Below are 115,343 nucleotides of genomic sequence, written 5' to 3' on the forward strand. Positions count from 1 at the left end.
GAACATGCGCCAACCGGGGCAACACGGAGTCTGCCGACGACGGATTGAAATGAGATGACGGCACGGGGAATGTGCCTGCCGCAGGACGGAGAGGGGAGACGGCACAGGGGATGGGCCTGCTACGCGAATGTCGCAGGCACGCTTCGTATGCCGTCTGCCCCCCTGCAAGCGGAGCTATTTCGCGGCCGGCTTGACGAGGACCTGGGGCTTGACCGTCAGGGCCTCGCTATCGGGCAGGGCCGGGAACTTGGCATGGGGCTCGGCCTGATACCAGAAGGCCACCGAGGCGATGTCGTCCTCGAGCGGCAGGTAGCGGCCCTCGGACTTCCAGCCCAGGGCCTGGATGGTGACCTTCAGGTCCTTGTCGAAGCGGATCGGGTCGGCGATGTGCCAGCGATAGAGGCCGAACCGCTGACCGGGCACGTAGATGATGTCCGGCGGCAGGACCTGGGCGAGGCCCGTGTAGGGCGTGCTGAAGGTCTGATACTTGTGGGTTTCCTGGTTCTCGAAGTTGTACGAGCCACAGAAGTAGTCCTCGGTTCCGGTGCCGCAGATGGTGGGGAACGCGTTATCCCCGTCTATGAAGAACTTGATCTCGCCCTCTCCCCACCAGCCCGGGCTCCGGACCTCCCAGGCGAGGTAGGTCCCGACGTAATGGCCCTTCCCCTTCACCCCCTCGAGGATCGTGTAGTTCGTCTTCGGCTCGAGCTTGTGCACCCGGCGGAACTGGGCGTGAAAATAGGCGGCGTCGGCCGGGACGTCGGTCAGGGTGTAGTTCACCTGGTAGTAAAGGACCATGTCCTTCGCATCCAGGTTCTCCATCGTGATCCTGGCCTTCTTGCGGAAGGGCATGGACCAGTAGGAGTTAAATGCGCTGCCGGGGTTCACGCAGACGGGCAGCGAGTTGATCTGGCAGTACTTGCCCCAGGCGCAGCAGAAGAAATCCGCCATCGGGACCTCCACGGAGGGCTCGTCCTCGCCGTCCCAGTAGAACCGGAGGATGTACTGGCGGGTCTTGTCGAGGGGAGCCGGCGTCATCCAGATCTGCTGGATCACGCCGGGGCCGTCGATGTCGGCGATGGTGTAGGTGCTCTTGGCCGCAATCCGGACCGAGGGCGAGACCTTCCAGGTCTGGCCGAGCTCGCGGGCGGCGTTCTTGCCCGTCCCCTCGGTGGCCATCCCGGCCTTCCCCTTCTCGCCCTGGAAATTCTCCGGGCTGATCGATCGCGACTTCGCGTCCGAGAGTCGGGAGAGGTTGCCCAGGTGCGTGTCCAGCCCGTTGAAAGGAGTGGCGGTGGAGGGGGCCTGGGCGCGGGCCATCACGCCGGAGCTGACGAGGGCCAGGGTTGCGAGGTACGTTCGCCAGTGAATCCGCATGGAGAGACTTTCCTTCGAAAGGCGATGGTGTTTCCCGGTTTTGGGCAAGCCGTCGCTCGATGGACCACTCCGGCCCGCCCGACCATCCTGGCAGGATAGACGGTCGGTGAGCCCGGTTCCACCCGCTGGTCTGCAACTCGATCCCGGCCGGGTTACTCCGGCAGGAGGCTGGCGACGGCGATTCGGCCGACGGTTGTCCCGTCCAGGACGAGCTCGACGGAGTCGCCCGCGGGGACGATCACCGGCTCCGGGTAGCGGATTGCACCCGACGGCAAGGTGTAGACCTCGAGATGGCGGGCGTTCAGGTCGAGGATCCAGTAGGCGGGGATGCCGGCCTTCGCATAGCCGGACCGCTTCCTGGTCCGGTCCTGGAGGGACGTGTCGGTGACCTCCACGACGAGGGCGAGGTCCCGCGGCTTCGGGTGCGTCGCCTGATACCGACGTCGGTCCCCGCGAGCCACCGCTACGTCTGGTTCCGGCCTCCAGCGTCCCCAAGAAGCGATCGACTTCTCTTCCCGGACATGGTAACCGGGAGGCAGTATGTTCTTCAGGGAGTCCGCCAATGCTCCGACCGCGAAGTCATGCGGCGGATTCTTGACCACCTCATAGACCTCCCCGTCCAGGAGCTCGACATGCCGGCCGGCGAACAGGCCGGCGTCGAGCATGGCCTCGAACTCGGGGACCGTGAATCGCACCCGGCCGGCGCGCGGAGTCGCTTCGGCCCGTCCGATCATCGAAGTCGTCGACATCTCCTTCCCTCCGTCGCCGGGTGCGGTCAAAAGAGCCTCATGCATTTCCAGTCAACAGAAGCCCAGTATCGAGATTTCCAGGAAGGCCCACAAGGACCGATCGTCACGGGTCGACCGGCGGAATCTGAGGATCGCAGGAGTTGTCCGGATTGCTCCCGGCGCGGGGCCTGGGAAATCTGCCGAGAGCCTGACGGAAAAGCCAGAACCTGGCGCACTCTCTGTATAGGGGATCTTGCGCCGCAGGGTACGTGGGCGCCTCGAGCGGTGCGCGAGGACTTTCGATCGATCCGCGATAAATCGCCAGCGAGACGGCCCGAGGAGCAAGAGGAGCACCAGCCGGCGGCTAAGTCGAAGGTGGCCGGAATCTGCATGAGATCGACCAACGAAGCCAATCCGATTTTTGCATCGAAGTTCAAATAGAATAGTGACTTATGGCGGACGAAGTGGGGACGGCGGGGGACGATCAAACCCAATTTGGATTCTGCCGACAGATCAAAGATCCGCCCGTGGAATGGTCGAAGTAAGAGGGGAGAGGCTCGGGCCGCTGGACCAGTTCCTGGGACGAGAGTCGTCGTGAAAGCACACTCGACCCGACGAAATCGTGGGCGGCGGGGAGGAATCGGGGTCGCGCTGACCGCGATCCTGACCATGTCCGGCTGCGCGGACCGCGGGAACATCCTCACGGGGGATCCGCCGCCGGCCCAGATGAAGACCTCGCTCAGCCACTTCCAGTACGACAACGAGAAGCTCCGGACCGAGGTCGCCAAGCTCAAGGAAGAGAACCGGGGGCTGGAGGACCAGCTCGTTCAGGAGCGCCTCCACAACGGGGACCTCACCGCTCGGCTCGACGACGCCCGGAACCTGATCAAGGATCGGGGAATCGACGGCGGGACGCGGTTGAGCGCCCGGCCGGCGTCGCCCTCGACGCGGGACGATGCCGACGAGGCCCTGACCGGACCGGTCACGAAGCCGGCCGGCCGCAAGACCGTCAAGAAGCGCAAGCCCCCGTCGGCGAGCATCCCGGGCGACCTCGACGACCTGCCGACGGCCTCGGATGGAGACAGGGCGGAGGAGGAGACGATCTCGCTCCGCGATCCGACCCCGCTCCGCACCGAGCCCTCGAGCCGCGAGCGAACCCGGACCCGCGACCGCGAGTCTCTCACCCCGGACGACGACGATTCGATCCGCTGGCAGCCGGTCGCCGCGAGCCCGCCGGAGTCCACGCCTCGCCGTTGATTGCGGCCGTCCGCGCGGCCATGCTACGATCAGCGTTTCGGCACCATGATCCACCGACGCAGGCACGCCGCATGATCGCGATCATCGACTACGGAATGGGGAACCTCCGGAGCGTCCAGAAGGCCGTCCAGGCCGTGGGAGCCAACGCCGAGGTGACGTCCGATCCCGCGACGATCCGAGGCGCGAGCCACGTCATCCTGCCGGGCGTCGGCGCGTTCGAGGATGCGATGGCGGAGCTGAAGCGGACCGGCCTGGGCGATGCCTTCGTGGAGGCGGTCCGGTCGGGGAAGCCCTGCATGGGCGTCTGCCTGGGCCTCCAGCTCCTCTTCGACGTCAGCGAGGAGGACGGCGAACATCGAGGGCTCGGCCTGCTCCCCGGCCGGGTGGTCCGGTTCGCGGCTCGTCCGGGACTCAAGGTCCCGCACATGGGCTGGAACACCTTGCGGAAGCGCCGGCCGGTGCCGCTGATGGAGGGGCTGGGGCCAGACCCCTCGGTCTACTTCGTGCACTCGTACCACGCCGTCGCCGGCCGGGCCGAGGACGTCGCCGCCGAGGCGGATTACCCGGATCCGTTCCCGGCCCTGGTCTGGCGCGAGAACCTGATGGCCTGCCAGTTCCACCCCGAGAAAAGCCAGGCGGTCGGGCTCCGGATGTACGCGAATTTCGCGGCCCTGTCGTGAGGGCGTCGACCGCTCCGGGAGTGCGGGCCTGACGCTTCGACCGGCCGATCCGCGCGATTGCGGTCGGTCCTTGCGGCGGCCCTGCGCCGGGTTTACAGTGGGGCGAGTGCAAGGCTCTTTTGGATTTGGTGAAGATCCATGCAAGTGATCCCGGCGATCGACCTGCGGGGCGGCAAGTGCGTGCGTCTGCGGCAGGGCGATTACGACCGCGAGACGGTCTTCGGCGATGATCCTGCGGCGATGGCCGCGCGCTGGGAGGCCGGCGGTGCGAGCCGGATTCACCTCGTCGATCTCGACGGGGCGAAGGCCGGCCGGCCCGTGAATGTGGACGCGGTCCGCGAGATCCTGGGGCGGGTCTCCGTGCCCTGCCAGCTCGGCGGCGGAGTGCGCGACGAGGCGACGATCTCGGCCTGGCTCGCCGCCGGCCTTGAGCGCGTGATCGTCGGCACCCAGGCGCTCCGCGATCCGGAGTGGTTCCGGACGATGATCGGGGCTTACCCGGGGCGGATCGTCCTGGGACTGGACGCCCGGGACGGGATGGTCGCCGCCGAGGGCTGGCTGGAGACGTCCTCGGTGGACGCCGTCACCCTGGCCCGACGCTTCGACGGCCTCCCCCTGGCGGCGATCATCTACACGGACATCGCCCGCGACGGCATGCTCGACGGCCCGAACCTGACGGCGACCCGCACCCTGGCGGAGAGCACCGGGACCCCGGTGATCGCGTCCGGCGGCGTGGGGACCCTGGCGGATCTGGAACGGCTCGGGGCGCTGCCGATCGCCGGAGTCATCGTGGGGCGGGCCCTCTACGAGGGGCGTTTCACGCTGCCCGAGGCGATCGACGCGGCCGATCCGGCCCGATCGTCGCGAAATCCGGCATGAGGCTCCGGCGGGCCGGGTCGGCCCGCGCGTCCGCGGTCTTCGCCCGGCCTGCACATCGAGGCGCTTCGCGGCAAAGTCCCACTCCGACACGGAGACCCGACCGATGACCACGACCTATCACATCGCCGATATCAGGAACGTCGCCCTGGCTGGACATGGGGCGTCGGGCAAGACCAGCCTTGCCGACGCCCTCCTCTTCGCCGCCGGCGCGATCGCTCGCAAGGGGTCCGTGGACGACGGCACCAGCACCCTCGACATCGACGACGAGGAGAAGCGCCGCCATTTCACCATCGACTGCCACCTCGGCCATCTCGCCTGGAACGGCAAGCAGGTCCACCTGATCGACTCGCCCGGCTACCCCGACTTCATCGGCAACGCCCTGAGCGCCCTCGCGGCGGTGGAGAACGTGGTCCTGGCCGTCTCCGGCCCGTCGGGGATCGAGGTGAACACCCGCCGGATCTTCCAGGAGGCCCGCAAGCTCGGCCTCGGCCGGTTCCTGGCGATCACCAAGATGGACGCCGAGAACGTGGACTACCGGGCCGACGTCGAGGCGATCCGCGAGACGTTCGGCACCCAGTGCGTGCCGTTCAACGTCCCGATCGGCCAGGGGGCCTCGTTCCAGGGGGTCGTGGACGTCCTCCAGGAGCACGACTCGGACCCGGCCGAGTGCCCGCTCCCGCCCACCGAGGCGTACCGGATGGTCGTCGAGCAGATCGTCGAGTCCGACGAGGAGCTGATGATGCGGTACCTCGAGGGGGAGGCGATTGGCCTCGAGGAGCTGCGGAAGGCCGCGCACGACGCCATCGCGGCCGGGAAGCTCGTCCCGATCCTCTGCGTCTGCACCCGCAAGGACTTGGGGATCAAGGAGCTGCTCAACCTCGTCACCGAATGCGGCCTTTCCCCGTCGGACGTCCACCGGTTCGGCACCCGGGGCGAAGGCGCCGAGGGTGACGGCGAGGAGGAGATCACCCCCGTCGAGGACGGCACGCTCGTGGCCCAGGTCTTCAAGACGGCCAACGACCAGTTCATGGGCAAGATGAGCTACCTGCGGATCCTCAGCGGCCGGATCGCGCCCGACACGAACCTCGTCAACCTGCGGAGCGGCAAGACCGCCAAGGCCGGGCATATCTACGTCCTCCAGGGCAAGCAGCAGGAGGAGGTCCCTGAGGCGATCGCCGGTGACATCGTGGCGATCGCCAAGTTCGACGACCTCCACGTCTCCGACACCGTCAGCAACGTGGGCGGAAACACCGCGGTCAGCCAGCTCCGGGTCACCCCGATCCACTTCCCCTCGCCGATGGTCCCCCGCGCGGTCGTGCCGAAGGCCCGCGAGGACGAGGCCAAGATGTCCGCGGGGCTGGCCCGGATCGCCGACGAAGATCCGACGTTCTCCATCCGCCGCGACACCCAGACCCACGAGCTGATCATCTCCGGCATGAGCGACCTGCATCTGGACGTCATCCAGCAGCGGCTCAAGAACCGCCACAAGCTGGAGATGACCACCCACGTCCCCCACGTCCCGTACCTCGAGACGATCTCGGCCAATGCCGAGGCCGATCATCGCCACAAGAAGCAGTCCGGCGGCCGCGGCCAGTTCGGCGAGGTCCACCTCCGCGTCCGGCCCAACGAGCGCGGCAAGGGATTCAGCTTCGTCGACGCCGTGAAGGGGGGGACCATCCCCGGCCAGTACATCCCGGCCGTGGAGAAGGGGGTCCGCGAGCAGATGGACAAGGGGATCATCTCCGGCAACCAGGTCGTCGACCTGGAAGTGGAGGTCTACTTCGGCAAGGATCACCCCGTCGACAGCTCCGAGCAGGCGTTCAAGACGGCCGCCGCCCACGCCCTTCGAAAGGCGTTCGAGAAGGCCAGGCCGGTGCTCCTGGAGCCGATCGTCGCGGTGGAGGTCTCGGTCCCCGCGGCCAACTTCGGCGACATCTCGGCGGACATGTCCACGCGGCGCGGGCACATCACCGGCATGGATACCCAGCCGGGGGGCGTCCAGGTCATCCAGGCCATCGTGCCGCTCGCGGAGATGCTCTCGTACGCGACCCAGCTCAAGAGCATGACCGGCGGGCAGGGTTCGTTCACGATGGAGCTGAAGGGCTACGAGCCCGTCCCGCCCAACGTCCAGCAGCAGATCGTGGACAAGTACATGAAGTCGCGGGCGGGCGTCGAGGAGGAATGAGCCCGACTCGCTGGCGCGAGACGCGGCCCCGCCGGCGTAGCCGAGCTGGCGGGGCCTGTCCACTGACTGGCGATCCGCGCCTTCCGATCAATCCGGGTCATAGGCGAGATTGGGGGCCAACCACCGCTCGGCGACCGGGACCGAGATGCCCTTGCGGGCGGCGTAGTCCTCGACCTGATCCCGGGTGATCATGTCGATGGCAAAATATCGCGCCTCGGGGTGTGCGAAGTAGAGGCCGCTCACAGACGCGGCGGGGAACATGGCGAAGTTCTCGGTCAAGCGGACATCGGCGGCGGTTTCCGCGCCCAGGAGCTCCCACATGGTCGCCTTCTCGGTATGGTCGGGGCTGGACGGGTAGCCGGCGGCCGGGCGAATGCCCCGGTACTTCTCCTCGATCAGGTCCTCCTCGGAGAGGCCCTCATTGAGTCCGTATCCCCATTCGTTGCGCACTCGCTTGTGCAAGGCTTCCGCGAAGGCCTCGGCCAGCCGGTCGGCGATAGCCTCGGACATGATGACGTTGTAGTCGTCGAGCTCGCGCTTGAATCTGTCGACGAGTTGCTCGATCCCCTGGCCGGCGGTCAGGGCGAAGGCACCTATGTAATCCTTCCGGCCCGAGCCCACCGGCGCGATGTAGTCGGCCAGGCTGCGGAAGTCGCGCTGGCCCTGACGTTCCCACTGCTGGCGGAGGAAATGGAACCGGCATCGCTCCTGGCTCCGCGACTCGTCCGTGTAGACGATGACGTCGTCGCCGTCCGAGTTCGCCGGGAAGAAGCCGTAGACCGCATGGGCCTGGAGCGACCGATCCTTGACGATCGACTCGAGGAGGCCGCGGGCCTTCGCCAGCAGGTCGCGAGCCTCCGCGCCATAGGTCGGGTCGTCGAGGATGGCCGGGTACTTGCCCTTCAACTCCCAGGTCATGAAGAAGGGGGACCAGTCGATGTAGTGCACGAGCTCGGAGAGGGGGAAGTCGCGGAGCGTCCGGGTGCCGAGGAAGCTCGGCTCGGCGATCCCCACCGACTGCCAGTCGGTCGCGAAGGGCCGCTCGCGGGCGGTCTCGAGCGGGACGAGGTTCCGCTCCCGACGCACGGCGAATGCTTCGCGCTCCTTCTGCTGTGCCACCCGGTTCTGGCTGTCGAACTCCTCCCGGGTCTCCGGCCGATTGAGACGGTCCACGACCCCCACGCTCCGGGAGGCGTCCTTCACGTGGAGGACCGGCCCGTGGAACTGGGGGGCGATCTTCACCGCCGTGTGCTTGGAGGACGTGGTCGCGCCGCCGATCAGGAGCGGGGTCGCGAAGCCCTCGCGTTCCATCTCCCTGGCGACGTTCACCATCTCGTCGAGCGACGGCGTGATCAGCCCGGAGAGGCCGATGATGTCGGCCTTGTGTTCCCGCGCCTTGCTCAGGATGTCCTCGCAGGGGACCATGACGCCGAGGTCGATGACGTCGTAGTCGTTGCAAGCCAGGACCACGCCGACGATGTTCTTGCCGATGTCGTGCACGTCCCCCTTGACGGTCGCCATCAGGATGCGGCCCCGGCTGTGGTGCTCGTCCGCCGTCTTGCCGGCGGCGATCGCCTTCGCCTTCTCTTCCTCCATGAAGGGGGTCAGGTAGGCCACCGCCTTCTTCATCACGCGGGCGCTCTTCACGACCTGCGGCAGGAACATCTTGCCGGCGCCGAAGAGGTCGCCGACGACGTTCATCCCGTCCATGAGCGGGCCCTCGATGATCTCCAGGGGCCGCGCGAACTGCCGTCTGGCCTCCTCGACATCCTCGTCGACGAAATCGAGCGTCCCGGAGACGAGAGCATGCTTCAGGCGTTCCGCGACCGGCCCTTCGCGCCAGGCGAGGTCCTTCCCCTTGTCCTTCTTGCCGGCCGCCTTCACGGTCTCGGCGAACTCCGTCAGCCGATCGGCCGCGTCGGGCCGGCGGTTCAGGAGGACGTCCTCGACCTTCTCGAGCAGGTCCGCGGGGATGTTCTCATAGACCTCGAGCTGGCCGGCGTTGACGATCCCCATGTCCAGCCCGGCCTTGATGGCGTGGTAGAGGAACGCCGCGTTCATCGCCTCGCGGACGGTGTCGTTGCCGCGGTAGGAGAACGAGACGTTGCTCACGCCGCCGGACGTCTTCGCGCCCGGCAGCTCCTTCTTGATCGTCCGGACGGCCTCGATGAACTCGATGGCGTAGTTGTTGTGCTCCTCGATGCCCGTGCCCACCGTGAGGATGTTCGCGTCGAAGATGATATCCTCGGGCGGGAACCCTACCTCCTCCGTGAGGAGCTTGTAGGCCCGCTTGCAGATCGCGACCTTGTGGTCCTTCGTCACGGCCTGGCCGGTCTCGTCGAAGGCCATCACGACGACCGCCGCGCCGTAGCGGCGGACGAGCCGGGCCTGCTCGAGGAACTTCGCCTCCCCCTCCTTGAGGCTGATCGAGTTGACGACCGATTTCCCCTGGACGCACCGCAGGCCGGCCTCGATGACGCTCCACTTGGAGCTGTCCACCATGATCGGCACCTTGGCGATGGCCGGGTCGGCCGACACCAGGTTGAGGAACCGGGTCATGGCGGCCTCGCCGTCGATCAGCCCCTCATCCATGTTGACGTCGATGATGTTGGCGCCATTCTCGACCTGCTCGCGGGCGACGACCAAGGCGGACTCGTAGTCGCCGCTCCGGATCAGGCGGGCGAACTTCTTCGAACCGGTGATGTTCGTCCGCTCGCCGATCATCACGAAGTTCGTCTCGGGGCGGACGACCAGCGGCTCCATCCCGCTGTAGGTCGACCAGTGGGGGAGGTCGGGGACCTTCCGCGGCGGCACGCCGTCGACCGCGTCCGCGATCGCGGCGATCCATTCCGGCCGGGTGCCGCAGCAGCCGCCGACGATGTTCAGCCAGCCGCTGCGGGCGAACTCGCCCAGGACCTGGGCCGTCTTCTCCTTGGTGCCGAGGAATCCGCCGAAGCCGTCGGGCATGCCCGCGTTGGGGTAGCAACTGATCCGGGTGCGGCTGATCGCGGCCAGGGACTCGATCGAGGACCTCATCTGCTCCACGCCCACCGCGCAGTTCAGCCCGACCGACATCGCCGGGAAGTGGGAGACCGAGTAGTAGAAGGCGTCGATCGGCTGCGCCGAGAGCGTCCGGTGATTGTCGAAGATCGTCCCCGAGATCATGACCGGGACCTGAGTGCCGGTCTCCTCGAAGTACGACTCGATGGCGAACAGGCAGGCCTTCATCACCAGGGTGTCGAACGAGGTCTCCGGCAGGAGGATGTCCGCGCCCGCCTCCACGAGCGCCTTCACCTGCTCCTTGTAGAAGCCCACCATCTCGTCGAAGGTGACGTCGCGGCGGCCCGGATCCTCGACGTGGATGCCCATCGAGAGCTGCTTCTTGGTCGGGCCGATGCTGCCCGCCACGAACCGCGGCTTGTCCGGGTTCTTCCGCGTGTACTCGTCGGCGACCTTGCGGGCGATCTCGACCGCGGCGCGATTCAGCTCGCCGACCAGGTCCTGGAGGCCGAACTCCTCGAGCGAGACCGACGTGCCGTTGAACGAGTCGGTCTCGATGATGTCCGCGCCGGCGTCCAGGTAGGCGCGGTGGATGTCCTCGATGAGCTTCGGCTGGGTCAGGACCAGCGCCTCGGTGCAGTTCTTCAGGTCGACGGGGTGACTCGCGAAGCGGCTGCCGCGGACATCCTGCTCCGTCAGCTCATAGGAGTAGATGAGGGCTCCCATGGAGCCGTCGAGGACCATGATCCGGCGAGACAGGATCTCTTCCAGCAATTCGCTGGACGGCGTTGAGCTGCGAGTCGTGGCCATCACCACCCTGGGTTGAGGTAGGTCGAGCGGAGTCGATCGGATCGACGGGGGTGGCTCGACAGGAGGATAAGTCGCGCGGAGTCCACCGCAGGTCGCCGCGAGAGGCGGGCGATGTCTGATTATCTTGGCAATTATCGAAAACTGTCAAGCAGAGGAGGCGGCGACGATGCGTGGCCGCGACGCCCTCCTTTCTCTTGCATTGCCCGGAACCGGTTCTAGGGTACTGAGAGGCGGATGAGATCCCGACTCGAAGAGGAGTCCAAGCATGCGTTATTCTGGACTGTTTCGACCGATCGGAGCGCTCGGCCGCGCGATCCTCGTCTCGCCGAGCACGCGGAGTACCCGAACTCGTATCCGGGCGAGCCATCCCGCACCGGAGCTCCTTGAGAGGCGACTGGCGCTCACGGCCTCGCCGACGGGGCTGGGAGCCGCGGCCCACTTCGCCATCCTGGGCCTTCAGGGTACGCCGATCACGAGCGTCTCCACCATCGTGGGAAATGTCGGAGTCTCCCCGGGCGGATCTCTCTGGAACCCAACGGGGTCGACCGTGACCGGGAACGTCACCCTGTCGGCGGCCGGCCAAATGAGCGGGACCGGCAAGGTCCTCGGCGCGGTGACCGTCGACCCGGCCGCCGTATGCGTGGCGACCTCGGCCGCACTCAACGCCTCCACCCAGTACGCGTGCCTGCCGGCCGGGCAGACCTTCGGGAGCATCGTCCAGGCGACGACGGTCGCGGGCCGCGGCGGGGTGAACGTGGTGAACGTCAACGGCAACATCAGCAGCTCGCTGACCCTGAGCGGCACTTCGGCCGACATCTTCATCGTGAACGTCTCCGGCAACCTCACGCTGACCGGGGGCTCGGGGCTGAAGCTCGCCGGGGGTGTCACCCCAAACCACGTCGTCTACAACTTCACGGCGAGCCGATCGACGCTGACGATCGTCTCGCCGGGCGTCACGGCCGGCACACTGCTGGCGCCGCACGGACAGGTCATCCTGACGGGGACCTGCAATGGGGCGGTCATCGCGGGCGGCAGCTCGGTCTCGCTGCTGCCGGGCGCCCGCGTCAATGAGGTGGATTTCGAGATCCCCACGGTAACCCCCGCGGCGACCACGACCTCCACGGTCGCGGCGGCGGCCTCCAAGCCGACCGCGAACCTCGACGGCCTGATCGTCCCGCTGGTCGCAGACTCCAGCGGCAATGGCGTGATCCAGACGACGAAGGCAGGGCGTCGGTGAGATGAGCCGCGATTGACCGAGCATCCCGCCGAAATGGGGCACCCGCAAGGGCTCGTCGCGTCGAACGAATCGCCCGCCGCGACGAGCCCGTCGGGTCATTGGCGGGTGAGCGGCCGCTCGCCGTCGCCCACGCGGAAGAGGCCGGTGACCCGCCCCTGATCGTCCTTCCGGAAGGTCAGCTCGGCGTCGGTATGGGGGAGGACGAAGACCGACTCGGACACCGGGATCAGTTGGAGCGGGACCGGCTTGAAAGGGAGCTTCAGGAGCAGGTGATCGCCGTCCCTCGAGATCTTCCAGGCTAGCTCTCCGGGGTTGGAGCCTGTGGAGTACGCCCCCACGTAGCCGTCGAGGACCCGGTCGCTGAGGCCAACCGCCACCGGGATGCCGGCGCGGGCCGGCGGCGGGCTCGATCGCTCGGGGATCTCCCGGATCCAGATGTTGCGGTAACGGACCGGATGGCTGTGATCCTGCAGCTCGATGGGACCTTTCTTCAGAGTGGGGTCGTTCGGAGAAGGCTCGAGCCAGCTCGTCGGCCCCCAGGGCTCCTCATTGTTCTGGACGAGCACGCCGTTGAGGAAGACTGTCAGCCCGGCCGGCCGCACCAGCTTGCCCGAGGCATCGAACCGGGGGCGGCGGAAGGCGATGTCGTAGACCTGCCACTCCCCGGGGGGTCTGGTGGCGTTGGCGAGCGGCGAGTACTGGCCGTAGATCGCCCCGGCCATGCCGTCGGCGTAGGTGTCCGCCTTGTAGGAGTCGATGACCTGGACCTCGAACTGGCCCATGAGGAAGATCCCGCTGTTGCCGCGATCCTGGCCCACCCCGCGGGCGGGGCTCGGCGAGGCCCACTCGACGTGCAACTGGACGTCCCCGAAGCTCGCCCGCGTGCGGATCGCCCCGGTGCCCGGGACGATCTCCATGGCGCCGTCGCTCACCTTCCAGCCGGCGGGCTTCCCGTCCGGAGTCTCCCAGGCGTCGAGGCTCTTGCCGTCGAAGAGGATCACCGCGTCGCCGGGAGGGGCGATCGGCGCGGCCGGCGCCGGGCCCGGATCCACGACCTGGGGACGGGGCCGATGGATGTCATGCTGCTTCCAGCGGGGGGCGGTCACGCCCGGGACACCCGGGTCGTCTGCGGCGGCGAAGGCGAGGCCCCCCAGGGCCGCCATCAGGCCCAACGATCCGATCCGGGGGATGCGTCTGCGGTGATCAGCCATGGGAGTGGATCTCGCGAGTGCTGCGGGGTCGGCGAAGGTCGAGGCGACCTCAGTATAGGGGCCGCCGAGGAGGCGGAGCAACGACCCGGGAGGCGAGCGGAGATCCCGGCCCCGACCATCAAGGTTGACGCCCGTCGCCCCCGTCCGGCTCGGCGGGCGGCTCGAAGTAATGTCGTCCTCGGAGGGCTTCGGGCAGGCAGGGCATCTCCTCCCGGGCCGCCGGGTCGTCGTGGACGTACCGATACCCCTCGCCGTATCCAGCCCGCTTCATGAGCGGGGTCACGGCATTCCGGAGATGGAGCGGCACGGGCTCCCTGGCCGATGCCGCCGCGTCGGCCGCGGCGGCGCGATAGGCCGTCTTGACCGCGCCCGACTTCGGAGCCCTGGCCAGGTAGATGGTCGCCTGCGAGAGCGGGAAGAGCCCCTCGGGCATGCCGATCTGATGGACGATCTGGGCTGCGGCCGCCGCCTGCACCATGGCCTGGGGATCGGCGAGGCCGATATCTTCCGAGGCCAGGATGCAGAGCCGCCGGGCGATGAAAAGCGGGTCGGCCCCCCCCTCGATCAGTCGGGCCAGCCAGTAGAGTCCCGCATCGACGTCCGAGTTTCGCAGGCTCTTGATCAGGGCCGAGGCGAGGTTGTAATGGTCCTCCCCCTGACGATCGTACGCATAACGGGCCTGCCCGAGGGCCTCGGCCAGGGCTTCCTCCGTGGGCTCTCGCACGCCGTCCTCGCCGGGCGGCGTGGCCACGACGGCCTGCTCGAGGGTCGTCAGCGCAACCCGGGCATCCCCCTCGGCCCAGCCGGCGAGCTTGCGGACGAGCTCGGGCGCGATCCGCAGGGAGAGCCGTGCCAGTCCGTTGCCCTCGCCCGCGATGGCTCGGTTCAGGATCGTCTCGAGGTCCTCGCACGAGAGAGGGTCGAGGACGGCCACCCGGCACCGCGAGAGGAGGGCGGCGTTGACCTCGAAGGACGGGTTCTCCGTCGTCGCGCCGAAGAGGGTGACGGTCCCCTGCTCGACGGCGTGGAGCAGCGCGTCCTGCTGGGCCTTGTTGAAGCGGTGGATCTCATCGATGAAGAGGAGCACACGCGTCCCCCGCCTCCCCAGCCGCCTCGCCTCGTCGATCGCCGCCCGGACCTCCTTGACGCCGGAAAAGACCGCCGAGAGCGGCAGGAAGCGGAGGCCCGCCGCGTTCGCGACCAGCCGGGCCAAGGTCGTCTTGCCGGTGCCGGGAGCACCCCAGAGGATCATCGAGGGCACCCGCCCCTGGGCGCGGATCGCTCGGCCCAGCAGCGAGCCTTGGCCGATCAGCCGAGAGTGGCCCACGAACTCGGCCAGGGTCCTCGGCCGCATCCGCTCCGCCAGGGGCGCATCGGGATCCTCGGCCGGCTCGTCATCGGCCCCGTCGTCGATCTCGTCGAAGAGCCCTCTCGGCGTTTCCCTTCCCATCACAACGGCCCTCGTCACCGCGGACGCCCTTTCTTAAGTGGCAATGCGTACACATTCTACCACGCGAACGGCGCCGAAGCGCAGGCCAGATCGTGACCCGGCATGGTATGGTATGCTCGCCCTGGTGCAACGAGGATGCCCCATCGCATTACGACAAGGGAGGTCACGATGCGGCCTGTCCATGCCATCCTGATTGCGTCTCTGTTCGCGGGTCAGACGGCGATCGCCCAGCAATCCGCGCGTCGAGGAGCCGGGACCGGCCCCACGGTCCGGTGGATCGGCCAGGACGGGCACGACTATGTCTCTCCGAACAATCGGCAGGAGCCGAGTGGAGTCCAGGACGTCCACCTCGTCCTGGAGGGACTCGATCCCGGCCGCGAGATCTCTCACGTGGACATCAAGGCGGAATCGCCCTGGAACGAGTGGGAATACAATCGCGGCTCGTTTGCGTGGAAGATCGAGCTGAAACGGCCCGCCGGCTCGAAGTCCGCGGACTTATTCATCGAGCCCGGCGATCAGGAGGCGGCGCGTAGCTATCACTTCCTGGTGGAGTACGAGGGGGGCGGCAAGCACGAGTTCGACGTCCGGGGACGGAAGGTCAATCGTAACCTGAGGATGCCGGGGTTGGCCCTTCAGGCCAGGTGGCTGGGCCAGGATCGCCACGATCGCGTCGCGGCGGGGCCGGCGGTCGGACCGGATGGGCTCCAGGATGTGCGCATCCATCTGTCCGGAATCTCGACGAAGTTCCCGGTCCGGTCGATCCGGATCGAAGGGGAAGGGGGGGCGAAGTGGCAGTCGGGTGCCAATCCGGAGCTCCTCCCGAATGCGGAATACTGGGCCGATCCGAAGAAGCCCGGCGAGGGAGAGATCCACGTCCAGCCCGTGAAGGACCTGAAGGGTCAGAAGCTCAAGGTGGTCGTCCTTCACGAGAATGACACGCAGGACTCCGCCACGCTGATCGCCGGGCGATGCGACCCGAAGCTCAAGATGTCCGAGGCGACTCTTCCCAGGCTGTCCACGCTCGAGGCGAGTGCCGAGTGGCTCGGCCAGGACGGGCAGGACGCGACGGGCCCCGGCGATGTCCATGTCCGGCTCTCCGGCCCCACGCGATGGCCGGCCTTCGACGAGGCGGTGCTGACCGACGCGGTCGGCTCCACCTGGGGTTATCGGCAGGGTCCTGACAACCGGCTTCGCGATCCGGATGGCAATGAGCTGGCGCCACTGGTCGTCCGTTCGGGGCAGGACCGATCCTCCCTGGAACTCTTCTTCGGGCCCGATCGGGATGAGACGAAGGCTACTATGACGCTCCGGCTGACCGAGCCGGGCGGACGTATGTCCCTGATCCGATTCGAGGGCGGCGCGAGCGATCCGGGCCTGAGGTCGCCCCGGCCCATCGGGACGAGGGCGTCCGCGCGACCGGGCGACGACCTGAATGAGATCGCCAATCAGAATGGGGCCGTCGACCTCACGCCGGGGACGTATCGGCTGACGCGCCCACTCGTCCTGGAGAGGCCTGTCTCGATTGACGGCTCGGGCAAGGCGACGCTGGTCTTCGCCCAGGGATCCGGAGAGCCACCCTGGACGGCTGCGATCAAGATCCACGCCGGCAACACGACCCTCAACGGCTTCGCGGTCCGCTTCGAGGGTCGGCCGCGATGGGACCGCGAGGTCAGCTACGGCCCGGCCGTGATCGGGACGACCGATAACAGGGATCAGGGGCGAGATGCGCCCAAGTTCAACGTCAGCCTGACCCGGCTGGATCTCGAGTCCCCGGCGGCCGACGAGCCCTCGAAATGGGCGGAGGCCATCCGCCTGGTCCGCCTGACGGGGGCCCGCAGCGGGATGATCGCCGGCAACACCCTCCGCGGCGGTTCGATCGAGTTCTTCGACGGCCCCTGGCAGGTCCTCAACAACGACTACCGCGGGACCCCGGTCGGCACCTACTCCCACGGCATCTTCACCGCCCACAGCTCGCACGACCTCCGGCTCCAGGGGAACCGGGCCCGGTCGGTCGAGCCGGCCGGAAAGACCTGGCGGTTCCTGGTCCTCACCCATCGGGGGATTCGCGATCGTGTCGACGAGAACATCATCGAGGGCCTGGGTGCCCGGGCGGACGACACGATCCCCTGGGCGAACGACCCGGAGATCATCCTGACCGAGGCCTACCACGTCACCTACGAAGGCCGTGTCGCGGCCCTGTCGCCGGACGGACTCGTGCTCCGGACCCATCGGAGGCAGGGGAATCCCGTGGTCACCGGCGACGTGGTCTCGCTCCTGACCGGGCCGGCGGCGGGCGAGTTCCGCCGGATCGCGCAGGTGATCGACGCGGAAACCTACGTCGTGGATTCGTCCATCCCGGCGGGCACGGAGGTCGTGTCGGTCTCGCGGGGGTTCGTGGACTCTGCCTTCCGCAAGAATCGGATCGCCATGACCGGCGGGCGCAGGAGCGACGGCTTCGCCTCGGACGGGCTGATCCTGGCCGGCAATCACTTCGCGACCGTGGTCTCCGGCAATCAGATCTCAGGGGGGAACCTCGCCATGAAGCTGGCCGCCTACCCGAGCGAGACGCCGGTGATCTGGGGATGGTCCCACGCCCCGTTCCTGGGGGGAGTCGTCCGCGAGAACACGCTCGAGGACAACGACCTGGGCGCCCGCTTCACGGTCGACCATTCGGCCCGGTACATCAAGACCAACCAGGGCCGCGTCTACATGTCGCTTACGCTCGAGGACAACGTCGTCCGCTGGACCGGGGGATTCCTCGAGCGGATCGGCTCCGCGGCCGAGAAGGCCCGGCCGCACGGGCTGGTCCTCGGCGAGCTGCCGTCCCACGATCCCGGCGAGCTGCTCGTCCGAGCCTCGGGCAACCGGCTGGAGGCCCCGGGAGGCGTCAACGTCGGCGCCAGCCTGATCATCGACGCGGCCGACTACAACGGCCAGAAGCTCCGCAATCGCAAGTACTCGCTCTCCGCCGAGCCCGGGACGGGCAGGGGGGGCTCGGCCGCGAGCACGCCGGCCGCTCGACGATGAGCCACGAGGGCCGGATGACCCGACCCGGAATGGCCGCCGTCCACCTTGACTCCGACCCATGTTGGATATACAACTAAGGCATGAAAAGTCCCGCCGCGAGCAAGCTGATCGACCGCATCGCCGCGGACTGCATTGCGGTCCGCGTGCGGCTGATCAATCGCGTGGTCACGGCCATCTACGACGAGGCGCTGCGGCCCCATGGGCTACGGGTGAGCCAGGCCAACCTGCTGGTTGGCGTCGCCAGGGCCGGCCGCGCCCGGCCCGTGGATCTCTGCCGCGCGCTCCGGATCGACAAATCGACGCTCAGCCGGGACGTCGAGCTGCTCAAGCGGAACGGCTGGCTGGAGTCCGATCCGCCCGGCGGGGGGCGCAGCCAGATCCTCCGCCTGACGGCGGAGGGGACGGCCATCCTCAAGCGGGCGGAGCCGGACTGGAACCGGGCCCAGGAGGAATGCGGCCGGCTCATCGGCGCCCCCGGGGTGGATGCACTCCGGTCGATCGCCGAGCGGCTCGGGCTGGGCTCGGCAAGGGACTGATCGTCGCTCGAATCGAATGCGTGAGGGTTTGCCGCAATTGTTGTAGCTGCAACAATTGGCGTCGTTCCCGGGGGGAGCTGCTCATGGTCGCGAACGGTCGCAGGGTGGTGGTGACGGGCGTGGGGATGGTGACCCCCGTCGGCCTGGACGTGGAATCCACCTGGGAATCGCTCCGCGAGGGGCGCGGCGGCGTCGGCCCGGTCACGCATTTCGACGCGAGCACGTTCGCCTCGCGAATCGCCGCCGAGGTGAAGGGGTTCGACCTCGAGGACGACCTGGGCGAGGAAGCCGCCCGATGGTCGCGGCACAGCCGGAGCACGCGGTTCGCGCTGGCGGCCGCCAAGCAGGCCATCGTTCAGTCCGGGTTGCTCGAGCGCCGCGGCCTCGATCATTCCTCCTTCGGCGTCTACCTCGGCGCGGGCGAGGGGCAGGCGAACTTCCCGCGGTTTGTCGAGCTGATCGGCAGGTCCTCCTCGGTTGGCCGGGTTGATACGGGGCGGTTCACCGCGCAGGGGACTGCGCTGCTGGAGCCGCTCCTGGAGACGGAGCAGGAGCCGGGGACGCCGGCGGGCCACCTCGCGGCCGCCTTCGGCGCGAGGGGGCCGAACGTGTCCTGCCTGACCGCCTGCTCCGCGAGCGCCCAGGCCATCGGCGAGGCGGCGGAGCTGATCCGGTCGGGCGAGGCGGAGGCGATGCTCGCCGGCGGCGTCCACAGCATGATCCACCCCTTCGGCCTGACCGGCTTCGTCCTGCTCACGGCGATGTCGACGCGGAACGAGGATCCCGGGCACGCCAGCCGGCCCTTCGATCGCGACCGCGACGGGTTCGTCCTCGGTGAGGGGGCCGGGATGCTCATCCTCGAGTCGCTCGATCACGCACGGGCTCGAGGCGCCTCGATCCTGGGGGAGATCGCGGGGCAGGCCTCCACCGCCGACGCCTTCCGGCTGACCGACTCCCACGACGAGGGCCGGGGCGCCGTCGCCTCCATGAGGGGGGCACTCGCCGACGCTGGGCTCGATCCGGAGGACGTCGACTACGTCAACGCCCACGGCACCAGCACGAAGGTGAATGACTCGGTGGAGACGCTCGCGCTCAAGCGCGCCCTCGGCGATCGCGCCCGGCGCGTGCCGATCTCGAGCACCAAGAGCATGACCGGCCACCTGATCGCGGCCGGTGGGGCCGTCGAGGCGATCGTCTGCCTGCTCGCGATCCGGGACGGGGTCGTCCCGCCGACGGTGAACCTGGACCATCCGGACGACGACTGCGATCTGAATTACGTCCCGCACGCCGCCCGCGAGGCCGCCGTCGAGGTGGCGATGTCGAACAGCTTCGGCTTCGGCGGCCAGAACACCACCCTCGTCATGCGGAGATTCCGGGACTGACGTCGGCTGGCTGTTCAGGCTCCTCGATCAGCCTGTCGAAGCCGACGGCCACCAGCGCCCCCAGGGTCGGCGCGGTCAGGTAGGCCCAGAGGTGCTCGAGGTGGCCTCCGACCAGGGCTGGCGCCAGCGAGCGGACCGGATTCATCGAGGCGCCGCAGACGGGCCCGGCGAAGAGCGCCTCCAGCGCGATGACCGCCCCGACCGCGATCCCCGCCGTGATCCCCTTCTCCTTCGCCCCGGTCGAGACCCTCAGCACGACGAACATGAGGATGAAGGTGAGCACGACCTCGAACGCGAACGATTGCCAGACCGATCCCGCGGGCAGGGTCGCGCCGAGCGTGTCATTGGCGGGGAAGAGGACCCGCAAGGCCAGGCTCGCCAGCAGGGCGCCGGCCGTCTGGCAGGCCACGTAGACTCCCAGGGCACCGAGCGGCATCTTCCCGGCGACGTTGAACGCGATCGAGACGGCCGGATTGAGATGGGCGCCCGAGACGTCGCCGACGGCGTAGATCATCGCCAGGACGACCAGGCCGAAGGTCAGGCTGATGCCCACGTGCGTCACCGCCCCGCCGTGCTCCTGATTCACCACGATCGCCCCGGTCCCCGCGAAGACGAGGATGAAGGTCGCCGCAAGCTCCGCGATCGCTTTCCGTCTCATGATTCCACGAAGCTCCGGATGAGCCAGAGGAACCTGCGTCGGTTCCCGATTTCGATCGAGGCGCACGAAGGACGCGAGGATAGCGGCCGTGGTCATCGCGGGCAAGCGGCCTCCGATCGTTGCATCCGACGTGGACGCCGATTAGCCTGATGTGACACCCTCCACGACCCATCCTCCGCGGAGTCCATCATGGGACAGGGCCCGGTTCGTTTCCTCCTCGTCGGCGGCTTCCTGGGCGCCGGCAAGACCACGGCCGTCGCGCGGCTCGCCCGGATGTACCGCGATCGCGGGCTCAAGGTCGGGATCATCACCAACGACCAGACGGATAACCTCGTCGACACCCTCTCCCTCCGTGCCCAGGGCTTCGAGGTCGGCGAGGTGGCCGGCGCCTGCTTCTGCTGCAACTTCGACGTCCTGACCCGGTCCGCGCGGCAGCTCGTCGCGCAGGGCCGGCCGGACGTCATCCTCGCCGAGCCCGTCGGCAGTTGCACCGACCTGGTCGCGACGGTCGTCCGCCCCCTCATGAAGCTCTTCGGCGGCGAGTTCGAGGTGGGCCGTTTCTGTGTCCTGCTCAAGCCCGAATACGGCAAGCTCGTGCTCCAAGGGGACCCCGAGACGCTCCGGTCGGGGACCTCGTACATCTTCGGCAAGCAGCTCGAGGAGGCCGACATCATCGCACTCAACAAGGTGGATGCGTTCACGGAGGAGGATCTGGAACGCCTCTCCGACCTGGCCCGCACCGCGAACCCGGGCGCGACCCTCCTGCCGATCTCCGCGCGGACGGGGGACGGGTTCGAGTCCCTGCTCGAGCTGCTCGAGACGACCTCCGGCGTGGGCGAGAAGGGCCTCGAGGTCGATTACGACCGCTATGCGGACGGTGAGGCGGAGCTCGGGTGGCTCAACGCCGTGGCCCGGGTGTCGGGCGAAGAGCCGTTCTCGCTCGACGGCCTCGTCCTGTCCGTCGTGCAGCGGATCGGCGAGAGGGTCTCCGCGGAGGGCTCTCCCGTCGCCCACCTCAAGGCGAGCGGCTCGAGCGGCCCGCTCCAGGCGGTGGCAAATCTGGTGGATGGGCGAGGGAAAACCCTCCTCTCGATCGCCGCGGGAGGAGACGTCGAGTCGGCCGAGATCACCATCAACGCGCGGGTCGCGATCGACCCCGAAGTCCTCTCGGACGTCGTGCGGGAGGCGCTGGTGGAAGCCTGCGACGACCTCTCGCTCGGGGTGGACATCCGGGATCTACGCAGCTTCCGTCCCGGGCGGCCCGTGCCGATCCACCGGATGGCGTCGCTCGCCGATACGATCGGATAACGCCTGTCATTCGATTGCTTCAAGGCTTGTCTCGGACCGACGGTCCCAGGTATCCTGATGGCCACAGTGGGCGGTGAGTCTCCTCCCGTCCGCACATCGTTCGCTCGAATCCATGGTGAGTCGCCACTGAGGTCGGGGCACGGTTCGTTGATGCATCCTGCCGAGAGCCGAGGATGGAGCAGACGGGCCGTCGTTGCGCTCGCGCTGCTGCTCCACGGCCTGGTCCTGGCCGGATCGGCGGAGGCGGGTTGCCACCGATCCGGCTCCGCTCGTCTCGATCGATGGACCGAGGTCGGCCGGCTTCACCACCTGGCGATCGACGATCCCAGCCTGGCGATCCCGGATGGAGAGGCCCGACCGGTCGACGCGCCATCCTCACCTTGCTCGGGGCCGGGTTGCTCCGAGCCCGCACCTTCGCCGCTCTCGACGATCCCGCCGGAGCTCGAGCATCCGGACCGGTGGAGCGACCTGGCGTCCCAGGCCCTCGATGCCGCCGACCCGAGATGGCTCCCCGTGAAACGGGAACCGTGCCTCAAGCCGATCGGCGAGTCCCCATCCATCTTCCACCCCCCCTCCGCTTCGTGCCGTACGCGCTGAATTCCCAGTGATGACGCGGCCAGGAGCCTTCGCGTACCTTCCGTCGGCTCCCCCGCGTCCTTCCGCCCGGCGCGAGACTTCACGAGCTGCGCCGCCGGATGGCCATGGTGTCCCTGCGCTCCCCACGCGGCTCACCGCTGCAACCTGGTAATCCGCTCCGCTCCCGCACGACACGGAGACATACGATGCAGACTCGATCAACGCGGCGACGCTTCCTGGCAGCCCTTTCGTCCGTCCCACCGGCCCTCGGCCTTGTCGGCCTGGGGGGCTGCGGGCGCGAGGCGAGCTCGCCGGTCCCTCCCGGCCCGGGCCAGGTAGCGGGGAACGACAAGGTCCGGATCGGCTATCTCGGCCTGACCTGCGAGGCCGCGATGGTCGCGGCGTTCGAGAACGGGTTCTTCCGGGAAGAGGCCCTCGACGTCGAGTTCGTCAAGACGGACTGGGACAGCCTCCGCGACGGCCTGGGCCTGGGCCGGTTCGATGCGAATTATCACCTGATCATGTACCTTCTCAAGCCGATCGAGAAGGGGCTGGACGTGAAGATCACCGGGGGGATCCACTCCGGCTGCCTCCGGCTCCAGGCGGGCGTGAAATCCTCGATCCGGTCCGTCGCGGACGTGAAGGGGAAGAAGATCGGCGTGCCCACGGCCCTGGGCAGCCCGCCCTTCCTGTTCAGCAGCCGGGTCCTCCGGGCGGCCGGCATGGACCCCGCGAAGGACGTCGAATGGGTGGCCATGGCTCCGGACGTCCTGGGGCTGGCGCTCGACAACGGCCAGGTCGAGGCCGTCTGCACGGCCGACCCGATCGGCTCGATACTGCTCTCCCAGAAGAAAGTGCACACGATCGCCGACTCCGCGGTTGATGCGCCCTACAAGGATGAGTATTGCTGCGCGGTCGTGGTGAGCGGGAAGCTCGCCCGCGAGCGTCCCGCCGCCGCGGCCAAGGTCACCCGCGCCTTGCTGAAGGGGGCGGCCTGGGTGGAGGCGAATCCGACGGCGGCGGCGCGGCTGGCCGTCGAGAAGAAGTACGTTGCGTCCTCCCTAGAGGTCAACGCACACGCCCTCTCCCAGTTGAAATACACGCCCGGCGTGTCGCGGTGTCGCGAGAGCGTGATGATGGCCTCGCGCGAGATGCAGGCGATCGGCCTGATCAGCCCCTCGACCAGCCCGGAGACCCTGGCCTCGACGGCATGGCTGGACCTGGACGGGGTCAACGACGAATGGCTGAAGGGGGTCAAGGTGGAGAAGGTCGCCGGGGGAGGGCCGCCCCCGCCGCTGGACGCCGAACGGCTCGTGTCCCTGTACGCGGGAGCGACGGATCTGAGGCTTTCGTGCGACGATTGCGGATCGATGCTCGCCGACGACCTCTGCCGGCGGCCGGCCGGCCTCCCCTGATTGCGGCACCAGGAAACGCGAAGCCCGGCCGAACGGCTCGACCTCGATGGGAGTTCCGAACTTGTCCCTGGCGATCCTCGATAGTCCGCCTGCCTCCGGATCGCTCCGCGATTCGGCGACCCGCCGCGGGCCGACGGCCGTGCTGTCGTCGCTGGCGCCCGCGTTGGCCGCGGCCGCCGCGCTGGCCGCCCATCTGCTCCTGCCGAACCACCAGTCACCGCTGCCGACCAAGCCCTACCCCGTGCTGCTCTCGGGCTTCCTGGCCGCCTCACTGGGTCTTTTCCTGCTCCGGGGCATCCACCCGATTTTCCGGGGATGGTTGAGCGAGAAGGGGCCGCTCCTGGGGGCGGGCATCCTCCTGCTCGCCGCCTGGGACCTCGTGACGCTCAAGTTCGCGGTGATGGCCCTGCCGTATTTCCCCGGCCCGGACATGGTACTGACCGGGATGATCGAGGATCGGGCGATCCTCGCCGAGAGTGCTTACCGGTCGCTCCTCCTGCTCCTGACCGGCTACTTCGCGGGCGTGGCCGCCGGGCTGGTCAGCGGGGTCCTCATCGGCTGGTCGCGGACGGTCCGATACTGGGGCATGCCGCTGATGAAGCTCGTCGGGCCGATCCCCGCGACGGCCTACGTGCCGCTGGCGATGGCTCTCTTCAGCAATGCGTTCGTCTCCGGTAGTGCCCTCATCGCCATGGCAGTCTGGTTCCCGATGACCATGCTGACCAGCTCCGGGATCGCGAACGTGCCCAACTCGTATCTGGACGTCGCGCGGACGCTCGGGGCCAGCCGTCGCTATCTCGTCTTCCGCGTGGCCATCCCCGCGGCGATGCCCAGCGTCTTCCTCGGCCTCTTCATGGGACTCGGGGCGTCGTTCCTGACGCTGATCGTGGCGGAGACGGTCGGCGTCAGGTCCGGGCTGGGCTGGTATCTCAAGTGGCAGCAAGGTTATGTGGAATACGCCAAGGTCTACGCGGCCCTGCTCATCATGGCGGCATTCTTCTCGAGCCTGATGTCGCTCCTCTTCGCCGTCCGCGATCGCGTCCTGGCCTGGCAGAAAGGGACGATCCGATGGTGACCGCGCGCAGCCAGGCGACGGCGGCCTTCGACGAGGGGGCCAGCCTCGTGGTCTCCGGCGTCTCCCGGTCGTTTCGGGCGGAGGACGGATCGGAGACCAGGGCCCTCGCGAACCTGTCCCTGGCGGTCGCCCCGGGCGAGCTCGTCGCGCTGGTGGGGCCCAGCGGGTGCGGCAAGTCCACGCTCCTCCGGCTCATCGCCGGCCTCGATCGGGCCGACCGGGGCGAGTTGAGCGTGGCCGGAGAGCCGATCACGGGCCCCAGCGCCTCGCGCGGGCTGATGTTCCAGGATCCGAACCTTTTTCCCTGGTTGAGCGTACGACGCAACATCCGGTTCGGGCCGCAGGCGCGGGGCGTCCTGAGCCAGCATCAACCGGACGTGGACGCGATCTTGCGTCTCGTCGGGCTCGAGGAGTTTGCGGACCACTATCCGCATCAGCTCTCCGGAGGGATGGCCCAGAGGGCCGCGCTCGCCCGGGCACTCGTCAATCACCCCAAGGTTCTCCTCCTAGACGAGCCCCTCGGGGCGCTCGATCAGTTCACGCGGATGAGGATGCAGGACGAGGTGCTTCGGCTCTGGCAGGCGCGGGGCACGACCATGCTCCTGGTCACTCACGATATCGATGAGGCCCTGTACATGAGCGACCGGATCGTCCTCTTCAGCCCCCGCCCGGGTCGGATCGAGCGGGAGATCATCGTCGAGCTGGAACGCCCAAGGCACCGGAATAGCTCGCGGTTCTTGCAGCTCCGCGCGGAGATCCTCGATCTGCTGCACCTCGCGGGCGGAGAGCCCGCGGCGACCCGATCTCGTGCCGACGGAGGCGAGGGATGAGCCAACCCGCCGGTTCAACGCGGGGTCTCCGCGGTCCCCTGATCGTCCTGATCGCCGTCGTCCTGCTGGTGACGCTGGCCGCGGGCCTGTTCCTGGTCCGGCGACGGGCCCCGGCGCCGGAGTCGGCCGGCGGGCTGCCGGCCCCGGGCTCGGAGGCGTATCGCGCGATGGTCTCCGCGTTCCACGAGGGGGTCGCGGCGCTCGACGCCGACGCGGCCGATCGGGCGCGGGCCGCATTGACCAGGGCGACCCGGCTGGTGCCGGAGGAACCCGCGGCCTGGGCCGACCTCGGCCTGCTGAAGCTCCGCCAGGGCGACCACGACGGCGCGGCGGTCGACCTGGAGCGGGCCCGGTCGCTCGCCCCGGACAGCGCCGCGATCGAGGCGTTGCTCGGCCTGCTCGAGAGCCGCCGCGGCCGGTACGAGGAGGCCGTGTCGCACCTAAGGCGGTCTGTCGAGCTCGACCCGAAGGACTACCGATCCCGGTTCGCCCTGATGCGTGAGGTCGAACGCCTGGGAGAGGAGGGGAGCGAGGCCGACGCCCTCCGGCTGGCAAACGAGCTTTCCGATCTCGTGCCCCGCAACGCCGCGGTGCTCCTCGAGCGGGCACGCCTCGCTGCCAAGCGGGAAGACGCCGCATCGCTCGCCGGGGCGGTCGAAAGGCTGGCGAAGCTCGCCCCCGACTGGCCGTCACGCGCGCAGGAGGTGCAGAAGGAGCTCGGGCAGGCCCTCAAGGCCGGCCCGCGGGGCGCGGCGACGCGGGTCATCTCGCTGCGCAACTTGCTGCTCCCCACGGTCGCATTCCGCCGCGACATGGCCGCCGTCGACATGCCGGTCGGCACCGTCGGCCAGCCCATCGAGCGGTTCCTGCGGCTGGAGCCTCCGCCGCTGACCCTGGCGCCTCCGGACGCGGGCCTGACGTACTCGGTCGAGGCTGTCCCGGGGCCCGGCCCGGGCAAGGGGGGCCGGATCCTGGCCGTCGCGCTGGCCGCGGGCGAGAAGCCGGCAATCATCGCCGGGGATGAAGCGACCGTGATGCGGCTGGACCGGCAAGGGGGCGACCCGCTTCCGTTCCCCGGCCGCCCCGGCTCGCCTCCGACGCGCCAGGGCCTGCTCGCGGCCGACCTGGATTCGGATTATCGGCTCGATCTCATCCTCGCCGGCGCCGGCGGAATCCGCTATTTCCACCAGAAGGAAGATGGCCGCTTCGATGACAGGACGGACGCATGCCGCCTCGAGCCGAGCGTCCGGAACGGCGATTATGCTGGGGCGTGGGCCGCGGACCTCGAGATGGACGGTGATCTCGACCTCATCCTGGGGGCGAGGGAAGGCAAGACGGTTTCGCTCCGGAACAACGGCGACGGCACCTTCACCCCCTTCGACCTCTTCGGTGGGACCTCGGCGTTGCGGTCCTTCGCCTGGGCCGACCTGGACAACGACGGTGCTCCGGACGCCGTGCTCCTGGACGCGAAGGGGACGCTTCGGGTCATGGCCAACGAGCGCTCCGGCAAGTTCCGCGACCGTCCGTTGCCATCCGACCTCGGCCCGCTGGCCGCCGTCGCCGTCTCCGACCTGGATGGCGACGGTCGGCTCGACCTCGTCACGCTGAAGGGCGATGGTTCGGTCCAACTCCTCTCGGACCGGGATGAGGGGGGGGCGTGGGACCGGACCGAAGTCCTCAAGGACGCCGGCGCGGTGGGGGAGGACGCTCAACTTATCGTCGCGGATCTGGACAACAACGGGGGGGCGGATCTGATCGCCTCCGGACGATTGGGCGAGTGGGTCCGGCTCGCGGACGGAAAGGGGGGCTTCGTGCCGCTCTCGCCCCCCTCCGGCCTGAAGGTCGCCGCGGTCGCGGATCTGAACGCCGACGGTACGCTCGACCTGGCCGGCCTGTCGGAGGCCGGCGTCCCCTCTCAAGCCCTCGGACGCGGGTCGAAGGGATACCACTGGCAGGTCATCCGTCCCAAGGGGGCGAAGACATTCGGCGACGGCCGGATCAATTCCTTCGGGCTGGGGGGCGAGGTCCAGGTCCGCGCCAACCTCCTGGTCCAGAAGCAAGTGATCGACGGGCCGATCCTCCACTTCGGCCTGGGAGAGAACGAGAAGGCCGACGTCGCGCGGATCGTCTGGCCGAACGGGACCACCCAGGCGGAGTTCGAAGCCAAGGCCGATCAGGAGCTCGTCGCCGAGCAGCGACTCAAGGGGTCGTGCCCCTTCCTCTACGCCTTCGACGGCAAGGAGGTCCGGTTCGTGACCGATTTCATCTGGCGGTCGCCCCTGGGCCTCCGGATCAACGCCCAGGACACCGCGGGCGTCGCCCAGACAGAGGACTGGGTGAAGATCCGCGGCGATCAACTCGCCCCGAGCGATGGATTCTACGACATCCGCATCACCGCCGAGCTCTGGGAGACCCATTTCTGGGATCACGTGGCGCTCATGGTCGTCGATCATCCTCCCGGGACCGATGTCTTCGTCGACGAGCGATTCGCGAGGCAGCCCCCCCGGCTGGCCGTCCAGGCGACCGGACCGTTGCACGTGCCCGCGTCGGCCCGCGACAACAACGGCAACGTCGTCACGAGCGCGATCGCGAGGCGCGACGGCCGTTACCTGGACGACATCGGACGAGGCCGGTATCAGGGGGTGGCCCGGGACCACTGGGTCCAGGTCGAGATCGGAGAGGACCTGCCCCGCAACCGGCCCCTCCTACTCGTCGCCAGGGGGTGGATCCACCCGACCGACAGCTCGATCAACGTCGCCATCGGTCAGGGAGGCGTGGTGAAGCCGCAGGGGCTGATCCTCGAGGTTCCGACGGGCGACGGCGGCTGGAAGGTCGTCCGCGATGACCTGGGATTCCCGGCCGGGAAGAACAAGACGATCCTGGTGGACCTGGACGGACTCTTCGCCCCCAGGGGGCCTCGCAAGCTGCGGTTGCGGACGAACCTGGAAATCTACTGGGACATGCTCGCCATCGCCGACGCGCACCCCGAGCTCCATCTCGAGCCGAAACGGCTGGCGCCGCAATCCGCCGAGTTGAGGTTCCGGGGCTATTCGCGGATGCTCCAGGCCGACGCCTCGGCTCCGGAGCTGCCCGACTATGGGCGACTCGCGGCCGTCGGCCAGCCCTGGCGAGACCTGGTCGGCTTCTACACGAGGTTCGGCGACGTCCGGGAGCTCCTCGAGAAGGTCGACGACCGCTACGTCATCGCCAACGCGGGGGACGAGCTTCGGCTTCGGTTTCCCGCCGGGCCCCCGCCCGAGGCCGGATGGGTGCGGGACTTCGTCATGATCGGCGACGGATGGAACAAGGACGGCGACTACAACACGGCCTTCTCCCGGACGGTCCTCCCCCTGCCGACGCACGCGGCGAGTGGTTACGACAGACCTCCTGGCGCACTCGAGGACGACCCGGTCTTTCGCGCCCATGCCGACGACTGGCGGAACTTCCACACGCGATTCGTCACCCCCGCGGGATTTCAGAGGGGACTTCGTCACTCCTTCGGATCGCAAATCGGCGGCAGATCGGAGCCCAGCCCATGAAGAGATACGCCCAGTGGATCGCCGCCGGCCTCCTCGTCGTCGAGCTCTTCACGCTCCGGCTCCTGAACGGGATCTCGAGCGGCGATTCGGCCATGGCGGGCATGTCGATGGGACGGAATGGCCCCGACGTCTCCCGAAAGACGGACGCGCGGAAGCCGACGCGGTACGGGGTCGAGCTGACCGAGGTCGCGAAAGAATGCGGCGTCGATTTCGTGCACAAGGCCCCTACGCTTGACCCGAAGCTCGACCACATCATGCCGCAGATCGCCTCCATGGGCGCGTCGGTGGCGGTGTCCGACTTCGACCGCGACGGCTGGCACGATTTCTACGTCACCGACAGCTCCGAAGGGGGGAAGAACCGACTCTATCGGAACCTGGGCGACGGCAAGTTCCAGGACGTGGCCGAGTCGTTCGGCCTCGCAGACCTGAATCAGGTCGGAACGGGCGTCTCGATGGGGTCGCTCTGGGCCGACTACGACAACGACGGCTTCGAAGACCTGTTCGTCTACAAGTGGGGCAGGCAGGAGCTCTTCCATAATGAGGCCGGCAAAGGCTTCTCGCGCGTGACCGACCGGGCGGGCTTCCCCGCCTGGATCAACTCCGGCTGCGCGGCCTGGCTGGACTACGACCGCGACGGCCAGCTCGACCTCTTCGTCGCCGGCTACTGGGCCGACCACCTGAACCTCTGGGACCTGAAGACGACGAAGATGATGCCGGAGAGCTTCGAGTACGCGAAGAACGGCGGGCGGAAATACCTCTTCCGCAATCGGGGAGACGGGACGTTCGAGGACGTCACGAAGGCCGCGAGCATCGACAGCAACCGTTGGGCGCTCTGCGTGGGCGCGGCCGACCTTCGCGGCACCGGCTATCCCGACCTGTTCATCGCCAACGACTATGGCGTCTCCGAGCTGTTCGCCAACCAGCAGGGGAAGGGCTTCCGCGAGATCGGCAAGTCCGCCGGCGTGGGCGCGGCGCCCAAGAGCGGCATGAACGTCTGCTTCGGGGACATCTACAACAACGGCAAGCTCTCGGCCTACGTCACCAACATCTCCGAGGAAGGGGTCCTGATCCAGGGGAACAACCTCTGGGTGCCGCGTGAGGGGACCTCGGGCGACTCGATCCAGTATGACAACCTGGCCAGCTCGCTCGGCGTCGAGCTCGGGGGATGGAGCTTCGGAGCCCAGTTCGGCGACCTGAACAACGACGGCACGCAGGACCTGATCCTGACCAACGGATACGTCTCCGCGGAGAAGGGGTCGAGCTACTGGTACGAGTTCTCGATGGTGGCGGGCGGCAACAGCTCGATCATCTCGGACGCGAAGAACTGGCCCCCCATGCACGGCAAGAGCCTCTCCGGGTATCAGCAGAAGAAGGTCTGGCTGAATGACGGTGCCGGCCACTTCCGCGAGGTCGCCCAGGCGGTGGGCTACACCGACACGCACGACGGCCGCGGCGTGGCCCTGGTGGACCTCTGGAACCGAGGCGTGCTCGACGTGATCGTCGCCAACCAGCGCGGGCCGCTCCTGATCTACCGGAACACGGTCCCGGAGGATCGCCGCTGGATCGACTTCGAGCTCCGCGGGACGAGGTCGAATCGGGGCGCCATCGGCGCCCAGGTCCGGCTCTACTGGGACGGCAAGGAGCAGCTCCAGGAAGTCCATGGCAGCATGGGGTATTCCGCGCAGAATCAGCGGCGGCTGCACTTCGGCCTGGGCAAGGCCGACGCGATCGAGAAGGCCGTCATCCGCTGGCCGTCCGGCACCGTCCAGACCCTGGAGGCCCCGGCCCCGGGACAGGTCCACCAGATCGAGGAGCCCCGATGAGCACGACCCTCTCGAGCCCGCCCCCCGTCGTCAGGACCTCCCCCCCGAAGGGCTGGCGGCACCTGATCAGCTTCAACAACCGCTACCTCGCGCCGGTGCTCATCACCTCGATCCTCCTGGTCGGGCAGTTGAGCTTCGGGATCCTGGAAAGCTACACGCGGACCCTGCTGGCGATCGGCTCCTCGATCCTCGCCGAGGTGATCCTCAGCCGCCTGCTGCTGGGGAAGTGGCCCCACCTGGCCAGCGCCTACATCACGGGCATCAGCGTCGGCATCCTGGTCCGGTCGCCGTTCTACTGGCCCTACGTGCTCTGCGCGGTCATCTCGATCACCTCGAAGTATGCGATCCGCTGGCACGGTCGCCACATCTGGAATCCGTCGAATTTGGGGGTCAGCGCCTTGCTCTTCCTCGCCCCGGCGACCGTGGCGGGCCTGAGCGTCCAGTGGGGCAATGCCGTCTACCCGATGCTGGTGATCTGGCTCCTCGGCTCGGTGATCATCTGGCGGCTGAAGCGGTTTCACATCTGCGCGACGTATGTGCTTTCGTTCCTCTGCTTCTCCGGCATTCGCAGCCTCTTAACCGGCGACCCGTGGCTGGCGGCGGTCTCGCCCATCACCGGGCCGATGTACCAGCTCTTCACCTTCTTCATGATCACGGACCCGCCGACCACGGTGAGATCGAAGCGGGGACAGGTCCTGGTGGCCTTCCTGGTGGCGGCCATGGAGGCGTTCCTCCGCCTCAATCGCGTCGTCCACGCTCCGTATTACGCCCTCTTCCTCGTCGGCCCCGCGGCGAACGTGATCGACATCTGGTGGCGGGAGCGGCGACCCGTCGGCGGTCCCGCCGCGGCCCAACCTGGCTGATCCGTACATCGGGCCGAGCGCCCGCAGGACACAGACAAGGAGCTCATCATGCTGGCTGGAATGGAACGCCTGGTCGACCTGGTCGGTATCCGGGAGTCGGCCCTGACCGGGGCCGCGACCGCGGACATCGAGCGGGCCCTCCGCGCCGGGGAGGTCGAGACCCTGAGTGCCACCGACGGGCACTTCGCCGCCACGATCCGCGACGGCCAGACCGTCCGGCTGGCACGGACGATCGGGCTGCCGCTCCGGTACTTCGTCGCCAAGCGCTATCACGGGCCATACCTCGTGGTCTCCGACCGCATGGACCGCATCTACGACTACTGCTGCCGCGAGAAGATCGGCTGGCAATTCGATCCCCTCTACACGCGCATGGTCCCGGCGCACTACATGGTGGAGATCGACCAGGTGGGATGTCCCGACCCGAACCCCCGCTACCACCGCTTCTTCGACGCTCGTGTCGGGGAGGGGCCGGAGGACATCCGGGAGCTGGGCGCGGCGTACGTCCGGGCGGCCCTGAAATCGATCGAGGGCTGGATTGCCCGGGTCCCCGACGATGAGCCGATCGCCGTCCTTTTCTCCGGCGGGATCGACAGCGGCTCGATCCTGCTGCTGGCACGTCAGGCCCTCAAGAACCTGGATCGCGATCCGGACCTCGTCCGCGCGTTCACGCTCGACCTCGGCGGCGGCGAGGACGCGGCCCAGGCGGAGCAGTGGGTCCGCGCGATGGGCCTGGAATCGTCCTGGGAGCGGATCGCGCGGCCGCGGGTGATCCCCGACATGGAGGAGGCCATCGCGGTCATCGAGGACTATCATCCCCTGGACGTCGAATGTGCCGCGGCCAGCCTGATCCTGCTGAGGGCGATCCGCGAGATGTATCCCGACGTCCGCCACCTTCTCGACGGCGACGGCGGCGACGAGAACCTGAAAGCCTACCCGATGGAGGATTCGGACCTCACCCTCTCGAGCATCCTCAAGAATCCGCTCCTCTACCAGGAAGGCTGGGGGATCGACGCGATCAAGCACAGCCAGACCTATTCCGGAGGACTCTCGCGGTCCTACGCGAGGACCTTCGCCCCGGCCCAGCACCTGGGATTCTCGGCCTTCAGCCCCTATACGACCCGGTCGGTGATCGCGGCGGCGATGGCGATCCCGTTCGAGCCGCTCCTGGCCGGCGATCCGGAGCGGCTCTACGCGCTCAAGGGGCAGGTGGTCGGTGCGGGCGTCGAGGCGGTCACCGGCATCCGCATGCCGATCTTCGCCAAGCGGCGATTCCAGGCCGGCGCCGGCGGGGCGAACCGGCGGTGGAAGCTGAGCAAGGCGTGGTGCCGCCAGGTCTTCCTCAGGCAGTGGGAAGACCGCCTCCGCACCGCCTGGGATCCCTCCGCCGAGCGCGTCTCCGGCAACGCCATCACGGCCTGACCGAACCCGGAGGCCAGGCCCGGTGACCGAACCGACGAACGAGCCCGGAGCCTCGGCCTATCCGAGCTCGGCCTCCGCGCGGACCCAGTGGATCCTCGAGCGACGTCCGGCGAGGAACGCGCTCGATCCGATGCGACCGTACGCCGTCCTCGCCGAAACGGAGCCCGGGCTCGACGGCCGGCCCGTGGACGTCGCCACGATCTTCCTGACGAACCGCGAGTGCCCCTGGCGATGCCTGATGTGCGACCTCTGGCGGAACACGCTCCAGGCGACCGTCCCGGCGGGCGCGATCGCGGCCCAGGTCGCCTACGGCCTGGCGCAATTGCCGCCACCGGCCCCCGGACGCTCCGCGATCAAGCTCTACAACGCCGGCAGTTTCTTCGACCCCCACGCGATCCCGACCGCGGAGTATCCGGCCGTCGCTCGGCTCGCGGCACCCTTCGACCGCACGATCGTCGAGTGCCACCCGGCGCTCGTCGATCATCGGGTCATGGATTTCCGCCATCTCCTTCCCGGGCGACTCGAGATCGCGATGGGCCTGGAGACCGTCCACCCCGAGGTCCTGAAACGCCTCAACAAGCGGATGACCCTTGACCGCTTCCGCCGCGCCGCCGAGTTCCTCGGGCAGAACCAGATCGGCCTCCGCGTCTTCATCCTGGTCCGCCCGCCCTGGTTGGGGGACGCGGAAGGCCTGGAATGGGCCCGCCGCAGCCTGGATTTCGCCTTCGACTGCGGCGCGGCGGTTGCCTGCCTGATCCCGACGCGCGGCGGGAACGGGGCGATGGAGGAGCTGGCGGCCTCGGGCGAGTTCTCGCCCCCGTCGCTTCGGTCCCTCGAGCTGGCCCTGGAATACGGCCTCCATGCGAAGCGTGCGATCGTCATGGCGGACGACTGGGACATCGAGAAGGTCGCGGATTGTCCTCGATGCGCCACGGATCGGGTCGCGCGAATCCGGACGATGAACGCCTCGCAGGGCTTCCCTCCCGCGGTCGAGTGCGATGCCTGCGACCCGACACGGCGATGATCATTCCGGCCGGGCGGGCCAGGCGGATTTCAGCTCGATGATCCGGAGCGAACGGATCCGGGCGTGCCCGCCGGCCGCGGCCACGTCCAGCCGATCGTGCTTCGGCAGGAAGCACCCCGAGATCGAGACCTCGCCGTCGTTCGCGAAGGCCTCGATCGAGGCGCGATCGACCAGGATCTCGACCGAGCGGACGCGGCCCGAGACGGTCGCCGGCCCGCTCTGGCAGGCCATGGATCCCCCAGTGAGCACGACCTGAGTGCCGCGCAAGGAGAAGGTCAACGTCGAACCCTCGGGGCACTCGACGTCGGCCAAGAGCCGAAATCCATCGGGCGGTTGCGGCAGGGCCCGGGACTGGCCGGCGGCCAGATCCAGGTCACCGACCGTGTGTTCCCGCCCATGCAGCGTGGCGATCTCCGCGGCCGGCTTTCGAAACAGCCGGGGCGATCCGCCAACCGTCTTCAGGCTCAGGTCGCAGGGGAAGCTCATCTGCTGGTTGAAGGGCATGTCCGGGTAGGAGCCCCCGCGCATCCAGGCGATCTGGACGCGGCGGCCGGGCTGGCCGGCGATGTCCCCCCACGATCCGGTCGCGTAGAAGCTTGGCCCCAGGTCCCCCGGTCGGACGGGCGTTTCGGCATGGAACGCCTTGCCGTCGAACGAGCCGGCGGAGTATTGGCCATTGCCGCGGACGAGCACCCACTTCTGCCGCGCGAGGTCGCCATCGAGGGGGAGCGGGAAGAAGTCCGGACACTCGAAGCAGTCGGTGACCGGCTCCTTCTCCTCGTGCCAGTCGAGGAGGTTCTCCGACGTGAAGAAGAGGTAGCTGTTGACGCACGAGAGGACCATGACCCACCGCCGCGTCGGCTCGTGCCAGAAGACCTTCGGATCGCGCTCCGGGTGGTGGAAGATCGGGTTTCCCGCGTACCTCGCCCAGGTCAGGCCGCGGTCCAGGCTGAACGAGATGCACTGGCTGTGGTTGTCGAAGCCCGACCAGAAGGCCAGCAGTGGGGGATTGTGGTCATCGGGAGAGAGCTTGGAGACGTTCCTCGCGTCGAGCACGGTGGTGCCGGACTGGACGCCGCTGCCGTATCGTTTGTCGTCCCAGAACGCGGGCTGGATCTCCGTCCAGTGGACCAGGTCCTTGCTCACCGCGTGGATCCAGCAGCGGGCCCAGCGCTGGGCCATGAGGTGATACTGACCGTCGAGATGGATGAGGCCGTTGACGTCGTTCATCCAGCCCTCCTCGCGCATCCCCGGATTGAGCTTCCGGAGCGTCCACTGCCGGGCCGTGAAGTGGAACTGGGGCCGGTGCTTCTCGCGGTAGAGGTCCGGGGCCGGGGGGAGCAGGACGGTCTCGGTGTACCGCTTCTTTCGGGCCGCGACCGCCTCGGCGCCCCCGGCCAGCCGCTCGATCTCGGTGATCGGGAGCGCGCGGTCCCAGAGCGCGACGTGATCGACGAGCCCTTTCCAGCCGGTCTTCACGCCCTCCCCGGCCGGCTCACCGCCGATCAGGCAGGGGGCCCGGTTGCCGCCGCGGACCGGGCCCTCCGCCGGCGACTCGTCCATCAGCACGCCATCGACGAAGAGCTGGACCGCCTTGCCGTCGTAGCGGCCGGTGAGGACGTGCCAGTCCCTGGGACCGATCTTTTCGAGCGGGGCGATCACGGCCGTCATCCCGGGCCGATCGCGGAGGCCGATCTCGAAACTGACCTCCGAGCGACTCGAATAGAGGTTGTAGACGAGCTGGTCGTGCCCGCCGTGCTTGCTGAAGATGGGCCCGTCCCAGGCCCCCGAGGGGCATCGGAGCCGGACGCTGACCGTGAGCGCATTGCTGGCGAGATTCAGGTTGCCGCCGTCCCCCTGGCCGGCGTCGAGGTATCCGCCGTCGAGCTGGGCGACCTTGCTGTCCTCTCCGGCCGCCAGCGAGGCCCGAAGATCCTCACCGTCCAGCGTCTTCCCCAGGGTCGCCGCCCCGACGGCGTGCAGCTCGTCCTTCCCGGACACGTCCCGAGCATTCGCCATCGACCAGGCCGCCACCGCAGTCCGGAAGCTGGAATCGGCCGCCGCGGGCCCGGGCGCTTCCTGGGCGGCAAAGGCAGTCGAGGCGATCGGGAGGGAGAGCACGAGAGCGGAAAGGACGGAAGTTCTCATGACGATCGATCTTCTCGGGTTTCAGGAGACGAGGAAGCTCTCCCCGATCGGCCGGAAGGCCTCGACCTGGGCCGCGGCCCAGGCCTGGTCCTTGCCCAGCTCGTTCGCGAGGAGGACGGCGACTTCGGGCGCCATGGCGAGCGCGGCCCTTGCATTCAGGAACGCCGCCCGCGTCCGGCGGCAGAGGACGTCCTCGACGGTCCGGGCCATCTCGTGCTGGGCCGCCCAGGCGACCTGGGCGGCGACGATCGGGAGCGCAGGATCGAGTTGCCGGCCGAGTCGCCCCGACGTCCCCGCGAGCGACCGGATGGCGATGGCGTCCGCTCCGTACACGGCCAGCGGATCCTCCGGCGGAAGCGATTCCGCGGAGCCGTGGATCGAGAGCTCTCGCGTCGGGCAGGGTCGCTCGGGCAGGCCCGCCACGATCGCCGCCTGGTCGACCGTGTCCTCCGCCATGTGCCGGTAGGTCGTCCACTTGCCGCCGCAGATGGTGACCAGCCCTGACGGGGCGATCTCCAGGTGGTGATCGCGCGAGAGGGCGGCGGTGCTGGTGCCGTCGCCGGCGCGGACCAGGGGGCGGATGCCCGCGAAGGCGCTCAGGACGTCGGCCCGCGTCGCCGGACGGGCGAGGTATTCGGCCGCCGTCTCGAGGATGAAATCGATCTCGTCCGCCATCGGACGAGGATCGAGGGGGACATGATCGATCTCGACGTCGGTCGTGCCCACCACGACGTGGTCGTGCCAGGGGATCGCGAACATCACCCGGCCGTCGGCCGTGTGGGGGACCATGATGGCCGAATCGCCGGGCAGGAACGACTTCGGCAGGACGATATGCGCCCCCTGGCTGGGCGCGATAATGGGCTTGAGAGACGGATCGTCCGCCAGGCGCAACGCGTCCGAGAAGGGACCCGTCGCGTTCACGACCACCCGCGCCGATAGCTCGAGCTCGACGCCCCCTTCCAGGTCGAGAGCGACCACGCCGGTGACCAGGCCTTCCGGGTTCTTTCGCAGCCGCTCGACCCTCACGTAGTTGGCGACCGCGGCGCCATGCTCGACGGCGGTCTGGGCCAGGTTGACGAGGAGCCGGGAGTCGTCGAAGAGGCCGTCGTAGTACTGGACACCGCCGCGGAGACCATCGGTCTTGATGGTGGGCAGCGCCCTGAGCGTGTCCTCCTTCGAGAGGACCTTCGAGGGCCCGAATCCGAAACGCCCGGCCAGCAGGTCGTAGACTTTCATCCCAATGCCGTAGAAGGGGGCTTCCCACCAGGCATAGTTGGGGACGACGAACCGGAGGTTCGAAACCAGGTGCGGCGCCAGCTTCATCAGGAGGCCGCGCTCCCGGAGGGCCTCGATGACGAGGCTGACGTTCCCCTGCTGGAGATAGCGGACGCCCCCGTGGACCAGCTTGGTGGACCGGCTGGACGTCCCCTTGCCGAAATCGGCCTGCTCGAGCAGCGCGGTGCGGTATCCCCGGGCCGCGGCGTCCACCGCGACCCCCATCCCGGTCGCGCCGCCCCCCACGACGACCACGTCCCAGGTCGTCCGCCGATCCGCCAGCCTGGCCATCGTTTCCGCGCGATTCATCGCGGGGACTCCTCATCCCCGGCGACGGCCTGTCCTTCGTCTTCGGCCCAGCCTCGGGCACGCTCGACGGCGCGGCGCCACTGTCGCCGCTCCCGGTCGGCGCGGTCGGCGGAGAGGACGGGCTCGAACCGACGATCGAGCGCCCAGCTCTCGGCGAGGTCTCCATCCCCCTTCCAGAAGCCGACGGCGAGGCCCGCCAGGAACGCCGCCCCGAGCGCCGTGGTCTCGGTGACGACCGGTCGCTCGACGGGTGCCTGCAGGAGGTCGGCCTGCATCTGCATGAGGAGGTCGTTGCGGGCCGCACCTCCGTCCACCCGAAGGGCCATGGTCCCCAGGCCGGCGTCGGCCCCCATGGCCTCGGCCAGGTCCGCCGACTGGTGGGCGATCGACTCGAGCACGGCGCGGGCCAGGTGCGCCCGGGTCACCCCGCGGGACAGCCCCACCAGGGCGCCTCGCGCGTGCGGATCCCAGTACGGGGCACCCAGGCCGGTGAACGCGGGGACGAGGTACGCCCCGCCAGCGTCGGGGACCGAGGCGGCGAGGGGCTCGATGTCGGCCGCCGTTTCGATCATCTGGAGGCCGTCACGCAACCACTGCACGGCCGCCCCGCCGACGAAGACGCTCCCCTCGAGGGCATACGTCACCTCGCCGCCGCGGCTCCAGGCCGGCGTCGTCAGGAGCCCGCGGGACGACTCGACGGCCTCGCCGGTGTTCATGAGCATGAAGCAGCCGGTCCCGTAGGTGTTCTTGACCATGCCGCGGGCCGTGCATTGCTGGCCGAAGAGCGCGGCGTGCTGATCCCCGGCGATCCCCGCGATCGGGACGCTCGCGGGGCCCAGCTCGCTGGTCACCTCGCCGTAGACGTGGCTGGAATCGCAAACTTCCGGGAGGATCGCGCGAGGGACCTGGAAGAGCTTCAGGAGCTCGTCGTCCCACCGCCTCGCGTGGATGTCGTAGAGGAGCGTCCGGCTGGCGTTGGTCACGTCCGTCACGTGCAGCTTGCCGCGCGTCAGGCGGCTGGCCAGCCAGGAGTCCACGGTCCCAAAGGCGAGCTCGCCGCGTTCCGCGCGGGCCCTGGCGCCGGGGACGTTGTCGAGGATCCAGCGGACCTTGCTCGCCGAGAAATACGGATCGGCGACCAAGCCCGTCCGCTCGCGGAGCAGCTCCGCGGAGCCGTCACGCTTGAGCCGATCCATGAGCGAGGCCGTCCGCCGATCCTGCCAGACGATGGCATTGTGGATCGGCTGGCCGGTGGCCCGGTCCCAGACGATGGTCGTCTCCCGTTGATTGGTGATGCCGATCGCCGCCAGTTCCCGGGGCGAGACCCCGTACTGGCCGAGGACTTCCACGGCCACTCCGATCTGCGTCGACCAGATCTCCTGCGGGTCGTGCTCCACCCAGCCGGGCTTCGGGTAGATCTGCCGGAATTCGCGCTGGACGACGCCGTGCACGCCGCCGGCCTGATTGAACAGGATCGCCCGCGAGCTCGTGGTCCCCTGATCGAGAGCGAGGATGAACATGGCTCATGGGCCCGGTCGAGAGGAGAGGGAGTCGCGCCGTTGCCCGAGCGGGCATCGGGTATCATGCCACCGGGGCGATCGCGGTTCCAGGGCCTGCCGGTTGACTTGAAACCCGAGCGCCGTACGATCATCCTGAAGTTGCACCGGCGAGAGACCGTCACCGACTCTTCCCTTTCAGGCGAGGCCGCAGTCACCCCGATGATGGATCGAAGGCGGGTGGTCATCGTCGGGGGCGGATTCGGGGGGCTGGCGGCGGCGAGGGCCCTCGCCCGGGCCCCCGTCGACGTGCTCCTGCTGGACCGCAAGAACCACCACACGTTCCAGCCGCTGCTCTACCAGGTCGCGACCGCGGCGCTCTCCCCGGCCGACATCGCGTCGCCGATCCGACACATCCTCTATCGGCAGAAGAATTGCCGCGTGGCCCTGGCGAGCGTCACGGGGGTCGACGTCACGCGCAAGGTCGTCCAGCTCGAGGGCGGTGAGATCCCGTACGACTGGCTGATCCTGGCGGCCGGGGCCACCCACTCCTACTTCGGCCGGGAGGACTGGTCGACGCTGGCGCCGGGGTTGAAATCCGTCGAGGATGCCACGACCATCCGCACCAGGCTCCTGCTCGCCTTCGAAGATGCCGAGTATGAGGTCGGCGAGGAGGCCCGCCGCGCGGCCCTCACGTTCGCGGTCGTCGGCGGCGGGCCCACGGGCGTGGAGCTCGCCGGCGCCATCAAGGAGATCGCGGCGAGCTCGATCCCCGCCGACTTCCGGAACATCGACACCAAGACGGCCCGCGTCCTCTTGCTCCAGGGGGGCGATCGGCTGCTCCCCGCCTTCGACCCTTCGCTCGGCGATCGGGCCAGGCGCGACCTGGAATCGCTGGGGGTGGAGGTCCGCCTCGGGGCCAGGGTCACCGGCGTGGCCGACGGCGGAGTGACGGTCGGGGATGAGTTCGTGCCGGCGAGGAACATCCTCTGGGCGGCCGGCGTCCAGGCGAATCCCCTGGGCAAGAGCCTGGGCGTTCCGCTCGACCGGTCCGGCCGCGTTTCGGTCGCGCCGGACCTCACGGTCCCGGGGGCCCCGGCCGTCTACGTGATCGGCGACATGGCCGCCTCGAACGGGGCGAAAGGGGGCATGCCGGTGCCGGGCGTGGCCCCCGCCGCGATCCAGATGGGACGCCACGCCGCCCGATTGATCGCCGCCGAGGCCCGGGGGACTCCCGCAGCGGCGGCGGACCGGGCGTTCGCCTATCGCGACAAGGGCTCGCTCGCGACGATCGGACGCTGGCGGGCCGTCGCCCAGATCGGCGGCCTGAAGTTCGCGGGCCCGTTCGCCTGGCTCCTCTGGGCCGTGGTCCACGTCGCGTCGCTGGTCAACTTCCGCAATCGATTCGCCGTGCTCATGAACTGGTTCTGGCAGCTCATCACGGCGAGCCGGGGCGCCCGGCTGATCACCGGAGACCCGCGACTGCCGTGCGCCGTCCCGGGGGAACGTCCTGCACCCTCGGGATCCCTGCCGAGCGGCGATGCTCGTCCCGATCAGGAGCGGCTGCGGTAGAGGGCGACGAGCGCGGCTCCGATCGACTGCGACAGGTCGCCGAGCGAGGCCGGGACGATCGTCAGCGTCGCCCGCTGGGCCGGCCACAGGAGCGGGAGCGCGGCCTCGCGGACCAGGCCGAGGTAGCGCTCGCGGAAGGCGTCGGAGGTGGCCTCAGGATCCATCAGGCCGCCGCCGATGACGACGTACTTCGGATCCACGGCCATCGCCAGGACCGCCACGTGGATCCCCAGCGCCTTCGCCTGGAAGTCGAAGATCTCCTGGGCCAGCGGGTCCCCCTGCTGGGCCAGGGTCCGGAGGCCGAAGACGCGTTCCTTCATCGGCCGGTCGGATTTCGCCAGTTCGTGATCGGGGTACTTCTCCAGGCGTTCGGCCAGGAGGTAGGGGAGTCCGGAGAGGGTCGTGTAGACCTCGACGCAGCCCCAGGTCCGGCCGCAGCCGCAGGGGTAGGGCTTCGCGTCCAGCAGGTGGAGGGGCAGGGGGACGTGCCCACCTTCCATCCCGGCCAGGGTGTCGCCGTCCAGGGGGAGCCCGCGATCGTCCACGAACGCACAACCCAGGCCGGAGCCCGGGGCGAGGAGGAGGACCGTCCCGTGGCCCCGCCCGCGGACGTGCTGGGCCTCTCCCACGCCGCCTAGGTTGCCGTCGTTGCCGACGGTCAGGGGGATGGGATGGCCGGCGCGATCGGCGAGGGCCCCGGCGTAGCCGTTGTGGACGTCGAACCCCGTGAAGCTATCCGGCAGGTTCGGCGACTTGTCGAGCACCCCGTATCGCTGGTAGGGCCCCGGGATGGCCAGCCCGGCGCCACGGACCTGGTCCCAGGACAGGTCATGCTGCTCGAGGAATTCGCTGGCGGCGTCCACCCAGCTCTTGACCACGGCCGCGGGGCCGTCCTGGCTCCTCGTCGAACGCTGGAGGAGCTTGGTCGAGACGACCGTCCCGTCCCCCCAGACGGCCCCCACCTTGGAGGTCGTCGCGCCACAATCCGTCCCGAGATAAACGGCCTTGTCGTCGTCTTTCATCCCCGTCCCGCCTCGCCGCCAGAGCGCCTGAATCACCATGATTCCCCCCGGAGGGGGACCGTCAGCTTACGGCAGAACGGCCGCCGCCGAAAGCCCGCAGCGGCGCCGATCGGGTTCCTCGAGGACGGAACCGGGACGACAGCCCCAGCCCCGGCCGATTATCCTGAAGGCTGGAGAAAGCTACTCCTTTCGAGGACGACGACCGATGGCCTCTCGCTGGAATCTCCTGTGGTGCGGATGTGTCGTGGCGGCCTGTTCCCACGCATTGGGAGCCGAGCCGGCGACCGGCCTGGGGCGGGCCCGGATCGCGATGACGAGCTCGCTGGCTTCCGCGGGCGATCACATCCGCCAGCGTGCCTTCGACGGCCATCCGGAAACCTCGTTCCGCTCCCGCGAGGATGCTCGGAAGGGGGACTTCCTGACGATGACGTTCGAGGTCGCCGAGCCGGTCGCGTCGGTCTCCGTGACGACCGGTCGGCCCGATGGGAGCGAGCCCCTCTCGAACGGCCGCCTCGAGGTCTCGCGGGACGGGACGAACTTCGAACCGGTCGCGGCATTCGACGCGGCGGGGATCGCCGGGGCGTCCATCCCGGCCGGCACGATCCGGGCCCTCCGGATCGCGGTCGGCGCCGACCTTGGGCATCCGCTCGAGGTCCGGGAGCTTGTCTTCGGCTCCGACCGCGTCAAGCCCTTCGAGCACCCGTTCGAGCTGAGGGTCGTCTGCGATGATGCGCCCGAGCTCTCGGATTGGGCCGAGGAGACGGCGCGACTCTGCGAGCAGTGGTACGACTCGTTGGTCCGCACCCTCGTCGATGGGAAGTGCAGTCCGCCGACGACGGCCACCCTGTTCCTCCGCGGGGACTACCGGGGCGTCGCCGAGGCCGGCGGCCATCGGATCACGGCCTCGGTGGCCTGGTTCGGCGCCCATCGCGACGACCGGGGGGCGATCATCCACGAGACGGTCCACCTGATCCAGGGCTACCGGGGATACGGCGGCCCGAGATGCCCCTCCTGGCTCGTGGAGGGGATCGACGACTACATCCGTTTCTTCGTCTACGAGCCGGGCAAGGCGGGGCCCGTCGATCCGCTGACCGCCAACTACGACGGCAGCTATCGGACCACCGCCACGTTCCTTAACTTCGTGACCTCGAAGCACGAGCCGGATGTCGTCCGCAAGCTGGACAGGACCCTCAGGGACGGCACCTACGACGCCGGGACCTGGCAGCGGCTGACCGGGAAGACGATCGACGCCCTGAACGAAGAGTGGCTGGCGTCGATCGGCGCGCCCAAGGATCGCCCGGCTCGGGACGACCGGCAGGCCCGCGCGAGCCGCCGTCCCGGCCGAGGACCCCGGCGGAACGCCTCCGGAACCGCAGCGGATCGGAAGCCGTTTCCCGGCAAGGAGAGCCGGTGGGAGGGACATCTGCGGCACGACTTCCAGGTGGAGGGAATCGACGTGATCGTGGTCGAGCCGGAGAAGCCCTTGCCCGGACGGCCCTGGGCGTGGCGCGGCGAGTTCTTCGGCGCCTTCCCCAACGCCGACATCGAGCTCGTCCGGAAGGGATGGCACCTGGCCTACGTCGGAGTTCCCGACCAGTTCGGCTCGCCCCGGGCGATGAGGGCATGGGAGAAGGTACACGAGTTGCTCGTGAAGGAGCATGGCCTGTCGCCCAGGCCGGCCCTGATCGGCCTCAGCCGCGGGGCCCTCTACTGCATGGCGTGGGCCGCCGCCCATCCCGACCGCACGCTCCTGGTCTACCTCGACAACGGCGTCTGCGACTTCAAGAGCTGGCCCGGCGGCCGGGCGAAGGGACTGGGCCGCGGACCGGGTTCGCTCGAGGAGTGGCGGAAGCTACTCTCGGCCTACGGCTTCAAGGACGATTCGGAGGCGGTCGCCTTCAAGGGGAACCCGTTGGACAACCTCGGCAAGCTCGTCGGATCGAAGGTCCCGATCCTGCTGGTCTACGGGGACAGCGACCGGGCCCTCCCGGCCGAGGAGAACTCCGAGATCCTGTACGATCGCTACCGCAAGCTGGGCGGATCCGTCGAGCGAATCATCAAGCCGGGCGGGGATCACCACCCGCACGGCCTGGCCGATCCCGGCCCGATCGTCGAGTTCTTCGAGCGGATCAGGGGCCGGAGCGGAAACTGACCGGGACGTTGGGTTGGGTCGCCGAACGAGGCACGTCGAGCGATGCTCGAGCAGGACAGAAAGGAGAAGAAGGTGGCCAGCGACGATCCCGACTCCGCCGCCGGCCCGCCGGAGAAAGCTCGCGGCCACGATCGGGCGGACTCGCTCCTGGAAGGCCAGAAGGAGGTCCTGGAGCGGATCGCACGCGGCGAGCCACTCAGGATGGTACTCGATGCCCTCTGCCGGATCGTGGAGGCGAACGCCGCCGAACCCGTCCGCGCGGCTATCCTCCTCGTCGATCCCGACGGGAGTCGGCTGGTCACCGGCGCGGCGCCGAGCCTTCCCGAGGAGTACCTGCGGGCGATCGACGGCGGGCCGATCGATCCGTGGATCGGGACCTGCTCCGCGGCGGCGGCCCTCCGGCAGCCCGTGGTCACGCCCGATCTCGCGACGGCTCCAGGCTGGGCCGCGCTCGGGCACCTCCCCCTGGGCCTGAATCTCAGGGCCGCCTGGTCGATGCCGATACTCGGGGCGGAAGGGCGCGTGCTCGGCACCTTCGGGACCTACTTCTTCGAGGCGAGGGAGCCGACCGCGGGCGAACGACGACTGATCGAGGTGCTCTCGCGGACGGCGGCGCTGGCGATCGAGCGGCGGGAGGCTGACGATCGCCTGCGGGAGAGCGAGGCCCGCTACCGTGCGATCGTCGAGACGACTCCCGAATGCGTGAAGCTGGTCGCCGCGGACGGCACGCTGCTCCAGATCAATGACGCCGGGCTCCGGATGATCGAGGCCGACCGATCGCTGGCAATCGGCCGCAGCATTTATGAGGTGATCGCGGCGGATTTCCGGGAGTCCTATCGGGCCTTCCACGACTCCGTCTGCCGGGGCGAAGGCGGGACCTTCGAATTCGACATCGTCGGCGCAAGGGGGACGCGGCGGCACATGGAGACGACCGGCGTCCCCCTCGCCTCCCCGGCCGGCGGATTCCTCCACCTCGCCGTCACCCGCGACGTGACCGCGCGCGTTGCATCGGCGCGGGCACTCGACGAGCACCGGGCCCGCCTCGACTACGCCGTCCGCCTCTCCGGAGTGGGCTTCTGGTACTGCGACCTTCCCTTCGACGAGCTGGTCTGGGACCGGCAGGTCAAGGAGCATTTCTGGCTCCCCGCCGACGCCCGGGTCACGATCGACACCTTCTACGGCCGAATCCACCCGGACGATCGCCGGCCGACCCGCGCGGCGATCGAGGAATCGATCCGGAGCCGAAAGCCGTACGACGTCATCTACCGGACGGTCGACCCGTCAACCCACGACGCGAAGTGGATCCGCGCCCTGGGCGGTACCACCTATCGCGACGACGGCACTCCCATCCGATTCGACGGCGTCACCGTGGACGTCACCTCGCTCAAGCGAGCCGAGGAGGCGCTCCGGGAGGCCGATCGCCGCAAGGACGACTTCCTGGCTCTGCTGGCGCACGAGCTCCGCAACCCGCTCGCCCCGCTCCGCAACGGCCTCCAGGTCATGCGGCTCGCGGGCGAGGACAGGACGCTCAGCGCTCAGGCCCGGGAGATGATGGAGCGGCAATTGGGCCACATGGTGCGGCTCATCGACGACCTCCTGGACGTGTCCCGGATCAGCCGCGACAAGATGGAGCTGAGGCGGGAGCGGATACTCCTCTCGGACGCGATCGCGGCGGCGGTCGAGACGGCGAGCCCCGCGCTCGAGGCGGCCGGGCACCGATGGGACGTCTCCCTGCCCGGGGAACCGATCCACCTCAGGGGGGATCTCACCCGCCTCGCCCAGGTCTTCAGCAACCTCCTGACCAACTCCGCGAAGTACATGGAGCGCGGAGGTCGAGTCTGGATCACGGCGGCCACGCGGGGAACGGATGTCGTCGTCGCCGTCCGTGACACCGGGATCGGGATCCCGGCCGCGGCGATCGCCTCCATCTTCGACATGTTCTCCCAGGTCGATCGATCCATGGAACGATCCACCGGAGGGCTCGGCATCGGCCTGGCGCTGGTGAAGGGGATCGTGGAGATGCACGGCGGGACGGTCGCCGCCGCCAGCGAGGGCCCGGGGCGTGGTTCCACGTTCACGATCACCCTGCCGATCCTGGCGGAGCGGCCGGCGGTCTCCGCCCCGGATGGGGGCTCGAATGCGGCCCTGCCGCGGGGCCCGCTGCGACGGATCCTGGTGGTGGATGACAATCGGGACTCGGCGCACTCGATGGCGTCGATGCTGGAGCTGCTGGGCCACGAAGTCCGCGTCGCGCACGACGGCCATGAGGCGGTCGATTGCTCGGAGGACTTCCACCCGTCCATCATCCTGATGGATGTCGGCATGCCGAGGATGAACGGCTACGACGCCGCGAGGCGGATCCGGGAGCGTCCCTGGGCCAGGTCCGCCGTGATCGTCGCCCTCACCGGCTGGGGCCAGGAGGCGGACCGAGAGCGTTCCCGGGTCGCAGGCTGCGACGGCCACCTCGTGAAGCCCGTCAAGCTCCTCGACCTGATGCCCTATCTCCAGCCCGAGATAATTCGTTGATGTCGGACGCCCCGTCCGGCGGGATCCCCTGATCGGGGCGGGCACGCGTCCTCCCTTGAGGGCGCCCCACGGCCGGGATACACTCTTGCGTCGATCCCGCCACTCGAGAACGCAACGAGAGACTCCATGCGCCATTCCGCATTCCGCATCCTGCTGGGGGCCCAGGTTCTCTTCATCCTGGGGGCGAGCCCCGGGCGGGGTGAGGAGCCGCAGTCCGCCTCCACGATCCTCTTCGCCCCCGAGGACAAGCACAACCACGCCTCCTGCGTCATCGAGACGGAGCCCGGGCGGCTGCTGGCCGCCTGGTATTCCGGCAGCGGCGAGCGTAAGTCGGACGACGTGGTGATCCAGGGGGCCTGGCTCGAGCCGGGCAGGACGGAATGGGGGCCGCGTTTCCAGATGGCGGATACGCCGGGCTATCCCGATTGCAACCCCGCGCTCTTCCCCAGCCCGGCGGGCCAGGTCTGGCTCTTCTGGCCGACGATCCTCGATCACCGGTGGGAGACCGCCCTCCTCAAGTTCCAGGTCGCGGGCCCGTCTCTGCCGCCCGGGCCCATTTCATGGAGCCGCTTCGGCGTCCTCCACCTGACTCCCGCGAGCGAGGAGTTCGAGGAGGTCGTGCGGCAAGGGCTCGCGTCTCTCACTGCGGAGGAGAAGTCGCGCTATCTCGAGGAGCTCGCCCCGTTCACCGCTCGCTCCCGCGAGCTGATCTATCAGCGCCTGGGCTGGATGCCCCGCGTCCGCGCCGTGGTGCTCCGCCCGGACGGAGCCTCGGGCCATCCGGGCCGCTGGCTCTTGCCGCTCTACTGCGATACGTTCTCCCTGTCCCTGATGGCCATCAGCGATGATGGCGGCGTGACCTGGAAGGCGGGCCGGCCGATGGTCGGCTTCGGCAACATCCAGCCCAGCCTCGTGGAGAAGAAGGACGGGACGATCGTCGCCTACATGCGGGACAACGGGCCGCACCGGCGCATCCGCGTGAGCGCATCCCGCGACGGCGGTGAGACCTGGGGGCCCGTCACGGATACCACCTTCCTCAATCCCGGCGCCGGCATCGAGGCGGCCCGGCTTCGTAACGGCGACTGGGCCCTGATCTACAACGACGCGGAGACGGGCAGGCACACACTTGCGGTTTCCCTTTCCGACGATGAAGGCGCCACCTGGAAGTGGACGCGGCATCTCGAGCGACGGGAGCCGGGGGCGGGACAGTATCATTACCCGTCCATGTTCCAGGGGTCCGACGGCTCTCTCCACGCCACCTACACGTACCGGGACAAGGGGAAGGGCTCCACCATCAAGTACGCGCGGTTCAACGAGGCATGGCTCCGCCAGGGTGATTCCCCCGCGAGCGGCCGGTAGAGGAGATGCCAGGAGTGACACGTACCGGGGGCGACGAAGCCTCGCCGACGCGCGGGGCCTATCCGTGGGTCGTTCTCGGCCTGCTCTGGTTCTGCGGGTTCTTCAACTATGCCGACCGCCAGGCGGTGAACTCCGTCTTCCCGCTGCTGGCGTCGGAGTTCTCGCTCAGTGACGTCCAACTCGGCCTGATCGGCTCCGCGTTCATGGTCGTCTACGCGTTGACCTCCCCCTTCGCGGGTTACTTCGTCGACCGGGTCCGCCGCCGGATCCTGATCCCGGCCGGGCTCGCCTTCTGGAGCCTGATTTGCGCGGCGACCGGGATGTCGAACTCCTTCGCGCAGCTCGTCCTCTTTCGGGGGGCGGAGGGCCTGGGCGAGTCGTTCTACTTCCCGGCCTCGCTCTCGTTCCTGGCCGACTACCACGGCAAGGGGACGCGGTCGAAGGCACTCGGGATCCACCAGACGAGCGTCTATCTGGGCACGGCCGGCGGCCTGGCCCTGGCCGGGAAGCTCTCGGAACATTACGGCTGGCGATCGCCCTTCTACGTGCTCGGGGCGGCCGGCCTGGTCTATGCCCTGGCCCTGGGGTTCCTGCTCATCGAACCGAAACGGGGGCAGTCCGACGACCCCAAGGGGCGGGCCGAGGACGATCTCGGGATCGACGAGCTCGAGGCGCTCCGGATCCACGAGCCGATGTGGTCGAAGGCGGGGAGGATCCTGGGGAACCCGGCGGCGATCCTCCTTCTGTGCGTCTTCATCGGTGCCAACTTCGTCGCGTCGGCGTTCCTGACATGGCTCCCGACCTTCCTCTTCCGGAAGTTCTCGATGGGGATCGCTGGCTCGTCCCTGACGTCCACGGTCTGGCCGCTGGCGAGCCTCTTCGGGGCCCTGATCGGGGGCTACCTGGCGGACCTCGCGGCCCTATCGCGGCGCGGGGGGCGGATCCGCGTCCAGAGCCTGGGTCTGATCCTGGGCGCCCCGTTCGTGTTCCTGTCGGGATGGACGGGTTCCTGGGGCCTGGTGGTCTCCGCCCTGGCGGCGGCGGGGCTCTGCAAGGGGATCTACGACGCCAACATCTTCGCCTCGCTCTTCGACGTGGTCCGTCCCGAGGATCGGGGGACGGCCGCGGGCCTGATGAACTCCCTTGGCTGGGCCGGGGGATTCCTCGCCCCCCTGGCCGTGGGGGCCGCCTCGAAATCGTTCGGCCTTGACGTGGCGATCGCGTCCACGGCTCTGGTCTACTTGCTGGTCGGTTTGCTCGCGCTCGCCGCGGCCGGAGTGGCCGAGGCCGACACCCTCTCCCGCGACAAGGACAATCTCCCTCATGACGAAAGGCTCGGCTCGTGAGCTCTGTTCCGGACGTTGCGGCGGGTGCACCGGCGCGTGAAGGTTGGTTCCACGGGGGCGACCTCAACGCGTTCTTCGGATTGATGATCGACAACATCGGCGGCATGATCCTGATGACCAGCCTCCTGGTCGGGTTCGGCATGCCGCGCGACTTCGTGCTTTCGCGGATGATCCCGGGGACGGCCGTCGGCGTCCTCGTCGGCGACCTCATCTTCACGGCCATGGCCTGGTACATGGCCCGCAAGACGGGCCGATCCGACGTGACGGCGATGCCCCTCGGGCTGGACACGCCCAGCACCTTCGGCTCGGTGATCCTGATCATCGGCCCGTCCTACACGGCGGCCCTTGCGCGCGGGCTCGAGCCGGCCGCGGCGGCGGAGCACGCCTGGTTCATCGGCCTGTCGATGCTCCTGGCCTCGGGCATCTTCAAGCTGGTCTGCGCGGCGGTCTCCGGCTGGGTCCGCAACGTGGTCCCGCGGGCGGGCCTGCTCGGCTCGCTGGCCGCGATCGCCCTCGTCATCATCAGCTTCCTGCCGCTCCGGGACATCACGGCGCACCCGGTGGCCGGGCTCGTCTCGCTGGCGATCATCCTGGCGACGCTCACCGCGCGATGGAAGCTCCCACGCCACATCCCCGGGGCCCTCGCCGCGGTCGTCGCCGGCTGTGCCGTCTATTACGGGATGCACGTCGTCGGCCTCGGTCCCGGGGCGGGCGAAGGCGGCCCCGCGCCGTCGAGCCTCTTCCGGATGGCCCTGCCGATGCCCCACAACGCCTGGTGGGCCTGGATCAGCCAGTCCTGGCCCGAGGTCGTCGGCTTCTTGCCGGTGGCGATCCCGCTGGCCCTGGCGACCGTGGTCGGCGGGATCGACTGCACCGAGAGCGCGGCGGCGGCCGGGGACGACTATCACACCGGATCGATCATCGCGGTCGAGGGCCTCGCGACGATCGTCGCGGGCCTCTTCGGCGGCGTGATCCAGACCACGCCCTACATCGGCCATCCCGCCTACAAGGCCATGGGGGCACGGGCGGGGTACACGCTCGCCACCGCGCTGTTCGTGGGGGCGGCCGGGATCCTCGGCTACTTCGACTGGATCTTCTTCCTCCTCCCCCGGTCGGTCGTGTTCCCGATCCTGGTCTTCATCGGCCTCGAGATCACCGCCCAGTCCTTCCACGCGACGACGTTCCGCCACTATCCGGCCGTTGGCCTGGCGTGCGTCCCGGCGCTCGGCTATCTCGCCCTGATCGCGACCAACAACCTGCTCTCCGACCTGGGAAAGCCCTTCGGCGAGCTCCGTCCGGACACCCAGGGCTGGATCGCGACGGTCACCATGCTCTCGGGCGGCTTCATCGTGACGTCCCTCCTCTGGGGCACGTTCCTGTCCCACCTGATCGATGCCAAGATCCGCCCCGCCGTCATCACGCTCGTCTTCGCCGCCGTCTGCGCCTGGTTCGGCGTGATCCACTCGCCCCTGCCGTCGGGCGAGATCAACATGCCGGGCGCCGTGCTGAAGAAGCTGGCGGAGCAGGGGAGAGCGACGGCGTCCGCCCAGCAGACCCCCTACCACTGGGCCGCCGCCTACCTGGCCATGGCCGCGACCATCGGTCTCCTCGGCAGGTTTGGGATTGCGCCGACGCGGGCCGAGCAGGAAGACGAGGCGATCGCGATCTGAGCGTCGGGCGGGCCGCTTTTCACGTCGAGAGCACCAGAGGGCCCGCCCAACGGAGCCATCTGGTCGGCCCCGCTGTCGCGTCCTTCCCCGGTTGCGACAGCCCTACCTCTCCCAGGGCTGTCGAATCCCGACGTCCACATCAGGAATCCCCATCGACGGGGAGGCGCCGCCCTCGGCCCGTCAGTCCCTGTTGACAGCCGCGGGACAGGCGAGTAAAAGTCCCGCCATCGGGATCGAGCGAAGGTGCGACGATCCGCTATTTGAGTCACGTCTTCAATTGCCGACTCCGTGACCGCGATGGATTCGCGGCAGCACGTCTCTCACTGAGGGTCGGGGGCGGACGCTGAGAGGGGCACGGATGCCTGGCCTACCCATCCTCCGGATTGGCACCTTGCTGATCCTGACCGTCTCGATCGTGCCCGGAACCCTCGCGGCACAGGACGGGTCGGACGACGTCACGCCCAGCCTCGACGTCCCCCCGATCCGCGCGGGGTCGCGGTCGGGCCGGACGGCGACTGTGGACCCGGCGTCCGAGGCATGCCCGCCGATCGCCGTCTCGCCGGTCGCCCCGATCCTCAACTCCCCCCGCGTCGATCCGCCGTTCGTCCCCTACATGCTCGGCGATTTCATCGGTCCGCTCGCAAACCCCATGACGGACATCAAGGTCGGGGTGGGGGAGAGCCCTCGTCCCCTCGACCGCGTCTTCTACCGCTTCAACTTCTACAGCAACCTCGAGCCGAGCCACTTCCAGGACGTCTCGACCCCTTACAAGCGGGTGAACCTCTTCCTCAACACGTTCGGATTCGAGAAGACCTTCGGCGAATGGTTCTCGCTCGGGTTCCGGATGCCCATCAACAGCATCCAGGCCCTGTCGCGGGGCACCTACTACGTCCAGAATCCGATCCCCGGCGGCCCAGCCATCCCACGCCCCGCACCGCCCACCTACAACTCGACGATCTTCGGGAACATGAACGGAATCGTGAAGTTCAAGCTCGTCGAGGACCTGAATCAGGGCTACATGATCTCGGGCGGGGCGTCGCTGAGCTTCCCCACCGCGAGCAACCAGACGATCGACCCCGGGCCGTCGACCGCGTCGATCCTCCAGCCGTTCCTCGGCTACATCGTCACGCGTGATCGCTTCTTCCTCCAGGGGTTCTCCTCGTTTACACTCCCCCTGGTCACGGTCCAGTCCATGATCATGTTCCAGGACATCGGATTCGGGTTCTGGGCCTATCGCAGCGACAGTCCCTCCGCGTTCTTCACGGGATTCGCGCCGACCTTCGAGGCCCACCTGAACGTACCGCTCCAGGGCCCTCAGCGGGCCGCGTGGGTGTTCGAGCAGGCCGGCCTTCCCTTCAACACCCAGTTCAACCTGACCTTCGGCGGCACGTTCGAATTCTGGCACCGGGCGACGCTGGGCATGGGCCTGGTCGTGCCCACGGTCGGGCCGATCCCCTTCGATTGCGAGTTCCTCGCCCAGCTCAACGTCCGGTTCTGAAGTTCTTGCCGGACGAGCGAGCAACCCGTCACCAGTTGGCCTCGATCGCGTGCTCCCAGTGGGGATAGAGCTTCTCGAGCTTCTCCTTGAGCGCGGTGTGCCGTTCCTGGGTCTTCACGGCGGTCATGGCGTCGCGATAGGTCGCGGGCTGGCCCAGGAGGTCCTCCACCTCGGCCAGCTCGGCCTCGGCCTGGGCGATGTCCTGCTCGAGGTCGGCGGCCTTGCGGTAGGAGAACTTCTTCTTGGGTGCGGAGGAGGTCGACGTGGACGCGGACGGGGCGGCAGGAGCGGCGACGGCCTTGGGGCGGGCCTTCTCCGCCGCGGCCTCCTTCTCGCGCTGGATCAGGTTCTGGTAGGTCTCGTAGTCCCCCTCGATGACCCGGGCGCGGCCGTCGCCCAGGACGAGCATGCGGTCGGCCACGGCGTTGAGGAAGTAGCGGTCGTGGCTGACGACCAGGACCGTCCCCTCGAACTCGCGGATCGAGCGCTCGAGGGACTCGCACGACCAGATGTCGAGGTGGTTCGTCGGTTCGTCCATCACCAGGACGTTCGCCCCGGTGGCGCAGAGCCGGGCCAGAGCGGCCTTGGACTTCTCGCCGCCGGAGAGCTGGCCGACGGTCTGAAAAACGATCTCGCCGCTGAGGCCGAACCGGGCCAGCAGGCTGCGGACCTCGCCTTCGACCCAGTCGGGGTCATCCTCGGGCCAGACGGCGCGGACGACGGTCGTCGTGGGGGTTAGGGAGTGCAGGCCCTGGTCGTGGTAGCCGATCTGGACCTTGTGGCCGAGCCGGGCCTCGCCGCGGTCCGCCTTCTCGCGGCCGATCATGGTCTTGATGAGGGTGGTCTTGCCCGACCCGTTGGGGCCCATGATCCCGATGCATTCGCCGCGCTCGATGGCGACGTTCAGGTCGGTGAAGAGGGGCCTGTCGAACGCCTTGGTTAGGTGCCGGGTCTCGATGACGATGTCGCCGGAGCGCTCGACCTCCTCGAAGCCCATGACCGGGCCGACGATCTCGCGGATCGTCTCGACGCGGTCGCCCTGGAGCTTCTCGAGCTTCCGCTCGCGGTCGTGGGCCTGCTTGGCCCGCTGCCCCGCGCCGTACTTGCGGATGTACGCTTCCAGCTTCTCGGTCTGCTCCTCGAACCGCTCCGCCTGGCGCTCCAGGACCTTGGCCTTCTCCTGGCGGAGCTTCCAGTACTGCGAGTAGTTCCCGGGGTAGACCTCGAGCTTCCCCTCGTGCAGCTCCCAGACCTTGTTCACGACCCGGTCCAGGAAGTAGCGATCGTGGCTGACGATCACCATGGCGACGGGCTGCCTGGACAGGTAGTTCTCCAGCCACTCCGTGGTCTCGATGTCCAGGTGGTTGGACGGCTCGTCCAGGAGCATCACGTCCGGGCTCTCGAGGAGGATCTTGGCCAGCATGAGCCGGGATTGCTGGCCGCCGGAGAAGGTCCGGGCGGGTCGGTCGAACTCGGCCTCGGTGAAGCGGAGGCCGTAGAGGATCTCCTCCACGCGGTGGTCGATCGAGTAGGCGTCCTGGTGGAGCAACTGCTCGTGGATCGCGTCGTAGCGGCGGGTGGCGCGGTCGCGATCGGCCGCGTCCTCGGCCTCGGACATCTCCTGGGCGGCCTCTTCCATCTCGCGCTGGAGATCGAGGAGCGACGCCAGCCCGGACCGGGCGACGTCCATCAGCGTCTCGGTCGGGCCGAAGTCGTGGTGCTGGCGGAGCAGGCTGACGCGGATCCCCGGCCGGACGTAGACGCGGCCGTACTCCGGCTGCTCGAGGCCGTCGAGCAGCTTCATGAGGGTGGTCTTGCCCGCGCCGTTGGGCCCGACGAGCCCGATGCGCTCGCCGGCGCGGACCTCGAAGGAGAGGTCGAGGAAGATGGGATCGCCGGCATACTGGCGGCCCAGTCCCTGGGCGGAGATCAGGATCATGGACGCTTCAGCTCTCCTCTCCGAGAGTCTTCTTGCTCCGGAGCATGTGATGATAGTGCTGGGCGAACCGGTGCGCCTCGTCGCGGACGTACTGGAGCAGCCGCAGGGCGAAGGACCGGCGGCGGAGCACGATCGGATCCGGGCGGCCCGGGACGAAGATCTCCTCCTCGCGCTTGGCCAGTGAGATCACGGTCGGCACCGGCACTCCCAGGGCTTCGAAGGCGTCGATGGCGGCATTCAGTTGCCCCTTGCCGCCGTCGATGAGCAGGATGTCGGGGAAGGGCTCCTCGCGTTCCTGGAGGCCCTGGATGCGGCGGGTGATCACCTCGCGGATCGAGGCGAAGTCGTCGATGCCCGGGACGGTCTTGATCCGATAGCGGCGGTAGCCCGGCTTGAAGGGGAGGCCGTCGACGAAGGTCACGAGCGAGCCGACGGTCTCGCTGCCGCCCAGGTGGGCGATGTCCACGCCGTTGATCGTCCGGGGGGTCGACTCGAGTCCGAGCACGCGCTGGAGCCCTTTCAGGCCCTTGCGGGGATCGACGTAGAAGACCTCGGGCTGGGCGTGCTTCGCCAGGTCGCCGCGGAGGTTGAGGTTCTCCAGGGCCTTGATCTCGTCGCGGAGGCGAGCGGCCTTCTCGAACTGGAGGGCCTTGCTGGCCTCGCGCATCTCCTCGGCCATCTCCCGGAGCACCACGTCCTTCTTGCCGTCGAGGAAGAGTCGCAGGCGATGGATGTCGCGGCGGTAGGTCTCGCGATCGATCCGCAGGTTGCACGGGGCGGTGCACTGGTTGATCGACGCCAGCAGGCAGGGGCGGAACCAGCGCCACCGGGGGTCGTCCTCGTCGATGTCCAGTGAGCAGGTCCGGAACTTGAAGATCCGCTGGAGGACCTGGATCGCCCCGCGGAGGCTCTTGGCCCGGGGGAAGGGGCCGTAGAGCTTGACGCCGGAGTCCTTCGGCTCGCGGGTGAAGTTGACCCGCGGGAAGTCCTCGCCGGTGGTCACCTGGAGGTAGGGGAAGCTCTTGTCGTCCTTCAGGTCCTTGTTGTGCCGCGGCTGGATGTCCTTGATCAGGCGGGCTTCCATCAGGAGCGCATCGACCTCGCTGTCGGCGGCGAGGAAGTCGATGTCCGCGACCTCGTCGATCCAGTCGCAGATCCGGCGGTCCTGGTGGGCGGTCCGGTGGAAGTAGGAGCCGGCACGGGCGCGGAGGTTCTTGGCCTTGCCGATGTAGATGACCCGGCCCTGGGCGTCCTTCATGAGGTAGAGGCCCGGGGTGGTCGGGAACGACTTCACCTTCTCGGCCGGCACGGCGGTCGCCGGCGCCTGGGATTCGGACATGGATGCCTCGCGGGATCCGACCCGTGGCGGAGCGGTTGACACTTGGGCGACTCGCCGAGGTCCCCGGGACGGCATCCCGCCGAGCCGGAGTCTTCCGCTCAACCCGAGCGAGCCAGGGCGGACGTCACATATTCTTCGATATCCCTCGCCATGTGGTCAAGCCGCGTCCGCGTCTCCGCCTTCGCCTCGGCGAGCTTCTCCGGCGACTTCACCTCGCTGCGGGCGAAGAGGTAGAACTTGATCTTCGGCTCGGTGCCGGAGGGCCGGGCCGCGAACCGAACGCCGGGGACCGACGTGTGGAAGATCAGCAGGTCGCCCGACGGCTCGGGGAGCGGACGGGCCGGCGCCGAGCCTTTCAGGGTGCGGATCTCATGGGCCTGGTAGTCGTACACCTCCGTCACCACGGCACCGCCGACGGACCGGGGCGGGGTGCTCCGGAACGCGGCCATCAGGGCCTTGATCTGCTCCACCCCCTCGCGGCCCTTGTAGGTCTTGTTGATGAGGTGCTCGCCGTAGTGGCCGACGTCGATGTAGAGGTCGTCCAGGTACTCCAGGACCGACTGCTTGCGGTCCTTCACCGTCGCCGCCAGCTCCGCGAAGAGGACCGAGGCCACGGCCGCGTCCTTGTCGCGGGCGTAGGTCCCCTTGAGATAGCCGTGCGACTCCTCGAAGCCGAAGAGGAAGCCGGCCGGCCCTTCGCGGTCGATCCGCTCGCCGATCCACTTGAAGCCGACGAGCAGGTCCCCCTCGGTCTTGATCCCTTCCCGCTTGCCGAGCGCGGCGGTCATGCCGGTGGAGACCAGGGTGGTGATCAGGTACTGATCGGAGCGGAGCTTGCCCTGGGCCTCCAGCTCCTTCATCACGAAGGCCGTGATCAGGACGCCGATCTGGTTGCCGTCCAGGGTCACCCAGGGGCCGGCCTTGTCGGCCGTGGCGGGCAGGCCCACGCCGATGCGATCCGCGTCCGGGTCGCTGGCCAGCACGAGGTCGGCGCCGGTGGCCTTCGCCTCGGCGATCGCCGCTTCCAGTGCGCTGGGGTTCTCCGGGTTGGCGACGTGGTTGGGGACGTTGGGGAAGTCGCCGTCCGGCGTCCGCTGCGAGGCCAGGATGTTGACCTTCTTGAAGCCGTCTGCCGCGAGTGCCGCCGCCACGGAGGTCTCTCCGACGCCGTGGAGCGGGGTGTACACGATCGAGATGCCTCGCGCGTGGCCGACCGACTCTCCCACGACGGCGGTGATGTAGGCGTCGTCGACCTCGGACCCGACGAGGACAAGTCGGCCCTCGGCCTTCGCCCGGTCGAGGGGCATCTCCGGGATCTCGCCGTCGGAGACCGACTTGACGCAGGCGATGATGCCGGCGTCGTCGGGCGGGATCACCTGGCCGCCGGTCGCGGCGTAACACTTGAAGCCGTTGTCCGAGGGGGGGTTGTGCGAGGCCGTGATCATGATCCCGGCGTCGCACTTCAGGTGTCGGACCGCGAACGAGAGCAGGGGGGTGGATCGGGCCTCGGGGAAGAGGTAGACCGTGAATCCGGCGGCGGCCAGGACCCGGGCGCAAAGGTCGGCGAACTCCGGCGAGTTGTGGCGGGAATCGCGGGCGATCACGCACGACCGCGGCGAGCCCTCGCCCTTCCGCCCCGTCACGTAATCGGCCAGCCCGCGCGCGCTTTCCGCCATCGTTCGCGCATTCAGTACATTCGTCCCCACCGGATACATCACGCCCCGGCGCCCGCCCGTGCCGAACTCGAGGACCGCGAAGAAGGCGTCATCGAGCGTCTTCCAGCGCTTCGCCTCGATGTCCTCGAGGAGGCGGGGGCGATACTGGGCGAAGGGGCTCTCGGCGAGCCAGCGGCGGATCGCCGCGGCGGCGGGTGCGGACAACTGCTGAGAGGCTTCGGCCTGGCCCACCGCGGCCTGTGCGTCGTCGACCGTGATCATGGTACGGATGCTCCGGAGGCGGACGGAAACAACGGCCCCCAAGGCTATCGCGCCACCGTCTCAATTGCGAGATCCGGGGCATCCCGCAGGCCCGGTCGGAGTCCCCTGTCGGTTTCCGCAAGTCGGGACTTTAGACCAAGATTCGCAAAGTTCATGCCCCGGTCAGGGGATGTAAAATCGGGCCTTTTGTAAGTTCGTCTTGACGTCCCGCCCGGTGCGCGTAAGGGCTGCCCGATCCCCGAAGAAATTCCGCCTCGACGGTGCCTCCGAAATCGAACGAGGAAAATCGCCTCCCCGTCTTGACTTAGGACGGGGCGGAGAAAAATGGGCAGCCGCCTGCGCACTCGTGGCACGTTGGTTGCCTTATGTGGGGACCGTCGGCCCGAGAGTGACGCCCCGGAAACCCGGGAATTTCCTCAAGTTACGAAGGGCCACTGACGCGGACCTCAAGGTTGAGGGGGTCCGCAGCCAATCGGTCGGAAGCCTGGCGACGACCGCGACCATAGATGGACAGGGAGGTATCTGATGTCTCGGCCCCGCACTCATCGCTCGCTCCGGTTCGACAGCCTCGAGTCCCGCGAGCTCCTCTCGGGCATGACCGCCCCCACGGCCGAACAGCAGTACGCCCTGTCGTTGATCAACCGGGCCCGGATGAATCCGGCCGCGACCGCCGAGCAGATCAGCAACGGCGTGACCCCGGACCTTCAGTCGACGCTCAGCTACTACCACGTCGACCTCAACGCCACGGCGCAGGCCATCGCCAGCACCCCGGCGAAGCCCCCCCTGGCCTGGAATTCCGACCTGGCGACGGCCGCCCAGGGGCACAGCCAGGACATGGTCAACAACCAGTACCAGTCGCACACCGGCTCCGACGGCAGCACCGCCGAGCAGCGGATGAAGCAGGCCGGCTACACCGGGGCGAGCTCGACGGGCGAGAACGCCTACGCCTATGCGGACTCGGTCGACCAGGCCATGCAGGCCTTCCTGATCGACTGGGGCGTCTCCGACCAGGGGCACCGCCGGAACCTCCTTCAGGGGAACGTCTCGTCGGCGGACGCCTATCGCGAGGTCGGGATCGGGATCGCCTCCACGTCCGCGAGCTCCAAGGTCGGCCCGCTGGTGATCACCCAGGACTTCGGCAGCCAGGCCAGCGACAAGGCCCAGCTCCTGGGCATCGCCTACAACGACAGCGACAACAGCGGCACCTACGGGATCGGCGAGGGGCAGGGCAACGTCCAGGTCGACGCCACCAACCTCTCCACCGGCAAGACCACGAGCGTCCAGACCTGGAGCGCCGGCGGCTACCAGATGGCCCTCGATCCGGGCAGCTACCAGGTGACCTCCAGCGTCAATGGCAAGGTGGTCAAGTCGGTCGCCGTCACGATCGGGACCGACAACGTCGAGCAGGACTTCCTCCTGAACCAGACCTGGGACGGTCGCTCCCGCGACGCGGTCATCAGCTCCCTGACGACGCCGCCCACCCCGGCCCCGGCTCCCGTGGTGCAGACGACCGTCGCTCCCGTGGTGCAGACGACCGCCGCTCCCGTGGTGCAGACGACCGCCGCTCCGGTGACGCTCTTCATCCCGACGGCGGCCAAGACCGTGAGCATCCCGGTCGCCAAGCCGTTCGCCACGGCGAAGGCGACGTCCACGCCCTCCTTCACCGGCTCCTGGACGTCCTGGACGGCCCAGAAGGCCTGATCCCGGCCGGCGACATCGAACGCCGGCGCCGGTCGCACTCAACCTCGGTCGGCCTCAAGGGGCGGGATGGATCCCGCCCCTTGGCGTTTCGAACGGGAATCGGCTCCTGACGGGATGCCGCGCCAGATCGGGAAGGATCAATCCGCCCCCGAGTCGAGCCACCGAGCGAGCTCCTCGGCCCGGGGCCGCTCGCCGGCGAACTTCAGGGCCTGGGGCGCATCGGCGAGGGCATAGGCCGCCTCGGCCCAGGACTTCTCCAGGTGCAGGCCGGGGCGGTCGATCCGGATCGTCGCGGGGGCGGATACGGCGATCGCCATCGGGAGCCCGCCGAACTGGAAGACGCCGGGGAGGTCCAGCGCCGGGGGGATGGCCGCACCATCGTCGACCAGGTCTCGCCCTTCCAGGTCCGCGGCCGTTCGAGAGATACCCTCCAGCAGCGGCCGGGCGAGCAAGACCTGGTGGGCCGCCAGGCCCCGGCCGGCCAGGGAGACCTCGCGGACGTCCGGCCGGGATCGAGCCCACGCAATCACGGTGGCCAGGTCCTGGACCTGATCGGCCGCAAGCGACGGGTTGTAGGTGGCGAAATGGGCCGTGTCCGGCCGAGCGGTCGCGGGATGGAGCGCGTCGAGCGACTCGCCGACGAAGAGGGGATCGTAGGCGACGACCCCCACACCGCGGGCGAGCAGGGCCCGGACGAGCGGATCGAGCTGGCCGCGCGAGCCCAGCAGCGCGGCCTTGCCTCGGGAGTCGGCGAGCACGCAGAGCCGGCCGTTGGGACGCGTCGGGACGATCCGGACGACGGGCACGGCCTCTCCCTTGCCGCGGCGGGTGAGCTCGCCGTGGACCGCGGTGAAGCCCTCGCGAGAGAGGCGGCGCACCTCGCGATGGGCGATCCGGTCGGCCGGCGGCTCGACCAGCCCCAGGCGGTTCCGGAGGCCGACTCGCAGGAACCGGCGAGCCGCCTGCCAGCGGGCGGGGTCGACGCGCGACGGGGCCAGGGCCTGGATCTCGCTGGTCAGGGTGGCGATCAGGGCCTCTTCAAGCTGGGCCGGCGTCTTTCGATTGGCCGGGGCGGGGTGCTCCTTGTCGAAGGTCCAGAGGGTCTCGGGCTTCTCGACCGCCTCGGTCCCCTCGCGGGTGCTGGCGCTGTCCTCGATGCCGAGGAGCCACCGGCCCATGAAGGCGTAGACCGCGTTCCGAGTCGTCTGGTTGTAGTTGTGGGGGAAATCGAAGACCGAGGCCTCGATGCGGTCGGCCAACCCGAAGAGAGAGTAGACCCCGCGGATCGTCGGGAAGGCGTTGGTCATCGTCAACTTCGTCCAGTCGCCCGAGGCGCCGACGAGGATCATCGGCCGGGGCGCGGCGAGGGCGGCGAATTCCACGTTGTCGGTCCCGAGCCGGAGGCCGGCCGCATTCTCGCAGACGCATCCGCCCTGGAACGAGTCCGAGACCATGACGACCGGGGCCGCCGCCTTGATCCGCGGATCGAGCGCGGTCAGCAGGAAGGTCTGAGTGCCGCCGCCGGACTCTCCGGTGCAGCCGATCCGCTCCGGGTCGACGTCCGGCAGGGTGGTGATCCAGTCGAGAACCCGGAGGCTGTTCCACGTCTGGAGCGTCGCCAGGCTGAGCCCCCAGCGGCGGAGTCGATCATTGAGGAAGGAATGCGTGAACGGCTTGCTGTCGTTGTAGCCGACCATGTCGTACAGGAAGACGACCGCGCCGAGCTTGGCCCATCGGCTACACCGCGGCTGGACCTCCGGATTGACCCGGCCGTCCTCCCAGTGGCCGTGGGGGCAGAGGACGATCGGCCGCCTGCCTTCTGCCTTCGCCGGGCGGTACAGGTTGCCGCTGAGGGTGAATCCGGGGAGCGTCTCCAGGACGACCTTCTCGATGGTGTATCCGTCGCGCTGGAGCTTGCCGTAGACCTTCGGATTGAGGGGCGTCTTCCTGGGCGACGGCCAGAGCCCGAGCGCCACTAGCATCTGTTCGCGAAGGTGCTCCGCGCGGTCGCGCCATGCCTCGAGGGAGGCTGGCGGCTGGAAATCGGCCCCTTCGCGGTTCGTCCGGATCTCGGTGCGGCGGCGATCCGGCGAGGGCGAGCCCGAGTCGTTGCGGCCGCGGATGAGATCCAGGGCATGATCGAGCCTCACGTCCTCGGGGCCGAGGAAAAGCAGGGTGGGGAGGGCCGACGGCTCCTTCGTCGCCCCATCAGGAGCGGGCACGACGAGGCGAAGCCGCTGGCCGGTCCTCGACTGGACCTTCCCCACGGTCTGCCAGGCCGGGGCCGCGTCATCCCCCTTGCCGGCGGCGCGAAGGGTCGCGGCGTCGCCGTCCTGGGTGAGGCTCCAGCGGAGCCCGGGGGTGGACCAGACCCGGACGGCGATCTCGCCCGAGGCGGTCGGGGTGATGCCTTCCGCCAGTGCCGGGAAATCCGCGGCCGTGAAGAGCTGAGCGACCGCGGCAGGGGGGGAGGCCACGATGGTGAAGGCCGAGAAGACGAACGCCGCGATCGCGACGGGGATTGAACGGCGGGCGGGCGCAGCGGTCGCCGGCGTCATGAGCTTCCTCCCGGAGGGTGCCTCGGCCCGCGTCGGGCGGGCCGTCGGCAACCATCGTACCGGGGCGGGAGGGGGACTCAAGGGCCGGCCGCCCGTGGCCGGCACGACCATTGCATCGACGATCTTCGATGCGTTTCAGCCGAGCAGCCGGTCGGCCTCGGGGAGGAGCTTCGCGAAGTTCAGGCCGCTGTGGCAGGCCTTGCGAGCGGCCTCGAGGTCGGCGCCGCGCCAGTCTTTCTGCTCGTCGGCGAGCGCGGCGTACTCCTCGCGAGCCAGGACGCGGGCACCGAAGTCGTCATGGTACGTGAGCAGGCGGGTGAGCTGCCCGAGCTCGGCCTTCGTGCCGGCGGCGTGGCTGCAGCTCCCGTCGCAATTGGCGCACATCATCGGGTTCGAGGCCAGGACGGCGTCGCGAAGCTCCTCGATCTGGGCCGCCTTCAGGGGCTGGAACTTCTCGGCCGCCTCGACGTTCTCGCGCAACTGATCGGTGTTGGTCATCGCGATGCAGACGTTGGCGATGCGCTCGTCGCTCCAGGCGGCGTGGAGTAGCCCCTGGTGCGGGGTCAGCCCGCGCTCCTTGAGGGTCGGCATGCGCTCCTTGACCCGGTCGAGGGCGCCGCGGCCGGCGAAGAGCTTCATGGCGATGAGGCCGATGTTCTTCTCGTGGCAGCGATCGAGCGCCTTGTTGAGCGGCGAGTCCTTCTTGAGCCAGGGGGCATACGCCAGCATGATCACATCGACGTAGTTGCCGGCGGCCGCGTTGTCGAGCTGCTGGGCGATGGTGGCGTCGTGGGTGGTGAAGCCGACGTACTTCACCTTGCCGGTCTTCTTGATGGCCTCGATCTCGGCGGCCATCTCCTTGCTCTTCGGCCAGTCGACCTGGTTCTTGCCCAGGCCGTGATAGTAGAGCAGGTCGATGTAATCCGTGCCGAGCTCGGAGAGGCGTTCGTCGATGTTCTTGAGGACCTCGCCGAAGGAGCGGACGGGCTGCTTGGTGGCCAGGAAGATCTGCTTGCGGACGTCGGGCTGCTCGGCGAACCACTTCTTGAAGGCCGGCTCCGAGCCGTAGACCTTGGCCGTGTCGTAGTAGCGGACCCCCCGGGCGAATGAGAGCCGCAGCAGGCGGTCCATGAACCCGGCGATCCGGAGCGTGCCGGCGTTGAGGATCGTGACGTCGACCCCCGTCTTGCCGAGCCGGCGCGTCGGCAGGATCGCCTTTCCGGGGGCGGGTGCGGGGGCGGGCTCCTGGCCCGAGGTCGTGCCCGTCGAGGAGAGCGTCACGGCGGCGGCAGTCGCGGCGCCGGTCTGGATGAAGGCCCGACGTTGCATCGGGGTCGGAACGTGATCGGACATCGATCAGACTCCTGTTGGAGGCGGGATAGAGCGGGAGGCTGGGGAGATCCCCTAGGCGGGCTCCCGCATCATCAAGGCTACACCTCCCCGAAGGCCGGGTCGAGCAGGCGGGGAAGATTCCACCGCGCAGGGCGAATCGATCAGTCGTTCTCGTGGAGGTCGAAGAGCCGGCAGGACGCCAGCAACGATTCGACCGTGGCGGGGTCTCGGCTGTTGAACAGGCAATAGGCGGGATAGGGATACGTCCCATCGACGATGATCTGACGATGGCTGGCCCGACGGAAGCCCTCGTCGCAGGGCTGATGGCCGGTTATGAACAGGTCGGCGTCGATCATCTCGGCGAAGCGATCGGCCGTCTCCGGCGTGGTATCCCGGCCCCAGGTCACGGCGTAGATCGTGCCTCCGCGCTTCATCGATTCTTCCGGCCAGCGGTCGGCGCTCAGCACCTCGAGGTCGAGGGAATCGAGATACCGAGCATCCGGGAGCGAGTGGACCACGAGCACGCGGTTGGAGGTCTTCACGCCCACAGGGAGCGAGGCGAAGAGGGCGAGGTAGGCCTGATAGACGTCGTTGGTCCGGGGCCCGTACGCCTGCTCGATCCCCAGGCGGAACCGCAGGTTGAGGGTCTGTCCGTCCTTGCCGATCACGCGGCCGGTGAGCTCCGACAGCTCATGGTTTCCCAGGATCAGGTGGACGCGCTCGGGGTGCTGGCACTTGAGGGCCGCGACCAGGTCCACCAGGCGGTGGGAGCGGTCGGGCCGGTCCTCGTCGTACTTGTTGATCTCGTGCACGAGCTCCTGGAGGACCAGGTGCCGTCGGGGATGGCGGTCCAGGGCCGCGACCTGGAGGGTGCTCTTGAACGCCCCGAGATTCCCGTGGAGGTCGCCGACGACCATGACCTCGTCGGCATCGGCCAGGTGAATGATCGATCCCGTCCGCCCGGGCGTCGCTCGCATCAGCTCCGCGGCCCGGTTCACCGTGGTCAGGATCTTTTGAGGGTCGGGCATGGACGTTCGTCGTCTGGGGTTAACAGGCCGCGCCGAGCCGGGGGGCCGACGCCGCGGGCGGATTGGTTACATCAAGATTCTAACAAGAGCGGGAGTCGGAAAACGACCCCGTGTCCTCGCGGTTCGAGCGCCGGAGGCTCAGTCCTCGAGCTCCTCGAGCGCGTGCCACCGTTCGTACGAAGCGGCCAGCTCCCGTTCGAGGTCCTCGAGTCGGCTGCGTTCGTTGGCGATCTCTTCCCGGTCCTTGCGATAGAATGCCGGATCCGCCATGGCCTCGTGGAGGGCCGCGATCCGAGCCTCCATCTCCTCGATCCGGGCGGGGAGCGTTTCCAGCTCCCTGCGCTCCTTGAAGCTCCGCTTCCGGCCCTGGGTCGACCTGGGAGCGACCTGGGACGACTTCTTTCGATCCGCTTCGGTCGCCGTCTTCGATTCGGGGGCCGGGTCGCTGGGCCTCTGTCGCAGGTAGTCGTCGTACCCCCCTTCGTACTCCCGGACCGTGCCATCCGGCTCGATGACGAGGGTGCTCGTGACCACGTCGTTCAGGAAGGCCCGGTCGTGGCTCACGAGGAGGACCGTGCCGCCGTACTCGACCAGGAGCGATTCGAGGAGTTCGAGGGTTTCGATGTCCAGGTCGTTGGTCGGCTCGTCCAGGACCAGGACATTGGACGGCCTCGTGAACAGCTTCGCCAGCAGGAGCCGGCTCCGCTCGCCGCCGGAAAGGTACTTCACCAGGGTCCGCGAGCGTTCGGGAGGGAAGAGGAAGTCCTGGAGATAGCCCAGGATGTGGCGGTCGCGGCCGTTGATCGAGATCGTGTCGTAGTCGCTGACGTTCTTCTGCACGGTCTTCTCGTCGTCGAGTGACGACTTGAGCTGCTCGAAGTAAGCGATCTCCAGGTTGGTCCCGCGCCGGACCGTCCCCTCGGCGGGTTCGAGCTGACCGAGCAAGAGGCGGATCGCGGTCGTCTTGCCCGAGCCGTTGGGGCCGATGATCCCGACCTTGTCGCCCCGGACGATGGCGGTCGTCAGGTCGCGGATCACCGTCCGGCCCTCGTAGGAGAACGTGACCGATTCGGCCTCGACGACCAGGGTGCCGGATCGCTCGGCCTCCTGGGCCTGGATCAGCGCCGTCCCCTGGCGATCGCGGCGCTGGCTGTGGGCCTTGCGCATCGCCTCGAGGGCCCGGACTCGCCCCTCGTTGCGGGTCCGGCGCGCCTCGACTCCCTTGCGGATCCAGGTCTCCTCCTGAGCGAGCTTCTTGTCGAACAGCTCTCGCTGCCGCTCCTCGGCCGCCAGCAGCTCATCCCGGCGCTTCAGGAAGGTGGGATAGTCGCAGGCCCAGTCGAAGACCCGGCCCCGATCGAGCTCGACGATCCGGGTCGCCAGGCGCTCGAGGAAGACGCGGTCGTGGGTCACGAAGATGAGCGTCCCCGGATAGCGGAGGAGGAAGGTCTCGAGCCATCGGATCGAGTCGATGTCCAGGTGATTGGTGGGCTCGTCCAGGAGCAGCAGGTCCGGCTCCCCGACGATCGCCCGCGCCAGGAGGGCGCGGCGTTTCATCCCCGAGGAGAGGTGGGTGAAGATGGCCGCCGGATCCAGGCCGACTCGTGACAGGACCGTCTCGACCCGATGGTCGTCGCCCCCGAGATGGTTGTCATGCTCCGCCAGCCCGTCGGCCACCACGCCGGCCACCGTGACGTCGTCCCCCGCCGGCACGTCCTGGACGAGGTGGGACACCCGGAGCCCCTGCCGCCGGAGGATCGTCCCCTCATCGGGCTCGACCTCGCCGGCGATCAGCCGCAGGAGCGTGCTCTTCCCCTCGCCATTCCGGCCCAGGAGGCAAAGCCGCTCCCCGACCTCGACCTGGAGCTGCGCCCGGTCCAGGAGCCGCGGGCCGCCGAACGAGAGGCTCACATCCGATAAGCTCACGAGTGCCATGCTGCCGCCCTTACCACGGATGAACGGATCGTTTCTCGACCAGGGATGATACGGATAACAGACAACGAGAAGGCGGACACAACGATAAAGAGAAGTCACCGGCAACCGACTCGACAGCCAGGAATTCGGATCGGGAGAGGTGGATCGAGAAGGGGAGGGGGATCTGTGCGTCGTCTCGGACGACAGGCTCAGACCCTCGAAACCCATCCACATGATTCTCGTGATCTTCCATCCGTGGTCTCCGCGCAATCCGTGGTAGAAACCGTATGGATTCGATGCCGAGACCGGATCGGCCGTGGCTGAGGTAGACGCCGTGTGCGGGAGATCTTACGCTATTTCCTTGCGTCCCCGATGAGATTCATCCCCAATCGCGTCCAATTGGTCTGGCTGGACGCTATAATTGGCAAACGCGCGTTCCTGATGTGAGACTTCCGTGATTCTGGCCGGGGAGCGCCCGGGATCGACCGAACCTCGGCGGTGGGCTCGTCATGCACAAAGGCGTCGGAGTCAGTCCCGGGGTCGTCGTCGGTGTGGCCTTCCGCGTGGAGTCGGCCCTGGGCCAGGCCGAACCGCGATATCTCGAGAGACCGGAGGACGCCGGGGCGGAGATCGCGGCGTTCGACCGCGCGGTGGAAGAGGCGGCGGGTGAGCTCGAGGGTCTGATCCGGCGGGTCGCCCAGGAGCTCGGGCCGTCGGCGGCGGAGATCTTCCAGACGCATCTTCAGATCCTCAACGATCCGGGGCTCCTCTCGCGGGTCCATTCCGTGATCGAGGAGCAGCAACTGACGGCCCTCTCCGCCTTGCAGCAGGTGATGCAGGGGTACGTCTCCCAGTTCGCGAGGATCGAGCAGGAGTACTTCCGCGAGCGGCTCAACGACCTCCGGGACGTGATCTCGCGGATCGGTTCCCACCTGACGGGTTCGCGGGAGCCGGCCCGCGGCGAGGGCACCGAGTCCCGCGACGGCGACCAGCCGGTGGTCCTGGTCGCGCACGAGATCCTCCCCAGCCAGGCCATGAGCCTGGGCGAGATGCCGATTGCGGGGATCGTCACCGAGGTGGGAGGGACGACCAGCCACGCGGCCATCCTCGCGCGGAGCCGCGGCATCCCCGCCGTCTCCGGCGTCGAGGGGATCATGAACGTCGTCGCCAGCGGGGATCCCGTGGTCGTCGACGGCCGCGAAGGGCACGTCATCGTCCGGCCGAACGCGGAAGAAACCTCCTTCTATCGCAAGATCCAGCGCGAGTTTTTCCACCTCAAGGACAGCCTGATCGCCAACCGGGACGAGCCGGCGCGGAGCCTGGACGGGACCCGCGTCGAGCTGCTGGCGAACATCAACAACCTCGCGGACGTCCACTCGGCCAGCACGGTGGGGGCCACGGGCGTGGGCCTCTTCCGGACCGAGTACCTGTTCCTCACGCACCACAACGTCCCGAGCGAGGAGGAGCAGTTCGAGTATTACAAGCAGATCGTCCTGAACTCGCCCAATCAGACGGCGACGATCCGCACGCTCGACCTGGGGGGCGACAAGACGGTCCCCTATCTCGGCAAGCGGTACGAGCCGAACCCGTTCATGGGGTGGCGGTCGATCCGCATCTTCCTCGAGAATCCGAAGCTGATGGTGACCCAGATCCGCGCGATCCTCCGGGCGGGGAAGTACGGGAAGGTCTCCATGCTCTTCCCGATGATCTCGACGCTGGAGGAGCTGAAACGGGTCAACAAGATCGTCCAGGAGACCCGGGACAACCTCAAGCGCGAGGGCGTCCCCTATGCGGACGACGTGAAGACGGGGGTCATGGTGGAGGTGCCGGCGGCGGCGATCTGCATCGACGCGATCCTCCGGGAGACGAACTTCATCTCGATCGGTTCGAACGACCTGATCCAGTACCTGGTGGCGTCCGATCGAGACAATCCCAAGGTCGCCCACCTCTGCGAGCCCCTGAGCCCGGCCATCTTCCGGGTCCTCCAGATGATCCTGGACGCCTGCAACCGGACCGGGACGCCCGTCACGCTCTGCGGCGAGATGGCCGGCCAGCCCCGCTCCGCCCTGGTCCTCTTCGGCATGGGACTGAGGCGGTTCAGCATGAGCCCGGCGTTCATCCCAACGGTCAAGAACCTGCTGGGCGCGGTCACGACCGCCCAGGCCGAGCGATTCGCCCACCACGTCCTCCAGCTCTCCACGAGCGACGAGATCCGAGCCTACCTGTCCGCCCGATTGAGGGAGGTCTCGAGCACCCTGGAGGTGCTCGACGCGGTCTGAGCTCGCGACGACGCGGGCGTCGAGGGCCGCGGAACAACTTGTCGAACGGGGGAGTTGCTATGGGGTTGCGCGCCTGCTAGGCTAAGCGAGCCGAGCCCGGCGCTGGTCGTGAGCGCCGCGGATTCCGGCTCGAATACGAGGCAGCCATCGCATGCGACCCCACGCGCCTTGATCACTTTTCTCGATTGACGACGAGCTTCGCGAGGCGTTCCCTGTTCTGGGAATTCCGGTCGTCGTCGGGGTGTGTCGGGTCAATCGCAAGCCCTTTTCTTCCAAGAGATGTCCGTTGATTCCTCCCGGCCCACCCCGCGGCAATTCGTGCCGCGCGGCGACCGCCCGGGGAATCGCCGTGGACGGACGGAGCTGCGGAGGCTGGGACAGAGCCATGGCGAAACGCCCGAGCGTGCAGGAGATCCTGGAGGCGGCGCGGAGGGGGGGCCCTGCGAAGCCGGCCGCGGTGCCCGAATCGGCCCCGGCGGCCGCGCCGATCGAGGAGCCGACGCACTCCGAGGCCGCCGAGGTCGCCCCCGCCGCCCCGGCCGCCCCGGCGAGGCCCGCGGCGCCGGCCGGCCCGACGCCGTCGAGCCTCGGGCGACCGTTGACCCTCAAGGAGAAGCTCGCCGCAGCCAGGGCCGGCGGAGCCGCCGCGGCGGCTCCCGCCCCGTCGCCGCCGCCGACACCCTCGGCCCCGCCCCCCGCGGCCGAGGCCGCGGGTTCCGAGGCCACGCCGGCGCGGGCCGTCCCGCCCCCGGCGAAGCCGCTGGGCCGGCCCCTGACGCTGGCGGAAAAGCTGGCCGCGGCCAGGGGGGGCGGAGGCGGCGCGGCGCCGGCCCCGGCCGCTGGTCCCGCCAAGGCCGCCCCGGCGGCGAAGGCGGCCGCCGCGACGACGGCCGGGGCGCCGCGGACCCTCCCCCCGCTCGACAAGATCACCGACCCGAAGGACCTCGCCGAGGCGCTCCGCCAGACCGGCGCCCGGAAGGACAGGGAGGTGGCGGCCGAGAAGGCGGCCGCCGCGCCCGCCCGCCCGGCGGCCAAGGCCGCGCCCCCCAAGCCGTCCACGGTCCTCCCCAAGCCGGGGAAGCCGGGAGCCGCGACCGCCGAGGCGCCCGACCACTCGAGCCGCCGGGGCTTCTTCCTGGGCCCGCTCTTCGTGACCTGGATTGCCCTGGCCTGGACCTCCTTCGCGGCGGGCGTCCTCGCCTTCACCGGCATGCTCGGCCGCTTCATGTTCCCGAACGTCCTCGCCGAGCCTCCCAGCACGATCAAGGTCGGCGAGCCGGGGAAGTTCGACCCCGAGGACGTCAACGAGCGGTTCAAGGCGGAGTGGGGGTTCTGGATCGTCCGTTCCACGCGCTACGACGGGCAGGACATCATCTATGCCCTGTCAACGATCTGTACCCACCTCGGCTGCCCGCCGAACTGGCTAGCCGGCGAGCAGAAGTTCAAGTGCCCGTGCCACGGGAGCGGTTTCTATGTCACCGGGATCAACTTCGAAGGCCCCGCCCCGCGCCCGCTGGAGCGTTTCAAGGTGAGCCTCGCCGACGACGGCCAGATCATCGTCGACAAGAGCCAGAAGTTCCAGCAGGAGCTCGGGCAGTGGGCCGACCCCGATAGCTTCATCGCCGTCTGACGCGACCCTCCGGCCGACGTCGGCCGGAGGCTGCCGATCTCTTGGTCGTCACTTTCCCCGGCTCGACGCGATCGTACCGACGAGAGACCCATGCCACTCCTGGACAAGATCACCGACACGCAGCTCTGGAAGAGCGTCTTCCGCCACCCGATGCCGACCGACCGGCGGAATCGCGTCGTGGTGATGCTGACCAACTTCTTCCTCCACCTCCATCCGGTCAGCGTCCGGAAGCAGGGGATCGCCCTCAGCTACACCTGGTGCATGGGGGGGACGACGTTCTTCCTGTTCATCGTCGAGGTGGTCACCGGCGTCCTCCTGATGTTTTACTACCGGCCGACGCTCGAGCACGCCTACAACGACATCCTGGCCCTGCGCGACGTGACCACGCTGGGGATCCTCCGCGAGCTCCACCGGTGGGGGGCGCACGCGATGGTGATCGCCGTCTGGCTGCACATGTACCGGGTCTTCCTGACGGGCAGCTACAAGCCCCCGCGCGAGTTCAACTGGGTGGTCGGCGTCCTGCTCCTGGTGCTCACGCTCCTGCTCTCGTTCACGGGCTACCTGCTCCCCTGGGACCAGCTCGCGATCTGGGCCATTACGGTCGGCTCGAACATGGCCCGCGCGACGCCGGGCGTGGGCGTGGAGGGCCCGGGGGCCTCGCTCCTGAACCTCAACGGCGTGAAGCTGATCACCAACGGATCCGATGCCAAGTTCGCCCTCCTGGGGGGCCGGGCCGTGGGCGAGATGACGCTCAACCGGTTCTACGTCCTCCATTGCGTGGCGATCCCGCTGGCCGTCTCGCTGCTGATCATGATCCACTTCTGGCGGGTCCGGAAGGACGGCGGGATCAGCGGGCCGATGTGAGCCGTGGGATTCTCCGAGTCGGGGGTCGGCGAGGCCGATTCTCTCCACCAGTCATCCGAGGCAACGGGGTCTAGCAGCACCCATGCACCAAGACTTGACCTCCGGCGTGATGTTCGGCCTGGCCTGGTATTACCTCCTGGCCGCGCTCCTGAACGCGGCCGCCGCCGCGTACCTCGCGTACGGAACGCTCGTCTCCGAGGGGGCGTCGCGGGTCGGGCTGGCGCCCAAGACCCGGCACCTCCCGGGCTGGCTGACGACGTCGTTCTTCGGCCTCTACGCCGTGGCGATCGGCTTCGTCCTCTTCCGCCAGGCCCTGCCGGGTTCGATGCTCGCGGCCTACTGCCTGTGCGCCCTGGCCAACGCCATGATCGCCCTCGCCGCCGGGGCCGACGCGGCCCACTTCGCCGAGCTCCACGAAGGGGCCACCGACCAGCCCGGCGCGGTGCTCGAGCGGGCCCCCACGCTCGACGACCACGTCCCGGCCGTCGGCCTTGGCCGGCCGATCAGCCGGACCCTCTGGACCCTGATCTGGGCGGTGGCGGCGGTGATGTTCCAGGCGATGGGCCTCGCCTACCTCTTCGGCGGTAAGATCGTGCTGCCGCAGCTCTTCCGCGACGCGATGGACAACGTCTCCGGCCCCACCACGTTCTTCATCGGGGCGACGATCGCCTTCATCGCCCTGATCGCGTTCCGGCGGTTCGTGGCGACCGGGCTCTTCGCCTGGGGGATGGTCAACCTCTTCCTGCTCTACTTCGGCCTGAGCATGACCGACTACGACTTCCGGGACATCGTCACCAAGCCGGACAACGTCCCGATCGTCGGCCTGATCGTCCTGGTCGGCTATTTCACCTGGCTCAGCCTCCGGCGGGCGGTGATCAACGACGCCCGGATGGCCCGCGGCCTGCCCAACCTGGAACAGCTCGATCCGGACAAGACCCTGACCTGGCCCGACCTGGTTTATACCGAGCTGATCTGCATGGTCGTGCTGACGATCGTCCTGGTCCTCTGGGGGATCTTCCTCCAGGCGCCGCTCGAGCAGCCGGCGAGCTCGACCGTCGCCCCCAACCCGTCGAAGGCCCCCTGGTACTTCCTCGGGCTCCAGGAGATGCTCGTCTACTTCGACCCGTGGATGGCCGGCGTCGTGCTCCCCAGCCTGATCATCGTCGGCCTGATGGCGATCCCGTACATCGACACGAACAGGGAAGGTAACGGCTACTACACGATCGAGAAGCGGAAGTTCGCCTACATCACCTTCCAGTTCGGCTACCTGGTCCTCTGGGTCGTGCTGATCCTCCTGGGGACCTTCCTCCGCGGCCCCAACTGGAACTTCTTCGGGCCGTACGAATACTGGGACCTGCACAAGCTGATCCCGCTCAACAACGTCAACCTCTCGGACGTCTTCTGGATCCAGATCATGGGGACGGCGAAGCCGTCCAACTTCCTCGCCCGCGAGCTGCCCGGGATCGTCCTCACGCTGCTCTACCTGGTGGTCACGCCGGAGCTCCTCCGTCGGCTCTTCTTCAAGAAGTACTCCGCCGAGGCGGGGATGGTCCGGTACATGACGCTGGCCGTGCTCCTGCTGTTCATGGCCAGCCTGCCGATCAAGATGGTCCTGAGGTGGACGTTCAACCTCAAGTACGTGGTCGCCATCCCCGAATATTTCTTCAACATCTGATGGATCCGAGACCCTCGCGGCGGGCGCGAAGGTCCTCCGCGGCAGCATACCGGCGGGCCCTGGGCTCAGAGGCCGAGAGGACAGGACCGAGAACATGCCAGCATCCGAGGAAACGTATCGCTCCCAGCCGGTCCTCCACATCATCTTCGCGGTGTCGTCGATCGCGATGACGCTGTCGATCGTCTGGATGATCATGGCGGACCACCTCCGCCCGTGGAAGCAGGTCCAGCGTGACTTCCAGCAGGTCGAGCGCGCCAAGCTCGAGGCCTCGGAGAACGAAGCCCTCACGAAGCAGAAGGAGACCGCCCAGGCGAAGATCGACGCCATCGACGCGGAGATCAAGCAGGCCGAGGCGAACGCGGGGAATCGGAGGTCGGAGCTCCGGAAGGTCGAGGGGGCGCTGAGCGGCCTGAAGGCCAAGGCCGAGGAGCTCGACACCGCCCGCAAGTTCAAGAAGGCCGAGCTCGACAGCCTCCGGAGCTTCTACGACGGCATGATCGAGCGCGGCGAGGAGGCCAAGGCCCGCCGCTACCTCAACACCACGATCGCCGAGGCCGAGAAGCAGCTCGCCCAGCTCTCCAAGGACCTGGAAGCGGCCCAGGACAATCTCAAGAAGAAGGAGGCCCAGCAGGAAGAGCTGCTCGGCTACGTCGACCGCCTCACCAAGGACCGGGACAAGTACACCCGGGACTACGACCGGGCGAGACGCGTCCTCGAGCAGAAGGAGGCCCAGCACTTCGGCCTCCGGGCCTGGCTCCGCGGCCTGCCGGGCATCGACATGGCGGCGCCCCCGACCAAGATCCAGCAGATCAGCCTCCCCGAACTGACCATCAACTACAACTTCAAGGAAGTCCCCCGCTACGACCGCTGCACGACCTGCCACCAGGGCATCGACCGCCTCGGCTACGACAAGGACGCCGAGGGGAAGCCGATGCCCGAGGTCTTCGCCGCCCACCCGTTCCTGACCAACGGTGCGATCACGACCGACACGAAGGGCCGGAAGGTGACCGCCGGTCTCTACCTCGACCCCAACGGCCCCCACCCGATCAACAGCTTCGGCTGCACGATCTGCCACGGGGGGCAGGGGTCCGGGACCGACTTCACCTTCTCCTCGCACACCCCCGCGGACCTTGAGGAGGAAGAGCACTGGAAGTCCCAGTACGGGTGGCAGGAGATCCACCACTGGGATTACCCCATGCTGCCGGCCCGGTTCACGGAGTCGAGCTGCTTGAAGTGCCACCACCAGGTCACTGACGTCCCCCAGGCGAAGAAGCTCCAGGCCGGCTACCAGCGGATCGTCCGTTTCGGCTGCACGGGCTGCCACACCATCGGCGGCGAGGGCTCCTTCGGACCCGACCTGACCGACGAGCGGGCCGTGGGCCCGAACCTGGGCCACATCGGCTCCAAGGTCACCCCCGAGTTCGTCGCCAGGTGGATCAAGGATCCGCACGCCTTCCGGCCCGACTCCCGGATGCCCCGGTTCTACGGCGTGACCAACAACGATGCGCCGGAGGACCGGGCGAAGACCGACGCCGAGATCCAGGCGGTCACCCACTACCTCTTCGCCCGCAGCACGCCGCCGGAGAACTTCGAGGCGACACCGGCCTCGACCGACCCGAAGCGTGGCAAGGAGCTGTTCCTCCAGAAGGGCTGCCTGGCCTGCCATCAGCATCGCCCCTACGACGCCGCGTCCGTCCAGCCCGCGGATCGGGACCACCTGAATCCCGCCTACAAGCCCGACCCCTCGACGATGTACGAGCCGGGGAGCTTCCCGGAGGCGGTCCGCGAGTACGCGAAGGCGGACTACGGCCCGAACCTCGGCAACATCGCGGCCAAGTTCCAGGCCCGGGCCGACAAGGGGCAGAACTGGCTCGCCAACTGGATCCAGAACCCGGAGAAGTACCACACCAAGAGCCTGATGCCGAACCTCCAGGTCACGTTCCAGGAGGCCGCGGACATCGCCGCGTGGCTGATCAGCGTGCCGGCCGACTGGCCGGTCGAGGTCAAGGTCGCTCCCGTCTCCGACAAGGAGGTCGGCCCCGCTCTCGACGAGCTCGTGAAGCTCTACGTCTCCAAGGGGGGCTTCAAGGGCAAGGCGAAGGACGCCAAGCTCGAGGCGGTCCCGCTCAGCGAGGTCGACGCGTTCGTCGGCAAGCTGAGCACCGACGACAAGCTCTACTTCATCGGCGAGAAGACGATCGGGCGGCTGGGCTGCTTCGGCTGCCATTCGATCCCCGGGTTCGAGAACGCCAAGCCGATCGGCACGCCGCTCAACGACTGGGGCATCAAGAGCCCCGCGCGGCTCGACTTCGGCCACATCCTCGAATATCTGGAGGACAAGCAGGCCGCATCCGGGGGCGATCGCGACGGCACCGACCGGTATTACCAGGAGCAGCTCGGCCACGAGACCCGCATCGGCTTCCTCTACCAGAAGCTGCACCGGCCCCGCAGCTACGATTACCTCAAGAACAAGGACCGGTACAAGACCTGGGACGACCGCCTGCGGATGCCCCAGTTCGCCTGGGCCAACGACCCGGCGGCCGTCGAGGAGGTGATGACCTTCATCCTGGGCCTGACCGGAGAGAGGATCGGCTCCCGATACCTGGCGAAGACGAAGTACAACCTGGCCAAGAACGCGCTCGCCGCCGGCACCAAGGTCCTCAATCGCTTCAACTGCGCGGCCTGTCACGTCCTCGAGATGCCGAAGTACACCATCCCGGAGGGCACCACGGTCGCGGACGCGTTCACCGACTTCAAGACGAACGTCCGTTCGTCCTACACGGCGAGGAACGGGGACTTCATCCCCTCGCTCTATCCCAACCTGACCTTCGATCCGGCGAAGAAGCTGGACGCGGAGAGCATCGAGAAGGAGATGGCCCTCCTCCCCGACGACGGCAAGGCCCCGGTGATCATCGAGGGGATGCCCATCGGGCTCTTCGAGGACGAGCTCACGGTGCAGCTCTGGAAGCCGGTGACCATCCGCGGCTACACGTTCAACATCGGCGACAACGTGACCCTCGATCAGAAGAAGATCCAGAAGTCCCCTTCGGTCGGCGGCGACTTCGCCTGGCTCTACGCGACCGTCGCCCAGGAGAAGGCCGGTTCGAGCTTCGAGGCGTTCTGGAATCGACTGCCACCCCCTCTGCTCCGGGAAGGGAACAAGGTCCAGACCCCGTGGCTGGCGCTCTTCCTCAAGGACCCGTACGCGATCCGGCCCGCCGCCCAGCTCCGGATGCCGAGGTTCCACTACGGCAAGGTGGACGGCGACCAGAGCCGGGAGACCGAGGATATCGCCGACTACTTCGCGGCGCGCGACGGGGCGGAGTTCCCGTACCAGTCGATCGTGCAGCAGCAGGCGGGGTACGTGGCGGAGCGGAACAAGGTCCACCCCGACTACCTCGGATCCGGCTGGACGATGATGGCCAACAAGGGCTCGCCGTGCATCCAGTGCCATGCGATCGGGGCGTTCAAGCCGACGGGCGGCGATCAGGTGGTGAACGGCCCCGACCTGCGCCAGGTGTCGTCTCGGTTCCGGCCGGGCTTCCTCGAGACCTGGATCGCCAACCCCAAGCGGCTGGTCCCCTACACGGCGATGCCGCAGAACGTGGCGCCCCACGGGGACGTCCAGCTCCCGGTGCCGAAGACATTCGAGAAGCAGCCGCTGGAGATGGTCCGCGCCATCCGCGACACGCTCCTGAACTTCGGCAGCGTCGTGGAGCAGCAGCTCGTGGCGGCCGCGGCGAATCCCCCCGCGGCCCCGGCGCCGTCACCGACTCCGACACCGGCCGAGGTGAAGCCGCCCGCCCCCGCGGCGGCCGCTCCGGCCCCGAAGCCCACCGGCGGCGGCGAATAGCCCCGGCCGGAGATGGTTGCCGCCGCCGCATCCTTGTGCGGAGGCGGCCGAGGGCCGACAATGAACGCATCCGGCGAGATCGCCGCTCAGGGGCGATCCACCCGGCGGCGTTCCGCCCCGCCGGCCCGCCCCCAATCCCGCCTTCTCTTGCGAGGAGAGATCAGGAGAAAGTCATGAAGTGCACCTGGACCGACAATCGGGTCGTGCTCCGAGCCGGCCTGGCGGCAGCCCTGATGGCCGCGGCCTCCGGCTGCGGAGGTCCCGCGACGGAAACCGACAGCGCCGTGGTCACGCCGACCAAGCCCTCGGCCGCCTCGACATCCAAGCCCGCCGCCCCGGCCGCTTCGGGCGCGCCGACCTCGGCCGCCACGGAGGCCCCGGCGCCGGCCGCGTCCGCCGCGCCCGTAAAGGCGGAGGGCTTCGGCACGCTCAAGGGCCAGGTCGTCTTCGCGGGCGATCCGCCCCCGTCCAAGGTCCTCTTCGAGAAGGGCAAGGCCGCCAAGGATCCGGATGTCTGCGCCAAGGACGCGCCGCTCCTCTCGGAGGCGCTCGTCGTGGACAGCGGCAGCAAGGGGGTCAAGAACGTCCTGGTTTACATCACCAAGCCCACGGCGGTCAGCGACGATGCCAAGAAGGCGGCGGCCTCGGCCAACGTCGTCTTCGACCAGAGCAAGTGCATCTTCGAGCCCCACGTCCTGGGATTGATGGCCGGCGTCCCGATCACGATCAAGTCGAGCGATCCCGTACAGCACAACGTCGATTCAAAATTGAAGAACAACGGATTCAATAATATTCTGGCTGCGGGAGCCAAACAGCCCTACACTCCGACGGCCGCGGAGCGCATGCCGGGAGAAGTGATCTGCGATATCCATTCCTGGATGAGAGCCTGGTGGATGGTCTTTGATCATCCCTATTTCGCCGTGACCGACGCCAAGGGCAACTTCGAGATCAAGAACGTCCCCGCCGGCACGCAGAAGATCGTCGTCTGGCAGGAATCGCTGGACAAGAACGGCTTCCTCACGGCACCGTCCGGAGAGGACATCCTGATCAAGGCGAACGACACCGTCTCTCACGAATTCAAGCTCGAGCCCTCGCGGCTTCGAGCTCAGTAATTCCGCCTTCCATCCCCCTGACTTCCCCCCCACGGGCCGCGTGCCCGGCCGAGGCTGCCCCTCCGGGGACCATCGTCCTCCGGGTGGCCTCGGTTCATCCCCACCCCATGAGGTTCGGTACGTCATGAGATCGGTCTTTCATCGCTGGGCCATGCCCGGACTCGCCCTGGCTTGCGTCGTCGCCACCACGTCGGCCGCATCGGCCCAGTCGGAATACGGAACCATCAAGGGCCGCCTCGTCTGGGGTGGTTCCGAGGTCCCTCCCGAGAAGAATCTCATCGAGAAAGGGAAGGCCCCCAAGGACGCGGAAACCTGCGGGAACTCGGGCCCGATCGTCTCGAGAGAGCTCGTCGTGGACCCCGCCACGAAGGGGATCTCGTACGGATTCGTCTACCTGGCCCGCCCGAACGGGAGCAACCCGGAGGCGGTCAAGGCGCTCCTCACCAAGTCCCCTAAGGTGGAGCTCGATCAGAAGGGCTGCGAGTTCCTCCCCTATGCCCAGTGCTTCCACCAGGATCAAAAGCTCGTGATCAAGTCGAGCGATCCCGTGAATCACAACGTGCGGTATGCCGCCTTCGCCAACTCCCCGTTCAACCAGATCCTCGCCCCGAACGGCCAGGTCGAGATCAGCCTCGTCGCGGAGAAGCGTCCGATCGTGGTCGCCTGCGACATTCATTCCTGGATGAAGAGCTATCTCATGGTCTTCGACCATCCCTTCTTCGCCGTCACCGGTAAGGACGGCTCGTTCGAGATCAAGGGGGTCCCGGCCGGCACCCAGAACGTCGTGCTCTGGCAGGAGAAGGTGGGCTACGTCGACACCAAGACGAAGGCGAAGGGCATCCCCGTCACGGTCACCGCGGGCGAGGTCACCGACCTGGGCGACGTGAAGATCGAGCCGTCGCAGGTGAAGTGAATTTGGTCGGGCTCGCTCGCCGCCTAGACGAGCGGGCCCGCCTCCCCAACCGACCGCGAGCCATGACCAGATACCGCATCGCCCGCCTCCTCCAGATGCTCGGGATGCTCATTCTCCCGTTCGGGATCGCCTCCGAGCTCATGGGCAAGGTCGGCCTCGGGCAATCGCTCCTGATCGCGGCCGGCGGGATGGTCGTCTTCTACGCCGGCTTCGTCCTCCAGGATCGGACCTCCTGAGCCGCGCGGAGGACCGGCCGCGGCGATGGTGTCCGACCCGACTCGGGTTCCCGAGAACCGAGGGCCCGATGGCATGGGAGCATCGCTCTGATTCGAGGCGGCCTTGCACAAGCTCCCGGCAAGCCCGCTGGATCCAGCCGGGCCCGTCGGCATCCCTCCCGCGAGCCCGGTGCAAGCCGGGGGGTTGGTATCAGATTTGCCATTGCATGTTCCCGCCGGGATCGTTTCCAATGCACTGACGTCCGTGGCCTGGTGAGCATTTCCAGGGCAGCGTCCGGAGGACACCGCTCCGCGAGCCTGGCTTGGTCATGGGACGGCTGGACGACCAGCCCTGACATCGATCGATCTTGATTCCAGGAAGGGAGATCGACCAGGTTGAAAGGCACCCTTCGTTCGCCCCGGCCCGAGTCGTCGCCCGTCCTCAGGTCCGGCGACCGCGGACCTCTGTGCCGGATCTCGATCGACCGACGGAGTGATGGGCCGGGGGCGCTCGCGGGCGTGGTCCAGCTCGTACGCGTCGTCGTCCTGCTGGTCCTGGCGGTTATCTCGGTGGCGCCCCCGCCGACTGCTCTCGGACAGGGGATCAATCGGACGGCGGCGAAGTTCATCCCCGATTCGAGCGGGCCGGCCGAGACCCTGCTCCGGAACGCGGCCAACCACGCGAAAGCCGGCCAGTGGGCCGAGGCGGTCGGGATCTATCAGCGGATCATCGACCAGTACGGCGACAAGGTCGCGAGCCTCCCCCGCGATCCGGCCGCGAATCCCGCCTCGGATCCGGGGGCGGAATTCCAGGTCTTCGTCGACCTCCGCGCGTTCTGCCATCGGTCCCTGGCCCTGCTCCCGCCCGAGGCCCGGGCCATCTATCGGGGGCGGATCGATCCGGTCGCGGAAGGGTGGTTCCGGGACGGCTCCGCCAGGCGAGACGTCTCGACGCTCCGGAGGATCGTCGACCTGGCCTTCTGCAGCACCTGGGGAGACGACGCGCTCGAGCTGCTGGGAGACATCGCCTTCCAGGACGGCCGCTTCGGCGAGGCCCTCGCCGCGTATCGCCAGATCGTCCCCGGTCGGGAAGGGGCGGGCTATCACCTCGTCTATCCCGACCCGAGCGTCGATGTCGCGCGGCTCGCCGCCAAGGCGATCCTCTGCCGGGCCGCCGCGGGAGAGACGCTCGACGTGGCGGCGGAGCTCGCCGAGTACTCCGGCCGATACCGGGACGCAAGCGGCTCTCTGGCCGGACGAAAAGGGGCCTACGCCACCATCCTCAAGGAGGCCCTCCAGGCCGATCATCTGGCGCCGAGGTCCGAGCCCGACGGCCGCTGGCCGACCTTCGCCGGCAGCCTACGGCGCCAGCGGGTCATCCCGGAGGCGGTCGACGTCGGTTCCCAGCAATGGCGGGTCCCGCTGGATCGCGTCAGCGGCGGCCACGCGGGCAATTCCTACGGGAACATCCGCGGGATGGCCGCGAGCCCCCAGGGCCCTCCCGGAGAGCGGCTGCTCGCCTATCATCCGATCGTGCTCGGGGACCAGGTGATCGTCGGGGACGGGACCAGGGTCCTGGCCTACAACCTCAACGATCGCCCCGCCGGCCGTCCCGGCTCGGCGCCCACGGCCATCGAGCCGGTCTGGAAGCACGACCCGCAGACGATCATCCCGCAAGCCTACAAGAACAGCACGAGCATCCCGAGGTATACCCTCACCGCGGTCGGGAACCGGATCTACGCGCGGATGGGCCCGGCCACGCCGTCGGCCTTCGTCCCCGTGGGCCGGGGGTCGGGCGGCGCCTCCAGCTACATCATCGCCCTCGACTGGAAGGCCCAGGGCAAGCTCCTCTGGATCCAGCGGGCCGCGGACCTGGCGCTGCCCAACCGCGGGCCGACGCTCCCGAATCGGTCGGTGAACTTCGAGGGGACGCCGGTCGCGGACGGCAGGAACGTGTACCTGGCCGTCACGGATCGACGCGAGCAGACCTCGACGTACGTGGCCTGCTTCGACGCCGAGACCGGCGTGCGCCGCTGGGTGCGATACCTCGGGGCGGCCTCCCCGGACACGGACAATTTCATGGGGATGGGGATGCCCTTCAACCCGCCCCCGCCCAGCGATTTCGGGCATCGGCTCCTGTCCCTGGAGGGGCCTTATCTCTACTACCAGACGAGCCTCGGCGCCGTGGTCGCACTCGAGGCCGAGACGGGCTCGATCCGCTGGATCGCCAACTATCCCCGGCAGGATCAGACCAGGTCCAACGGCAGCGACCGCGACCTGAACCCGGCCATTGTCCACGACGGCCTGGTCTTCGTCGCCCCCAGCGACGCGTCGGCCATCTTCGCGTTCCACGCCGACAACGGTCGGCTCGCGTGGAAGTCCGACCCGATCCCCGACGAGGTCAAGGTGACCCACCTCCTGGGGGTGGCGAAGGGACGGTTGGTGGCCACGGGAGATCGCGTCCTGCTGCTCGACTCCCGGACGGGGAAGCTGGTCTCGACCTGGCCCGACTCCGGCAAGTCGGAAGGGTATGGGCGCGGCCTGCTGGCCGGCGACCGGATCTACTGGCCGACCAAGGACCGCATCGAGGTGCTCGATCAGTCGAGCGGGCTGAGGGCCGAGCCGCCGATCAGGCTGATGGAGAGCTATCACACGACCGGGGGGAATCTCGTCGCCGGGGATGGCTTCCTGATCATCGCCCAGGCCGATGCGCTGGTCGTGTTCTGCCAGAACAGCCGTCTCATCGAGCGGTATCGCGAGGAGCTGGTCCGCGACCCGAACCAGGCCTCGACGCACTACCGGCTCGCGCGGGCCGCCGAGGCCGTAGGCCGGGACCAGCTCGCGCTCGAATCCTACGACCTGGCCGTCCGCCATGCCCGGGCCTCGGAGACGGTCGACGGCCAGCCGCTCGCCGAGGTGGCCGTCGACCACGAGTATCAGCTCCTGATCCGACTCGGCGAGCAGGAGCGCGGGGCCGGCGCCCACGGCGGGGCGGCCGCCAGCTTCGAGAAGGCTTCCCGCCTGGCACGCGGGGCCGCGGATCGACTCCGCGCCCGGCTCTCCCTCGCCGAGGTCCAGTTCGAGGGCGGGCATCCCGACCAGGCCGTCTCCATCCTGGGCTCCGTCCTGGCCGACGAGCCGTTGCGAAGCCTGACGGTGGACTCCGAGGACGGGCATCGGGCGGTCCGTGCGGACCTGCTGATCGGCGATCGGCTCTCGGCGATCCTGAAGAAGTGCGGCCGGCCGATCTACGAGCCGTACGACAAGAAGGCGAAAGAGTTGCTGGAGCAGGGCCGCCGCGATCAGGATGCCAGGGTGCTCGACGAGATCGCCAAGGCGTATCCGGCCGCGCTGATCGTCCCGGAATCGATCTTCGAGCTGGCGAAGCTGCACGAGTCCGCGGGTCGGCCCGCGCAGGCCGCCCGGGCCTACAAGCGGCTGCTCACGCTCGGGACGATCCCGGACGCGGATCGAGGGCGGGCGCTCCTGCGGCTCGCTCGCGTCTTCCAGGCGCAGAACTACCTGGTCGCGGCGCGTGACGCCTACCTCGATCTCCAGGCGCGTCACGGCCGCCTCCGGCTCCCCGACGTGATGCCGAATCTGACCCTGGGCGAGATCGCGGCCGCCGAGCTGGCGAGTCCTGCGCTCTCGCAGATCTCCGCCGGCCAGCCGAGGCCGCCGCTGCCGCTGCCGCTCTCCCGGACGTGGCACCGCGAATCGCCGGACACGCAGCCCCTACGCGTACTGACCGCGGCCGGCGTCCTGCCGGGGCTGCAATCCTGCCGCGCCTTCGTCCTCGACGGCTCGCGCATCAGCCCCCTGGATCCATCCAGCGGGGAAGGACGATGGACCGTGGATCTCGAGGCGTCCGCCTCCTGGATCGGCTACCTGTCCGACAAGCTCCTGGCCGGCAACACCCAGCGGGTGGTCGCGGTCGATCCGACCACCGGGCAGGAACAGTGGCGGTTCTCCCAGCAGCCGTCGAGCCGCGGGCGGCGCGGGCCGGACCCCTTCGCCAAACCCGGCCCGAAGCCGGAAGCCCAGGCCGGCGCCACCGCCGCGTCCGCCTCGCTCCACGGATTCCAACTGTCCGGGCATCGGCTCTTCTGCCTTCGCGGGGACCATGAACTCGTCGCGCTCGACGGCGAGAGCGGGGCCACCGAGTGGGTCTTCCGGTCGCCGGGCGGGCCGATCAATGAGAATCTCTGGATCGGCACCGATCGGATCGTCTTGCAGGTCCAGGGCCCCTCGCAACTGCTCGTCCTGGAGACGGAGAGCGGCCGCCTCGTGGTGCATACGCCGCTGGCCGACGGTGAGCAGCTCGAGCGGCCCCCGGTCCCGATCGACGAGGACCACGTCCTGGTCGTCCCGGACAGGAGGACCGTCAAGAAGTTCGACATGAGCCGGGGGCAGTTCATCTGGGACTATCGCGAGAGCGCCGAGATGCCCGTCAACGGGCCCCCGCGGGCCATGGTCGACGCGGAGCGGCTGCTGGTCCTCCACGACGGCCGATTGCTGATCCGGCTGGACCCGGTCAACGGCTCGCGGCGATGGTCGATCACGCTGGGGATCGAGGACCTGAGCGGGCGTCCCGACGCGATCGCCTGCGACGATCGGCGGGTCTACTGCGTGAGCCGGAAGAGCCTCCGCGCGTTCTCGATCGAGGACGGCACTCCGCTCTGGAGCCAGCAGCTCAGCGGCCCGGACAATGCCGCCTGGTCCATCGCGCTGTCCGCCCGCTGCGTCGTCGCCTATCCGATCCTCGCCGAGGATGAGCTCCGGAGCTTGCCCGTCATCGTTCGCCGTCAGGATACCGGGGCGCTCGTCCAGCGGTTCGTCTTCCCGGTCGCGATCTCGGACGTCAAGATGCGACTGGATCCCGGAGGTGCACTCGTGTCGACAAACCAGGCCCTCTGGGCACTCGCCGGGAGGGACCGGATCAAGGCCCCACGCCCCGATGCACCCCCCGACGGGAGTCGGCGATGAGACACGTCTCCTCCGGCCGCCGGGCCGGGGCGTGTGCCGCCTCCGCGGGGCGAACGGATGGCCGACGACAGGGCACATCCACTCATAAAGAGGAGATCATGGAGTGAGCGACACAGATCAAGAACCGGCCGAGCCCCTCCCGGCCGGGGACCTCGAGGCGGTCGAGCGGCTCAGGGACGCCTTCCAGAAGCTCAAGGCGGAGATGGGCAAGGTGATCGTGGGGCAGCACGAGGTGCTCGAGCAGCTCCTCGTCGCCATCTTCGCCCGCGGCCACTGCCTCCTGATCGGGGTGCCCGGGCTCGCCAAGACGCTGATGATCCACACCCTGGCGGATTCCCTGAACCTGACCTACAACCGGATCCAGTTCACGCCCGACCTGATGCCCTCGGATATCACGGGTACGGAGGTGATCCAGGAGGACAAGGCGACCGGCGGCCGCGCTTTCAAGTTCCTCCGCGGGCCCATCTTCGCGAACATCGTGCTGGCGGACGAGATCAATCGAACTCCCCCCAAGACCCAGGCGGCCTTGCTGGAGGCGATGCAGGAGCGGCAGGTCACGGTCGGCGGCGAACGCCATCGCCTGCCCGACCCCTTCTTCGTCCTCGCCACCCAGAACCCCATCGAGCAGGAGGGGACCTATCCGCTCCCCGAGGCCCAGCTCGACCGGTTCATGCTCAACATCCTGGTGGACTACCCCTCGGAGGACGAGGAGCTCGAGGTCGTCCGGATGACCACCTCCATCCAGCGGCATACCATCTCGAAGGCCCTCTCCGGCAACGAGATCCTGGGCCTCCAGGAGATCGTCCGCAAGGTCCCGGTCGCGGACCACGTGGCCCGCTATGCCGTCCGCCTCGCCAGGGCGACCCGGCGCGAGAAGGATGGGGTCCCGAACTTCGTGCGCGACTACGTGAGCTGGGGCGCCGGCCCGAGGGCCAGCCAGTACCTGGTACTCGCCGCGAAGGCCAGGGCGGTGCTCCACGGCCATTACCACGTGTCGACCGAGGACATCCGATCGGTGGCCATCCCGGTGCTGCGGCACCGGATCATCACCAACTTCAACGCCGAGGCCGAGGGGCTGAAGCCCGACGACATCGTCCGGCGGCTCATCGACGCCATCCCCGTAGACGATCACGAGGCCGAGCACAGTGGACGAATCCCCAAACTATTTAGATCCGCAAACGCTGGCTAGCCTCGAGGGCCTGGAGCTCCAGGCCAGGCTGCTCGTCGAGGGCTACGTCGCCGGCTCCCACAAGAGCCCGTACCACGGCTTCTCCGTGGAATTCGCGGACTACAGGGAGTACGTGCCCGGGGACGACATCCGCCACGTGGACTGGAAGGTCTGGTCCAAGACGGACAAGCTCTACCTGAAGCAGTACGAGGAGGAGACGAACCTCCTCCTCTACATGCTCCTGGACTCGAGCGAGTCCATGTCCTACGCGTCGGGCCGGAACATCTCCAAGTTCAAGTACGCGCAGCTCGTCATCGCGGCCCTGTCGTACATGGTCATCCAGCAGCGCGATTCCGTGGGCCTGGCGCTCTTCGACGACGCCGTCCGGCGCTACCTGAAGCCGGCGGGCCAGCCCGTCCACCTGAAGGAGATGCTCCACGTCCTGGACGTGACCCCGGCGCGGGAGAAGTCGAACATGGGCGCCGTCTTCCACGACCTGGCCGAGCGCTTCAAGCGCCGCGGGGTGGTCGCGATCTTCTCCGATTTCTTCGACGACCCGGAGAAGATCCTGTCCGGCCTCAAGCACTTCCGGCACCGCCGTCACGAGGTGATCGTCTTCCACATCCTGGACCCGGCCGAGGTCGAATTCCCGTTCCGGGATCCGACGCTCTTCCGGGGCATGGAGGGGCTGCCCGACGTGATGGCCGAGCCGCATTCCCTGCGGAGGGCGTATCAGGACGAGCTGCGGTCGTTCCTGGACACGCTCCGGACGGGCTGCCGATTGATCAACATCGACTATGTCCCCCTCCGGTCGGACCAAAGCCTGGACGGGCCCTTGTCCAGTTACCTCGCATCACGGTCCGCCCGGGCCCTCTGAGGGTGCCGGCCGACTCGCCGTGGAGACCGCTCCATGCCCCCCGCCTCGTTCCCGCCGCTCCTGGCGCTGACCTTCGGCAACCTCCCGATGCTCGCGGGCCTCGCGGCGGCGGCGATCCCGATCCTGATCCACCTGCTGAATCGCCGCAAGTTCCGCGAGACGCGGTGGGCGGCGATGCGGTTCCTGGTCGCGGCCATCCGGAAGAATCAGCGGAGGATCCGGATCGAGCAGTGGCTCCTGCTGGCCGTGCGGACGCTCCTGATCGTGCTGGTGGTCACGGCGATGGCCAAGCCGCTGCTGGAGGCGTTCGGGAACGTGGTCTCGGGCCGTCGGACCCATCGGGTGCTGGTCCTCGACGGCTCGCTGAGCATGGGCCACGCCACGGCCGGCACGACCCGGTTCGACCAGGCCAAGGTCCTGGCGGCGCAGCTCGTGAAGGACTCCCGGCCCGGTGACGCCATCAGCCTGATCCTAATGGGGGAGCCGCCCCGGATCCTGATCGGCGACCCCACGCCGAACCAGGCCGAGGTCCAGAAGGAGATCCAGGAGCTGCCGATCACCCACGGGGCGACCAACCTGGTGGCGACGTTCGAGGCCGTCGATCGCGTGCTCGAGGTCTCGTCCATCCCCCAGAAGGAGCTGATCTTCCTCACCGACCTCCAGGCGACGAGCTGGCGGCCGAAGGAAGGGTCCGCGAACGACGGGCTGGATCGCGTCGTGGCGCGGATCGAGGCCCGACAGCCGAGGTCCGTGGTGATCGACCTGGGGCGGGCCGGGTCCGAGAACCGTGCCGTCACCGGGCTCCAGATCGAGCGGCCGGTCGTGACCGCGGGCGCCACCGTCCCGGTGCGAGGCACCCTGCACAACTACGGGCCGTCCAGGGCCGAAGGCGTGCTCGTGCGGCTCAGCCTGGACGGCCGGGTCGGGCCCGAGCAGTCCGTCGACCTCCCGGTCGGCGAGGACGTGGCCGTCCTCTTCAACGAGCAATTCCTGACGGCCGGCGACCATGTCCTCGAGCTGAGCATGGACAACGATGCGCTGCCGCTCGACGACCGACGGACCATGGCCGTCCCCGTCCGCGACGCCGTCAAGGTCCTCCTGGTCGACGGCCAGTTCAAGTCGGAGCCGTTCCAGGCGGAGACCGACTACCTGGCCCAGGCCCTGGCCCCGACCGAGGGGTCGGCGAGCGAGGCGGCCCTGATGCGGGCCGACGTCATCCCCGAATCCCAGTTCTCGCGTCGCGAGCTGGGGAACAACTACGATGTCGTCGGGCTCTGCAACGTCGCCCAGTTCAGCCAGCCCGAGGTCGCGGCGCTCGAGGATTTCCTGGCGCAGGGAGGAGGGATCGTCGTCTTCGGCGGCGACCAGGTGATCGCCGACAACTACAATCGACTGCTCCACGCCGACGGGAACGGGCTGCTCCCGGCCGCGATCGGCCCGACGATCGGGGACGCGGTCGCGGCCAGGAAGCAGGGGGGCATTGGCCTCAATCCCCTGGGCTTCCGCCATCCCCTGATCGCGGACTTCCGCGGCGAGTCCGATCCGGTCACGGCCGGCCTGACCCGGGCGCTCACGTATCAACACCACAAGCTCGTGCTGCCGAAGGGCTCCGCCGCCAGGGTCGCGATCGCCTTCGACGACGGAGATCCGGCGATCGTGGAGGCGACCCGATCCCGGGGAAGGGTCTACCAGGTGGCGACCTCGGCGGACGCCGGCTGGACCTCCTGGCCGCTCCACAACAGCTACCTGCCCGTGATGCAACAGCTCTTCCTCCTGGCCGCCGCCGGCAAGCTCGAGGACCGCAACATCAGGGTGGGGCAGCCTTACGACCGCTCGTATCCGGCGACCGGGGCGGCCTCGACCGCCACGGTATCTACCCCCCGGGGTGGGTCGCTCAATGCCAGGTTGAAGGCCGCCGGGGGGCTGAGCCTGCTCCACTTCGAGCAGACCGACCTCGCCGGGGCCTACCAGGTGCGGGTCGGGCCGCCGCTGAATGACGAGAGCACCTTCGCCGCCAGCCCGGACCCCGCCGAGAGCGATCCCGCCAAGCTGGACCGGGCCGCCCTGGCGCAGAGAATTCCCGGTTGGAACTTCCTCCTCCTGGACAACTGGAGGGAGCTCAGCCGGAGCGCCGCATCGATGAACCGTCGAGGGGAGCTGCATCGCTCATTGCTGATCGGTGCCCTCATGCTGCTCCTGCTGGAATCGTTCCTGGCCTGGCGATTCGGCCATCACGAACCCTCTGCCTGAGGCATCCGCACGTTCATGGACTGGTTGCTCCGAAGACTCGCCGACGCCCTCGACGTGGCCCCGCCCGCGGCCGGGGAGGCCATCTCTCCGCATCTCCGCTTCGATCGTCCCTGGCCCCAGTGGATGCTGATCGCGGTCGTGGCGGGGGGGGCGGCCCTGATCATCTGGCTCTACCGCCGCGAGGGCCGGGCGTCGGCCGCGTACAAGGCCATGCTCGCGACGATCCGGATCGTCCTGATGCTCATGCTGGTGCTGATGATCGCCGAGACCGTCCTCTCGGTCGAGCGGACCGGCCTGCCGTACCTGACCATCATGGTCGACGATTCGGCGAGCGACGCGATCGCGGACCAGTACGACGATCCCGACGCGAGGGAAGCCCTCGAGAGCCTCGCCGGCCGGGCCGCATCCGCGCTGTCGGACGGCCCCGACAAGGCCCCTACCGCGGCCTCGACCTCGGCCCCGGGCGCGGCCCGCGAGCCGAGCCGACTCGACGTCGCCAAGGGCCTGATCCTCCGCGATCAGGCCCGGCTCATCCGCGAGCTACAGAAGCAGCACAAGGTCCGCCTCTACCTGGTCTCCAACTCCGCCCGCCCGCTCGCGGAGGTGGACGGCGAGGCTGAGATCGCCCCGGCCGTGGAGAAGCTGCGGAAGATCGAGGCCACGGGGAGCCAGTCCCGCCTCGGCGACGGCGCGCGGCAGGTCCTCACGGAGCTCCGGGGCGCCCCGCCCTCCGCCATCATCCTCCTATCCGACGGGCAAACGACGGAGGGAGAGCCGCTCGCCAAGGCGGCCGAGCTTGCCGCCCGCAAGGGCGTCCCCATCTTCCCCATCGGCCTGGGCAACTCGGAGCCGAACCGCGACCTGGAGCTGACCGAACTGCTCGTGGACGACGTGGTGTTCGTGGACGACGCCGTGCGCTTCCAGGCCAAGCTCCTCTCGCGGGGCTTCGCCGGGAAGAAGGTCCGGCTCTCGCTCAAGGAGCGCGATCCGACGAGCACGGATCCGACCTCGGCCCGCGAGATCGAGTCGACCGAGGTCGAGGTCCCGCCCGACGGCCAGCCCCGCCGGGTCGAGCTGGTCCATCATCCGAAGGCCACCGGGGAGCGGACCTACATCCTGGAGATCGACAGGCAGCCCCGGGAGCTGCAGGCGGAGAACAACCGGATCGAGCGCCCGGTCACCGTCCGCAAGGAGAAGCTCCGGATCCTCTTCGTCGAGAGCGAGCCACGCTTCGAGTTCCGCTACCTGAAGAACTTCCTGGAACGCGAGGAGACGATCGACCTGAACGTCGTGCTCCTCTCCTCGGATCCGGAGTACAACGAGCAGGACCGCTCGGCCATCCCGACCTTCCCGGCCGCCAAGGACGAGCTCTTTGCGTACGACGTGATCCTGGTCGGCGACGCCGACCCAAGCTTCCTGAGCACGTCGCAGATGCAGAACATGTTCGAGTTCGTGTCCGAGAAGGGGGGGGGAATCCTCTTCGTCGCCGGCGACGCGTTCAACCCGCTTTCCTATCGGGGCACCCCACTCGAGACGCTCCTGCCGATCGAGCTCAACGACGCGCGCAATCCCTCGGCCCAGGGCCTCGCGATCGCCTCCTTCCGCCCCGAGCTGACCGCGGAGGGGCGATCGAGCCCGATCTACCGGTTCGGCGCGACCGAGGCGGCGAGCGCGCAGATCTGGCAGGCACTCCCGGAGCTCTACTGGTACTTCGAGGCACCGCGGAAGAAGCCCGCGGCCATGGTCCTGGCGGAGCATCCCGGGGTGGTCGGAAGCGAGGGAAAGATCCCCCTCGATCTCTACCAGTTCTCGGGCGCCGGGAAGTCGATGTTCCACGCATTCGACGACACGTGGAGATGGCGGTTCCGCTCCGGGGATCGCTACTTCGGGCGGTTCTGGGTCCAGGCGATCCGATTCCTGGCACGGTCGAAGCTGGCCGGCCAGAGGAAGGCCGAGGTGGAGACCGATCGGCGCCGGTACGACCGCGGCCAGCCGATCCAGATTCGCGTCCGGTTCCCCAACCCCGCGCTCGTCCCTCCGGGCGGGGTGGTGACGGTCCAGGTCGAGCGGAACCGGGTCATCACCCGGAAGCTCAGCCTGGGCCCGGTCGCCGGCAACAAGAACGTCTTCGAGGGAGCCTTGCCGCAGGTCGCGGAGGGCGAATACCAGGTCCGGCTCACGGAGCCCATCCTCGACGGGCCCCTGCCGACGACGAGCTTCCGCGTCGACACCCCCGCCAGCGAGCTGGAGCGGACCCAGATGAACGAGCCGGAGCTCCGCAAGGTCGCGGCGGCGACCGGGGGGAAATTCTACACGCCGTTGACGGCGGACACGCTCCTCCAGGATCTCCCGAGCCCCGCCAAGGTCCCGCTCGACACCGATCCGCCCCGGGAGCTCTGGAATACCTGGCCCGTGCTGGGCCTCTTCCTCGGCCTGCTCGCGCTGGAATGGGTTCTCCGAAAGCGGAGGCAAATGGTATGATGGACGGAGCCGATCGCGGCCAGACCCGTCCGGGCGACCCCCCGCCCGGCGTCCCCTTCTCGCGTGGCCTCTTTCCCATCCTCTTGCAGTTCGTCGCGACGAGCGGTCCGGCGAGGAGGGGTCGATGAGCGAGCGCTATCTCGAGTCCCGCATCGCGGCCCTCAGGAACCAGGTGCGCCGCCGGCTCGTCTTTCACGGGCTGAGCTGGATGGTCGCCGCGATCGTCCCCGTGATGATCGTGGCCGGCCTGGCCGACTGGATCTTCCATCTCGACGTTTTCGTCCGATCGTTCCTGTTGCTCTGCCTCTGCGGGCTGGCCGGATGGATGGGCATTCGGGGGGTCCTCCGGCCTCTCCTGGTCCGCTTCGCCGACCTCGACATCGCCCTCAAGATCGAGCGCCGCTGGCCAGGGCTGAATGACCGCCTGGCCAGCACGATCCAGTTCCTTCGACTTGGCCGCGACGATCCCCGGTACGGCTCTCCCGAGCTCCGCGAGGCCACCATCAAGCAGGCGGTCGCGGAGACGCGAGCCATCGATTTCCGGGAGGCCATCGACCGCAAGCCGATCCTCCGGGCCGCCGGGCTGGCCGCCTCCGCCCTCGCGGCCGCCGCCGCCATCGGCCTGCTCGCGCCAACCTCCTCGCGGCTGGCGCTCCGCCGCCTGCTCTTCCCGTGGGGCGGCGACGCGTGGCCGCAGCAGACCCACCTGGTCCTGGATGAGGCGGGGACCACGCGGAAGATCGCCCGCGGCGACGCGTTCACGCTCGCCGTGGCGGTCCGGCCCGGCGACCGGGTCCCGGCCAACGCCCGGGTCACCTACGCGTTCGCGGACGGCGAGGAGTCGACCGAGCCCCTCCGGCCCACCGACGCCGGCCGCTTCCTCGGTCGCCTGGACAGCGTCAACCAGCCGTTCCGGTTCTCCGTCGCCGGCGGCGACGACGCCGACTCGATCCGGGACGTCCAGGTCCGGGTGGTCCCGCCGCCTGCGCTCAACAACCTCACGATCCGGCTGGTCTCGCCCCCCTACACGGGATTGCCGCCCCAGACGCTCGCCGCCGGGTTGACGACCTTCCGGGCTCTCCTCGGGACGACCGTCGAGATCGACGCGCAGGCCAACAAGCCGCTCGAATCCGCGGAGCTTCGCCTGGGCGAGAAGGTCCCGGCCGAGCCGCCCACCTTCAATCCGAACCGGACGGCATTCCACGCCCGGTTCGTGGCCCGGGAGAACGTGTCCTTCGACTTCTCGCTCCGGGACAAGGAGGGATTCCAGAACCGGGACGCCGTCCGCTATGACCTCCGGTTGGTCAAGGACGAGGCGCCCCGGGTTGTGATCGCCGAGCCCAGGAGCGACCGCGACGTCCCGGCCGACGCCGTGATCCCGGTGAAGATCGAGCTCGACGATGATTTCGGCCTCCATTCCGCGCGGCTCCTCTACCGGATCTCCGCGGGCGAATCCGAACCGCGCGAGGAGGTGGCCATTCCCCTCTGGTCGGCTGCCGGCACGGATTCCGTCCAGGGGCAGACGCCCTTCGTGAGGCACCAGGAGATCGCTCACGAGTGGAAGCTCGAGCCGCTCAAGCTCCCCGTCGGCTCGGTCATCGCCTTCCACGCCGACGCCCGCGACTTCGACGTCGTGAGCGGCCCGAACCAGGGCAAGAGCCGCGAGCTCCGGATTCGAATCGTCTCCAGGGAGGACGCCTCGCGCCAGTTCGACGACGCCCGCCGCGAGCTCCGCGAGGACATCGCCCGGCTGCTCACGATGCAGAAACAGGCCCTGACCCCGGTGGAGGAAGCGGAGCGGACCCTGGCCAGGACCGACAAGCTCTCCAAGCCCCAACGAGACAACCTGAACAACGCCGGCCTGATCCAGCGCCAGGTCGGGAGCCGGATGAGCAATCGAGACGACGGGCTCGAGCAGAAGCTTCGCCGTCTCCTCCAGGATCAGCGGGACTTCAAGCTCGCCAATCCCGAGGCGGAGCAGCAGTTGGCGGACATGGTCCGCCGACTCGAGACCGTCCGCGGCAAGCACTCGGAGCCCGCGGAACAGGCCCTCAGCCGGGCGAGCAAGAGTCTCGAGCGGGCCGGAGGCGACGCGGCTCCGGAGTCGAAGGAGGCCGTCGCCGAGACACGGCAGGAACCCTCGCCCGACCGTCCGGACGCGGGCGCCCCCCCTCGGGCGGCATCCGTGGCCCCCGAGCGGGCGGAAGCAAAGGGAACAAGCCCGACGCCGAAGGCCGAGCCCTCCGGCAAGGAGGCGAAGAAGGCCGACGGCCAGGCCCCTCGCCCCGAGCCCTCGCCCGGGCCCGACGCGTCGAAGGGCAGGCCCGAAGGCTCGACCAGGGATGAGGCCCGCAAGTCGCTGTCCGACGCCCGGTCGAACCAGAAGTCGATCGCCGACGAGCTCCAGAAGATGCTCGACAGCCTCGGCGAGTTCGAGACCTATCGCGGGGTCGTCAAGGATGCCCAGTCCCTGCTCAAGAAGCAGGAAGAGGCCATGAAGCAGGCCACGGATGCCGCCACGAATCCGGACCTGATGGCCAAGTCCGCCGAGGCGCTCACCCCGGAGCAGAAGGCCGAACTTGCCAACCTGGCCTCCCGGCAGTCCGAGGTGGCCAAGGGGATGCAGGGCTTGCAGGAGAAGATGAACGAGCTCTCCAGGCGGCTGGAGGAGTCCGATCCGCTCGGGGCCTCGGCCATGAAGGAGGCGGCCCGCCAGAGCCAGGCGCAGGGGACGACCGCCAAGATGGGCCAGGCCGCGGAGCAGATCGAGAAGAACCAGATGGGCCAGGCGCGGGCCGGGCAGGAGACCGCGCGCCAGGAGCTCAAGCAGCTCGTCGATGCCCTCCAGAACCGCCGCGAGCGCGAGCTCTCCCGACTCGTGAAGGAGCTCCGCCAGGCCGAATCGGACCTCCGCGACCTGCGGAAACGTCAGGCCCAGAACCTCAAGGCCACCCGCGACGCCCGTAAGAACCCCGACGCCAAGACCCGCCGCGACCAGCTCAAGAAGCTCGCCAAGGAGCAGGAGCAGATCCAGCAGGAGCTCAAGAAGCAGCTCCAGAGGCTCGCCAAGCTGAATGCCCAGCGCGCAGGCAAGGCCGGCGAGAACGCCGCGGAGAAGATGAGCAAGGCCCAGGGCGATCTCGATCAGGACCAGGGCGAGGAGGCGGACAAGGACGAGCAGGAGGCCCTGGCCGACCTGAACGACGCCCAGGATGAGCTCGAGAATACCCGCAAGGCGGCGGAGGAGAAACTGGGCATGGAGCAGCTCGCCCGCATGGGCGATAAGCTCAAGTCGCTCGCCGAGAGGCAGGCCAAGGCGCTCTCGGATGCGGAGAACTACGAGAACCTGCGCAAGCAGCAGGCGGGCAAGCTGACGATGGCCCAGCGGGCCGGGGTGAGAGGACTCGGGCAGGTCCAGTCGGGCCTCAAGGACGAGACCGGCGGTCTCGGCGAACAGCTCGAGGGGGCACCCGTCTTCTCGCTCATCCTCAAGCAGGCCGGCGAAAGCATGGCGACCGCCGCGGAACGCCTCCAGGCGCTCAAGACCGACGAGGAAACGCTGAGGGCCTCGCGGGCCGCGTCTCGCCGCTTCGATCAGTTGCTGGAATCCCTCAAGGCGGACAAGGCCAACGGCGGGCCCGGAGGTGGCGGTGGCGGTGGCGGTGGCGGCGGAGGAGGTGGCCAGGGAGGCGGGCAGGGGGGAGGCGATGGGATCCCCGCGACCGCGCAGCTCAAGATGCTCAGGACGCTCCAGCAGGAGCTCATCGAGCGGACCGAGACCCTGGATGAGACTCGCCGCCGCAACGTGCCGCTCACCCCGGACCAGGCGCGCGAGGCCGATCGTCTGGCGACGGACCAGGGGGCCCTGGCGGACCTCGTCCGCGACATGACCAGGCCCAAACACGACGATGGGGAGGAATGACCATGATCCGTGACCGCCGCCCGATGAGGATGCTCGGGATCCTCGCCGTCGCGCTCGTCGTCCTGTTCTCGCCGGGATTCCCGGCGAGGGCCCAGGAGCCCGCCGCGAAGCCCCGGGATGAAGCCCTCGACGACCTCCTCAAGGACCTCAAGGAGGCCGACCGCAAGGACGCTCCGGCCGAACCGAAGCCCTCGAAGCCCGATCCGTCCCAGGCCAAGGGCAAGGAAGCGCCCAAGGGCAAGCCCGAGGGGGCCGGTGCCGGTGCCGGGGCCAACCCGGGCGGGAAGCCTGCCCCGCCGAAGCCGGCCGGGGAGGAGGTCTCCGGGAAGGACAAGGACATCGACGACCTGCTCGAGAAGCTGGGCGAGACCAAGGACGAACCCGCCCCCGAGGAGCGACAGCCCGGGGGCGGCGGGAAGGGGGGCGAGCCGGGGCCTCCGGGCGGCGGGAAGGGGAAGGACGAGCCCCCGGGACCCGGGGCCGGTGGCCTCGCGGGGAAGGACAGGGAGCTCGACGAGAAGCTCGAGGAATTCGCGGGCATCCGGCGCAAGAAGAAGCGAGATGATTCCGGCGGGAGCGGCCCGACGTCGGAGATCATCAAGCAGATGCGCGAGGTCGAACAGCGACTCGGCAAGCCGGAGACGGGCGGCGAGACCCAGGCCAAGCAGAAGGAAATCGTCAAGAAGATCGAGACGCTGATCGAGCAGATGAAGCAATCCGGGTCGTCGAGCTCGAAGTCGATGCGCATGGTCCAGCAGCAGCAGCCGCAGTCGCAGCCGGGGGGCCAGAAGCCCGGCCAGGAGCCCGGGACGAATCCCGGCGGCGCACCGCTCCAGAAGTCGCTCAAGCCCTCGGATCGCCACGCCATGGCCGGCGGCAAGGACGTCTGGGGGCACCTCCCCGCGGAGCTCCGCCAGGAGATGGACAACGTCTTCAAGGAAGAAGCCCTCTCCACCAAGGTCGACATGATCCGCCGATACTACCTCTCCGTCGCCAAGCAGAAGCTGGTCAGAGGAGAATGAGCCATGGGACCGGGGACTCGATTGGCAGGATGGAAGTCGGCCCCGCGGCCGGCCGCCGGGTGGCGTGTCGCGGCCTTCCTGGCGCTGATGGCCCTGGCGGGGAATGCCGGGGCCCAGCCCAATCCGAAGCCGAAGTCGGTCGGCGGTTTCGGCGAATCGAGGCGTGGTGACGTCCCGGAGGGGACGGCGGAGATCCTGACCCCGGAGGCCGATCGCGCGATCCAGAACGCGCTCGCCTGGCTGGCCAAGGCCCAGAACGCGGACGGGTCGTTCGGCACGGCCACGTACCGCGGCAACATCGCCGTCACCAGCCTGGCCGGCCTCGCCTTCATGTCCGCCGGATCGACCCCGGGCCGGGGACCCTACGGGACCCAGATCGACAAGGCCCTCGCCTACGTCCTGGAGAACACCTCGCCCAGCGGCTTCATCTCGGTCGCCTCCTCGTCGACCCACGGCCCCATGTATTCGCACGGATTCGGCACGCTCTTCCTGGCCGAAGCCTACGGCATGACCCATCGCCCAGAGATCCGAGAGAAGCTCCAGAAGGCGGTCCGCCTGATCATCGACACCCAGAACAACGAGGGGGGGTGGCGCTACCAGCCGGTCCGAAATGACGCGGACATCTCGGTCACCATCTGCCAGATCAACGCGCTGCGGGCCGCGCGGAACGCCGGCCTGTATGTCCCCAAGGAGACGGTCGATGCCTGCATCCGGTACGTCAAGCAGGCCCAGAACGCCGACGGCGGATTCCGATACATGCTCCAGGGGGGGACCAGCGCGTTCCCGCGGTCGGCCGCGGGCGTGGTCGCACTCCAGAGCGCGGGGGAGTACGACAGCAAGGAGATCCGCGACGGGATCTCCTATCTCAGGGGATACATGCGGGAGATCAAGTCCGCCAGCCAGTTCAATCACTACTTCTACGGCCACTACTACGCGGCCCAGGCCCTCTGGATCCGGGGCGGCGAGGAGTGGAACGAGTGGTTCCCGGCCATCCGCAACGAGCTGATCCACCGCCAGTCTCCGGCCGGATTCTGGCCGGACACCATCTGCAACGAGTACGGCACGGCGATGGCCCTGATCATCCTCCAGATCCCCAACAATTACCTACCCATCTTCCAGCGTTGACTTGTGAGGGCGACGTGAGCATGCGTCTCGTTCGCGCGACGAGGTGTTCCCCCGGACGACCCTCGACGATCGGCATGAACCCCCTGCGCGGGGCGGCGATGATCGTCGTCATCGCGCTGATCTCCTGCCGCCTCTCCGGGCCCGCGGCGGCGGCCGCCGACGACCCCTCCGCTCCCAGCCTGGTGGGCGTCGGCGTCGACGGCAAGAAACTCGCAGGGCGTCTGACCGGACTCACCCCGAAGGGGATCGAGCTCTCGTCGGGGGAAGGCGCGGGGAGAGAGATCCCGTACCGCGAGGTCGTCAAGCTGACCCGCGATCCGCTCCCGCCGCCCCAGTCCACCGACGGCTCCCATGTCCTCCTGCCGGGGGGGGACCGAATCATGCGCGTGGTCGTGGGGGCGACCACGGAGACCAGCCTGGACGTGCAGTCGCGATCGTCGCTCGGCAAGATGTCGATCCCGCTCGACACCATCCTGGGGCTGATCCTGGCCTCTCCCGCGGAGCCCGATCCGTTCGACCGGTTGTGGTATCTGGTGCGCGAAGAGCCTCGATCGTCCGAGGTCGTCTGGCTGGCCAACGGCGATCGATTGAGCGGCGGATTCCTCGGGATGGATGACCGCTCGATCCGGATTCAGGTCGACGGCAAGGCCGTGGAGGTCGATCGGACCGGCGTGATCGGGGTCGGATTCGATCCGGCCGTCGTGGGGTATCCGCGGCCGGCGTCCGACTACCTGGAGATCTCCATCGCCGACGGCTCCCGCCTCGGGGTCATCGGTGCCCGACTCGAGAAGGGCCACATCCTCGGCTCGACCCGATTCGGCCAGGCGATCCGGATCCCCGCCTCGGAGTTGGTCCAGATCGTCCCCAGGACGGACCGCGTCGCCTATCTGTCCGAGATCAAGCCCGACAAGGAGAGCTACGTATCCTACGTGGGCCAGACCCGGCCCTACCGGGCGGACCGCACGGCGGAGGGCCGCCGCTTCCAGCTCCAGGGGAAGACGTACGAGCGCGGCATCGGCACCCAGAGTCGGACGTTGCTAGCCTTCAAGCTGAGGCCCGAGGACCGGAGGTTCCAGGCGCTCGTCGGCGTGGATGACTCCGCCGGGCCGCTCGGGAACATCGTCTTCAAGGTCTACGCCGACGGGCAGGTCCGTTTCACATCTCAGCCCATGGCAGCACGTGATGATCCGTGCATCATCGACGTGGATGTCTCCGGGGCGAAAGTGCTCATACTGGCGACCGAGTTCGGCGACCGTGGGGACGTCCGGGACATTGCCGACTGGGTCGAGGCGCGTATTATTCGATGAGGAGGCCGGACGGGGATGAGGTCAACGGCCTGCGGGCGCGGAGGCGTCCACGAGATTCCTCACCGTAACCAACCCACCTGGATCCGTACGCTCGCTCGACCTGCGGCGACCCTCTCCGGAGAATAAGCGAGATGCTCCCCGACGGGGCCATGGAGAATCGTGAACTGAAGCCGCTCCTGGGGCATCTCTGCTCGGCGGTGGGCCACCACGTCATCAATGCCCTGAGCACCGTCGTGAGCCAGGGTGAGATCCTGAGGACGCTGGGGGCGGCCTCGGGATCGGGATCGGGCTCTCTGGAGATTCGCGACCGCGTCGAGACGATCGTCCGGACCGCGCTCGACGCCTCGGCGATCACCCGGAAGCTCATCGAGATCAGCCATGACCTCACCGCGCTCGGCTTCGATCAGCCGATCGTCCCCGTCGAGGAGGTCAGCCTGGATGTCTGGATCGCCAGGTTCATCGACGAGGAGGGGCCGGCCCTCGCTCCCAATGCGGAATGGAAGCTTGATCTGTCGCCTGTGCCCCGGATCCTGACCCAACCGGGCCTGCTCAGGACCATGTTCCGGCTCCTGATCGGGAACTGCGTCGACGCCATGCCGGAGGGGCGCGGGACGATCGCCCTTTCCAGCCGCCCGGCACCCAGGAACTGGCTCGTCGTGGAGCTCCGGGACGACGGCTCCGGGATGGCGCCGGAAGTCATGGAGCACGCCACGGAGCCCTTCTACACGACCCATCCGGAGCGCCGAGGGATCGGCCTCACGATCGCCCGCGGGATCTGGCGACGGCACCGCGGCAGTCTGTCGCTCGAGGGCGAACCGGGGGTCGGCACCACGATCCGCCTGCTCGCCCCTTCCATGGGCGAAGCCTAGCGCTTTGTCGAACACCCAGAATTCGGGTTGCGGGACAGGCAGGAATGCGTTTCCCCCGGGTTCAAATCGAGGCGTGTCGGAGATCTCGGAGGACAGGCATTCTTGCCTGTCCTGCAAGCCGAAAATCAACTTCTGACAAGGTGCTAGCCCGAATACGTGGCGCACGATTGGGGATCAGAGCGCCGGCGTGGCCATACCCATCCTCACCGCGCCACCGCCGGAGTTCCTCGACTACTTGACGGCGACACAAGCGGTCGTCGGGGCCGAGATCGGGAAGCTGGCACGGACCGTGGTCCCCTCGCCTTCGAAGGACGAGATCTCGATCCGACCTCCCAGTCGCTCCGTGAGCTCGCGGCAGATCGTGAGGCCCAGGCCGTTGCCTTCGATCCGAGAATGTTCATCCCGGGCCAGGCGATAGAACGGATCGAAGACGCGGATCAGGGAGTCTTCCGGGATGCCGGGACCGTCGTCCGAGACGCTGACGAGCCAATCCTCGCCGCGGAGCGTGCCCCTGACCTCGACATGGCCGCCGGCGGGCGTGTACTTGATGGCGTTGGAGGCGAGATTGCCGAAGATCCTCTGGCAGAGCGAGGCATCGGTGGCGACGGAGGCGTCCGGAGACGTCACGACGGCCGACCAGGTCAGGCCCTTGCCGCGGGCCTCGTCGCGGAACTGCCGGTCGATCTCGGCGACGATCGCCCCGAGCGAGAAGGTCCCCATCGACGGGGCGCGGGCGCCGTTGATGAGCGAGGCATAGTCGAGATAACCGCGCGCCAGCCGGAGCATGTCGTCGCAGAGTGAGAGCATGTTCACGAGATGGACGCGTTGCTCGGGGGACGCCTGGAACTTGGAATCGTCCATCAGCAGGTCGAAGCCCGAGCGGAGCGAGACCAGGGGACGGCAGAGCTCGTGGCTGAGGCTCGAGAGGAGCGAACGGAGCTCATCCTTGTCGAGGGCGGAGGGATCGGCGGTCGGGATCGAGGTGCCCGCTCGCGTCGGATCTCGGTGCACGTCCATGGCGTATTCGTCGGTCCTCCAAATCCGGGGACGCCTCGAGCCGGCTCCGGGGGCGGCCAAGACGTCCGATCGTGATCCCAGGTCGGCTCGGCCCGGAGGCCCGGCCCCTCAGGACACGATGATCTGGTTGGCGAGGAGGGGATGGCCGTCGGTCAGGTCGAGGACGGCCTGATGGGCAAGCTGCTTGACATGGTAGGTCCGCGATCGGCCCTGGAGGACGATCCGGTCCTCCGAGTAGGAAACATGGAGGTCGCGAATTCGGCCGTTGGCGACGCGGTTCACGTGGCCTTCGATGTAGCGCGCGACATCCAGCGGCCCCCAGCCGGCAAGGCGAGCCGCTTCCGAGGTGGCAAGGTGTAGGGGCATGCGAAGCTCCCGCGAAGATCGGATTGATCGGGTCGGAAACTCACGCGGATGCCGGAGCGGACTGGGAGGTCGGATGAGTCTCGGCAACGGACCGGTTGTTGGGTACGGGGATGCCGCACGAGGCATCCTCGATCCATCCTTGTTCCCAATCTTCGGCGGCGTACGCCACTCCGTCCGGGAGGGCCGTCGAGCCGGAGGCATCGATGCGACCCGCCGGAACAGAGCAAACGTCAGCCTACACTCGCGAGATCGCCGATGTCAAACGCTATTCCTCGGTCGGCAGGTCCGAGCCGGGCCGACGGAGCGGCCGGGGGGTGACGGTCCCCGTTTGCGGGGCCTCGAGGAGCTCGTCGGTCTGGATGATCGACTCGGCGAGCTTGGCCATGGGGATTCGCCGGTCCTGGCTCTGACGCTGGAGCAGGCGGAACGCCTCGTTCTCGTTGAGGTGGCGGCGGGACATGAGGATCCCCTTCGCCCTTTCGATCAGCTTTCGCTCACGCAGGGTCATCTTGAGGTGATCGACGTTTTCCTGGAGCGCCTGGATCTCCCGGGCCCGTGCGACCGCGACCTCGATGGCCGCGTGCAGCCCCTGGTTGGTCATGGGCTTCAGCAGGTAGGAGACCACGCCGTCCTCGACGGCCTGATCGATCAGGTTGGGGTGGCCGTGGGCCGTGATGATGATGACCGGCGTGCCCGGATCCTCGGCGATCTGCCGCGCCGCGGCCAGGCCGTCCATCCCGGGCATTTCGATGTCGAGGAACACGGCATCCGGGAGCGCCCTCCGGCACATCTCGACGGCCCTCTGCCCGTCGTTCACCACCGCAACGACGTCATAGCCGAGCGACTCCAGTTGATCCTGGAGGCCCGCCGCGACGGATTTCTCGTCGTCCGCGATCACAAATCGATAGGAGCGTGGCATCGCCGTGGTCCCTTCCTCTTGCAACTTCGATCGGCCGCCGCGTGCGCCCGCCTGCTTCGGCGAAGGACGGGACGGCCTTGGTCCTCGCCGTCCCCCCTCGTCACTGCGAGATCATGTTCGATCAACCGTGGGCCAGGGGTCAAGCGATACCTTGACACCCGCCCGAGGCCCGGTCAGAATCCCACCTCGACCAGCCTACTTCAATTCGCATTCCAATCCTCAGCAAATTAGACGAATTCCCGATCCTTCTTTCGACAGGGGTCCGATCTCCTTGGCCCGAATTATCACCGAACCGCTCACGGTCGAGCAACTCAGCGTCGGCGATGAATGGCAAAGCCCCGGTCGCACGGTCACGGAAACGGACGTGGTGATCTTCGCCGGCCTCTCGGGAGATTACAACGCCCTCCACTGCAATCATATCGAGGCGGGGAAGGGGCCATTCGGCCGCCGGGTCGCCCACGGGCTGCTCGGCATGGCGATCGCCACCGGCCTCGCCAGCCAGGCCCCCCGGGTGCAGACCCTCGCCTTCCTCGGGATCCAGGACTGGCGATTCTTGCTCCCCGTCCATTTCGGCGACACCATCCTCGTCGTCTCGCGAGTCGCCGGGATCGAGATCCAGGCCCGGGGGCGACGGGGCATCGTCACCTGGAACCGGCAGGTCCTCAACCAGGAAGGCAAGGTCGTCCAGGAAGGCCAAACCCGGACCCTCGTCAAGGGCAAGGAACGCCCCCGTGCCTCCGAGGGCGACGAGGCGAACCGACCCGGTTAGGTCCCCGGCGGCCCGCCCTCCTTCATCGCCCGGCCCCGGCCCCGTGCCCGTCCGGCGGCGAGCCCGGCGCCCTCTCGGCCGTCACCGGACGCGGCCCCGAGGACGAGGGCGAATCGGAGCCGGATGGCCGCGGGCCACCACCGAGGGTCCGACGGATGAAGTCGACCTGGAGCCGGTTGTAGTGCGGGCTGAAGATCCCGTGGCGGGAGCCCGGATAGATCATCAGCTCGAAGTCCTTGTTCGCCGCCTGAAGGGCCTCGATCAGGCGGAGCGAGTTTCGCACCGAGACATTGTCGTCCACCACGCCGTGGATGATGAGCAGCTTGCCGTGGAGGTTCCGGGCGGCCTTGACCACGGAGCTTTTGTCGTAGCCATCCGGGTTGTCCTGCGGCAGGCCCATGAACCGCTCGGTGTAGATCGAGTCGTAATCATGCCAGTCCGTGACCGGTGCACCGGCGATGCCGGCCGCGAACAGGTCGGAATGGGTCATGGCGTAGGACGTCATGTAACCGCCGTAGCTGTGCCCCGCCATGCCGATCCGGGCGCCGTCGACGTAGGGGCGTTGCTTGAGCCAGGCGATCGCCTCCTTGATGTCCTCCAGCTCCCGGACGCCGAGCTGTCGGTAGGCCTTCCAGGCCGACGTGGCCCCCTTGCCGCTGGCGCTGCGGGGATCCGCGTGGAAGACGATGAAACCCTCCGTGGCGAGCGCCTGGTCCCACATCCGGCCGCCGAGCCAACCGTCGGTGACCATCGGGGTGTGGGGCCCGCCGTAGGTCATGAACCAGACCGGGTACGTCTTCGAGGGGTCGAGGTCGGGGGGCAGCGTGAGCAACCCCTCCAGGACCGCCCCGTCCTTCGTCTTGACCTGGATCCGCTCGCGGGGGGCGAATCGGAACTCCTTGAGCCGATGCGCCGGATCGTTGTCGACGACCCGGACCAGGTCGCCCGCGACGGAATGAAGCCGAACCTTGGACGGGGTCTCCAGGTTCGACCAGGTATCGACGAACAGGTTGCCGTCGGGGCTGACGGATACCGTATGGCTCCCGGCGCCCGGCGTCAGCCTCTCGATCGGGCCGTCCAGCGTCTTGCGGTAGAGGTTCAGCGAGGTCGGGCTGTCCTTCGTGGCCGTGAAATAGATCCAGTCGGTGCGAGGGTTCGTCTCGATCAGCGAGCGGACCTCCCACTCGCCCGAGGTGACCTGACGCCGGCACGTCCCGTCCGCCGCGTACTGGTACAGGTGCTTCCAGCCGTCGCGTTCGCTCTGCCAAAGGAACGAGCCGTCGCCGAGGAACGAGAGCGGCTCGGGGTCGGCGATCCAGGCCTTCGTCGCGTCCCGGAAGAGTCGCGTCGGCTTCGGTGCGGGGTCGCCCGCCGGGACCTTGACCAGGTCGAGCCAGGTCTGGATCCGATCCTGTATGCACGCGTAGTACGCGCCGCCGTCGGGCCACCAGCCGACGCGGCTGATCAGGAAGGCATCGCTCGAGTATCCCGAGAGGTCCGCCCAGCGAACCGCGCCGCCGAGGGCGTCGACCACGCCCAGGCGGACCTTGGGATTCGGCTCGCCGGAGCGAGGGTAGCGGTTCTGCTCCACCTTCCGGGGGCTGTACGTGTCGTTGATCATCGTCAGCGTGCCGACCGGGGTATCGTCGTACTCCATGAGGGCGATCCGCTTCGAGTCCGGGCTCCACCAGAAGCCGGGCCATCGACGGTTGTAGATCTCCTCGAAGTACACCCAGTCGGCGATGCCATGCCGGACCAGGTCGCTCCCGCCCGTCGTCAGGGCACGCTCCTTCGGGTTGTCCACGTCCACGACGTAGAGGTCGAAGCCGCGGATGAAGGCCACGGATCGGCCGTCGGGGCTGAACTCGGCGTATTCCTCCTTACCGGGCTGGTCGGTCAGCCGGACGGCCGTCTTGCCGTCGAGCGTCGCATAGTAGAGGTCGTCCTTGTGCTCGAAGAGGAAGCCGCGGTGGCCCGAGTCCATGTCGAACGACGGATTACGTCCGGCGTCGACGGAGGTCCCGCGTGCGATCCCCCGGGCGGTTTCCTCGTCGATCCCGGGGAGCTTCATCAGCGACGTCACCAGGGCCGCGTCGTCGACGAAGGGTCGCGAGCGGCCCGTCGAGGCCTCCACCACGTGCTGCCGTCCGTCGCGATACTGGAGCCAGTGCGTGCGGTCCAGCCAGGTGACCGAGACCGGCGACCCGGAGAGCGTGCCGGCCCCGCGAGTCCCCCGGGACATCTCGAACGTGATGGGCTGATTCCGCTTCCGCTTCTCCGGCGGCGGCTCGGGCGTCGTCACCGTGATGGGAGCCGATTGGGGGAGCCGGACGACGGGGAAGTCCTGTCCCGCCTTGAGGCCGTCGAAGAATTTCCAGGTACCCAGGCCGTCCTCGGACCGGGGCTCCAGCAGATAGACCGCGAGGTTGCCCAGGGGCTGACGAGTCCGGACGAGGAAGCTCCCGGCCGGCACCCGCCGGCTCTCCTTCCGCGGCGTGACCTTGAGCTCGACCACGTCGAGCCTGTCCCAACCGTTGGCACCCGGCTTGGACACGTCGTCCACGCGATAGGTCTCGACGTCGAGCTCGATGTCCTCCCGCAGCTCCTGGATCTCGAGCCCGTGCCGCTGGAGCGTGGCCAGGGCCTCCGGGTATCCCGGCAGCAGGACGTACGCGTAGGGCTTGACCACGCTCTCCGTCGGGGCGAAGTCGTGGTAGATGGGGATGGCGTAGTCCTTCGGCTTGTCGGTCTTCACTCGTCGGCCGTCGTCGGTCCGCTCCTCGAAGCCGAGGATCGGCCTGGGATTCGGGAGCGGCCTGGCCTCGGAGCGGATCGCCACGGCCTCGGGGCGATTCGAGCCCGATCCCAGGCGGCGGTCCGCCGCGCGGATGAGCTGGAGGATCTCGTCCTTGCTGGCCGCGGCCTTTTCGAGGCAGGCGCGGACGAAGTCGCGGGTGGCGAGGACGCGATCCTTGTAGGGGGCGTAAGCGTACGCCTCGGAGAGCACCGAAAGCCGATTCCGAAGCCCGGCGTAGGTCACGCCGTAGCGCGCCTCGGCGCCGTAGCTGGTCCACTTCGTCCGGCCGCGATCGAAGTTCCCATAGTAATAGGCGTGGAGTCCCGACTTCTTCTCGAACGCCTCGGAGACCTGGGGCAGGAACTTGTCGCGGCTGTAGGCGATGACCGACGGATCGCCGGCCGGGTTCCTGGGCCCCTCAAAGGTGATCGTGAACCGGTGATAGGACCCGTTCGTGGTGTGCGTGTCGATGAAAAGCTGAGGCTTCCAGGTGTTGAAGAACTCGACGAGGGCCCGCGTCTCCGGGGCCTGGAGCTTGACGAAGTCGCGGTTGAGGTCCAGTCCCCGCGCGTTGGCTCGCTGCCCCATCCCTTCCTCGGGGCCGACCTGTCCGGGGCGATTGTCCTTCGAGACCCGCTCGTTGCCGTCGGCGTTGTAGATGGGGGCGAAGGCGATGATCAGGTTCTTCAGGAGCGGGTGGTGGGGCGTCTCGAGGATCTCGCGGGCGAGCATCGGGAGGGCTTCCTTGCCGCAGACCTCGCCGCCGTGGATGTTGCCGATCGCCAGGACCACGAGCTTGCCGGACCGCTCCGCCTCGACGGCCGTTTTCACGGGCGGATCCGCCAGGATGAGGAGCGGCAGGCTGCGACCCTCGGCGGATCGACCCAGCTCGGTCAGGTGGGCCGCCTCGGGGTGCCGCTTCGCCAGCGCCTCGCAGAGTGCCACGACTTCCCCGTGTCGGGCGGTCGCGCGATAGCCGCTCCGCTCGGCGACGGTCTGGAGGGAATCGACTTCAGGCGGTGAATCTGCGACGATGGAGAGGACGACGAGCGCGAGTCCGATCGAAGAGAACATGTAGACCCCTCCACCCAAGCCAGGCCGCGATGACCAGCCACGTAGCGAGTCGAATTCGTCAGTTCGGCCCAACCAGACTAATCGACATGGCCCGCGATTGCGAGCGTAGCAGGGCACGGATCGGCGTCGATCATGACCGTTGAACCCGGCCCTCCCCGACCCGCCGTCTGGATGATCGCCGCGGCCTTCTGCTTCGCGACAATGGGGGCGCTCACGCACGGGGTGGCCCCCCGCTGCGATTGGCTGCTCGTCGCGCTGGTGCGGATCATCTGCTCGTTCACCATGTCGGCCTCGATGGCGATCCTCGCCGGTCAGAGGCTGGTCTTCCTCAAGCCCAGGACCCTCTGGCTGCGTAGCACCGCGGGCACCGTCAGCCTGATCTGCACGTTCTACGCCCTGTCGAGACTCCCGGTCGCCGACGTGCTCACGCTCACGAACATGTATCCGCTTTGGATCGTCCTGATGTCGATGGCAGGGACGCCTCGCCGGGAGATCCTCCTCGACCTGGCATGCGTGGTGAGCGGGATCGCGGGCGTGGCCCTCATCCAGCAGCCGCACGTCTCGGCCGCGGCCAACGGCGCGGTGCCCGTGGCCCTGGTCGCCTCGGTCACGACCGCCATCGCGATGATGGGCCTCCACCGGCTTCGGCAGGTGGATCCCCGGGCGGTCGTCGCCCATTTCTCCGGGCTGGCGAGCCTGGTCCTGCTGGCCTGGGCTCCCTTCCACGGCAAGCTCTCCGGCCTCCTCGACGTGGACCCGCTCACGGCGCTGATGCTCCTGGGAGTCGGGGTCTCGGGGACCGTCGGCCAGATCTTCCTGACCATGGCCTACGCGGCGGGCGTCCCTTCACGAGTGGCCGTACTGAGCTTGACGCAGGTCGTCTTCGGCATGATGTTCGACATCGTGATCGACGGCCGAGTCCTCGGACCCGTCACTCTCGCCGGCTTCTTCCTCGTGCTGGGTCCCACGGCCTGGATCACCGTCCGAAGGGGCCGGATCCGGGAGGAGCGGACCGACCCGACAGGATAGGGAGCCTCGCATCGTGAGACGCTTCGACCAGAGCCCGGAGTTCCGGAAGTTGCTCGATGGAGAGTCCCGTCCGTCGCTGGCCCGCATCGCCCTCGAGATCGCTGGAGACGCCTATCCCGGGCTCGACATCGAGGCCTATCTCGCGCGGATCGACGGGCTCGCCGACCGGATCCGGCCCCGATGCGAACCGGGGGCCAGGCCCAGGAAGCTGCTCGGCCAGGTCAACTGGGCGATGTTCACGGAAGACGCCTACCGGGCCAATCAGGAGAACTACTTCGACCCCAGGAACAGCTACCTCAACGAGGTCATGGATCGGAAGCTGGGCATCCCGATCTCCCTGTCGATCCTCTATGCCAGCCTCGCGGAACGGCTCGGCGTGCGACTGGACGGCGTCAATTTCCCGGCCCATTTCATGCTCCGCCATGGCGACGGGGAAGGGGCCTTTTTCATCGACTGCTTCCAGGGGGGCGAATTCCTCGATCGGGACGGCTGCCTCCGCAGGCTGGAGGACCGGACGCGAACTCCGGTCGTGCTGACGGAGGAGGGCTTCGCTCCGTGCAGTCCGCGGGTCACCATCGCCCGGATGCTTCAGAATCTCAAGGCCATCTACCTGGGTACGAGCGACTACGCCTCGTCGCTCCCGGTGCAGCGACGACTCGCCGCGCTCGATGACGAGAGCTTCATCGAGCACCGGGACCTTGGGGTGATCTGCATCCACGTCGACCGTCCGGGAGAGGCGATCGACCCGCTCCAGGCATACCTGAACGCCAATCCGGCGGCGGAGGACTTTGAAGACGTCGCCGCCCTGCTGAGCGTCGCCAGGCGGGTGATCGCCGGGTGGAATTGACTCGAAATCGGCACGAACCCGGATCGCGGTTGATTTCTCCTCAAGTCGGACCGCGGATCTCGCCGATGCAGATCGAGTAGTGCCGTCGCTGACGCGCCGAGAGTGCATCCACGGATTACGACCACCCAGAGTGAACCAGGCGCGCGATCGTGACAGGCGATCAGGATGATCGCCCGCACGGATCTCAAGAAATCGCCGAGCGACCGGCACGACGAGGAGGTGTTTTCATCCATGCGCCTTCAGCCGGGCTTATACTGCCTTCTCGTCTTCGCGGCCATGACCTGCGGATGCTCCCAGATGGGAGGACTTCGGACCGGGCCCGATGACGGTTTCCACACGGTCGCCTCGGTGGGCGAGAAGCCCGTCCCGATCCGTGAAGGGACGATCGACTCCGCGGTTCGAGTCGGAGAATCCGAGCCAATCGTGGCCACACGTAGCACGCCGCGAATCTCTGGCCGCGTGTACGACGAGCAGGGGAGGCCGGTGCCGGACGCGGTCGTGCGGCTCGCGGTCGGCGGCGAGGCGGGCGGCAAGGCCGTGACGGCCACCACGGACCGATCCGGGGCCTTCACGCTCCGGGGAGTCCGCGCCGGCTCGAGCTACACCGTGGTCGCCAAATCGGAGGACGATCGCGGCCAGGCCCGGTCGGGACGGGCCGAGGTCCAGGCGCCTCAGTCCAACGTCCGGATCACGCTGAAGGGCCCGTCCGGCGATCAGGGGGCCACAGGGAGGACCGTCAGGCCGGCTCGTCCGAGCATCGCTCCCGCGTCGAACGTGGAGGAATCGGAGCAGGAGGACGAGGCCGACGAGGTCCAACCGAAGTCGTCGTCCCCTCGGACCAGCCGCGAGGACCTGGACGCCCCGGCGCCGGAGGCGGAGGCCGTGAAGCCCGGGAAGAAACCGCGCAGCTCGCCGCGCCTCTCCATTCCCAGCGACGTCGAGTCCGGCCCGAGCGACGCCGGGGCGGGCCGCGAGGGCGACGACGTGAATCCGCTGCCTCCGGCCCTGGACCCGCGCGATCGAACCTCGGATGCGGCCGGTTCAGTGACCAACCGGCAGGACGAGTCCGTGGAGCTGGCCGGCCATCTCGTCGCGGAGAGCCGCAACGAGAAGCAGGTCGTGAGCAGCTTCGCGGCCGAGCCGGACTGGAACGCCGGCCGAGCCGAGCCATCCACTCCGGACGGGCCGAATCCTCATCCGCTTCCGCGCGAGCTCGTCGCCGACCAGGGCGCCCCGGCGCAGGTATCGCCGGCGCCCGTTCCCGCTCGCGAGCTGCTTGCCCAGGCGCCGGGTGTCGGTCCCAGGAGGAGCACGATCAGGCGGGCGGGGCCGCTCCCGTCGATCGCCGCCCCGCCGGCGGAGGAGTCGGAGGTGGTCGCCAGCCTCCCCCCCCGCCCCTCGCGGTCCGCTTCGGACGCGGTGACCAGCTCACGCCCCACGTGGGGAGAGATCTCGCTCCGGAAGCAGGCCATACCGCTCGACGAGACGCTGCTCCGGACCGCCGGAACGCCCCGGCCGACGGCGAGTGCACCGAGTCGGCCCGTCACGCCGGTGGCCGCGGCGGCGCGTCCGGCTCCGAAGGGAGTCTCGTGCGATTTCGACCCGACCGAGAATCGGCTCCGAGACTTCTGTCTCCCGGACCTCCAGGGGCGGATGGTATCGCTCCGCGACTTCGATGCGGATCTCATCCTCCTCGACTTCTGGGGGACGACCTGCAAGCCCTGCTTCACGGCGATCCCACACCTGAACGACATCCAGAAGGTCCTCGGAGGGAAGCGGGTGCAGGTGATCGGCATCGCCTGCGAGGGGACGCCCGCCAAGGTCCGCGCCGCCAAGGTCGCCGAGGCGGCACAACGCCTCAAGATCGGCTACCCGGTGCTGGTCACGACCATGGACGGCTCGTGCCCGGTCCAGGAGGCCCTCGACGTGCATTACATGCCGACGATGATCCTCGTCGATCGCCAGGGTCGGATCATTCGCAGAGAGCAGGGGGCCAACGAGCAGTCCCTCGCCCGCATGGATCGCTTCATCTACCGGAGCCTCGGCCTCCCGGTCCCCTGGAACCTGGACGGGCCGGACAAGCAGCTCGTCGGGCCCGCGTCGCAGCCGTCGCGGTGATCGGTGGGTGTCTTCCCACGGCCCCGACCTCAGGACAGCCCCGTGATCCGCCCCTCCGCGTCGACGTCGATCCGCTCGGCGGCGGGCCGCTCGGGGAGGCCCGGCATCCGCACGAGCTCGCCCGTCAGGGCCACCAGGAAGCCGGCGCCGGCGGCGATCTCGATGTCCCGGACGTGGACGGTGAACCCCTTGGGACGGCCCCTGAGCTTGGGATTGTCCGAGAGCGAGTCCTGCGTCTTGGCCATGCAGATCGGCAGGTTGCCGTAGCCCAGCTTCTGGGCCTTCTTCAGCTTCGACTCGGCCATCTGCTGGATGCTCACCCCGGCCGCACCATACATGACGCGGCTGATCTCCTCGATCTTCTTCTCCGCGGGCCAGTCGAGCTCGTAGACGCTCTTGAGAGGTACCTCCGGGGCGCTCGCCGCCGCGACCACCTTCTCCGCGAGCTCGATCGCGCCGCCACCCCCCTCGCCGAAGATGTTCGCCGTGGCGCAGGCGACGCCGCGATCGTGGCAGTATGCGTGGACCACCGCGAGCTCGTCCGCGGTGTCGGTCCCGAACTGGTTGATCGCGACCACGATCGGCTTGCCGAAGAAGCTGGCGCTGTCGAGATGCGCCGCCAGGTTCACGAGCCCGCGCTCGACGGCCTCGGGATTCGGCTCGCTCGTCGAGGCGAGCGCCACGCCGCCGTGCATCTTGAGGGCCCGGATCGTGGCCACGATCACGACGGCGGCCGGGTTGAGCCCCGCCGTCCGGCACTTGAGGTCGAAGAACTTCTCGCCCCCCAGGTCAAAGGCGAAGCCCGCCTCGGTGACCGCGTAGTCCGCCAGGCCGAGCGCCATCTTGGTGGCGACGACCGAATTGCAGCCGTGGGCGATGTTCGCGAACGGGCCGCCGTGGACGAACGCCGGCACCGATTCGGTCGACTGGACCAGGTTCGGCAGGATCGCCTCGTTGAGGATCGCGGCCATGGAGCCGACCACCCGGAGATCCTTGGCGTGGATGGGCTCGCCCCCCTTTGTGTAGCCGATCAGGATCCGGTCGAGCCGCCGCCGGAGGTCCTCTCGGGAGTCGGCCAGGCAGAGGATCGCCATCACCTCACTGGCGGCGGTGATGTCGAAACCGCTCTCACGCGGGATCCCCTGGGCCCGGCCGCCCAGGCCGAGGACGATCTGACGCAGGGCCCGATCGTTCATGTCGAGCACCCGCTTCCACATCACCTTGGTCGGGTCGATCTCGGTGTCGCGGAAGTGGATCCGGTTGTCGATCGCCGCCGCGAGCAGGTTGTGGGCCGCGGTGATCGCGTGGAAGTCCCCCGTGAACTGGAGGTTGATGGTGTTCGACGGCTCGACCCGGCTGGCGCCGCCGCCGGTGGCCCCCCCCTTGCGGCCGAAGACCGGGCCCATCGAGGGCTGCCGGAGCGCCAGCGCGACCCGCTTGCCGATCCGCCGCAGCCCCTGCGCCAGGCCGATCGACGTGGTGGTCTTCCCCTCGCCGGCCGGCGTCGGCGTGATCGCCGAGACCAGGATGAGCTTGCCGGGCTTTCGTCCCACGGCCGCCGCCGCCTCGAGCCGGACCTTCGCCTTGTCGCGGCCGTAGGGCTCGAGGAAGCTCTCGGAGAGGTCCAGGTCGCGGGCCACGTCCCCGATCGGCCGGAGTCCGTGTTCGACGTTGCGAGCCATGTGCGGGGCATCCTCAGGGGGTGGAATGAGGGTCGGAATCCGGTCGGTCGACGGGATCGACCCACTGATCGAAGTGGATCCAGAGCGTCCGGGAATACTGCCAGAACCAGGGGATGAGCGGCACGCAGAGCACCCACGCCAGGAGGACCAGCCGGAAGAGCGACCAGTCCCGCAGGAACAGGTACTCGATCCCGGTCAGGAGCGTGATGAACGGCACCGCCAGAGCATAGCTGACGTACATGGCGCCGGTGAAGTACCCCGGCTGGCCGCGATCGAAGTCGTGGCCGCAACCGGGACAATTCTCGTGCATCGACAACGGCCCGGCGAAGATCCGGTGCCCGCAGAACGGGCAGCCTCGACGGAGGAGGGTCGGTAAGTCGAAGAGATATCTCATCGCCGCCGCCTGGCGTGGGGCCCGCGGAACCCGCGGTCCACCGGATCGACCGAGTGGTCCAGGTGGATCCAGAACGTCCGCGAGAACTGCCAGATCCAGGGCGTCAGCGAGAGGCAGAGGCAGCCCGCCGCCGCCGTCGCCGCCATCAGCGACCAGTTCGGAAAGATCCAATGGACCAGCGCCAGGAGAAAGACCACGAGCGGGAAGCAAATCACCGATCCCAGCGACATGGCCCCGGTGAAGTAACCCGCCTCCCCCCGGTCGAACAGGAAGCGGCAGCCGTGGCAGTTCACGGGCATGGAGAGCAAGCCCGAGAACATGCACCGGCCGCATCGCGGGCAGCCGCGTCGGAGCAGCGTTCGGGTCCTGAGGACGTGCTTCTTCACGCGCCGTGACCTACTTCAGGTAATGAGCCAGCCAGTCGTGGACCTCTCTCCACCAGACGATGCGGTTCTGCGGCTTGGCGATCCAGTGCCCCTCGTCGGGGAACCAGACGTAACGGCTCGGCACGCCCAGCCGCTGGAGGCAGGTGAACATCCCCAGTCCCTGGGCGTCCGGGACCCGGAAGTCGAGCGCCCCGTGGATCACCAGGGTCGGCGTCCGGAAGTTGCGGGCGTAGGTGCTCGGCGACCGTTCCCGGTAATGCTCCGCCCGGTCCCACGGGAAGCCGCCGTATTCCCACTCGGGGAACCAGAGCTCCTCCGTCGTCCCGTACATGCTCACCAGGTCGAAGACGCCGGCGTGGCTGATCAGGGCCTTGAACCGGTCGGTGTGCCCGCAGATCCAATTGACCATGAATCCGCCGTAAGAGCCCCCGGCCGCGGCGACCTTCGTCCGGTCCAGGAACGGGTAATGTTCCAGCGCGTGATCGAGCCCCTTCATGAGGTCCTCGTAGACCTTGCCGGTCCAGTCCCGGCTGATCTGGTCGGTGAACCTCTGGCCGAAGCCGGTCGATCCGCGTGGGTTGATGGCAACGACGACGTAGCCCGGAGCGGCGAAGGACTGGTAGTTCCATCGGCCGTGCCACTCGTCGTGCCAGGCCCCCTGGGGACCGCCGTGGATCAGGAAGACGACCGGGTAGTTCTTCTTGGGATCGAATCCGGGGGGGCGGATGAGCCAGCCCTGGACCTTGTCGCGATCGGCCCCCTCGAACGTGAACGACTCCGCGGCCGGCAGGTCGAGCTGCGAGACGAGCGCGGCGTTGTGCGACGTCAGGGCAGAGGCCTTGGGCTTGCCCTCCTCGAAGAGGTAGACCTCGGCGGGCACGTTCGCCGCATGATGGATGAAGGCCATCCGGGTCGCCTCGGGGCCGATCGAGAGGGAGTTGCTCACCCCACCGGTCACCGGCCGGCCCGTCATCCGGTCCCGGCTCTCGGCCGGCTCGCGGAGGCGGAAGACGACCACGGGCTCGGTCCCCTGGCTGTCGATCACGGCCGCGATCGAGGTGGCGTTCCTCCACGCGTACGACTGCACGGATCGGTCCAGGTACGAGCTGACGTCCAGGGTCTCGCTGCCGTCGCGCTTCCAGGCCTTCAGGACCCAGAGGTCGGCCTCGAAGCCGGCCCTCGCCTGGCTGACGAACGAGAGCCAGAGGCCGTCCGGAGAGTACGCCGGCTGGGCGTCGGCGCCCGGGTTCGAGGCCGTCACGTTCTTCGGCTCGCCGCCGTCCGCGGGGATCACCCAGATGTCGCTGTTGGTCGACCAGGCGCCGTCCTTGAGGGGCTCGGCCGTGAAGGCCAGCTCCTTGCCGTCGGGCGACCAGGCGTAGCCCTCGGAGCCGCCGAACGGGCCGGGGGGCGTGTTGACCTCGAGCTTGGGGGTCAGGTCGCGCGCGACGCCGGTCGCCGCGTCGGCGACGAAGAGATGGCTCCGTTTCCCTTCGTCCCAGGCGTTCCAGTGGCGGATCATCAGGCGGTCATAGGTCCGGACCTTGCTCTTGGCCTCGCCCTTCTCCTTGTCCTTGGCGGCGGTCTGCTCGGGCGAGAGCCCGGGGAAGACCTCGGCCGTGAAGGCGATGCGGTCCCCCTTCGGCGACCAGATCGGGCCGGAGACGTCGATCGGCAGCTTCGTCAGTTGCCGGGCCTCGCCGCCGTCGGCCACCGGCAGCAGCCAGACCTGCGACGAGCCCCCCCGGCCGGAGACGAACGCGATCGTCTTGCCGTCGGGGCTCCATCGCGGCTGGTTGTTCGTCCCCGGCGACGTCGTCAGTTGCCGGGGCTCGCCCCCCGCCGCGGGCACCAGCCAGAGGCTGCTGTTGGTCTTGTCCGTCGCCCGGTCGAGCTCGGAGACGACGTAGACCACGGAGTCGCCGTCCGGCGAGATCTGGGGATCGGCGACCCCCTTGACGGCGAGCAGGTCGTCGATGGTCAGGGGCCGGCCTCCAGCCATGGCGAATCCTTGGGCAAGGGTGATGATCAGCGCGACCGTCAGGGATGACGTGAGACGCACGATCGATCCGCATCGATCCATTTGCATGAAATCAGATCCTCACGAACGGTGAAAGACCATGGTGGGGTCAGACGCCGGGCATGGCACGTTTCAGGGGCCTGAGCAGGACCAGGAGGACGACCGACATCCCGAGTGCGCAGAGGCAGCAGAGCAGCCAGAAGGACGAGTGATACCAGGGATCCCAGAACATCCCGATGGCCGTCAGCTTGTTGCCGATCGCGGTGGCGACGAACCAGCCCCCCATCATCAGCCCGCGCATCCGGACCGGGGCCACCTTGGAGACGAGCGAGAGGCCCATCGGGCTGAGCATCAGCTCGCCCAGCGAGATGACCATGTAGGCGGAGATGAGCCAGGCCGGAGAGACGCGATGCTGCTCCACCAGGAAGCCCCCCTTGGCGTCCCTCAGCAAATTGCCCGCCTGGTCGGTCAGGAAGGTCTGGTCGCCGCCCAGCTTCGCCGCGATGTAGAGGATGAAGAATGCCAGGCTCGTCAGCAGCATGCCGAAGAGCATCTTCACGGGGGTCGACGGCTCCAGGCCCCGACGGTTCAGCCAGCCCCAGAAGGCGACCAGCGGGAGCGTGAGGGTCACGATCCAGAACGCGTTGATGGAATTCGAGACCACGCCGGAGACCTTCCAGTCCGTGTTCTCGTCGGCCCAGTAGGTCATCGTGCTCCCGTTTTGATGGAAGACCATCCAGAAGACGATCACGATGCCGTAGACGGTGATCAGGGCAAGGATCCGGTTCTTCTCCGGGACCTTGTCGAGCTCGGAAACCTCCGACACCGGGGCGAGGTCCTCCGAGAGGGCCATCTCCGCCGACGGCCGATCTGGTGCCGAGTGATGCCGCTCCACGATCGCGAGCTTCTTGTAGAGGACCGCGAACAGGATCGTGCCGATGGTCATCCCGATGGCCGCGGCGTTGAA

At 68.4% G+C, this 115,343-nt stretch carries 73 protein-coding genes (1 of these 73 running past the window's edge); 47 read left to right on the forward strand and 26 right to left on the reverse strand.

The genetic code is table 11. From position 1 onward, the window contains the following. Positions 1-174: 174 nt before the first annotated feature. Both G6O54_RS04460 and G6O54_RS04465 read right to left on the reverse strand, forming a co-directional pair. Complete coding sequence (locus tag G6O54_RS04460; RefSeq protein WP_439650242.1) at positions 175-1,320, reverse strand: glycoside hydrolase family 172 protein; 1,146 nt, start codon at positions 1,318-1,320, stop codon at positions 175-177. A gap of 209 nt (positions 1,321-1,529) precedes the next feature. After that, positions 1,530-2,126: a Uma2 family endonuclease gene (locus tag G6O54_RS04465; RefSeq protein WP_165220697.1), complete on the reverse strand. Its 597-nt coding sequence runs from the start codon at positions 2,124-2,126 to the stop codon at positions 1,530-1,532. A gap of 648 nt (positions 2,127-2,774) precedes the next feature. Between G6O54_RS04465 and G6O54_RS04470 the strand changes: the two genes are divergently transcribed. The 4 genes from G6O54_RS04470 to fusA all read left to right on the forward strand — a co-directional run bounded on the left by G6O54_RS04470 (position 2,775) and on the right by fusA (position 7,106). After that, positions 2,775-3,362 carry a hypothetical protein gene (locus G6O54_RS04470; RefSeq protein WP_165220700.1) on the forward strand — a complete coding sequence of 196 codons (588 nt, stop codon included), beginning with the start codon at positions 2,775-2,777 and terminating at the stop codon, positions 3,360-3,362. Positions 3,363-3,433: 71 nt separating this feature from the next. Then, on the forward strand, positions 3,434-4,042 hold the full coding sequence (gene hisH, locus G6O54_RS04475; protein WP_165220703.1) for an imidazole glycerol phosphate synthase subunit HisH: 609 nt from the start codon (positions 3,434-3,436) through the stop codon (positions 4,040-4,042). Positions 4,043-4,180: 138 nt separating this feature from the next. After that, the gene (gene hisA / locus G6O54_RS04480; protein ID WP_165220706.1) at positions 4,181-4,921 is read left to right on the forward strand and encodes a 1-(5-phosphoribosyl)-5-[(5-phosphoribosylamino)methylideneamino]imidazole-4-carboxamide isomerase; all 741 of its coding nucleotides are present in this window, start codon (positions 4,181-4,183) and stop codon (positions 4,919-4,921) included. A 103-nt stretch (positions 4,922-5,024) separates the two neighbouring features. After that, complete coding sequence (gene fusA, locus G6O54_RS04485) at positions 5,025-7,106, forward strand: elongation factor G (RefSeq protein WP_165220709.1); 2,082 nt, start codon at positions 5,025-5,027, stop codon at positions 7,104-7,106. An 87-nt stretch (positions 7,107-7,193) separates the two neighbouring features. Here fusA and metH read toward each other — a convergent pair whose 3' ends face one another. After that, a complete protein-coding gene (metH, locus tag G6O54_RS04490) occupies positions 7,194-10,916 on the reverse strand; it encodes a methionine synthase (protein ID WP_165220712.1) in 3,723 nt (1,240 codons plus the stop codon). Positions 10,917-11,181: 265 nt separating this feature from the next. Between metH and G6O54_RS04495 the strand changes: the two genes are divergently transcribed. Continuing rightward, complete coding sequence (locus G6O54_RS04495; protein WP_165220715.1) at positions 11,182-12,153, forward strand: ice-binding family protein; 972 nt, start codon at positions 11,182-11,184, stop codon at positions 12,151-12,153. A 95-nt stretch (positions 12,154-12,248) separates the two neighbouring features. On the opposite strand, the gene G6O54_RS04500 is transcribed toward G6O54_RS04495, so the two are convergent. Together G6O54_RS04500 and G6O54_RS04505 are read right to left on the reverse strand one after the other, a co-directional pair. Beyond that, the gene (locus tag G6O54_RS04500) at positions 12,249-13,364 is read right to left on the reverse strand and encodes a 3-keto-alpha-glucoside-1,2-lyase-like domain-containing protein (protein ID WP_250846714.1); all 1,116 of its coding nucleotides are present in this window, start codon (positions 13,362-13,364) and stop codon (positions 12,249-12,251) included. 118 nt (positions 13,365-13,482) lie between these two features. Continuing rightward, positions 13,483-14,814 carry a replication-associated recombination protein A gene (locus G6O54_RS04505; RefSeq protein WP_165220718.1) on the reverse strand — a complete coding sequence of 444 codons (1,332 nt, stop codon included), beginning with the start codon at positions 14,812-14,814 and terminating at the stop codon, positions 13,483-13,485. 168 nt (positions 14,815-14,982) lie between these two features. Here G6O54_RS04505 and G6O54_RS04510 point away from each other — a divergent pair, with 168 nt between their 5' ends. The 3 genes from G6O54_RS04510 to G6O54_RS04520 all read left to right on the forward strand — a co-directional run bounded on the left by G6O54_RS04510 (position 14,983) and on the right by G6O54_RS04520 (position 19,759). Beyond that, complete coding sequence (locus tag G6O54_RS04510) at positions 14,983-17,841, forward strand: right-handed parallel beta-helix repeat-containing protein (protein ID WP_165220721.1); 2,859 nt, start codon at positions 14,983-14,985, stop codon at positions 17,839-17,841. An 80-nt stretch (positions 17,842-17,921) separates the two neighbouring features. Then, on the forward strand, positions 17,922-18,377 hold the full coding sequence (locus G6O54_RS04515) for a MarR family winged helix-turn-helix transcriptional regulator (protein WP_165220724.1): 456 nt from the start codon (positions 17,922-17,924) through the stop codon (positions 18,375-18,377). 83 nt (positions 18,378-18,460) lie between these two features. Then, on the forward strand, positions 18,461-19,759 hold the full coding sequence (locus G6O54_RS04520; protein WP_165220727.1) for a beta-ketoacyl-[acyl-carrier-protein] synthase family protein: 1,299 nt from the start codon (positions 18,461-18,463) through the stop codon (positions 19,757-19,759). Here G6O54_RS04520 and G6O54_RS04525 read toward each other — a convergent pair. Beyond that, on the reverse strand, positions 19,737-20,417 hold the full coding sequence (locus G6O54_RS04525) for an aquaporin (protein ID WP_165220730.1): 681 nt from the start codon (positions 20,415-20,417) through the stop codon (positions 19,737-19,739). The genes G6O54_RS04520 and G6O54_RS04525 overlap by 23 nt on opposite strands. Positions 20,418-20,606: 189 nt before the next feature. On the opposite strand from G6O54_RS04525, the gene G6O54_RS04530 reads away from it, so the two are divergent. The 9 genes from G6O54_RS04530 to G6O54_RS04570 all read left to right on the forward strand — a co-directional run bounded on the left by G6O54_RS04530 (position 20,607) and on the right by G6O54_RS04570 (position 34,289). Then, positions 20,607-21,725: a GTP-binding protein gene (locus G6O54_RS04530; RefSeq protein ID WP_165220733.1), complete on the forward strand. Its 1,119-nt coding sequence runs from the start codon at positions 20,607-20,609 to the stop codon at positions 21,723-21,725. 782 nt (positions 21,726-22,507) lie between these two features. After that, entirely contained in the window at positions 22,508-23,716 is a 1,209-nt protein-coding gene (locus G6O54_RS04535) for an ABC transporter substrate-binding protein (protein ID WP_165220736.1), read from the forward strand. 61 nt (positions 23,717-23,777) lie between these two features. Further along, positions 23,778-24,791, forward strand: coding sequence for an ABC transporter permease (locus G6O54_RS04540; protein ID WP_205678671.1), 1,014 nt, complete (start codon positions 23,778-23,780; stop codon positions 24,789-24,791). Beyond that, complete coding sequence (locus G6O54_RS04545) at positions 24,785-25,621, forward strand: ABC transporter ATP-binding protein (protein WP_165220742.1); 837 nt, start codon at positions 24,785-24,787, stop codon at positions 25,619-25,621. The genes G6O54_RS04540 and G6O54_RS04545 overlap by 7 nt, the downstream gene beginning before the upstream one ends. After that, the gene (locus tag G6O54_RS04550; protein WP_165220745.1) at positions 25,618-29,160 is read left to right on the forward strand and encodes an FG-GAP-like repeat-containing protein; all 3,543 of its coding nucleotides are present in this window, start codon (positions 25,618-25,620) and stop codon (positions 29,158-29,160) included. Before G6O54_RS04545 ends, G6O54_RS04550 begins: the two co-directional genes overlap by 4 nt. Further along, a complete protein-coding gene (locus tag G6O54_RS04555) occupies positions 29,157-30,983 on the forward strand; it encodes a CRTAC1 family protein (RefSeq protein WP_205678672.1) in 1,827 nt (608 codons plus the stop codon). Before G6O54_RS04550 ends, G6O54_RS04555 begins: the two co-directional genes overlap by 4 nt. After that, a complete protein-coding gene (locus G6O54_RS04560; protein WP_165220748.1) occupies positions 30,980-31,846 on the forward strand; it encodes an RnfABCDGE type electron transport complex subunit D in 867 nt (288 codons plus the stop codon). The genes G6O54_RS04555 and G6O54_RS04560 overlap by 4 nt, the downstream gene beginning before the upstream one ends. Before the next feature lie 48 nt (positions 31,847-31,894). After that, positions 31,895-33,265 carry an asparagine synthase-related protein gene (locus G6O54_RS04565; RefSeq protein ID WP_165220751.1) on the forward strand — a complete coding sequence of 457 codons (1,371 nt, stop codon included), beginning with the start codon at positions 31,895-31,897 and terminating at the stop codon, positions 33,263-33,265. A gap of 22 nt (positions 33,266-33,287) precedes the next feature. Continuing rightward, entirely contained in the window at positions 33,288-34,289 is a 1,002-nt protein-coding gene (locus G6O54_RS04570; protein ID WP_205678673.1) for an archaeosine biosynthesis radical SAM protein RaSEA, read from the forward strand. Here the strand turns inward: G6O54_RS04570 and G6O54_RS04575 are convergent, their stop codons facing one another. From G6O54_RS04575 to glpK, 3 genes are read right to left on the reverse strand one after another with little or no spacing between them, the layout of a single operon-like run. Continuing rightward, positions 34,290-36,437, reverse strand: a complete 2,148-nt coding sequence (locus tag G6O54_RS04575; RefSeq protein ID WP_165220754.1) for a LamG-like jellyroll fold domain-containing protein — start codon at positions 36,435-36,437, stop codon at positions 34,290-34,292. It abuts the gene before it with no gap. A 21-nt stretch (positions 36,438-36,458) separates the two neighbouring features. Next, complete coding sequence (locus G6O54_RS04580) at positions 36,459-38,021, reverse strand: glycerol-3-phosphate dehydrogenase/oxidase (protein ID WP_165220757.1); 1,563 nt, start codon at positions 38,019-38,021, stop codon at positions 36,459-36,461. After that, on the reverse strand, positions 38,018-39,541 hold the full coding sequence (gene glpK / locus G6O54_RS04585; protein WP_165220760.1) for a glycerol kinase GlpK: 1,524 nt from the start codon (positions 39,539-39,541) through the stop codon (positions 38,018-38,020). The genes G6O54_RS04580 and glpK overlap by 4 nt, the downstream gene beginning before the upstream one ends. 198 nt (positions 39,542-39,739) lie before the next feature. On the opposite strand from glpK, the gene G6O54_RS04590 reads away from it, so the two are divergent. Then, positions 39,740-41,089, forward strand: coding sequence for an NAD(P)/FAD-dependent oxidoreductase (locus G6O54_RS04590; protein ID WP_165220763.1), 1,350 nt, complete (start codon positions 39,740-39,742; stop codon positions 41,087-41,089). Here the strand turns inward: G6O54_RS04590 and G6O54_RS04595 are convergent. Further along, a complete protein-coding gene (locus tag G6O54_RS04595; protein WP_165220766.1) occupies positions 41,071-42,111 on the reverse strand; it encodes an ROK family protein in 1,041 nt (346 codons plus the stop codon). The genes G6O54_RS04590 and G6O54_RS04595 overlap by 19 nt on opposite strands. 205 nt (positions 42,112-42,316) lie before the next feature. On the opposite strand from G6O54_RS04595, the gene G6O54_RS04600 reads away from it, so the two are divergent. The 6 genes from G6O54_RS04600 (at position 42,317) to G6O54_RS04625 (ending at position 52,662) form a co-directional block, all read left to right on the forward strand. Next, positions 42,317-44,263: a basic secretory protein-like protein gene (locus G6O54_RS04600; protein WP_165220769.1), complete on the forward strand. Its 1,947-nt coding sequence runs from the start codon at positions 42,317-42,319 to the stop codon at positions 44,261-44,263. Positions 44,264-44,305: 42 nt separating this feature from the next. Then, positions 44,306-46,789: a hybrid sensor histidine kinase/response regulator gene (locus G6O54_RS04605; RefSeq protein WP_165220772.1), complete on the forward strand. Its 2,484-nt coding sequence runs from the start codon at positions 44,306-44,308 to the stop codon at positions 46,787-46,789. Between the two features lie 126 nt (positions 46,790-46,915). Then, positions 46,916-48,148 carry a sialidase family protein gene (locus G6O54_RS04610; RefSeq protein ID WP_165220775.1) on the forward strand — a complete coding sequence of 411 codons (1,233 nt, stop codon included), beginning with the start codon at positions 46,916-46,918 and terminating at the stop codon, positions 48,146-48,148. A gap of 14 nt (positions 48,149-48,162) precedes the next feature. Then, entirely contained in the window at positions 48,163-49,494 is a 1,332-nt protein-coding gene (locus G6O54_RS04615; protein WP_205678674.1) for an MFS transporter, read from the forward strand. Further along, positions 49,491-51,164, forward strand: coding sequence for a SulP family inorganic anion transporter (locus G6O54_RS04620; protein WP_165220781.1), 1,674 nt, complete (start codon positions 49,491-49,493; stop codon positions 51,162-51,164). Before G6O54_RS04615 ends, G6O54_RS04620 begins: the two co-directional genes overlap by 4 nt. Before the next feature lie 358 nt (positions 51,165-51,522). Beyond that, positions 51,523-52,662, forward strand: a complete 1,140-nt coding sequence (locus G6O54_RS04625) for a hypothetical protein (RefSeq protein ID WP_165220784.1) — start codon at positions 51,523-51,525, stop codon at positions 52,660-52,662. A 28-nt stretch (positions 52,663-52,690) separates the two neighbouring features. Here the strand turns inward: G6O54_RS04625 and G6O54_RS04630 are convergent, their stop codons facing one another. The 3 genes from G6O54_RS04630 to G6O54_RS04640 form a co-directional block, all read right to left on the reverse strand. Beyond that, positions 52,691-54,601, reverse strand: a complete 1,911-nt coding sequence (locus G6O54_RS04630) for an ABC-F family ATP-binding cassette domain-containing protein (protein WP_165220787.1) — start codon at positions 54,599-54,601, stop codon at positions 52,691-52,693. A gap of 7 nt (positions 54,602-54,608) precedes the next feature. Continuing rightward, entirely contained in the window at positions 54,609-55,940 is a 1,332-nt protein-coding gene (locus G6O54_RS04635) for an excinuclease ABC subunit UvrC (RefSeq protein WP_165220790.1), read from the reverse strand. Positions 55,941-56,038: 98 nt separating this feature from the next. Next, positions 56,039-57,877, reverse strand: a complete 1,839-nt coding sequence (locus tag G6O54_RS04640; RefSeq protein ID WP_165220793.1) for a phospho-sugar mutase — start codon at positions 57,875-57,877, stop codon at positions 56,039-56,041. 525 nt (positions 57,878-58,402) lie between these two features. On the opposite strand from G6O54_RS04640, the gene G6O54_RS04645 reads away from it, so the two are divergent. Next, the gene (locus G6O54_RS04645; RefSeq protein WP_165220796.1) at positions 58,403-59,578 is read left to right on the forward strand and encodes a CAP domain-containing protein; all 1,176 of its coding nucleotides are present in this window, start codon (positions 58,403-58,405) and stop codon (positions 59,576-59,578) included. A 137-nt stretch (positions 59,579-59,715) separates the two neighbouring features. On the opposite strand, the gene G6O54_RS04650 is transcribed toward G6O54_RS04645, so the two are convergent. The 4 genes from G6O54_RS04650 to G6O54_RS04665 all read right to left on the reverse strand — a co-directional run bounded on the left by G6O54_RS04650 (position 59,716) and on the right by G6O54_RS04665 (position 66,431). Further along, positions 59,716-62,136 (reverse strand): alpha/beta hydrolase, encoded by a 2,421-nt coding sequence (locus G6O54_RS04650; RefSeq protein ID WP_165220799.1) that lies wholly within the window; start codon positions 62,134-62,136, stop codon positions 59,716-59,718. A 135-nt stretch (positions 62,137-62,271) separates the two neighbouring features. Continuing rightward, the gene (locus G6O54_RS04655) at positions 62,272-63,489 is read right to left on the reverse strand and encodes an aldo/keto reductase (protein WP_165220802.1); all 1,218 of its coding nucleotides are present in this window, start codon (positions 63,487-63,489) and stop codon (positions 62,272-62,274) included. A 140-nt stretch (positions 63,490-63,629) separates the two neighbouring features. Continuing rightward, entirely contained in the window at positions 63,630-64,496 is an 867-nt protein-coding gene (locus G6O54_RS04660) for a metallophosphoesterase (protein ID WP_165220805.1), read from the reverse strand. A gap of 138 nt (positions 64,497-64,634) precedes the next feature. Further along, a complete protein-coding gene (locus tag G6O54_RS04665; RefSeq protein WP_165220808.1) occupies positions 64,635-66,431 on the reverse strand; it encodes an ATP-binding cassette domain-containing protein in 1,797 nt (598 codons plus the stop codon). A gap of 488 nt (positions 66,432-66,919) precedes the next feature. On the opposite strand from G6O54_RS04665, the gene ptsP reads away from it, so the two are divergent. The 18 genes from ptsP (at position 66,920) to G6O54_RS04755 (ending at position 98,958) form a co-directional block, all read left to right on the forward strand. Continuing rightward, on the forward strand, positions 66,920-68,689 hold the full coding sequence (gene ptsP / locus G6O54_RS04670; RefSeq protein WP_165220811.1) for a phosphoenolpyruvate--protein phosphotransferase: 1,770 nt from the start codon (positions 66,920-66,922) through the stop codon (positions 68,687-68,689). Between the two features lie 385 nt (positions 68,690-69,074). Beyond that, positions 69,075-70,319, forward strand: a complete 1,245-nt coding sequence (locus G6O54_RS37275; RefSeq protein WP_205678675.1) for a QcrA and Rieske domain-containing protein — start codon at positions 69,075-69,077, stop codon at positions 70,317-70,319. 90 nt (positions 70,320-70,409) lie between these two features. Continuing rightward, positions 70,410-71,183 carry a cytochrome b N-terminal domain-containing protein gene (locus G6O54_RS04680; RefSeq protein ID WP_165220814.1) on the forward strand — a complete coding sequence of 258 codons (774 nt, stop codon included), beginning with the start codon at positions 70,410-70,412 and terminating at the stop codon, positions 71,181-71,183. Positions 71,184-71,265: 82 nt separating this feature from the next. Next, positions 71,266-72,858 carry a hypothetical protein gene (locus tag G6O54_RS04685; protein WP_165220817.1) on the forward strand — a complete coding sequence of 531 codons (1,593 nt, stop codon included), beginning with the start codon at positions 71,266-71,268 and terminating at the stop codon, positions 72,856-72,858. Between the two features lie 94 nt (positions 72,859-72,952). Then, positions 72,953-76,711, forward strand: coding sequence for a c-type cytochrome (locus G6O54_RS04690; RefSeq protein ID WP_165220820.1), 3,759 nt, complete (start codon positions 72,953-72,955; stop codon positions 76,709-76,711). 173 nt (positions 76,712-76,884) lie between these two features. Further along, a complete protein-coding gene (locus G6O54_RS04695) occupies positions 76,885-77,823 on the forward strand; it encodes a hypothetical protein (RefSeq protein ID WP_165220823.1) in 939 nt (312 codons plus the stop codon). Positions 77,824-77,947: 124 nt separating this feature from the next. After that, positions 77,948-78,736: a hypothetical protein gene (locus G6O54_RS04700; protein WP_165220826.1), complete on the forward strand. Its 789-nt coding sequence runs from the start codon at positions 77,948-77,950 to the stop codon at positions 78,734-78,736. Between the two features lie 62 nt (positions 78,737-78,798). Then, positions 78,799-78,972, forward strand: coding sequence for a hypothetical protein (locus G6O54_RS04705; protein ID WP_165220828.1), 174 nt, complete (start codon positions 78,799-78,801; stop codon positions 78,970-78,972). A 375-nt stretch (positions 78,973-79,347) separates the two neighbouring features. Next, positions 79,348-83,937 carry an outer membrane protein assembly factor BamB family protein gene (locus G6O54_RS04710; RefSeq protein WP_250846715.1) on the forward strand — a complete coding sequence of 1,530 codons (4,590 nt, stop codon included), beginning with the start codon at positions 79,348-79,350 and terminating at the stop codon, positions 83,935-83,937. A gap of 103 nt (positions 83,938-84,040) precedes the next feature. Then, the gene (locus G6O54_RS04715) at positions 84,041-85,126 is read left to right on the forward strand and encodes an AAA family ATPase (RefSeq protein ID WP_250846716.1); all 1,086 of its coding nucleotides are present in this window, start codon (positions 84,041-84,043) and stop codon (positions 85,124-85,126) included. Beyond that, positions 85,083-85,982: a DUF58 domain-containing protein gene (locus G6O54_RS04720; protein WP_165220830.1), complete on the forward strand. Its 900-nt coding sequence runs from the start codon at positions 85,083-85,085 to the stop codon at positions 85,980-85,982. The genes G6O54_RS04715 and G6O54_RS04720 overlap by 44 nt, the downstream gene beginning before the upstream one ends. Before the next feature lie 33 nt (positions 85,983-86,015). After that, the gene (locus tag G6O54_RS04725) at positions 86,016-88,232 is read left to right on the forward strand and encodes a BatA domain-containing protein (RefSeq protein ID WP_165220832.1); all 2,217 of its coding nucleotides are present in this window, start codon (positions 86,016-86,018) and stop codon (positions 88,230-88,232) included. A gap of 15 nt (positions 88,233-88,247) precedes the next feature. After that, the gene (locus G6O54_RS04730; RefSeq protein ID WP_165220834.1) at positions 88,248-90,713 is read left to right on the forward strand and encodes a VWA domain-containing protein; all 2,466 of its coding nucleotides are present in this window, start codon (positions 88,248-88,250) and stop codon (positions 90,711-90,713) included. Between the two features lie 124 nt (positions 90,714-90,837). Next, positions 90,838-94,635, forward strand: coding sequence for a DUF4175 family protein (locus G6O54_RS04735; RefSeq protein WP_165220836.1), 3,798 nt, complete (start codon positions 90,838-90,840; stop codon positions 94,633-94,635). Positions 94,636-94,637: 2 nt separating this feature from the next. Then, positions 94,638-95,657 (forward strand): hypothetical protein, encoded by a 1,020-nt coding sequence (locus G6O54_RS04740; protein ID WP_165220838.1) that lies wholly within the window; start codon positions 94,638-94,640, stop codon positions 95,655-95,657. Between the two features lie 3 nt (positions 95,658-95,660). Next, a complete protein-coding gene (locus tag G6O54_RS04745; RefSeq protein WP_250846717.1) occupies positions 95,661-96,782 on the forward strand; it encodes a prenyltransferase/squalene oxidase repeat-containing protein in 1,122 nt (373 codons plus the stop codon). A gap of 74 nt (positions 96,783-96,856) precedes the next feature. Continuing rightward, entirely contained in the window at positions 96,857-98,089 is a 1,233-nt protein-coding gene (locus tag G6O54_RS04750; protein ID WP_165220840.1) for an NPCBM/NEW2 domain-containing protein, read from the forward strand. A gap of 131 nt (positions 98,090-98,220) precedes the next feature. Continuing rightward, positions 98,221-98,958 (forward strand): sensor histidine kinase, encoded by a 738-nt coding sequence (locus G6O54_RS04755; protein WP_165220843.1) that lies wholly within the window; start codon positions 98,221-98,223, stop codon positions 98,956-98,958. A gap of 231 nt (positions 98,959-99,189) precedes the next feature. Here G6O54_RS04755 and G6O54_RS04760 read toward each other — a convergent pair whose 3' ends face one another. The 3 genes from G6O54_RS04760 to G6O54_RS04770 form a co-directional block, all read right to left on the reverse strand. Beyond that, positions 99,190-99,975 (reverse strand): sensor histidine kinase, encoded by a 786-nt coding sequence (locus G6O54_RS04760; protein WP_165220846.1) that lies wholly within the window; start codon positions 99,973-99,975, stop codon positions 99,190-99,192. A 108-nt stretch (positions 99,976-100,083) separates the two neighbouring features. Further along, positions 100,084-100,341, reverse strand: a complete 258-nt coding sequence (locus tag G6O54_RS04765) for a hypothetical protein (protein WP_250846718.1) — start codon at positions 100,339-100,341, stop codon at positions 100,084-100,086. A 265-nt stretch (positions 100,342-100,606) separates the two neighbouring features. Continuing rightward, entirely contained in the window at positions 100,607-101,260 is a 654-nt protein-coding gene (locus tag G6O54_RS04770) for an ANTAR domain-containing response regulator (RefSeq protein WP_165220849.1), read from the reverse strand. Positions 101,261-101,531: 271 nt separating this feature from the next. On the opposite strand from G6O54_RS04770, the gene G6O54_RS04775 reads away from it, so the two are divergent. Next, positions 101,532-102,029, forward strand: coding sequence for a MaoC/PaaZ C-terminal domain-containing protein (locus G6O54_RS04775; RefSeq protein ID WP_165220852.1), 498 nt, complete (start codon positions 101,532-101,534; stop codon positions 102,027-102,029). Between the two features lie 22 nt (positions 102,030-102,051). Here the strand turns inward: G6O54_RS04775 and G6O54_RS04780 are convergent, their stop codons facing one another. After that, positions 102,052-105,900: a DPP IV N-terminal domain-containing protein gene (locus G6O54_RS04780; RefSeq protein ID WP_165220855.1), complete on the reverse strand. Its 3,849-nt coding sequence runs from the start codon at positions 105,898-105,900 to the stop codon at positions 102,052-102,054. Positions 105,901-106,032: 132 nt separating this feature from the next. Between G6O54_RS04780 and G6O54_RS04785 the strand changes: the two genes are divergently transcribed. The 3 genes from G6O54_RS04785 (at position 106,033) to G6O54_RS04795 (ending at position 109,894) form a co-directional block, all read left to right on the forward strand. Continuing rightward, on the forward strand, positions 106,033-106,929 hold the full coding sequence (locus G6O54_RS04785; RefSeq protein ID WP_165220858.1) for a DMT family transporter: 897 nt from the start codon (positions 106,033-106,035) through the stop codon (positions 106,927-106,929). A 13-nt stretch (positions 106,930-106,942) separates the two neighbouring features. Beyond that, a complete protein-coding gene (locus G6O54_RS04790; RefSeq protein WP_250846719.1) occupies positions 106,943-107,776 on the forward strand; it encodes a SirB1 family protein in 834 nt (277 codons plus the stop codon). A 423-nt stretch (positions 107,777-108,199) separates the two neighbouring features. Further along, positions 108,200-109,894, forward strand: a complete 1,695-nt coding sequence (locus tag G6O54_RS04795; protein WP_165220861.1) for a redoxin domain-containing protein — start codon at positions 108,200-108,202, stop codon at positions 109,892-109,894. A gap of 29 nt (positions 109,895-109,923) precedes the next feature. Here the strand turns inward: G6O54_RS04795 and G6O54_RS04800 are convergent, their stop codons facing one another. From G6O54_RS04800 to G6O54_RS04820, 5 genes are all read right to left on the reverse strand, one after another. Beyond that, a complete protein-coding gene (locus tag G6O54_RS04800; protein WP_165220864.1) occupies positions 109,924-111,576 on the reverse strand; it encodes a formate--tetrahydrofolate ligase in 1,653 nt (550 codons plus the stop codon). 13 nt (positions 111,577-111,589) lie between these two features. After that, positions 111,590-111,970 carry a DUF983 domain-containing protein gene (locus G6O54_RS04805; RefSeq protein ID WP_165220867.1) on the reverse strand — a complete coding sequence of 127 codons (381 nt, stop codon included), beginning with the start codon at positions 111,968-111,970 and terminating at the stop codon, positions 111,590-111,592. Continuing rightward, complete coding sequence (locus G6O54_RS04810) at positions 111,967-112,290, reverse strand: DUF983 domain-containing protein (RefSeq protein WP_165220870.1); 324 nt, start codon at positions 112,288-112,290, stop codon at positions 111,967-111,969. The genes G6O54_RS04805 and G6O54_RS04810 overlap by 4 nt, the downstream gene beginning before the upstream one ends. Before the next feature lie 76 nt (positions 112,291-112,366). Then, positions 112,367-114,445 carry a S9 family peptidase gene (locus G6O54_RS04815; protein WP_250846720.1) on the reverse strand — a complete coding sequence of 693 codons (2,079 nt, stop codon included), beginning with the start codon at positions 114,443-114,445 and terminating at the stop codon, positions 112,367-112,369. Between the two features lie 40 nt (positions 114,446-114,485). Then, a protein-coding gene (locus G6O54_RS04820) for a peptide MFS transporter (protein WP_165220873.1) crosses the window boundary here: on the reverse strand, positions 114,486-115,343 show its 3' portion. 624 nt of this gene lie beyond the right edge of the window; the window shows 858 of its 1,482 coding nt (coding positions 625-1,482); its start codon lies off the right edge, out of view — the gene reads right to left on this strand; the stop codon is at positions 114,486-114,488.

The sequence above is a fragment of the Aquisphaera insulae genome, assembly GCF_011064615.1.
GTDB classification, from domain to species: Bacteria; Planctomycetota; Planctomycetia; order Isosphaerales; family Isosphaeraceae; genus Aquisphaera; species Aquisphaera insulae.

Bases quoted from the DNA above. Each gene is read 5' to 3' on its own strand.
- glpK (WP_165220760.1), bottom strand. From the start codon at position 39,541: ATGTTCATCCTCGCTCTCGATCAGGGGACCACGAGCTCGCGGGCGATC.
- G6O54_RS04600 (WP_165220769.1), top strand. From the start codon at position 42,317: ATGGCCTCTCGCTGGAATCTCCTGTGGTGCGGATGTGTCGTGGCGGCC.
- G6O54_RS04725 (WP_165220832.1), top strand. From the start codon at position 86,016: ATGCCCCCCGCCTCGTTCCCGCCGCTCCTGGCGCTGACCTTCGGCAAC.
- G6O54_RS04545 (WP_165220742.1), top strand. From the start codon at position 24,785: ATGGTGACCGCGCGCAGCCAGGCGACGGCGGCCTTCGACGAGGGGGCC.
- G6O54_RS04760 (WP_165220846.1), bottom strand. From the start codon at position 99,975: ATGGACGTGCACCGAGATCCGACGCGAGCGGGCACCTCGATCCCGACC.
- G6O54_RS04565 (WP_165220751.1), top strand. From the start codon at position 31,895: ATGCTGGCTGGAATGGAACGCCTGGTCGACCTGGTCGGTATCCGGGAG.
- G6O54_RS04630 (WP_165220787.1), bottom strand. From the start codon at position 54,601: ATGATCCTGATCTCCGCCCAGGGACTGGGCCGCCAGTATGCCGGCGAT.
- G6O54_RS04500 (WP_250846714.1), bottom strand. From the start codon at position 13,364: ATGGCTGATCACCGCAGACGCATCCCCCGGATCGGATCGTTGGGCCTG.
- G6O54_RS04815 (WP_250846720.1), bottom strand. From the start codon at position 114,445: ATGCAAATGGATCGATGCGGATCGATCGTGCGTCTCACGTCATCCCTG.
- G6O54_RS04590 (WP_165220763.1), top strand. From the start codon at position 39,740: ATGATGGATCGAAGGCGGGTGGTCATCGTCGGGGGCGGATTCGGGGGG.
- G6O54_RS04515 (WP_165220724.1), top strand. From the start codon at position 17,922: ATGAAAAGTCCCGCCGCGAGCAAGCTGATCGACCGCATCGCCGCGGAC.
- G6O54_RS04560 (WP_165220748.1), top strand. From the start codon at position 30,980: ATGAGCACGACCCTCTCGAGCCCGCCCCCCGTCGTCAGGACCTCCCCC.
- G6O54_RS04765 (WP_250846718.1), bottom strand. From the start codon at position 100,341: ATGCCCCTACACCTTGCCACCTCGGAAGCGGCTCGCCTTGCCGGCTGG.
- G6O54_RS04640 (WP_165220793.1), bottom strand. From the start codon at position 57,877: ATGATCACGGTCGACGACGCACAGGCCGCGGTGGGCCAGGCCGAAGCC.
- G6O54_RS37275 (WP_205678675.1), top strand. From the start codon at position 69,075: ATGGCGAAACGCCCGAGCGTGCAGGAGATCCTGGAGGCGGCGCGGAGG.
- G6O54_RS04555 (WP_205678672.1), top strand. From the start codon at position 29,157: ATGAAGAGATACGCCCAGTGGATCGCCGCCGGCCTCCTCGTCGTCGAG.
- G6O54_RS04525 (WP_165220730.1), bottom strand. From the start codon at position 20,417: ATGAGACGGAAAGCGATCGCGGAGCTTGCGGCGACCTTCATCCTCGTC.
- G6O54_RS04535 (WP_165220736.1), top strand. From the start codon at position 22,508: ATGCAGACTCGATCAACGCGGCGACGCTTCCTGGCAGCCCTTTCGTCC.
- G6O54_RS04505 (WP_165220718.1), bottom strand. From the start codon at position 14,814: ATGGGAAGGGAAACGCCGAGAGGGCTCTTCGACGAGATCGACGACGGG.
- fusA (WP_165220709.1), top strand. From the start codon at position 5,025: ATGACCACGACCTATCACATCGCCGATATCAGGAACGTCGCCCTGGCT.
- G6O54_RS04605 (WP_165220772.1), top strand. From the start codon at position 44,306: ATGCTCGAGCAGGACAGAAAGGAGAAGAAGGTGGCCAGCGACGATCCC.
- G6O54_RS04750 (WP_165220840.1), top strand. From the start codon at position 96,857: ATGAACCCCCTGCGCGGGGCGGCGATGATCGTCGTCATCGCGCTGATC.
- G6O54_RS04460 (WP_439650242.1), bottom strand. From the start codon at position 1,320: ATGGCCCGCGCCCAGGCCCCCTCCACCGCCACTCCTTTCAACGGGCTG.
- G6O54_RS04810 (WP_165220870.1), bottom strand. From the start codon at position 112,290: ATGTTCTCGGGCTTGCTCTCCATGCCCGTGAACTGCCACGGCTGCCGC.
- G6O54_RS04655 (WP_165220802.1), bottom strand. From the start codon at position 63,489: ATGTCCGATCACGTTCCGACCCCGATGCAACGTCGGGCCTTCATCCAG.
- G6O54_RS04550 (WP_165220745.1), top strand. From the start codon at position 25,618: ATGAGCCAACCCGCCGGTTCAACGCGGGGTCTCCGCGGTCCCCTGATC.
- G6O54_RS04690 (WP_165220820.1), top strand. From the start codon at position 72,953: ATGCCAGCATCCGAGGAAACGTATCGCTCCCAGCCGGTCCTCCACATC.
- G6O54_RS04465 (WP_165220697.1), bottom strand. From the start codon at position 2,126: ATGTCGACGACTTCGATGATCGGACGGGCCGAAGCGACTCCGCGCGCC.
- G6O54_RS04730 (WP_165220834.1), top strand. From the start codon at position 88,248: ATGGACTGGTTGCTCCGAAGACTCGCCGACGCCCTCGACGTGGCCCCG.
- hisH (WP_165220703.1), top strand. From the start codon at position 3,434: ATGATCGCGATCATCGACTACGGAATGGGGAACCTCCGGAGCGTCCAG.
- G6O54_RS04785 (WP_165220858.1), top strand. From the start codon at position 106,033: ATGACCGTTGAACCCGGCCCTCCCCGACCCGCCGTCTGGATGATCGCC.
- G6O54_RS04770 (WP_165220849.1), bottom strand. From the start codon at position 101,260: ATGCCACGCTCCTATCGATTTGTGATCGCGGACGACGAGAAATCCGTC.
- G6O54_RS04470 (WP_165220700.1), top strand. From the start codon at position 2,775: ATGTCCGGCTGCGCGGACCGCGGGAACATCCTCACGGGGGATCCGCCG.
- G6O54_RS04740 (WP_165220838.1), top strand. From the start codon at position 94,638: ATGATCCGTGACCGCCGCCCGATGAGGATGCTCGGGATCCTCGCCGTC.
- G6O54_RS04665 (WP_165220808.1), bottom strand. From the start codon at position 66,431: ATGGCACTCGTGAGCTTATCGGATGTGAGCCTCTCGTTCGGCGGCCCG.
- G6O54_RS04495 (WP_165220715.1), top strand. From the start codon at position 11,182: ATGCGTTATTCTGGACTGTTTCGACCGATCGGAGCGCTCGGCCGCGCG.
- G6O54_RS04735 (WP_165220836.1), top strand. From the start codon at position 90,838: ATGAGCGAGCGCTATCTCGAGTCCCGCATCGCGGCCCTCAGGAACCAG.
- G6O54_RS04780 (WP_165220855.1), bottom strand. From the start codon at position 105,900: ATGTTCTCTTCGATCGGACTCGCGCTCGTCGTCCTCTCCATCGTCGCA.
- G6O54_RS04685 (WP_165220817.1), top strand. From the start codon at position 71,266: ATGCACCAAGACTTGACCTCCGGCGTGATGTTCGGCCTGGCCTGGTAT.
- G6O54_RS04520 (WP_165220727.1), top strand. From the start codon at position 18,461: ATGGTCGCGAACGGTCGCAGGGTGGTGGTGACGGGCGTGGGGATGGTG.
- G6O54_RS04700 (WP_165220826.1), top strand. From the start codon at position 77,948: ATGAGATCGGTCTTTCATCGCTGGGCCATGCCCGGACTCGCCCTGGCT.
- metH (WP_165220712.1), bottom strand. From the start codon at position 10,916: ATGGCCACGACTCGCAGCTCAACGCCGTCCAGCGAATTGCTGGAAGAG.
- G6O54_RS04635 (WP_165220790.1), bottom strand. From the start codon at position 55,940: ATGTCCGAATCCCAGGCGCCGGCGACCGCCGTGCCGGCCGAGAAGGTG.
- G6O54_RS04625 (WP_165220784.1), top strand. From the start codon at position 51,523: ATGCCTGGCCTACCCATCCTCCGGATTGGCACCTTGCTGATCCTGACC.
- G6O54_RS04510 (WP_165220721.1), top strand. From the start codon at position 14,983: ATGCGGCCTGTCCATGCCATCCTGATTGCGTCTCTGTTCGCGGGTCAG.
- G6O54_RS04745 (WP_250846717.1), top strand. From the start codon at position 95,661: ATGGGACCGGGGACTCGATTGGCAGGATGGAAGTCGGCCCCGCGGCCG.
- G6O54_RS04580 (WP_165220757.1), bottom strand. From the start codon at position 38,021: ATGAATCGCGCGGAAACGATGGCCAGGCTGGCGGATCGGCGGACGACC.
- G6O54_RS04755 (WP_165220843.1), top strand. From the start codon at position 98,221: ATGCTCCCCGACGGGGCCATGGAGAATCGTGAACTGAAGCCGCTCCTG.
- G6O54_RS04530 (WP_165220733.1), top strand. From the start codon at position 20,607: ATGGGACAGGGCCCGGTTCGTTTCCTCCTCGTCGGCGGCTTCCTGGGC.
- ptsP (WP_165220811.1), top strand. From the start codon at position 66,920: ATGCACAAAGGCGTCGGAGTCAGTCCCGGGGTCGTCGTCGGTGTGGCC.
- G6O54_RS04610 (WP_165220775.1), top strand. From the start codon at position 46,916: ATGCGCCATTCCGCATTCCGCATCCTGCTGGGGGCCCAGGTTCTCTTC.
- G6O54_RS04575 (WP_165220754.1), bottom strand. From the start codon at position 36,437: ATGAGAACTTCCGTCCTTTCCGCTCTCGTGCTCTCCCTCCCGATCGCC.
- G6O54_RS04645 (WP_165220796.1), top strand. From the start codon at position 58,403: ATGTCTCGGCCCCGCACTCATCGCTCGCTCCGGTTCGACAGCCTCGAG.
- hisA (WP_165220706.1), top strand. From the start codon at position 4,181: ATGCAAGTGATCCCGGCGATCGACCTGCGGGGCGGCAAGTGCGTGCGT.
- G6O54_RS04650 (WP_165220799.1), bottom strand. From the start codon at position 62,136: ATGACGCCGGCGACCGCTGCGCCCGCCCGCCGTTCAATCCCCGTCGCG.
- G6O54_RS04800 (WP_165220864.1), bottom strand. From the start codon at position 111,576: ATGGCTCGCAACGTCGAACACGGACTCCGGCCGATCGGGGACGTGGCC.
- G6O54_RS04660 (WP_165220805.1), bottom strand. From the start codon at position 64,496: ATGCCCGACCCTCAAAAGATCCTGACCACGGTGAACCGGGCCGCGGAG.
- G6O54_RS04680 (WP_165220814.1), top strand. From the start codon at position 70,410: ATGCCACTCCTGGACAAGATCACCGACACGCAGCTCTGGAAGAGCGTC.
- G6O54_RS04695 (WP_165220823.1), top strand. From the start codon at position 76,885: ATGAAGTGCACCTGGACCGACAATCGGGTCGTGCTCCGAGCCGGCCTG.
- G6O54_RS04595 (WP_165220766.1), bottom strand. From the start codon at position 42,111: ATGAAAGACGACGACAAGGCCGTTTATCTCGGGACGGATTGTGGCGCG.
- G6O54_RS04705 (WP_165220828.1), top strand. From the start codon at position 78,799: ATGACCAGATACCGCATCGCCCGCCTCCTCCAGATGCTCGGGATGCTC.
- G6O54_RS04805 (WP_165220867.1), bottom strand. From the start codon at position 111,970: ATGAGATATCTCTTCGACTTACCGACCCTCCTCCGTCGAGGCTGCCCG.